This is a genomic window from Streptomyces sp. NRRL S-350, from assembly GCF_000719705.1.
GTDB lineage: Bacteria > Actinomycetota > Actinomycetes > Streptomycetales > Streptomycetaceae > Kitasatospora.
The window spans coordinates 1-113,928 of sequence record NZ_JOHO01000021.1; the positions used below are offsets into that span (position 1 = coordinate 1).

General features: G+C 72.4%; 95 protein-coding genes and 3 pseudogenes. 51 read left to right on the forward strand and 47 right to left on the reverse strand.

Annotated elements, in window-relative coordinates; translation table 11 throughout:
- Window positions 1–509 precede the first annotated feature (509 nt).
- The gene (locus tag IF30_RS0120080) at window positions 510–1,091 is read left to right on the forward strand and encodes a hypothetical protein (protein ID WP_158835268.1); all 582 of its coding nucleotides are present in this window, start codon (window positions 510–512) and stop codon (window positions 1,089–1,091) included.
- A 204-nt stretch (window positions 1,092–1,295) separates the two neighbouring features.
- Here the strand turns inward: IF30_RS0120080 and IF30_RS43750 are convergent, their stop codons facing one another.
- Complete coding sequence (locus IF30_RS43750; protein ID WP_030240219.1) at window positions 1,296–1,580, reverse strand: hypothetical protein; 285 nt, start codon at window positions 1,578–1,580, stop codon at window positions 1,296–1,298.
- A 347-nt stretch (window positions 1,581–1,927) separates the two neighbouring features.
- Window positions 1,928–2,716: a phosphotransferase enzyme family protein gene (locus IF30_RS0120090; RefSeq protein ID WP_030240222.1), complete on the reverse strand. Its 789-nt coding sequence runs from the start codon at window positions 2,714–2,716 to the stop codon at window positions 1,928–1,930.
- 535 nt (window positions 2,717–3,251) lie between these two features.
- Here IF30_RS0120090 and IF30_RS0120095 point away from each other — a divergent pair.
- Window positions 3,252–4,043, forward strand: coding sequence for a hypothetical protein (locus IF30_RS0120095; RefSeq protein ID WP_158835271.1), 792 nt, complete (start codon window positions 3,252–3,254; stop codon window positions 4,041–4,043).
- A gap of 205 nt (window positions 4,044–4,248) precedes the next feature.
- On the opposite strand, the gene IF30_RS0120100 is transcribed toward IF30_RS0120095, so the two are convergent.
- Window positions 4,249–5,010: an SDR family NAD(P)-dependent oxidoreductase gene (locus IF30_RS0120100; protein WP_030240228.1), complete on the reverse strand. Its 762-nt coding sequence runs from the start codon at window positions 5,008–5,010 to the stop codon at window positions 4,249–4,251.
- Between the two features lie 303 nt (window positions 5,011–5,313).
- On the opposite strand from IF30_RS0120100, the gene IF30_RS0120105 reads away from it, so the two are divergent.
- Window positions 5,314–5,889, forward strand: coding sequence for a TetR/AcrR family transcriptional regulator (locus IF30_RS0120105; RefSeq protein ID WP_030240231.1), 576 nt, complete (start codon window positions 5,314–5,316; stop codon window positions 5,887–5,889).
- 268 nt (window positions 5,890–6,157) lie between these two features.
- Here IF30_RS0120105 and IF30_RS0120110 read toward each other — a convergent pair whose 3' ends face one another.
- Entirely contained in the window at window positions 6,158–7,039 is an 882-nt protein-coding gene (locus IF30_RS0120110) for an alpha/beta hydrolase (RefSeq protein ID WP_051710656.1), read from the reverse strand.
- A gap of 118 nt (window positions 7,040–7,157) precedes the next feature.
- Here IF30_RS0120110 and IF30_RS0120115 point away from each other — a divergent pair, with 118 nt between their 5' ends.
- Window positions 7,158–8,090 carry a LysR family transcriptional regulator gene (locus IF30_RS0120115; protein ID WP_030240237.1) on the forward strand — a complete coding sequence of 311 codons (933 nt, stop codon included), beginning with the start codon at window positions 7,158–7,160 and terminating at the stop codon, window positions 8,088–8,090.
- Between the two features lie 406 nt (window positions 8,091–8,496).
- On the forward strand, window positions 8,497–11,034 hold the full coding sequence (locus IF30_RS0120120) for a hypothetical protein (protein ID WP_158835274.1): 2,538 nt from the start codon (window positions 8,497–8,499) through the stop codon (window positions 11,032–11,034).
- 344 nt (window positions 11,035–11,378) lie between these two features.
- Here the strand turns inward: IF30_RS0120120 and IF30_RS0120125 are convergent, their stop codons facing one another.
- Window positions 11,379–11,957, reverse strand: coding sequence for a DUF6939 family protein (locus IF30_RS0120125; protein ID WP_030240242.1), 579 nt, complete (start codon window positions 11,955–11,957; stop codon window positions 11,379–11,381).
- Window positions 11,958–12,815: 858 nt separating this feature from the next.
- Complete coding sequence (locus IF30_RS0120130; RefSeq protein ID WP_030240246.1) at window positions 12,816–13,727, reverse strand: SDR family oxidoreductase; 912 nt, start codon at window positions 13,725–13,727, stop codon at window positions 12,816–12,818.
- 121 nt (window positions 13,728–13,848) lie between these two features.
- Between IF30_RS0120130 and IF30_RS0120135 the strand changes: the two genes are divergently transcribed.
- Window positions 13,849–14,439, forward strand: coding sequence for a TetR family transcriptional regulator (locus tag IF30_RS0120135; protein WP_030240249.1), 591 nt, complete (start codon window positions 13,849–13,851; stop codon window positions 14,437–14,439).
- 469 nt (window positions 14,440–14,908) lie between these two features.
- Here the strand turns inward: IF30_RS0120135 and IF30_RS0120140 are convergent, their stop codons facing one another.
- Window positions 14,909–15,547, reverse strand: a complete 639-nt coding sequence (locus IF30_RS0120140; RefSeq protein WP_030240252.1) for a nucleotidyltransferase domain-containing protein — start codon at window positions 15,545–15,547, stop codon at window positions 14,909–14,911.
- A 422-nt stretch (window positions 15,548–15,969) separates the two neighbouring features.
- Between IF30_RS0120140 and IF30_RS0120145 the strand changes: the two genes are divergently transcribed.
- Both IF30_RS0120145 and IF30_RS44615 read left to right on the forward strand, forming a co-directional pair.
- Window positions 15,970–16,509, forward strand: a complete 540-nt coding sequence (locus tag IF30_RS0120145; protein ID WP_078891541.1) for a hypothetical protein — start codon at window positions 15,970–15,972, stop codon at window positions 16,507–16,509.
- A gap of 826 nt (window positions 16,510–17,335) precedes the next feature.
- A complete protein-coding gene (locus IF30_RS44615; protein ID WP_030240258.1) occupies window positions 17,336–17,626 on the forward strand; it encodes a YciI family protein in 291 nt (96 codons plus the stop codon).
- Between the two features lie 335 nt (window positions 17,627–17,961).
- Here the strand turns inward: IF30_RS44615 and IF30_RS0120160 are convergent, their stop codons facing one another.
- The 3 genes from IF30_RS0120160 to IF30_RS0120170 are packed head-to-tail and all read right to left on the reverse strand — an operon-like array spanning window position 17,962 to window position 21,154.
- Window positions 17,962–18,366: a DUF6009 family protein gene (locus tag IF30_RS0120160; RefSeq protein ID WP_030240262.1), complete on the reverse strand. Its 405-nt coding sequence runs from the start codon at window positions 18,364–18,366 to the stop codon at window positions 17,962–17,964.
- Window positions 18,363–20,054 (reverse strand): DNA primase family protein, encoded by a 1,692-nt coding sequence (locus IF30_RS0120165; protein WP_107054456.1) that lies wholly within the window; start codon window positions 20,052–20,054, stop codon window positions 18,363–18,365. Before IF30_RS0120165 ends, IF30_RS0120160 begins: the two co-directional genes overlap by 4 nt.
- Window positions 20,051–21,154, reverse strand: a complete 1,104-nt coding sequence (locus IF30_RS0120170) for a bifunctional DNA primase/polymerase (RefSeq protein WP_234322778.1) — start codon at window positions 21,152–21,154, stop codon at window positions 20,051–20,053. Before IF30_RS0120170 ends, IF30_RS0120165 begins: the two co-directional genes overlap by 4 nt.
- 1,087 nt (window positions 21,155–22,241) lie before the next feature.
- On the opposite strand from IF30_RS0120170, the pseudogene IF30_RS45375 reads away from it, so the two are divergent.
- Window positions 22,242–22,577: pseudogene (locus tag IF30_RS45375) on the forward strand (IS110 family transposase); the annotation flags it as partial.
- On the opposite strand, the gene IF30_RS0120180 reads toward IF30_RS45375, so the two are convergent.
- Entirely contained in the window at window positions 22,555–22,938 is a 384-nt protein-coding gene (locus IF30_RS0120180; RefSeq protein ID WP_199807903.1) for a hypothetical protein, read from the reverse strand. The pseudogene IF30_RS45375 and the gene IF30_RS0120180 sit on opposite strands and share 23 nt — an antisense overlap.
- 572 nt (window positions 22,939–23,510) lie before the next feature.
- Here IF30_RS0120180 and IF30_RS0120185 point away from each other — a divergent pair.
- On the forward strand, window positions 23,511–24,311 hold the full coding sequence (locus tag IF30_RS0120185; RefSeq protein ID WP_030240274.1) for a hypothetical protein: 801 nt from the start codon (window positions 23,511–23,513) through the stop codon (window positions 24,309–24,311).
- Between the two features lie 141 nt (window positions 24,312–24,452).
- A complete protein-coding gene (locus IF30_RS0120190) occupies window positions 24,453–25,106 on the forward strand; it encodes a class I SAM-dependent methyltransferase (RefSeq protein ID WP_051710658.1) in 654 nt (217 codons plus the stop codon).
- A gap of 350 nt (window positions 25,107–25,456) precedes the next feature.
- Here the strand turns inward: IF30_RS0120190 and IF30_RS0120195 are convergent, their stop codons facing one another.
- Together IF30_RS0120195 and IF30_RS0120200 are read right to left on the reverse strand one after the other, a co-directional pair.
- Window positions 25,457–25,831 (reverse strand): hypothetical protein, encoded by a 375-nt coding sequence (locus IF30_RS0120195; RefSeq protein ID WP_030240279.1) that lies wholly within the window; start codon window positions 25,829–25,831, stop codon window positions 25,457–25,459.
- 168 nt (window positions 25,832–25,999) lie between these two features.
- Entirely contained in the window at window positions 26,000–26,602 is a 603-nt protein-coding gene (locus IF30_RS0120200) for a DUF6000 family protein (RefSeq protein ID WP_030240281.1), read from the reverse strand.
- 898 nt (window positions 26,603–27,500) lie between these two features.
- Between IF30_RS0120200 and IF30_RS0120205 the strand changes: the two genes are divergently transcribed.
- From IF30_RS0120205 to IF30_RS47955, 3 genes are all read left to right on the forward strand, one after another.
- Window positions 27,501–27,872, forward strand: coding sequence for a hypothetical protein (locus tag IF30_RS0120205; RefSeq protein WP_030240282.1), 372 nt, complete (start codon window positions 27,501–27,503; stop codon window positions 27,870–27,872).
- Window positions 27,873–29,040: 1,168 nt separating this feature from the next.
- Window positions 29,041–29,481, forward strand: coding sequence for a hypothetical protein (locus tag IF30_RS0120210; protein ID WP_158835277.1), 441 nt, complete (start codon window positions 29,041–29,043; stop codon window positions 29,479–29,481).
- Window positions 29,482–30,082: 601 nt separating this feature from the next.
- The gene (locus IF30_RS47955; RefSeq protein WP_158835280.1) at window positions 30,083–30,880 is read left to right on the forward strand and encodes a hypothetical protein; all 798 of its coding nucleotides are present in this window, start codon (window positions 30,083–30,085) and stop codon (window positions 30,878–30,880) included.
- Window positions 30,881–31,141: 261 nt separating this feature from the next.
- Here IF30_RS47955 and IF30_RS0120220 read toward each other — a convergent pair whose 3' ends face one another.
- Complete coding sequence (locus tag IF30_RS0120220) at window positions 31,142–32,047, reverse strand: NADP-dependent oxidoreductase (RefSeq protein WP_030240287.1); 906 nt, start codon at window positions 32,045–32,047, stop codon at window positions 31,142–31,144.
- Between the two features lie 89 nt (window positions 32,048–32,136).
- The gene (locus IF30_RS0120225) at window positions 32,137–33,207 is read right to left on the reverse strand and encodes an alkene reductase (RefSeq protein ID WP_030240289.1); all 1,071 of its coding nucleotides are present in this window, start codon (window positions 33,205–33,207) and stop codon (window positions 32,137–32,139) included.
- Between the two features lie 220 nt (window positions 33,208–33,427).
- Between IF30_RS0120225 and IF30_RS0120230 the strand changes: the two genes are divergently transcribed.
- From IF30_RS0120230 to IF30_RS0120245, 4 genes are all read left to right on the forward strand, one after another.
- Complete coding sequence (locus IF30_RS0120230; protein ID WP_030240291.1) at window positions 33,428–33,958, forward strand: MarR family winged helix-turn-helix transcriptional regulator; 531 nt, start codon at window positions 33,428–33,430, stop codon at window positions 33,956–33,958.
- Between the two features lie 681 nt (window positions 33,959–34,639).
- Window positions 34,640–36,724 (forward strand): PIG-L family deacetylase, encoded by a 2,085-nt coding sequence (locus tag IF30_RS0120235; RefSeq protein WP_078891542.1) that lies wholly within the window; start codon window positions 34,640–34,642, stop codon window positions 36,722–36,724.
- A gap of 362 nt (window positions 36,725–37,086) precedes the next feature.
- Window positions 37,087–37,608 (forward strand): SigE family RNA polymerase sigma factor, encoded by a 522-nt coding sequence (locus tag IF30_RS0120240; RefSeq protein WP_107054457.1) that lies wholly within the window; start codon window positions 37,087–37,089, stop codon window positions 37,606–37,608.
- Complete coding sequence (locus tag IF30_RS0120245; RefSeq protein WP_030240300.1) at window positions 37,598–38,500, forward strand: hypothetical protein; 903 nt, start codon at window positions 37,598–37,600, stop codon at window positions 38,498–38,500. The genes IF30_RS0120240 and IF30_RS0120245 overlap by 11 nt, the downstream gene beginning before the upstream one ends.
- Before the next feature lie 386 nt (window positions 38,501–38,886).
- On the opposite strand, the gene IF30_RS0120250 is transcribed toward IF30_RS0120245, so the two are convergent.
- Both IF30_RS0120250 and IF30_RS43755 read right to left on the reverse strand, forming a co-directional pair.
- Complete coding sequence (locus IF30_RS0120250) at window positions 38,887–39,864, reverse strand: hypothetical protein (RefSeq protein WP_030240303.1); 978 nt, start codon at window positions 39,862–39,864, stop codon at window positions 38,887–38,889.
- Complete coding sequence (locus IF30_RS43755) at window positions 39,849–40,664, reverse strand: ParA family protein (protein ID WP_063752705.1); 816 nt, start codon at window positions 40,662–40,664, stop codon at window positions 39,849–39,851. Before IF30_RS43755 ends, IF30_RS0120250 begins: the two co-directional genes overlap by 16 nt.
- A 556-nt stretch (window positions 40,665–41,220) precedes the next feature.
- Between IF30_RS43755 and IF30_RS0120260 the strand changes: the two genes are divergently transcribed.
- Window positions 41,221–42,498, forward strand: a complete 1,278-nt coding sequence (locus tag IF30_RS0120260; RefSeq protein WP_234322779.1) for an MFS transporter — start codon at window positions 41,221–41,223, stop codon at window positions 42,496–42,498.
- A 438-nt stretch (window positions 42,499–42,936) separates the two neighbouring features.
- On the opposite strand, the gene IF30_RS0120265 is transcribed toward IF30_RS0120260, so the two are convergent.
- Complete coding sequence (locus IF30_RS0120265; protein WP_051710662.1) at window positions 42,937–45,720, reverse strand: ATP-binding protein; 2,784 nt, start codon at window positions 45,718–45,720, stop codon at window positions 42,937–42,939.
- Window positions 45,721–46,055: 335 nt separating this feature from the next.
- Between IF30_RS0120265 and IF30_RS50810 the strand changes: the two genes are divergently transcribed.
- From IF30_RS50810 to IF30_RS0120285, 4 genes are all read left to right on the forward strand, one after another.
- Window positions 46,056–46,262, forward strand: a complete 207-nt coding sequence (locus tag IF30_RS50810; protein ID WP_420791151.1) for a DUF6087 family protein — start codon at window positions 46,056–46,058, stop codon at window positions 46,260–46,262.
- A 334-nt stretch (window positions 46,263–46,596) separates the two neighbouring features.
- Entirely contained in the window at window positions 46,597–48,279 is a 1,683-nt protein-coding gene (locus IF30_RS0120275) for a trypsin-like serine peptidase (RefSeq protein WP_030240313.1), read from the forward strand.
- 774 nt (window positions 48,280–49,053) lie between these two features.
- Window positions 49,054–49,404: a hypothetical protein gene (locus IF30_RS46820; RefSeq protein WP_051710664.1), complete on the forward strand. Its 351-nt coding sequence runs from the start codon at window positions 49,054–49,056 to the stop codon at window positions 49,402–49,404.
- A 468-nt stretch (window positions 49,405–49,872) separates the two neighbouring features.
- A complete protein-coding gene (locus IF30_RS0120285) occupies window positions 49,873–50,088 on the forward strand; it encodes a hypothetical protein (protein WP_030240318.1) in 216 nt (71 codons plus the stop codon).
- 87 nt (window positions 50,089–50,175) lie between these two features.
- Here IF30_RS0120285 and IF30_RS0120290 read toward each other — a convergent pair whose 3' ends face one another.
- Window positions 50,176–51,048 (reverse strand): class I SAM-dependent methyltransferase, encoded by an 873-nt coding sequence (locus tag IF30_RS0120290; RefSeq protein WP_030240321.1) that lies wholly within the window; start codon window positions 51,046–51,048, stop codon window positions 50,176–50,178.
- 97 nt (window positions 51,049–51,145) lie between these two features.
- On the opposite strand from IF30_RS0120290, the gene IF30_RS50260 reads away from it, so the two are divergent.
- Window positions 51,146–51,730 carry a TetR/AcrR family transcriptional regulator gene (locus tag IF30_RS50260; protein WP_030240325.1) on the forward strand — a complete coding sequence of 195 codons (585 nt, stop codon included), beginning with the start codon at window positions 51,146–51,148 and terminating at the stop codon, window positions 51,728–51,730.
- Between the two features lie 189 nt (window positions 51,731–51,919).
- Here IF30_RS50260 and IF30_RS0120300 read toward each other — a convergent pair whose 3' ends face one another.
- Window positions 51,920–52,948 (reverse strand): aldo/keto reductase, encoded by a 1,029-nt coding sequence (locus tag IF30_RS0120300; RefSeq protein ID WP_030240328.1) that lies wholly within the window; start codon window positions 52,946–52,948, stop codon window positions 51,920–51,922.
- Between the two features lie 104 nt (window positions 52,949–53,052).
- On the opposite strand from IF30_RS0120300, the gene IF30_RS0120305 reads away from it, so the two are divergent.
- The 4 genes from IF30_RS0120305 (at window position 53,053) to IF30_RS0120325 (ending at window position 58,210) form a co-directional block, all read left to right on the forward strand.
- The gene (locus tag IF30_RS0120305; RefSeq protein ID WP_037900615.1) at window positions 53,053–53,994 is read left to right on the forward strand and encodes an AraC family transcriptional regulator; all 942 of its coding nucleotides are present in this window, start codon (window positions 53,053–53,055) and stop codon (window positions 53,992–53,994) included.
- Between the two features lie 459 nt (window positions 53,995–54,453).
- Window positions 54,454–55,815, forward strand: a complete 1,362-nt coding sequence (locus IF30_RS0120310; RefSeq protein WP_234322780.1) for a lycopene cyclase family protein — start codon at window positions 54,454–54,456, stop codon at window positions 55,813–55,815.
- Window positions 55,812–56,657 carry a methyltransferase domain-containing protein gene (locus tag IF30_RS0120320; RefSeq protein ID WP_030240336.1) on the forward strand — a complete coding sequence of 282 codons (846 nt, stop codon included), beginning with the start codon at window positions 55,812–55,814 and terminating at the stop codon, window positions 56,655–56,657. Before IF30_RS0120310 ends, IF30_RS0120320 begins: the two co-directional genes overlap by 4 nt.
- Window positions 56,654–58,210, forward strand: a complete 1,557-nt coding sequence (locus tag IF30_RS0120325) for an FAD-dependent oxidoreductase (RefSeq protein WP_030240338.1) — start codon at window positions 56,654–56,656, stop codon at window positions 58,208–58,210. Before IF30_RS0120320 ends, IF30_RS0120325 begins: the two co-directional genes overlap by 4 nt.
- A gap of 151 nt (window positions 58,211–58,361) precedes the next feature.
- Here the strand turns inward: IF30_RS0120325 and IF30_RS0120330 are convergent, their stop codons facing one another.
- From IF30_RS0120330 to IF30_RS0120350, 4 genes are all read right to left on the reverse strand, one after another.
- Complete coding sequence (locus IF30_RS0120330) at window positions 58,362–59,372, reverse strand: DUF5914 domain-containing protein (protein WP_030240341.1); 1,011 nt, start codon at window positions 59,370–59,372, stop codon at window positions 58,362–58,364.
- Complete coding sequence (locus tag IF30_RS0120335) at window positions 59,369–60,376, reverse strand: phytoene/squalene synthase family protein (RefSeq protein ID WP_051710667.1); 1,008 nt, start codon at window positions 60,374–60,376, stop codon at window positions 59,369–59,371. The genes IF30_RS0120330 and IF30_RS0120335 overlap by 4 nt, the downstream gene beginning before the upstream one ends.
- Window positions 60,363–61,934, reverse strand: a complete 1,572-nt coding sequence (gene crtI, locus IF30_RS0120340; RefSeq protein WP_051710668.1) for a phytoene desaturase family protein — start codon at window positions 61,932–61,934, stop codon at window positions 60,363–60,365. The genes IF30_RS0120335 and crtI overlap by 14 nt, the downstream gene beginning before the upstream one ends.
- Before the next feature lie 526 nt (window positions 61,935–62,460).
- Complete coding sequence (locus IF30_RS0120350) at window positions 62,461–63,255, reverse strand: alpha/beta fold hydrolase (RefSeq protein ID WP_030240351.1); 795 nt, start codon at window positions 63,253–63,255, stop codon at window positions 62,461–62,463.
- Between the two features lie 61 nt (window positions 63,256–63,316).
- Here IF30_RS0120350 and IF30_RS0120355 point away from each other — a divergent pair, with 61 nt between their 5' ends.
- Window positions 63,317–63,736, forward strand: coding sequence for a MarR family winged helix-turn-helix transcriptional regulator (locus tag IF30_RS0120355; protein WP_030240355.1), 420 nt, complete (start codon window positions 63,317–63,319; stop codon window positions 63,734–63,736).
- Window positions 63,737–63,818: 82 nt separating this feature from the next.
- Here IF30_RS0120355 and IF30_RS0120360 read toward each other — a convergent pair whose 3' ends face one another.
- From IF30_RS0120360 to IF30_RS0120375, 3 genes are all read right to left on the reverse strand, one after another.
- Entirely contained in the window at window positions 63,819–64,754 is a 936-nt protein-coding gene (locus IF30_RS0120360) for a nitrilase-related carbon-nitrogen hydrolase (protein WP_030240358.1), read from the reverse strand.
- Between the two features lie 242 nt (window positions 64,755–64,996).
- The gene (locus IF30_RS47960) at window positions 64,997–65,494 is read right to left on the reverse strand and encodes a hypothetical protein (protein ID WP_158835283.1); all 498 of its coding nucleotides are present in this window, start codon (window positions 65,492–65,494) and stop codon (window positions 64,997–64,999) included.
- A 135-nt stretch (window positions 65,495–65,629) separates the two neighbouring features.
- Window positions 65,630–66,250, reverse strand: coding sequence for a TetR/AcrR family transcriptional regulator (locus IF30_RS0120375; protein ID WP_037900618.1), 621 nt, complete (start codon window positions 66,248–66,250; stop codon window positions 65,630–65,632).
- Between the two features lie 223 nt (window positions 66,251–66,473).
- Between IF30_RS0120375 and IF30_RS0120380 the strand changes: the two genes are divergently transcribed.
- A complete protein-coding gene (locus IF30_RS0120380; protein ID WP_051710671.1) occupies window positions 66,474–68,684 on the forward strand; it encodes an MMPL family transporter in 2,211 nt (736 codons plus the stop codon).
- 100 nt (window positions 68,685–68,784) lie between these two features.
- Window positions 68,785–70,752, forward strand: a complete 1,968-nt coding sequence (locus IF30_RS0120385; protein WP_078891546.1) for an aminotransferase class V-fold PLP-dependent enzyme — start codon at window positions 68,785–68,787, stop codon at window positions 70,750–70,752.
- Between the two features lie 15 nt (window positions 70,753–70,767).
- On the opposite strand, the gene IF30_RS0120390 is transcribed toward IF30_RS0120385, so the two are convergent.
- The 6 genes from IF30_RS0120390 to IF30_RS49435 form a co-directional block, all read right to left on the reverse strand.
- A complete protein-coding gene (locus IF30_RS0120390; protein WP_037900621.1) occupies window positions 70,768–71,616 on the reverse strand; it encodes a DUF1206 domain-containing protein in 849 nt (282 codons plus the stop codon).
- A 231-nt stretch (window positions 71,617–71,847) separates the two neighbouring features.
- Window positions 71,848–72,288 (reverse strand): VOC family protein, encoded by a 441-nt coding sequence (locus IF30_RS0120395; RefSeq protein ID WP_030240377.1) that lies wholly within the window; start codon window positions 72,286–72,288, stop codon window positions 71,848–71,850.
- 375 nt (window positions 72,289–72,663) lie between these two features.
- Window positions 72,664–73,584 carry a hypothetical protein gene (locus tag IF30_RS47965; protein ID WP_051710672.1) on the reverse strand — a complete coding sequence of 307 codons (921 nt, stop codon included), beginning with the start codon at window positions 73,582–73,584 and terminating at the stop codon, window positions 72,664–72,666.
- An 819-nt stretch (window positions 73,585–74,403) separates the two neighbouring features.
- Window positions 74,404–76,320 (reverse strand): hypothetical protein, encoded by a 1,917-nt coding sequence (locus IF30_RS43760; RefSeq protein WP_158835286.1) that lies wholly within the window; start codon window positions 76,318–76,320, stop codon window positions 74,404–74,406.
- Between the two features lie 37 nt (window positions 76,321–76,357).
- Window positions 76,358–77,467 (reverse strand): tryptophan 7-halogenase, encoded by a 1,110-nt coding sequence (locus tag IF30_RS0120415; protein WP_030240387.1) that lies wholly within the window; start codon window positions 77,465–77,467, stop codon window positions 76,358–76,360.
- Complete coding sequence (locus IF30_RS49435) at window positions 77,464–80,490, reverse strand: LodA/GoxA family CTQ-dependent oxidase (RefSeq protein WP_051710676.1); 3,027 nt, start codon at window positions 80,488–80,490, stop codon at window positions 77,464–77,466. Before IF30_RS49435 ends, IF30_RS0120415 begins: the two co-directional genes overlap by 4 nt.
- Before the next feature lie 448 nt (window positions 80,491–80,938).
- On the opposite strand from IF30_RS49435, the gene IF30_RS0120425 reads away from it, so the two are divergent.
- Entirely contained in the window at window positions 80,939–81,844 is a 906-nt protein-coding gene (locus IF30_RS0120425) for an alpha/beta fold hydrolase (RefSeq protein WP_030240392.1), read from the forward strand.
- A gap of 4 nt (window positions 81,845–81,848) precedes the next feature.
- Here IF30_RS0120425 and IF30_RS0120430 read toward each other — a convergent pair whose 3' ends face one another.
- Both IF30_RS0120430 and IF30_RS0120435 read right to left on the reverse strand, forming a co-directional pair.
- The gene (locus IF30_RS0120430; protein ID WP_158835289.1) at window positions 81,849–82,301 is read right to left on the reverse strand and encodes a hypothetical protein; all 453 of its coding nucleotides are present in this window, start codon (window positions 82,299–82,301) and stop codon (window positions 81,849–81,851) included.
- Window positions 82,298–82,843 carry an RNA polymerase sigma factor gene (locus IF30_RS0120435; protein ID WP_037900623.1) on the reverse strand — a complete coding sequence of 182 codons (546 nt, stop codon included), beginning with the start codon at window positions 82,841–82,843 and terminating at the stop codon, window positions 82,298–82,300. The genes IF30_RS0120430 and IF30_RS0120435 overlap by 4 nt, the downstream gene beginning before the upstream one ends.
- Before the next feature lie 898 nt (window positions 82,844–83,741).
- On the opposite strand from IF30_RS0120435, the gene IF30_RS0120445 reads away from it, so the two are divergent.
- The 3 genes from IF30_RS0120445 to IF30_RS0120455 all read left to right on the forward strand — a co-directional run bounded on the left by IF30_RS0120445 (window position 83,742) and on the right by IF30_RS0120455 (window position 87,621).
- Window positions 83,742–84,809 (forward strand): hypothetical protein, encoded by a 1,068-nt coding sequence (locus tag IF30_RS0120445; RefSeq protein ID WP_051710682.1) that lies wholly within the window; start codon window positions 83,742–83,744, stop codon window positions 84,807–84,809.
- Window positions 84,810–85,006: 197 nt separating this feature from the next.
- Window positions 85,007–87,094 carry a tetratricopeptide repeat protein gene (locus IF30_RS0120450; RefSeq protein ID WP_037900628.1) on the forward strand — a complete coding sequence of 696 codons (2,088 nt, stop codon included), beginning with the start codon at window positions 85,007–85,009 and terminating at the stop codon, window positions 87,092–87,094.
- The gene (locus IF30_RS0120455) at window positions 87,091–87,621 is read left to right on the forward strand and encodes a flavin reductase family protein (protein ID WP_051710685.1); all 531 of its coding nucleotides are present in this window, start codon (window positions 87,091–87,093) and stop codon (window positions 87,619–87,621) included. The genes IF30_RS0120450 and IF30_RS0120455 overlap by 4 nt, the downstream gene beginning before the upstream one ends.
- Window positions 87,622–87,825: 204 nt before the next feature.
- Here the strand turns inward: IF30_RS0120455 and IF30_RS0120460 are convergent, their stop codons facing one another.
- The 3 genes from IF30_RS0120460 to IF30_RS0120470 form a co-directional block, all read right to left on the reverse strand.
- On the reverse strand, window positions 87,826–88,236 hold the full coding sequence (locus IF30_RS0120460) for a hypothetical protein (protein ID WP_030240406.1): 411 nt from the start codon (window positions 88,234–88,236) through the stop codon (window positions 87,826–87,828).
- Window positions 88,237–88,322: 86 nt separating this feature from the next.
- Window positions 88,323–88,511, reverse strand: coding sequence for a hypothetical protein (locus IF30_RS0120465; protein ID WP_234322781.1), 189 nt, complete (start codon window positions 88,509–88,511; stop codon window positions 88,323–88,325).
- Between the two features lie 54 nt (window positions 88,512–88,565).
- On the reverse strand, window positions 88,566–89,171 hold the full coding sequence (locus IF30_RS0120470; RefSeq protein ID WP_030240412.1) for a hypothetical protein: 606 nt from the start codon (window positions 89,169–89,171) through the stop codon (window positions 88,566–88,568).
- Window positions 89,172–89,530: 359 nt separating this feature from the next.
- On the opposite strand from IF30_RS0120470, the gene IF30_RS0120475 reads away from it, so the two are divergent.
- Entirely contained in the window at window positions 89,531–90,283 is a 753-nt protein-coding gene (locus IF30_RS0120475) for an MBL fold metallo-hydrolase (RefSeq protein WP_030240415.1), read from the forward strand.
- A 184-nt stretch (window positions 90,284–90,467) separates the two neighbouring features.
- Here the strand turns inward: IF30_RS0120475 and IF30_RS0120480 are convergent, their stop codons facing one another.
- On the reverse strand, window positions 90,468–91,406 hold the full coding sequence (locus tag IF30_RS0120480; protein ID WP_030240417.1) for an alpha/beta hydrolase: 939 nt from the start codon (window positions 91,404–91,406) through the stop codon (window positions 90,468–90,470).
- 285 nt (window positions 91,407–91,691) lie between these two features.
- Between IF30_RS0120480 and IF30_RS49440 the strand changes: the two are divergent.
- Both IF30_RS49440 and IF30_RS0120485 read left to right on the forward strand, forming a co-directional pair.
- A pseudogene (locus IF30_RS49440) lies at window positions 91,692–92,012 on the forward strand (SAM-dependent methyltransferase); the annotation flags it as partial.
- Between the two features lie 177 nt (window positions 92,013–92,189).
- Window positions 92,190–92,561: a hypothetical protein gene (locus IF30_RS0120485; protein WP_030240421.1), complete on the forward strand. Its 372-nt coding sequence runs from the start codon at window positions 92,190–92,192 to the stop codon at window positions 92,559–92,561.
- A 363-nt stretch (window positions 92,562–92,924) separates the two neighbouring features.
- Here the strand turns inward: IF30_RS0120485 and IF30_RS0120490 are convergent, their stop codons facing one another.
- On the reverse strand, window positions 92,925–93,512 hold the full coding sequence (locus IF30_RS0120490) for a TetR family transcriptional regulator (protein ID WP_030240424.1): 588 nt from the start codon (window positions 93,510–93,512) through the stop codon (window positions 92,925–92,927).
- A gap of 100 nt (window positions 93,513–93,612) precedes the next feature.
- On the opposite strand from IF30_RS0120490, the gene IF30_RS0120495 reads away from it, so the two are divergent.
- The 3 genes from IF30_RS0120495 to IF30_RS0120505 all read left to right on the forward strand — a co-directional run bounded on the left by IF30_RS0120495 (window position 93,613) and on the right by IF30_RS0120505 (window position 96,239).
- Window positions 93,613–94,923 (forward strand): MFS transporter, encoded by a 1,311-nt coding sequence (locus tag IF30_RS0120495; protein WP_051710688.1) that lies wholly within the window; start codon window positions 93,613–93,615, stop codon window positions 94,921–94,923.
- A gap of 154 nt (window positions 94,924–95,077) precedes the next feature.
- Window positions 95,078–95,467: a nuclear transport factor 2 family protein gene (locus IF30_RS41715; protein ID WP_037900632.1), complete on the forward strand. Its 390-nt coding sequence runs from the start codon at window positions 95,078–95,080 to the stop codon at window positions 95,465–95,467.
- A 265-nt stretch (window positions 95,468–95,732) separates the two neighbouring features.
- Window positions 95,733–96,239: a VOC family protein gene (locus IF30_RS0120505; protein ID WP_030240431.1), complete on the forward strand. Its 507-nt coding sequence runs from the start codon at window positions 95,733–95,735 to the stop codon at window positions 96,237–96,239.
- A 546-nt stretch (window positions 96,240–96,785) separates the two neighbouring features.
- Here the strand turns inward: IF30_RS0120505 and IF30_RS0120510 are convergent.
- On the reverse strand, window positions 96,786–97,373 hold the full coding sequence (locus IF30_RS0120510) for a TetR/AcrR family transcriptional regulator (RefSeq protein ID WP_030240434.1): 588 nt from the start codon (window positions 97,371–97,373) through the stop codon (window positions 96,786–96,788).
- 81 nt (window positions 97,374–97,454) lie between these two features.
- Between IF30_RS0120510 and IF30_RS0120515 the strand changes: the two genes are divergently transcribed.
- Complete coding sequence (locus IF30_RS0120515) at window positions 97,455–98,375, forward strand: NADP-dependent oxidoreductase (protein WP_030240438.1); 921 nt, start codon at window positions 97,455–97,457, stop codon at window positions 98,373–98,375.
- A gap of 218 nt (window positions 98,376–98,593) precedes the next feature.
- A complete protein-coding gene (locus IF30_RS0120520; protein WP_030240440.1) occupies window positions 98,594–99,274 on the forward strand; it encodes an HAD family hydrolase in 681 nt (226 codons plus the stop codon).
- A gap of 68 nt (window positions 99,275–99,342) precedes the next feature.
- Here IF30_RS0120520 and IF30_RS50815 read toward each other — a convergent pair.
- A pseudogene (locus tag IF30_RS50815) lies at window positions 99,343–99,723 on the reverse strand (transposase); the annotation flags it as partial.
- Window positions 99,724–100,125: 402 nt separating this feature from the next.
- Between IF30_RS50815 and IF30_RS0120535 the strand changes: the two are divergent.
- From IF30_RS0120535 to IF30_RS0120550, 3 genes are all read left to right on the forward strand, one after another.
- Window positions 100,126–100,983: a helix-turn-helix domain-containing protein gene (locus tag IF30_RS0120535; protein WP_051710714.1), complete on the forward strand. Its 858-nt coding sequence runs from the start codon at window positions 100,126–100,128 to the stop codon at window positions 100,981–100,983.
- Complete coding sequence (locus IF30_RS0120540) at window positions 100,970–101,818, forward strand: oxidoreductase (RefSeq protein WP_030240445.1); 849 nt, start codon at window positions 100,970–100,972, stop codon at window positions 101,816–101,818. The genes IF30_RS0120535 and IF30_RS0120540 overlap by 14 nt, the downstream gene beginning before the upstream one ends.
- 587 nt (window positions 101,819–102,405) lie before the next feature.
- Window positions 102,406–103,107, forward strand: a complete 702-nt coding sequence (locus IF30_RS0120550; RefSeq protein ID WP_030240448.1) for a hypothetical protein — start codon at window positions 102,406–102,408, stop codon at window positions 103,105–103,107.
- 74 nt (window positions 103,108–103,181) lie between these two features.
- Here IF30_RS0120550 and IF30_RS0120555 read toward each other — a convergent pair whose 3' ends face one another.
- Together IF30_RS0120555 and IF30_RS0120560 are read right to left on the reverse strand one after the other, a co-directional pair.
- A complete protein-coding gene (locus tag IF30_RS0120555; RefSeq protein ID WP_030240452.1) occupies window positions 103,182–104,147 on the reverse strand; it encodes a phosphatidylinositol-specific phospholipase C in 966 nt (321 codons plus the stop codon).
- Between the two features lie 308 nt (window positions 104,148–104,455).
- A complete protein-coding gene (locus IF30_RS0120560; RefSeq protein ID WP_030240453.1) occupies window positions 104,456–105,565 on the reverse strand; it encodes an FAD-dependent monooxygenase in 1,110 nt (369 codons plus the stop codon).
- A gap of 178 nt (window positions 105,566–105,743) precedes the next feature.
- On the opposite strand from IF30_RS0120560, the gene IF30_RS0120565 reads away from it, so the two are divergent.
- Both IF30_RS0120565 and IF30_RS50820 read left to right on the forward strand, forming a co-directional pair.
- The gene (locus tag IF30_RS0120565) at window positions 105,744–106,700 is read left to right on the forward strand and encodes a TetR/AcrR family transcriptional regulator C-terminal domain-containing protein (RefSeq protein ID WP_030240455.1); all 957 of its coding nucleotides are present in this window, start codon (window positions 105,744–105,746) and stop codon (window positions 106,698–106,700) included.
- A 186-nt stretch (window positions 106,701–106,886) separates the two neighbouring features.
- A complete protein-coding gene (locus IF30_RS50820) occupies window positions 106,887–107,171 on the forward strand; it encodes a nucleoside monophosphate kinase (RefSeq protein WP_078891547.1) in 285 nt (94 codons plus the stop codon).
- 294 nt (window positions 107,172–107,465) lie between these two features.
- Here the strand turns inward: IF30_RS50820 and IF30_RS0120575 are convergent, their stop codons facing one another.
- The gene (locus tag IF30_RS0120575) at window positions 107,466–108,644 is read right to left on the reverse strand and encodes a carboxylate-amine ligase (protein ID WP_051710692.1); all 1,179 of its coding nucleotides are present in this window, start codon (window positions 108,642–108,644) and stop codon (window positions 107,466–107,468) included.
- A gap of 295 nt (window positions 108,645–108,939) precedes the next feature.
- Here IF30_RS0120575 and IF30_RS0120580 point away from each other — a divergent pair, with 295 nt between their 5' ends.
- Together IF30_RS0120580 and IF30_RS0120590 are read left to right on the forward strand one after the other, a co-directional pair.
- Window positions 108,940–109,908, forward strand: coding sequence for an LLM class F420-dependent oxidoreductase (locus IF30_RS0120580; RefSeq protein ID WP_030240462.1), 969 nt, complete (start codon window positions 108,940–108,942; stop codon window positions 109,906–109,908).
- A 735-nt stretch (window positions 109,909–110,643) separates the two neighbouring features.
- A complete protein-coding gene (locus IF30_RS0120590; RefSeq protein WP_158835292.1) occupies window positions 110,644–111,126 on the forward strand; it encodes a hypothetical protein in 483 nt (160 codons plus the stop codon).
- 248 nt (window positions 111,127–111,374) lie between these two features.
- Here the strand turns inward: IF30_RS0120590 and IF30_RS0120595 are convergent, their stop codons facing one another.
- Together IF30_RS0120595 and IF30_RS0120600 are read right to left on the reverse strand one after the other, a co-directional pair.
- Window positions 111,375–112,112 carry a hypothetical protein gene (locus IF30_RS0120595; protein ID WP_030240470.1) on the reverse strand — a complete coding sequence of 246 codons (738 nt, stop codon included), beginning with the start codon at window positions 112,110–112,112 and terminating at the stop codon, window positions 111,375–111,377.
- Window positions 112,113–112,559: 447 nt separating this feature from the next.
- A complete protein-coding gene (locus IF30_RS0120600) occupies window positions 112,560–113,159 on the reverse strand; it encodes a GNAT family N-acetyltransferase (RefSeq protein WP_063752712.1) in 600 nt (199 codons plus the stop codon).
- A 409-nt stretch (window positions 113,160–113,568) separates the two neighbouring features.
- Here IF30_RS0120600 and IF30_RS0120605 point away from each other — a divergent pair, with 409 nt between their 5' ends.
- On the forward strand, window positions 113,569–113,916 hold the full coding sequence (locus tag IF30_RS0120605; protein WP_158835295.1) for a hypothetical protein: 348 nt from the start codon (window positions 113,569–113,571) through the stop codon (window positions 113,914–113,916).
- Window positions 113,917–113,928 lie beyond the last annotated feature (12 nt).

Sequence of the window (113,928 nt, forward strand, 5' to 3'; positions counted from 1 at the left end):
ACGCGGCCACCCAGATCAAGTGGGCCTACGACTACATGAACAGCCGCTACGGCAGCCCCAACCAGGCCTGGGCCTACTGGCAGGTCCACCACAACTACTGACCGGACCGGCACACCCCGCCGACCCACCGGCACACCCGGTCGACCCACCGGCACACCCCGCCGATCCACCGGTCGACCCACCCTCCCCACGACCCACCACGGACGCCGCAAGCCGAGTCCCGGGCCGAACGGGAACCCGAGCCCAGGGGCCCGGTGCGCACCACGCGCACCGGGCCCCTTCGCCGCATCCGCACCAACCAGCGCCAGCCTGACAGCGCCAACCCGCACCAACCAGCGCTTGCCGCGCCCGCCCGCCACGCACCAAGGGTGTCGCAGTCGGGTCGTTGTCCGCCCCCTCCCCCGCAGGGCCAGCCGTGCGGCAGAGTCTCCGTCGACCCGTCCTCCACAGCCCGTTGTCGGACGGTGGTGGCACCATCACGGCACCACGACAGAGAAGGGGAGCCACCAGTGAGTTTCTCGGGAATGTGGTGCCTGGTCCCCGTGAACGCCGACACCGTCGCGCGGTACGCGCCGGAACTCGCTCCGGCCATCGAGGCAGAAGCCGCCCGCCCTGCGTCCACCGACCTCCTCCAGTGGTGGCAGGCCACCGGAAGCAGCCCGGAGACCATGGACCGGTTCATCGACCTGGCTGCCCCGTCCGTGCTGGACGAGCGGATCTGCACCGTCTACGAAGCGTGGGAGCAGGGCTACGACAGGTCACTGCCACTCCTCGGAGTCAGCGCCCGCAAGGCGTACCCGGCGGCCGCCATGGCCTTCGCCCTCGGCCCCCGGCGCTACGCGGAGCTGCCCGGCTGGTTCGGGGACCTGATCCTCACGCCCGCGGAGGTCGCCCAGAGCCTTCCCGCCATCGAACGCGCCTACGACTGGACCGCACGGAGCCGGCGCCAGGCGGCGCTGCTGCTCACCGCCGCCCTCCGCGACGAGGGCGATCCGGACGACATCGACGCCCTGCTCGACGGCGTACCCCCGGTGTGGCGCGCCGCAGCGGACGCCGGTCGCGGCCTGCTCGGAGCGCACTTCATCCCCTGACGCGTCGGCGCGGACGAGCCCCACCACGCGGGTCGCGGGTTCGTGCCGCATGGAGTGAGGGCTGCCATGGACGCGTGGACGTAGTCCGTGGGCCGGCAGCACGATCGAGGCGCACCGCGTCCCGTGCGTGCGCAGTGCCGCCAGGAGCAAGCCACGCGCCTGCCCGGCGTCGGAACCTTCCCACCCGTGCGGTTGCCGGGGCGTTCAGCTGAGGTATTTCACCCACCCTGGTACGGAGGGGTCGTAGCTGGCGATCGACTCAAGTACCAGGGCGGTGAACGCCACCCACTCGTCCTCGGGGGCCCACGCCTCCCCATCGTCGGCCTGGGCGTGGAACGGACTGGGTGCCCAGGCCAACAGAACGCGATCCTCCGTCACCTCATGGATCCAGCCGAGGAACTCCCTGCCGTCACCGAGGGCGAAGCCCACCTTGTCAGCGCGTTCAAAGCAGCCGGAGAAGTAGTCGTGGAGCGACTGGTCTTCGAACATTTGGCCAGCGTAGCGGCACTGATCCCGGGAGCCGCTGCGCCCAGCGGTCCGTGCAGCTCGGCCACCGGTCCGGCCGCCGCCGGCGGGCGAAGAAGGCGTGCGCTGCTCACCCACCGGGTTCCGGGCCGCTGGCCGCCAGTTCGAGATGCGGATGCCCGGCGGGCTGCGCGGTCCTGCTGGGACGGGCGCTCGCAGCACCTCCGGCGAGTCCAACGCAGGTGTCATCCCGCTGATCGCCCACCGAGCCCGACAGCTGACGCTTCTACCGAACGCCCCTCAGACGCCCACCCGGCTCGACCCAAGAGAGAGGGCCCCCGGGCGGCCGCCGGGCCGTCAGCATGCCGTGGCTACGAACGCCGGTCCCGGATGCCAGGGGCACTGGCGGTGAAGTTGTCCTCGATCCACTGGGCATCCGTCAGGTAGCGGCGGTCGTGGCCCTCCGCGACGTGCCGACTGAACGCCGGATGACCCGCTGCGGCATGCCCCCGCATCCAGGCGACAAGCGCTCTCAGCCGCTCCCCCGCCATGGCGGGCAGCTGGGCCCGCTCCTCCCGGGACAGGCCGTAGGAGTCGGCGAACAGGGAAAGGCGGCGCTTCGCCTCCGGAATCGGCAAGGTGAGTGCCACCTCGTCCGGGGCGTACAACGGGACGAAGCGGTAGGCGGTGTAGGCGACGTCCCACAGCCGGGGGCCGGGGTGGGCCGTGTCGAAGTCGATGAAGGCGACGGGAAGCTGCTCTCGGAAGACCGTGTTGTACGTCGCCGCGTCGCCGTGACAGATCACCTCCGCCGGCTCGCGTGGAGGAAGCTGCCAGACGTCGCCCGGCTCCCGAGCGAAGCCGGCGGAAGCGTCGTGGAAGTCACGCAGCAGACGTGCCGCAGCCACCAGCGAGGCATCGCTCCGCACCTCGGGTGCAGCGAAGTCGTGCCCCACCTCTCCGGGCAGGTACTCGACGAGTTCCTCAGCACCGTCGTCATCGAGCCCGTACGGGCGCGGGGCGCCGGTGAACCCCACGTCGCGCAGATGGGCGAGCAGGCGCTGGACGGTGGGGCTCCAGGGACTGGCCGGACGCCGGACCAGTCCGCCTTCCCGGACGACTCGATTCACGCCGCCAACGAGCACTTCGCGGTCTTCCACGGAGCCACGCTAGCCGCGCTGGACGCCGTCGACACCCGAATTCCTGCGAGCTCCGAGGCTTCCCCCGGACCTGTCCGGTTCCATGCCCGGGTGGTTCCCGCGCAAGGGATCGGAACCAGGCCTCCTTCCACCGATCCGACGAGCCCGCCAGAGGCGGCACCTCGGCGGGTGCCGACTTGAGTACGGGTACTCATGTCACGGGACTGGTCGATCGAGCACGATTCACACCGTGCCAAAGAGCGTGCGGGAAAACGCCGGTGACGCCAAGTCGCCGGTGCCGCCGAGTCGCCGGTGCCGCCGAGCCCCCGAGTCGCTGAGCCTCCGAGTCACTGATGCCCCAAGTCGCCGATGCCCCGAGTCGCCGAGGAGGAGCGCGTCGACGAGGAGGAGCGCGTCGGCGAGGAGGAGCGCGTCGGCGAACTCCGTGTCCCGCCGACACCTTCTGCGGCCACCCCTGGGCGGACCGGGAGCCGCCCGTCCACGCAATCCCGCACCCGAATGACGAACCCGAATGACGAACCCGATGGGGGTCCTCGTGTCCATCACCCGAACCACCAGCAGAGTCCTCCTCGCGGTCGGCGCGGCCACTGTGGTCCCGGCCCTCGCCGCCGGATGCTCCTCCGGCCCCGGAGGCGCCCCTGACCAGCCGGCCATCACCGCACACGGCAGTGCCGTGGGCGCCGCTCCGACCACCGTACCCACGCTCCGGACCCTGGGGGCCCCGGCGTTCGGCTCTCCCAGCAGTACGCCCACCGGCCCTCCGATCCCCACCGGCGCGGCCCTGCGCGACCTGCTGCCGACCGCCGCCACGCTGCCCGCCGGGTGGACGGTCCAGGGCAACGGAAACCAGACCGACACCGGCACCTACGTCGTGGACGATCCGGTCGCGCCGACGCTGCCGCAGGAACCGTGTACCCAGATGCGCCTCGCCGGGACGGTCCTCTCCCAGGACTTCAAGGCCTCGGGCGCGATGAACGAGGTCTACGACGGCGAGAACAGGGTCCAGGTCTACCTGGCCGCTTACCATCCCGGCGACGCGGCCAAGCTGCTCGGCGAGATCCGGGCCTACACCGAGCGCTGCAAGTCCTTCACGGGCAAGGGGATCGACGGCCGGCCGGTCCCGCTGACCGTGACCCAGCAGCCCGTGCCGGGACTCGGCGACGAGGCCCTCGACATGAAGAAGGTGCCCCAGGGCCCGTACCACACCGAGGAGATCGTCGTGACCCGGGTCGGCGACCGGCTGCTGTTCCTCAGCGGCGACGACATCCTGGGCCGGCTGCCGAACTTCATGCAGCTGGCGACGCCGCTCTCGAAGAGCATCAGGTAGCCCGTCGGGGGCTGGCTCGGGAGCCGCCGTCGCTTCTGGCGGCCGGTCAGGTCCCGGGCGCTGCGCGGCGCGGTAGAGGTCGCAGGCCGTGGTCCAGGGCGTGGTCCAGGGCGTGGTCCAGGGCGTCCGCCCCGGCCCGGCGCATCGCTGCGATGCGCCGGGCGGAGGCGGCTCCCGGGTGGGTCGGGCCGCTGGGCGGGGCGGCTCACACCTGTGCCATGCCGCCGTCCGCGAAGAGTTCGACGCCGGTGATGAAGCTGGAGGCATCGCTGGAGAGGAAGACCGCGGCCTTTCCCATCTCGCGCGGGTCGGCGATCCGTCCGGTCGGGTTGCCCTCTCCCATGGTCCTGACGGCGGCGTCGACGTGGTCGGCTCCCTGGGCCATCGCCAGTGCGCTGCGCAGGGAGTCGGTGTCGACCGCGCCTGGGCTGAGGATGTTCATTCGGATGCCCGATCCCTTGGTGTCCTGGATCCAGGCCCGGATGAAGTTGCGTACCGCCGCCTTCGAGCCGCCGTACAGGCTCATCCCGAGCGGCGGCTGGATGGACGCCGTGGAGCCGATGATGACGACGGTGCCGCCGGGCGGCAGCAGCGCGAGCGCGGGCTGAACGGTGAAGAGGACGCCCTTGGCGTTGACGTCGAAGGTCCGGTCGAACTGCTCCTCGGTGATGGCGCCGAGCGGGGCGTGCGCGCCGATTCCCGCGTTGGCAACGACCGCGTCGAGTCGCCCGTGACGCTCCTTCACCTGGCGGTAGGCGGCCTCCATGTCCGCGAGCTTGGTGACGTCGGCCACGATCCCCGAGCAGTTCGGCCCGATCGCCGCGACCGCCTCGTCGAGCGCCTCCTGGCGCAGGTCGGTGATGACCACGCGGGCGCCGTTGGCGACGAACTCCTGGGCGATTCCCAGTCCGACCCCGGACGCGCCGCCCGTGATGACGGCGACCTTTTCCTCGAGCGAGAGACTCATCTTCTTCTCCTCTGAATGAGTGGATTGCCGTGTGCTGTGTTCGCGGCGGGCGTCGTGAGGTTGTGGAAGCCCAGGGCGTGACGGGGCCGGGGCTGGTGGCTCACCCGTTGTTCCCGGACCGGCGGCCGTGGCCGCGCTGCGTCGGGAGCGGGGGACGTGGGACGGGGGACGGGGGCACGCGCTGCGCTCGGGTGCGGCGGAGGGGCCTGCATGCCCTAGAGTCGAAGTGGAGGCTTCTCCACTTACCTCACTGTAAGTGGAGGCGTCGCCGGTTAGCAAGTCCGGGACGACAGGAGACCGCGGATGGCCAGAGAGACAGGGCGCCCGCTACGGGCCGACGCGCAGCGCAACCGGGACAAGATCCTCTCGGCCGCGGTGCGCGTCTTCGCCGAAGAGGGACTGGAAGCGCACCTGGAGCGCATCGCCAAGGAGGCCGGCGTCGGCTCCGGCACGCTCTACCGCAACTTCCCCACCCGGGAGGTCCTCATCGAGGCCGCCTACCGCAACGAGCTGATCCGGCTGTGCGACGCGGCCCCCGACCTGCTGGCCGCGCTGCCCCCGCGCGAGGCGCTGCGCGCCTGGATGGGCCGCTTCGTCGACTACGCGACCGCCAAGCTCGGCATGGCCGACGCCCTGCGCGCCCTCGTCGAATCCGGCGTCAACCCCTACGCCCGGAGCCACGAGATGATGATGGCCGCCCTGGCCTCGCTCCTGGCCGCCGGCATCGAAGCCGGCACCATCCGCTCCGACATCGGCGCCACCGACATGTTCGCCGCCCTCACCGGCATCGCCCTCACCTCGGGAAGACCGGAGCAGCGCGAGCAGGCCGAACGCCTCCTCGACCTCACCCTGGACGGCCTGAGCACCGACCGGCGCTGACAGGCGGCGGGGCCCAAGACCTCGTTGCTTCCCGGAGAGCCCCACTTGGGCGAGGGGGCGGTGGCCGACTCCCCCAGGTCGGGCCTGCGCCCCTCCAGCCCGATCGCCGCGGAGGGGCCGCAGACTCCCGCCCCCCTCCCCGACCCAAGCCCTCACCGCCGGGGCGGCGACCTGCGCGACGGTGACGTCGCGCAACTGCACGAATGCCGCGCTCAGCACGCCGGCAGGACGAGCCGCCCGCCGCCACCGGCCGCGAGCCGTCCCGCGCTCAGGAATGGGGAACCCTCCACTGGCCGATGCCGGCTCCCGAGGCGAGGACCGCGGCGAGTTCGTCCGGCCGGGCTGCGAACGGGCTGTGGCTGCCGGGCAGGGTGTGCACGGTGAACGGGTTACCGGGGAAGGCCCGGTCGGCTTCCGCGATCATCAGGTCCTGCGCGGCCGGTGCCAGCGCCCGGTCCTCGGCGCAGCGCAGGAAGGTTCGTGGAATTCGTCCCCACCGTGCCGCGGTCAGGGTGACCGGGGCCGTCGGGATCGCCAGGGGCAGATCAGGGCTCAGCGCGGACCGCCACCGGTCGAAGCGGTCCAGCGGGGTGTCGTGGTAGTGGGTTTCCCGCAGTTCGTCGAGGTAGGCGGGATCCGGTGAGAGCGGATTGATCCGGACGGCGCCCAGGGCCTCGGGGTCGCCGAGGTTCAGGTGCCGGCCGAGCGCGGTGGCGTTCTCGGGTGCGCCCAGGTAGTCGAAGAACCGCGGCCGCCCGCCCGGGACGAACGCGGACAGGTAGACGATCCGGTCCACCAGCTCGGGCGCCCGCTCCGCAGCCAGAGACGCGGGGCCGCCGCCCGCGCTGTGCGCGACGAGCACGACGGTGCGATGGTGACGCACCTGGCGCAGGACGCTCAGTACTGACTCGGCGCAGTCGTCCATCGTCAGGTGGGCGAGCCGTGACTTCTCGGTCAGCAGGCCCGGCTGGCCGGGCAGCAGGTATCCGGTGGGCAGGGGTGCGTCGAAGCCGTGCCCCGGCATGTCGACGGCCACGCTCGCAGCGCCCAGTCCGGCCAGCGCGCGCTGTGTCGCCGCCCACTGTCCGGAGCTGTGCCAGGCGCCGTGCACGAAGACGAAGAGGGTGTCGGTCAGCGATACGTTCTTCATGGCTCCATTCCAGCCAGGAACCGCAGCGCCATCCATTCATAGATCTGGCAAGTGGCGTGGCAATATCTTTGAGGTCTTGTCGGCAGCCCGATGGGATCGATGGGATGGAGGGCGGTTCGTGGAAGCGCGCCACCTGCGGTACGCGGTTGCTCTCGCCGAGCACGGACACTTCGGCCGGGCGGCCGGCGCGCTGGGCATCGCACAGCCGCCGCTGTCCAAGCAGATCGCCGACCTGGAGCGCGAGGTCGGGGCCCGGCTGTTCGACCGCACCCGTCAGGGGGTGTTCCCGACCGCCGCCGGTGAGGCGTTCCTCGTGCGGGCCCGCCGGGCACTCGACGAGATCGCGGCCGCCACGGTCGACGCGGGCCGGGCCGCGCGCGGCGAGACGGGACGTCTGCGGCTCGGCTTCATCGCCTCGGCACTGCTCGACCCGCTGCCGGGCGTCCTGAGCTGGTTCGGCCGCGGACGGCCCGACGTGAGACTGGAACTGCACGAGATGGCGACCAGCCGCAGCAGCTCGGCTCTCATCGCCGGGGAGCTGGACGTGGCCCTCACCCTCGGCCCGCCACGGGGTGCCGGAGCCGAACATCTCGTGTCCGTCCCGATCGGACGCGACCACGTGATCGCTGTGGTCAGTACGGTGCATCCGTACGCGGGTCAACAGTCGGTGAGCGCCGACCAGTTGCGGCGACAGCCGCTGATCGTGTCGGCCGGCGAGGACGAGCCCGCTGTGGTCGCCGGACTGCGCACCCTGCTGGGCCCGGACGCATCGGCTCTCGGCGGTGCGACCGTCGCGAGGGACGTGCACACGATCATCGGCCTCGCCGCCTCGGGCGTGGGCGTCGGCCTGGGGCCGTCCCGCATGAGGGCGGTCCCGCGTCCGGGAGTGCGGTTCTGTGAAGTGACCCCGCGCACGCCCCTGCCCGATCTCGTCCTGTCCTTCGCGGCCCGCGATCGCTCCCCGGTGCTCCACGCCTTCCTCGACACCATCCGGAAGACCTGCCCCGACGTCGGTGCCGCACTCGACGACCGGCTCCGGCCCCGCACGTGATTCGGTCCGGTCGTCCCTTCGCATGCGTCCGGCCTTCCGGCGCGGGTCGGCCTCGGCGCGAGGCGCACGCGTACCCGAGTGGGTCTCAGAACCCGGACCTCCTGTCGATCAACATCGCCGAGCGCAGGACTACGGCTCTGCTCATCCCGAAAAGGTCAGTCAGCGGGCGCAGCAGCGACAGCAGGCGAAACAGGCTGGGCTCGACCGCCTGATCTCTGATCCGTGTTTATCCATGTCTTTTGTGTTCGTCGCGCTGAACGCAGATCCTCGCCCGCCCTGGAACTCGCACTTTCGCGCTCGCTGCTGAAGACCACAGCCGCCGTCAAGCCTCTTGACCCTGAAGCACTGCCCGTCGAGTCCGCCGGAAGCCCCTCACCTCCGCCCGATCGCCTGACAGCATGTCGGGGTGACTGGTGAGGTGCACAACCACAGCGAGGGTTCACCCGCCTACGTGATCCAGGCGGGAAGCATCCGTGACATCCGGCTGAGCCCCTTTCCTGCCTCCCCCAGTGGGCGCGCGGCCTCCCCCGAGGCCGAGAACGACGCGTTGGACGGGCTGGCCCGCGAGGTCCTGGACCAGTGGCGTGACGAGGCCAACGTTCGCGGCCTGCGCGACCGGATCCCGATGGTGATCCCGTGGGAGCTGGACCAGGGACACGGGGACAGGCCGCCCGGCGAGGAGGAGGAGCAGGAGCACGTCGAGCAGGTCGGGCTCGGTGAACTGGTCACCAGGGTCAGAGCACTCTCACCCCACCAACTGGTCATCACAGGCCCGGCCGGGGCGGGGAAGTCCTCCTTGGCCGTTCTTCTCGTGCTCGGGCTGTTGGAGGACAGGGCCGCCGGCTCCCCGCAGGCCGTCCCGGTGATCCTCTCGATGCCGGACTGGGAGCCGGGAACCAGCATCCAGGACTGGGTCATCGGGCGTGTCCATGAGGACTACGGCGCGCTGGTCCCCGGACTCGATCAGCACCTGGTGAGGTCACTCGTCCAGGGCCGACGGATCATTCCGGTCCTGGACGGATTCGACGAGCTGCTCCCACTGGCTCGCGAGGAAGCGGTGGAAGCACTCAAGCGATCGCTCGGAACCGACGGCCCACTGGTACTGACCTCCAGACCGGAGGCATACCGGCATGCCGTTGCCTCAGCGCCGTTCCTACGCGGTATTCCCGTGCTGCGGGCAGGCCCGGTGCGGCCGGAGGTCGGCCTGGCTTACCTCTCCCGGATGTGCCACCAGAGCCACGCCGGGTCCTGGCAGTCGGTGTTCGACGCGGCAGGGAATGACCCTGCCGGTCCCCTCGCCACCGTCTTGTCCTCGCCCCTGATGCTCTGGCTCGCGGCGACGCTGTACGCGTCGCAGGAGACCGATCCCCGGGAGCTGCTCGATGAGGAACGGCTGTCCACGCAAGCGGCCATCGAGGGCCATCTCCTGGACGGCCTCATACCGACCGTCTACTCGCAGGGCCCCCGACCTTCCTACCTCCCCGGACCGGTACGCCCTTGGAAGCACGAGGACGCCCTCGCATACTTCCGCTTCCTCGCCGAACAGCTCCACCGCCGACGCACCCAGGCCATCGCATGGTGGCAACTGCGGAGCGTGCTGACCGAGCCGAGTGTCTGGGGCTCCGTCGTCCTCGTGGTCGTGGCCCTCTGCGGCACGTCGGCAGCCTACGCGATCGCGGTGCCGCTCTCCTTGCTCGGAGTACCGTCTCCCGCCAGGAACGGGTCCGGGTTCTGGAGCCTCGCCCAGGTGCTCAGCGCCGTCACCGCAGTGGCTGTCATCGCCACGGCTTTCGGAAGGCTCTTCACGCGGCACCTCTTCAGCGGGTTCGACGCACGCCCCCGAAGGCCGGCCGGCGGCCACGGCCGGGTCGTCCTCGTTCTGGCGGCCCTGGCGACGGCGGGGACCAGTGTTGCCGTACCCGGCAGCGCATCGGCGTACCTGTGCGTCTTCGCCCTCCCCCTGCTCTCCGGTGTCCTTCTGACGAGGCCGACCGAGTCCGACACGGCGGTCAGGCCGAAGGCGCTGTTGGACGGCGAGCGCAGGCTCGCCCTCGTCGAAGCCGCAGTGGTCGCACCCGCCGTCGCGGCGGCCTCGACGGCCTTCCTCCACTGGCTCGGCGGCAGTCCCCTACTCGTCGTCAGCGGCCTGGTCGTCGGCTGCTCGTCGTCGGCCATGGTGATGGTGGCTCTCAGCCGGTGGGGCCGCTGGACCGCCACCCGACTGGTCCTGGCGGCCCGCGGATGTCTGCCACGGGATGTGCTGGGCTTCCTCGAGGACGCCCGCCGGTTGGGCGTGCTGCGGCGGATCGGCGGGGTTCACCAGTTCCGGCATGCCGGACTCGGGGCGCGGCTCGCCGGTGAGGCGTCGGCCGACACCGACGGCAGGGGAACGATGCCGCGGGAGGTGGTGCTGAGGAGCAGTGTGCTGAGCATCGGCGCTGTACGGTCGATGGCGTTCGACATGCTGGCTCTGGTCACCGTGTTCCTCCTCGTGGTCTCGCCGATGTCCGCAGAAGGGGGCTTCCGGGCCGACTGGCATCGGACGGGCGCGTTCCTGCTTGGTCAATGGCCGGCGGTGCTGGGTGTGGTCGGCGTGCTCATCGCGGATTCGTTCGCCCTGCGGATGGTGGCGAGGCGGCTGCGCATCGACGCCGAGGGCGTGGAGCTCAATGAGGGCCGCAGGCTCCGGCTGCGGTGGGAGGACGTGGCGGAGGTCCGAGTGCGCAGGATCCGTCCCCGCAAGAGCAGGGGTGACTCCCCCGGTCTGAACGTTTCCTACTGCCTCGCGATGCGGCTGAAGCCCGGGCGGCCGACACCCCCGTTCCTCGTCGACCGGCACGGCTGGCTCCGGGTCTGGGACATGGGCCCCAGCGAGGTGGTGCCGCGTGAGCTGGAGGCTGCGCTGTCCTGCTTCGCTGCCGGCCTCTGGCGTCCTGAGGACTGAATCACGGGGCCTTGCCGTCAGAGATGGGCCGGCGCGAACGTGTCGGCTCCCGGGGGTCTCACTCTGCCGCTTGCCGCCTGCCGCTTGCCGCTTGGTGGACCAGGAACTCGCTCGGCCGAGCGCATCAGGATTTTCCGCAGAAAATTCGAGACAGCGGGAAACCGGGCTCCCCACGGCCGGAGTGCCAGACCGTCAGGGTCGGGGCCCCGCCGGGTACCGCGCCCCGCACCGCGCGGTGGGACCGGCCCCAGCAGCCGGAAGGCTCACCGTCCCGGTCTCCTCCGGCCGGACTCCTCTCCGGAATTTTCTGCGGAAAATCGGTGCGCCGGCCGGATCCGGCCCGCTTACCTCCAAAGCGCGCTGGCTGCCTCAGCGTCCCCTTCGTCCGGCCAGCGACCCTCGATATGCAGCTGGATGAGCGCGGCGTGGGAGAGCGGGCTGCCGGGGTCGGTGACGTCCCCGTTGAGGGTGTAGTCCAGGAGCACGACGTGCTCCTTGTTCCTGATCAGCTCGACCAGGTCGGCGACGCGGTGCTCAAGGGTCCAGCGGTAGGCCGGCAGGTAGATCCGGCGGCGGGCCGCCTCGTAGGTCAGCAGCCGGTCGCCGTGCAGGCCGGCTCGGTGACCTCGGACAGGGCCGTATCGCCGGACTGTCCGCTTCAGGCCCTTCATCGTGGTGATGCCGAGCTTCGCGGGGTCGACGTCGGAGTCGCGGAAAACCTTCAGCGCCTGCCAGATCCCTTCGACCGACTGGCTGGTCACACCGTCGCTGTAGGGAACGGGGATGCCGCCGTGCGGGTAGAACGGGCTCAGCCGCACCCACGGCTCCGGCGCCTTGGAGGTCACGTCGATGATCTCCGCGCCGGGGAAGGCGGCGGTCAGTGACGCCGTCGAGCGGCGACGGCTGGCAATACGGATCGGCATCTGAAGGCCCCCTGATTTTGTGACACCAGGTATCGACCATCCCCGATGCCACTGACATCAGCCCGCCCCGGAGGTCGGCATCGCTGGCCAACCGCCAGGACATCGGCGGAACCCATGCCCGCATGGCTGCCTCATGCCCGCCATGCGACTCCCCCGCCATGTGACTCCCCCGCCGTGCGCGGGTTCGCCCTCGTCCGGGCTCGGAAATTTTCCGCAGAAAATTCGGCGACCGCCGGGAGCCACCCGCCGAGCGATCGTGGCCGCTGTCTGCATCCGTTGCCCGATCGATCTCGCCGGTCTGTGCAGTCGCCAGGGTCTGGGCCGTGGAATTTTCTGCGGAAAATCGGGAGGGCGGGACGGAACCGCTGATAGCCGGGACCACGGACGTGGGGCTGCCGCCGACCGCACGGACTGGAGCCCACCTCACCCCACCCCACCCCACCCCACCCCGCATCGCATCGCATCGCATCGCATCGCATCGCATCGCATCGCATCGCATCGCATCGCATCGCATCGCATCGCATCGCATCGCATCGCATCGCATCGCAGCATCGCATCGCATCGCATCGCGCGAGCGGTGCCGGCACACCGGTGCTGGGGACCACCGCGCCGGCCGCGATCGGCGGGGCCGTCCCGCGGACACCCCCACGGTGATGGCACCGACGTCCCCGTACTCCCCCGTCCACCATCCCCGAGTCGGCACACCGGATGCTCGCCGGACGCCACCACCACGCCGGCCGCCCGGCAGCCGGGGACCGGCTCGCCGGGCTCAACGCCGGTTCGAGGGCGCGGCCGCTGTTCATGGCCTGGACGTCCCCGAGGGCACCGGCGACGAGCGGGCTTCGGATCGGCCCGAGGTCAGGAGGCTGGCGTGCGCATGTAATCGCCGTGTTCCAGGTCTTCGAGCAGTGTCGGGTGGGTGGGCGACCAGTCGAGCAGTTCCTGGGTGTACGAGCTGGAGACAGGCCCGTCGAAGCCGTAGACGGCGGCCATGAACGGGCTCACGAAGTGCGTGGCAGCCTGGTGGGGGGTCAGCGAGATCGAGGGTAGGTCCAGGACCCGGGCGATGGTCTCCGCGATGCTCTTCAGGGTGACGCCGCTCTCGGCCGCTCCGTGCAGCACGCTGCCCGCGGGTGCCTTCTCCAGGGCCAGGCGGAACAGGACCGCGGCGTCGAGCCGGTGTACCGCCGGCCATCGGTTGGCGCCGTCTCCGACGTAGGCCGAGACGCCGGTCTTCCGTGCGGTGGCGATGAGCATGGGGATGAAGCCGTGGTCTTCGGGGCCGTGGACGGTCGGAGCGAGCCGGACCACGCTCGCGCGTACTCCTCGTGCGGCGAAGTCCAGACCGGCTCGTTCACCCGCGATGCGGAAGGCGGCGATCCCAGTCGTGTCGGGCTCGTCGTGCTCGGTGGCCTCTCGACTGGCGGGCATGACCAGGGTGCCCGAGGTGATGACGAGCGGTTTGCCCGAGTGCTCCAACGGCTGGCCGAGTGCCTCGATCGCGGTCCGGTCGCGCCGGGCCATGTCGTCGAGGTCGGAGAAGTCGCCGCCGTAAGCCATGTGCAGGACGCCGTCCGCAGTCTCGGCGCCGCTGCGCAGACTGTCGAGGTCGTCCAGGGAGCCGCGGTGCGAAGCGGCCCCCAGCGCCTCCAGTCGGGCGGCGGCGGCATCCGAGCGAGCCAGGCCGGTGACGGTGTGACCGGCCGCGATGAGTTCGGCGATGACGGCGGGGCCGGTCTGGCCGGAACCACCGGTGACGAAGACGCGCATGGGAACCCTCCCAGTTAACGCCAGTGACTGGCACTACGTAGCGCCAGTCACTGACCCTAGGTAGCGTCAGTGACTGGCGTCAAGTAGCGTCAGTCACTGGCGGATGGGCTACCATCGGGGCGTGCCACGAAGCGGAGCAGAAGCGCGCCGCCGCCTTCAGCAGGCGGCCCTGGAGCTGTACCGGGAACGCGGATTCGACCAGACCACCACGGCCGAGATCGCCGCGCGGGCCGGGGTCAACGAACGCACGTTCTTCCGGCACTTCCCGGACAAGCGCGAGGTGCTCTTCGACGGCGAGGCCGACCTGCGCGCAGCGCTGGTCCAGGCAGTGACCGAAGCACCCGACGGTCTCCAGCCGCTCGAAACACTGCTCCTCGCCTTCCGAAAGGTCGAACGGATCCTCGAGGGCAATCGTCCGTTCGCCGAGCCGCGACTCGAAGTCATCGCAGTGACACCGGCACTCCGTGAACGCGACCTGGCCAAGGCCGCGTCACTCGCCGATGCCATGGCGGGGGCGCTGCGGCAACGCGGTGTCGCCGACCGGCTGGCCGGCCTGGCTGCACAGAGCGGGTGGGCCGCCTTCCACCACGCGGTCCACGCCTGGATCGACGACCCCTCACAGAGCCTGGACGCCCACCTCCGCCAAGCCTTCGACGACCTGCGTGCCCTCTCCGTTGGCGCCCCGCCAGCACCGCCACGGCTGGAAGGCTGACACCGCCCCGCACGGCAGCCACCGGCGCGGGCTCCACGCTCACCCGGCCCACACACCGTCCAGCCCGGCCCGGTCGGGATCGGTGCGCCCGGTCCGTCGCCTCGGTGGCCTGTGGTCGATTCCCGCGACCTCCACGACGACATCCGGTTGAAGCGAAGCCGCACTCCCCCGACCACCGGCCCTGGCCGCGACTCCGGCACCGCCTTCGTCGGCTCCTACGACTCGTACGACTCCTACGACTCCTACGACTCCTACGACCGGAGTGGCTTCTTCACCGTCGACGCGCACGCGGAGTGCGCTGACTCCATCGACGACACAGCCGCGGACTTCGAGGGTAGCCGGAGCACCTGGCGTACCTCTCGGTGCCGACGCGGGCCCGCCGGGGCCGACCGTGATCCCTGCCCGGGAATTTTCTGCGGAAAATTCGAAGCCCGCCGGGCCGGACTCCGAAGTGCCCGTAGCCCTCGTGCTACCCCACCAGCTCCGCCAGCCACGGGTGACCAGGGTGCATGCACGTCAGCCACTCGCTGAGGCTGTCCCGCCGGGCCCGGCTCAGCAGTGGCAGCACTCCATCGAAGTCCGCCCGGTCCTTGGGCCGGGCCGCCTTCGCCTTGAACAGCAGCACCAGCTCCGGCGCCAGGTACGGGATCCCGTCGGCTGTCCGCTCCATGATCCTCTCGTACGGCAGCCGCAGGCTCTCGTCCCGCCGGCAGATCCAGGTGCCGCCTTCGTGCGGTTCGCGGAAGACGTCGAAGAGGAACCGGCCGCTCGCCGGGTCGCGCACCCAGGTCTGGTGGGTGGCCGCCAGGGCCTCGGCTCCGGCCTCCGGCCAGACCCGTCCCGAACCCACCGCGTCGAAGGCGTATTCGGGAAAGCGGTCCCGGACCTCCGGGAACCCCGCCGCCGGAACGGCGATCTCCAGGTCGCCGTGCGGACGCGTCTGCTTCCCGCGGAACAGATCCAGCGCCCAGCCCGCTGCGACGCACCACGTCACACCGACTCCGTCCAAGCGCTTCGCGAGGTGCTCAGGCCGCCATGCGTCCGCCCATCGGGCATCCAGCTCGCCCGCGTCGAGCACGACACCGCCGGGCGGGAGGGAGTCGGTCATCGTCACAACCTACTGCCGGGCACGGTTCGGTGGCACCGGACGCCGCTCCCCCGGGCCGACGGGCCGTACGTCCCCGGGCTCCGATTTTCCGCGGAAAATCGTCCGGCCGGACCCCGTGCCGGCGGAGGGTGCCCGGCGGCCCGGAGGAGAGCGCCGCACGCGACCCGGGCCGGACGCCGCCGATGCCGACCGTCCGGGGCCACCGGATTTTCCGCGGAAAATCGTCCGGCCGGATCCCGTACCCGATCCCCGAGGCTGCGAGCAGGCCCCAGGGAAACCACACCGTGACTCCGACGCCGCGCGCAGCACGGGCCGCACGCTGCTCGGTCGCCGACGGGTACGGGCCGGAAACCGCTGGGTCCGCCGCGGAGCAGCCGGTACCGTACGGGAACCATCTCGGGGGAGTGACGTGGATGCGGCCGATGCTGCTGGTGGACGTGGACGGACCGCTGAACCCGAACGCGGCGAAGCCGCACCGCCGTCCCGAGGGGTACGAGACACACCGGCTGATGACGCCGCGGTGGGAAGCGGCCGAACGCCGCAGACTCCGGGAATGGGGCCTGCCCAACAAGGTGCCGAAGCCACTGCGGGTCTGGCTCAACCCCGCTCACGGGCCCGCGCTCGCCGCCCTGCCGTTCGACCTGGTGTGGGCGACAACGTGGGAGGAGGAAGCCAACACCTTCCTCTCGCCCATCCTCGGACTGCCCACCCTGCCGGTCATCGCGTGGCCCGAGCCGCGCCCCCAGCCCGGCGACGGCGTGTTCTGGAAGACGCCGGCCATCGTGGCCTGGGCGCAGGGCCACCCGTTCGCCTGGGTCGACGACCTGATCACGGACGCGGACCGGGACTGGGTGCGGACCCACCACACCGGCCCGGCTCTCCTCCACCGCATCGATGCCAGGACCGGACTGACCGCGGAGGACTTCGCGCTCCTGTCGGACTGGGCACGCCTGACGGTCTGATGGGCCGACCGGTCTCCCCCAGCGGCTCGGCATCTCTCGGAAAGTCCGGTGACAAGTCCGCGTCCAGCGGAAACCCGCGGCCGGTGTCGCCGCTGTTGCGCATGGGGCTTTCCGCGTCGCTTCAACAGGCGTCGCCGAAGGGCGCGGCGCCCCAGGCCGTACGGCCGACCCAGCGGGAGCAAGCGACGGTCAGGCGACAACCGCATCGCGGCGCACGATCGGAGCGTTGAGTGGGCCCGCTGGACCCAGGCCCCGCGCTGTGAAGGGCCGCGGAACTTTCACCGGTCGGTGGCTCGACAGCACAGCATGGGCTGGCCTCCTGCCCTCCTGGCGTCTGGCCAACGGACGTGCCCCGAAGGCCTTCGCCGTCCGAGGCACGTCACCAGGTCAGGCGAAACGCAGTTCGCCGTCCATCGTGGCAACCAGCCACTGGGCGAGGTCGATCCGCTGCGGTCGGCATTCCCCTCCACGGCGGACCACATCGCGCCGCCCTGGTCACGGAAGTCGATCACGGACCACATCGCGCACCCCCACTCGTACAACGGCGCCGCCCCGGCAGGCACCCCGCCGGTGGGGTCCGGTCCGTGCCCGTAGGACTCCGCGATGTGCTCGTGCCGCTGCCCCGTGTCGACCGGCAGCAACCCGTCCAGCGGGCCGAAGCCGCCGTTTGTCGACGCTCACGCAATTCCCCGGGGCTGTGGTCACGTAGTCCCCCAGGTGCTGGCCTGGCCCCGGTCCGGATCCGGTGCCGCCACCCTGTTGGGACAGATCTAACGAAATGATCACTGTCCCGCTGTGGCTGGCCCGACCGTATAGGTTCGGCCACATGTTCGTTGTCACAGTGACCTATACGGCACCGCTGGATGAAGTCGATCGATGGAGGCCTGCCCACGGCGACTGGCTGAACCAGCTCATATCACAACGGCTGCTTCTCGTGGTTGGGCGCCAAGTGCCCCTGGTCGGCGGCGTCTACCTCGCCTCGGAGATGCCCACCGAAGAACTCGACCGTCTCCTCGCCACCGACCCGTACGTCGTCAACGGCGTCGCCACGCACAGTGTCGTGCAGTTCACTCCGCTGCTGGTCGCGCCCGGCCTGGAAGGCCTCAAAGACAACTAGGTTCTGCCTGGTCGGTCTTGCCGGGCATCGGACCATGCGTACCCGTCGAGATCGGCTGGACCGGGCCTGGTCGATCGGTGGTTTGCCGGTCGTGTCAGTCGGGCTCGTGGGGCGCTTGTTCGGTCGGCAAGTCGCTGGGGGCCCGGATGCTGGTGATGATCAGGGACCGGCTCTGCCGCTCGCTGACCAGCTCGGAGAGGTCGTCGGCCGGGCTCTTCCAGGACGAACCGCCGGGGGAATCGCCGGGAGGACCCCGGGCCGGGAAAACCGGCACGCACAACGGCGGTGGGGTGCCACCCGAGTCCCGGGGGCACCCCACCGCCGTTCGCCGGTGCTCAGGCCTTCGGAAGCGTTATCCCCAGCTCGAGCATCGCCGGGGAGGCCGGCCCGCCCTCGGAGCGCTCGGTCTTGTAGCCCTTGACCCCGGGGGCGACGGTGCGCGGGTCGACGGCTTCCGAGGGCGCGCCGGTGGAGTACAGGCCGTCCGGGTCCTGGTCGCGGTCGTGGGGGAGCAGCCAGAAGACGCGCCGGCGGAAGGTGCCGGAGGCCCTGGAGGACTTGGCGTCCGGGCCGAGGATCGCGTAGCCGACCATGCGGCCGTCGCGGTGGTAGGCGGGGCGGCCGCGGCGGGTGGTGAGGCGGTCCAGCGACTGACGGACGTAGTCGAGGTCGGAGGTGTCCTCCAGCCAGACGAGGTCGGTTTCGTGGGCGAGCTCGGCCGGGTCGATCAGCGCGCTCACGCGTGGTGCTCCTCTGTGTCGTCAGTGATCAGGCCGATGCCCGGGTAGTACTTGCGGCTGTTGGACAGGACCATCTCCTTGGGAGAGGTCATACCCAGTGTCTCGCGGACTCGAGCGGCGAATGCGCGACCGGATACGGGATTGGCTCCCTCGAATCCGCACCAGCGGGTGTAGGCGCCGAAGAGCTGGGCCTGTTCCGCGCGCATCCCCTCGCCGGTGACGCAGGATTCCTTGAGGAAGCGGCCGACGTGGTCCTCGGTCTCGGCGTAGGCGGTGGTCGCGGTCTGGACGGCCTGGGGGCCGGCGAGGTCCTTCTCCCCGGCGAAGTAGCGGCGGGCGCCGTCGATGAGCCAGGCGAGGATGCCGGGGCCCTCCTCGGCGACGAGGACGTGTGCCAGGTTGTCGATCTTGCGTTCCTCGGGGACGACCCGTTCGAACGGGATCAGGCGCATGCGCCGCCAGAAGGCGAAGCCGCCGGTGCCGACCTCGGGGCGGTGGTTGCCGAGCAGCCAGAGCTTGTGGGTGGGCTCGAAGGAGAAGAAGTCCTGGCGCATCCGCCGGGCCTTGATCTTGTCACCGCCGGTGAGCAGCTTGACCCTGGCCTCGTCGAAGCGGTCGCCGGGCTTGAGCTCGGAGCAGACGATGATGCGCCGGCCGTGGAGTTCGGCGAGGTCGGTGGGGTGGCCGTCGAAGGTCTTGGCCATGAGGAAGCCGGGCGGGGCTGCGTCGGCGTAGTCGCCGAGGAGCTGGATCATGACGTCGAGGAGGACGGACTTGCCGTTCTTGCCCTGGCCGTAGAGGAAGGGCATGACCTGGGCGCCGACGTCGCCGCTGATGGAGTAGCCGAGCAGCAGGTGGAGGAAGTCGCGGGTCTGGCGGCCTTCCTTGTCGTCGCCGAAGGTGTCGGTGAGGAAGCGGTCCCAGCGGGGGGTGGGCATCCGGGCCGGCGCGAGGGTGGTGGACCGGGAGTGGTGGTGGATCTTCGGGTCCGGTGGGGCGATCGCTCCGGTCCGGAGGTCGACGACACCGCTGGGGGTGCACAGGGCGTAGGCGTCGGCGTCGAGGAGCGCGGCGTTGAGGACCATGCCGGGGGCGGACTTCGCCTGGGCGAGCATGGCGTTCATGCCGGAGGTGGACAGGGCGCGGCGGCGGTGCCGACGCAGGTCGGTGTTGGTGTAGAGGCCGCGGGGGTCGTGGGTGGCGATGCTCTCGGCCATCTCCCCGGCGGCCCACAGGACGGTGTCGTCCTCGTCGAGCTGCCAGCGGTGGGTGGACCAGCGGTACCAGCCGATGCCGGGGACGTGGCGGTAGTCGCGGCCGTAGAGGTGGACGAAGAGCTTGGCGTTGCCGCGGTCGGAGAGGGAGTCCGGCAGCAGGCCGTGGGCGCTCGCCTGCGGGCCTGCCTGCGCGGAGGCCGCCCGCGCGGAGCCTGCCTGCGCGGGGGCCGGTTGGGCGGGGGCGGGCTGGGCCGCCGGTGCGCTCGGTGCGGCGTGCCCACCGTGGGGGGTGTGGAAGGGCTGATGCGGGGGCGCCTGGAGGGCGTCGGCGGGGGAGTCGAGGAGGCTCTCCTGGACGGCGGAGCCGTGCCAGGGGGCCTGCGACGGACCGGGAAGCGGCGGGTACTCCAGGATCTGCTGGGCTGCGGCCACGGGATCGAAGACCGTCCTCTTGCGGGGGCTGTCGGTCATCCGCGGGCCTTCCCGATGTGCAGGGGCTGCCGGGCACCGGCGGCGAGGCCGGAACGGATGACGGCGGAGCTGTGTCGGTCCTGGCTGGGACGGGCGGTGCGGGCGGCATCGAGGAGGAGCTGCTCGGCCACGGTGGGGGTCAGGTGTCCGGCGGAGACGAGTCCTCCGACGGTGTAGGCGGCCCGGTTGAGCTTGCCGGTGAAGCCGGCGCCCTCGGGCGTGGTGGCACAGTCGGTGACGTCCTGCAGGACGGTGTCGAGGACGCGTTCGGCTCCGCGCCTGCCGCCGCCGGCGGCCACGACCGCCTGCCGCGCACGATCGGGGACGGTGGCCGGGACGATCGGCTGGGCCTCCTGCCGGTCCTTCAGGTGTCCGGTGCGGACCAGTTCCTCGGCGAGCCACTGGGGGAGTGGGGCAGGGGTCCAGGCGCCGGGCAAGGGCGTGTAGGTCCCCGCGCTCGTGGTGGTGCCGGGGGCGACGATGTAGCCGCCGTGGGCGCGGACGTCGACCTGCCAGGCCAGGGCCCGGCCGGTGGAGGAGCCTGCGGAGCAGGTGAAGCCGCGGTGGTCCTCGTCCCGGTACCAGACGTGCAGGCCGCCGGAGGGCGTCCGCACCCGCAGCGTGGAGGTGTCCTCCGCCGGGGAGGGGGAGCGACGCAGGGCCGCCAGCAGGGCCAGCGTGTGGTAGCCGTTCTCCAGGCCGTCGAGGTCGACGTGCTCGTGGATCGGGATCCCGGGGAGGATCCGGTCCCGGGGCGGAACGGCACCGGGGTGGCTGTCGACGTCGATGACGACCAGGCCGGCGGGGCCGCAGGCGACGGCGGCCCCGAAGTCGGGATTGGCCTGCCACCAGGCCGTGATGACGTCCTGGTCGACGGTCGCGGCATGGAACCCGTGGCACCAGCGACCGGACCGGGGGCAGGCACAGTCGCCGGGGGAGTGCGGGGACTCCTGGCAGGCCTGGCAGTTGGCGGGCGGGGTCTTGCGCCCGGGCGCCAACGGGTGGACCGGCCATCCCTGGGTGGCGCACCAGCGGGCGACGGCCAGCGCATCCGGCTGGCGGACCGTTCGGTCGCTCCCCACGGCCTGCGGCGCCGTCACGCGGTCCCTCCCCCTTGGTCCAGTAGCTGCTGCAGCTGCTTCGGTCGCTCGGTAGCTGTCCGACTTCCGGTCGTCCGTTCAGTCGCTGAGATGCAAAATGCCAGGTCAGAGCAGTGGCGGGTGCCGGATCAGCGACTGAAGCGACCGAAGTCCAGAAGATAGCTCACACAGACTATCCGAGCGAGGACGCCCGCATCCGGAGTGGCGGCCTTTCCCGGCAAACTCAGCTACCAAACCCTGGGGGCAGCGACCGAGCCGCTTCGGTCGCTGTTTTCGGTCCACGGACGTTTTCGCAGGTCAAAGCTGTTTTCCAAGCCAAACAGCGACTGAAGCGACTGTAGCCCGGGTCTATAACGCGCACACGCACACGGGAATGTCTTCATATACCCAACCTTGAGTCGCTTCGGTCGCTGAGAGGGTAGGTCAACAGCCTCTGACCTGGGGTTTTGTCCAGCGACTGAAGCCCAGCGACTGAAGCTACCGAGTCTCTCCCGCCCGGTCGCTCGGCGTGTCGCGCGTGTCAGGACGGGGATGTGCGGCTGTGATGCCCCAGGTTCGGTCGCTTGAGTCGCTTCGGTAGCTCCGTGAGCTCCGCGCGGACCGGAAGGCGCTCCCCCTGCCCCTGGAACTCCTGCGCGCCCGACGCGCCACTGCCCGGGAGGTCGCTTCGGTCGCTGGTCCGGGGAGCCAGCGGAGGCCCAGGCATCCGGAAGCTTGGCAGCTCATCCCGTTCCCGGATAGGAGTGGTGACGTCGCTTCGGTCGCTGCGGCCAGAACAAGGAGCGGAGCCGTCCCTGGCCAGGCCCGCTCCCCCCCAGACCAGTGACCGAAGCGACTCAAGCGACTCAGCTACCGGACCTGCTTCGCGTTCGTCACGTGTTCAGAGACCGAAGCGACTGAAGCGACCGAACCCAGGACACTCCGAAGCCCGGTGTTCCGCACACGCGAGTCCAGCTGACCGTCCCCCCCCCTGTAGCTCGCACGATCCGGGGGACTGGGCCGGAACCACCGGTAGACCCGCTGATAGAGGCAGGACCACCAGCCTGCTGGGAGGCTCTTCGTAACGTGGCGCGATCGCCCCCGCGACGTGGACGTCTTCCTCGGCCTGGACGTCGGCAAGGGCAAGCTCCACGGAACCACCCGACCCGGGCCGGCAAGCGGGTCTTCGACAAGCGGCTGCCGAACAGCGAGCCCACGATGCGGGCCGTGCTGGACAAGCTCACCGCCAAGCACGGCATCGGTCTGGCCGTCGTCGACCAGGCCGCCTCCATCGGTGCCCTGCCGCTGGCGGTTCGCCCCGGATGCCGGCTGCCTCGTCGCCTCCCTGTCCGGCCTGACGATGAGCCGGATCGCCGACCTCTCCTCCGGCGAGGCAAAGACGGACGCCCGCGACGCGTTCGTCATCGCGAATGCCGCCCGCACAGCAGATCGACGCCGTCCTGGCCCAACAGCTCTCGCAGATCAACATCGAAGTCGATCGAGCTGGCCTCATACGCCCGAAAGCTCACCAGGAATCCAGCGGCAGGCCAGACCTTCCACAACGCGTCGGTGTCCTCGCGGCGGGTCAACATGTCCGCAGCTCGCGGCAGCCGAACCGCGACACCGTCCTCGGAGTACTCGCAGGACCACCCATGCGACCGCACCAGATCAAGCACCGCCTGCCAGTCCTCGACCGAGGTACCTGCGACCCGCCCATCCGGCAGCGACCCCATCAGACCAGGGTCGAAGAAGTTTCTGACGTCGTCCCACAGCAGATCCGGCATCCCGCCCTGCTGCCTGGCCACCCGCCCGAACGCAGCCCGATTTCCTTGACGAACCCCATAGAGACCCCCGGAGAAGTACCTGCGCTACGCCCTGAACACCTACCGCGTCCTCGCCACCGGGGGTCACCCACGGCACCCGCCGCCACTCCACCGACCCCGAGACCGAGAGCCACCTCGCCTCCCTCCTGGCCGGCTCCTCACCCGGACCGGGCCGCGCCCCGCTTTCCTGGACCGCGCACCTCGGCCGACCGCCCCTGACCGTCCTCGGTGACGTGCCCTCGGACCTCACCAAGACCATGGCCCGTGAACCCCACGCGGCCGGAGTCACCGCCGAGGTGCGGTAGCGAGAGCACGCGGTGCTTCTGCGTCGGCGAGCGGGTGCGTGTGCCTCACCCCCGCCGACACGCCAGGCGGTCCCCCGGATCAGGAACGCGCCCCGCTGCCGGTCAGAGACTGGTGGGCTTGCATGTTCAGATCTCGCCTTGTCGAGATACACCTTCCGATGCTCAGCCGCCTACGCGGGAACACGCTCACTCCGCGGCACGGGGCCGCCCCTCGCGGGGTGCCCGTGTCGCGACTGGGATCATGAACGCATGCCCGAGGAATCGTGCCTGCTGTCAGGCCTGTGGCCGCTCGCGCCGTCCGGTACGACCGACTGGTTGCTGGAGTTGTGCGGCGATGGCCTGACCGGGTTCATGCCGCCTGCGATGCCTGACGCGGTCTGGGTGCTCAACGCCATCTACGAGCACGAGCAGGGGCCGACGGAGGTGTCGTACCACGAGCACCACCAGGCGCGGCTGCTGAACGGGAGAGTCCAGCCCCGCATCGTTGCGGGCCTCGACTTCGAGGCTGTGAGCGTCGCCGCGGGAGGCGGTCTGGGCCGCGCCGAGCACCCCGGCCGCGGCTGGCGGCGACTGCGCTGGGCGGAACTCGCCCGACGCACCGGCGACCCCATCGTGCCCGAAGGGCTGCTGCCCTCCTACCGGTGTTTCCCCTCGGTCAGGAAGGAGGGCAGCTGGCCGCTCGACATCGCTCCGCCCACCGAGGGGAGCCTGGACCGCGAGACCTGGAACCGGGTGACCACCGTCCTCACCGAGCACAGTCCAGCCGGCCCGGACACCCCCTGTCTGGCGTACTACAGTCCGCTGGTGCTGGGGGCCATCGACTTCGACAACCTCCACGTGCAGGCGGGGCGCCTCGGCGATGCCGGGATCCTGTACGACACTCCCGAGGCCGATTTCAGCCCGTCCAACCTCTGGTCCGAGGACCGCTCATGGGTCCTATGTACCGACTACGACCTGTGGGCCACCAAGATCGCCGGACCCCCGGCCCTCATCGAAGCACTGCTGAACGACCCCGAGATCGAGGCGGTGCGACTGCCCTGGGCACCCTGACGACGAACCACCCCGCGCCCGGCCTCGCCCCCGAAGCGCGAGCGCTTTCGCCTGGGGGCTGGCTCAACTCTTGTGGAGCGGTCACGCTGGCTGCTCTCAGACGTGTGTGACTGGGTACCCGAAGAGTCCTGGGGGAGACCGATGCGTGAACCCGACCCGAAGCCGTATTGGAACACCAACGTCGCTCGGCACCCCGCCATCCTCCGAGCCGTTCCCAAAGGGTGTGGCGATGCGCTGGACGTCGGCTCCGGGGACGGACTGCTGGCGCGGAGGCTGGCCGGGCGAGCGAAGCGAGTGACCGGGATCGACACGTCGCCGGAGATGATTGCTTGCGCACGCGAGCTCGCCGCCGGTCACCCGAACCTCAATTTCATCGAGGGAGACTTCCTCACGGTCGACCTCCCCGCCGCGGGCTACGACTTCATCTGCTCGGTGACCGCGGTCCATCACATGGACTTCGAGGCGGCGCTCACTCGCATGCGCGAGCTGCTGCGGCCAGGCGGAACGCTCGTGGTGGTGGGCCTGGCCCGCGAGGCGAGCGCGGCGGAATGGGCAACGATGATCGCCACTGCTCCGGTCGTTCGGATCGCGAAGGTGCTGCGTCGCGCGCGCGGCCCGGAGGGGATGCCGGTCGCCGACCCACAGATGAGTTACGGGCAGGTACGGGCTGCCGCGCGACGGCTGCTGCCCGGCATGCGCTACCGCCGACATGTGCTCCGCCGGTACTCGGTGATCTGGGAGAAAACCGACTTCGGGACTCCAGCGCCGCGAGCTGCGAGTGGTCGCAGCAGCTGACGTGGTAGGCGAACTGCCTCATGACCCCTGCGTCGCGCTCCGCGGGAAGGAGTTCCGTCGGCACCGCCTGGCCTGCGACGACGAGAAGGTCGGCGGCCGGTATGTCGAGTTCGGCGGCAAGTTCGGTGAGTCGCTGCGGGGCGGTGTCGGTTCCGCTCGCGGCGAGGCTGCTCAGGATGGCGGGACCTTGCCACCGTGATCCCCCGACCGGCTCCTCCACCACTGCGACATGATCTCTGTCAACGGACCCAGCTACCGGGCCAAGAACAGGCTCAAGAACAGGCTGAAGGCTATCGGAAGGGATGCGGACGTGGCCTAACGGATCGTTCCGCAGCGGGATCGAGGCGGGCTCAGTCGTTGTCGAGTCGTTGGAGGATCTGGGCCAATTCGCCGGAGTCGGGCAGGTCGGCGATCACCTGGGTCACGCTGTCGATGCCGGGCTCGCGGGCGATCAGGCCGTCCGAGCAGCAGAAGTAGCGACCCTCCAGGGCTTCGCCCGTCCGTTCCCAGGTCTCCATCAAGCGCTTGACTTCGGCGACGGTGAAGACGGTGGCGCTCCACCGTGATCCGTCTTCCAGCCGGACCTCGGCATCGACGTTGCACACCGCATCCAGGTCCTCGTCGGGGCTGGGCAGGAACGAAGCCTCGAAAGCGTCCGCGCGGACCCGGTACCAGGGCCCGTCCCAACCTCGTTCGACCGACCCGGTCGATGGGCTGCGGCTCATCCCGCAATTCTTTTCGGGTCGGCTTGCCGACCTCAACCAACTCCCCTTCGTCCCGCTGCCGCACGCGATCGCCTCATCCCGGATGAGTTGTCGGAACGCAGCGTGGCCTGCTTGGACGGCCCCGAAAACCGGGCCCGTCCATCGGCTCTGTCGCCGATCTTGTGACGTCTACCTGAGCGGGTCCGTCAGTGCGCACAGCTCATCCATGAACCGGCTCGGCGGCGAGGGCGTGAACTGGGCGTCGTTCCACTGGTGCCACAGCCCTCCGGGGGCGAGGAAGCGGCCGGCGTGTTCGGTTCCAGCCTGACTGTCGATGTGGAGGAGCGCGCTGATGGCCCAGTGCTGGTCGTACTGGCAGTCGGGCTGCTGGAGATAGCGTTCCAGGTAGGCCGACAGGTGCAGGGCGTCTTCCTCCGTGCAGAAGCGTGCGAGAGCGAAGCAGTAGCCCTGACCGGAGAAGCACAGTTGGCTGGCGAGCAGCAGATCACCCAGAACGTCTCGAAAGTGCTGCCGGCGGTCCACACCGATCAGCCAGGCAGCGGTGAGGCGGGAACGCCATTCGCTCTCCAGGAGGACTTCGAGTTCCTCATCGGTGATCGCCTGGGCAGCTGAACGCAGTGACCGGAGGAAGAGTGCGCGCTCATGCTCGTCGTCGCGGGTGAAGTTGGCGTGGAGGAGGTGGAGGTAGCGCCCGGTGTCGTTGGTTGTGGGCTTGACGTAGCGCTCGATGACATCGAGCAGTTCGGGGTCCGAGGAACGAGGAAAGCGCATGACGGCAGCTTGCCGTTCGTCGTTGGTCTGCGGCCAGCTGATTCTGGGTCCGGCTCGGGGTGGGAGCCGTGAGCCCCTGCAGGTACTCCTCAGGCTCGGCGGAGGATCCGGGTGCGAAGGAAGTCGAGTTCGGCCCTTCCGTAGCCAGCGCGTCTGAGGAGCTTGACCCTGGTCATCTGGCCTTTCGACCTGGCCGGAGCTCAGGGCTCGACAGGCCGGCGACGACTGCGTCCCGGCCGTAGAGGAGTTCGTCGGTGAACTGCCGCAGGGCGGGCGGATCAGGCTGCCTGACCTGCCCGATCGATCCTTCGAGGTCTTCGCCGCAGTGCTCGTGGATGAGCGCGCCGGCTCGTGGATGAGCGCGCCGGCTGGTGGATGAGCGCGCCGAAGGCTCGGAAGTGCCCGGCTGCGGCGTCGAGTTCGGGACAGGCCGCCCGGACCTCTTGGGAAGCCCTGGTCGCGTACCTCTCGACGGAGTTGGCTGGCGTTTCGCATCCGTGGGTGAAGCGCTGGTGTGCACCGACTCGACTGCCACGTGGGCCAGATGTGGCCGAACCTCCCGCCCCCTTGGATCGCACGACCACCAGAAACGATCGAACGGCTACAACATCGCAAGGCCAACGACAGAACCCGTTCATCCGTACGCTGTCGCGGCGCTCAAGCCGTACGCCGACAACGCCAGCGAGCCGAACGATTCTCGGTCGAGGCCTGGCCGCGGCCGAACGCCCGGGCTTGGGGAGCGAGGTGGTTTGCCGTGACCGCGTCTGTTTTTCCGGAGACTGGTTTCAGCCCTTGCCCCTGCGATCAGCCGCTGAAAGCATGACTCCGTCCGGCCGTACCCTGGCGGGCCCCTCCGCCGATGCGTGTGCCGGGTAGCGACCTTCGGGGGAACCGTCTCATGCTGTCTCGCCGTACTTCGCTGCGGACCGCCATTGCCGTCCTCGGCGCCGGCGCCGTGCTCACCCTGACCATGTCAACGCCGGCCGTCGCCGCCAGCGAGGGCGACCACTGGCTCACCACCGCCAACTGCACCGCCGACCAGAAGATCGAGCTGCAGCTCTACAGCGACGGCCTTTACCACGACTTTCAGGCCATCGACCCGACCCGAACCGACGGCCGCTGCGAGTTCGCTCTCCTGGACGGCCGATTCGGGTGGGACTCCTACAGCGGTGCCCAGTCCCCGTGGTACTACGACGGCCCGGGCCACTCCTACCAGGCCTACGTCATCGACCACACCTCCGGCCAGGTCGCCTACGGCGTCCGCAACTGATCCCGAGCCAAGCCGAGGAGACGTGTGTGGTCGGCCGCCTGCCGTCCACCGCGTCTCCTCCGGGGGCCACCGACAACGAGTCTTCGTGGTGCGGGTGCTCTCGTCGCTGAGCAACAACTGCTCCGGGTAGTCGCCGACAGAGCCCCACGTTCCCGACGACGGTGCGAGGGCACCTCGTTCGGACGTCGGAGGTCCCTGTCGATCTTCCGCCCAGGGGAAACGGAGGCGGCGCGCTCCTGGAAGCGTCACCGGGGCGGCGCTGTGGACGGCCAGCACGGTTTCCCCGACACGGCCAGGGCTGCTGCTGCATCATCGACCGCGACCGCTGCGCCGGGGCGGAGATCGGTCCACGGCCCGAGGAAGGACATGCGGTCCGGTTCGTCGATGCCCTCCGCGCCGCGAGCAGGGGGCCCGACGCGGATTTTCCGCGGAAAATCGGCTCTCCTTCGAGACCGCCGAAAATACACGACTGCCACGGCGAGAGGGGCCGGAAGCACTCACCCCATCATCAGATGCTCGCCGGACGAGCGGTTGCCGTGGCCACGAGCGCACCAGGACGGTGGCATCCACGTGGCTGCCATCTCCCCGCATCGACTCCGAACTCCCATGGACTGCAGGCCATTTCAATGGGGGAGGGGAGCATGGAGCCGGAGCTCTCCTGCTGGGATTTGACGCGAGGACTGCCGTCATTCCTGATGGGCTCTGAGCACAGGCCCGACAATCCTGGCCGACGCTGTCCGACGAAGTTGGTCGGTGGTGGAACGGCCACACCGTCAAGGTCCTGTTGGAGCGGCTGAGGTTGTCCTTGCCCGGGCGGCGCAGGCCGGCCTTGGCGTACTCGCTCCGGAGGCAGGGACGGGCATGAGCCAGCCCCGGCGAGTGAAGCCGCGCAGTAGGAGCAACTGTGGCTCAGCTTGGCCGAGTTCGGCGAGCAAGGAGAAAGGTAGGTGTGGACGACGCTGATGACCACCGGGTCGCGGACGACGTACTCGTGGCCGGTGGACCAGTGGTCGTTCGTGCGGGTGCGCTTGCCGGGCACGGCGTGCTCGGCGGCCTGGTTGCGGATCAGCTCGGCGGCGGCCTTCGTCGGCGGCCAGGGCCTCACCGTCTGTAGCACGTCTGTCGGAGTTATTTGTGTTCGGTGTCCCGCGCTGCCATGGTGGGCATCATGAAGATCACGATCACCGTGGAGAACCCGACCCCAGAGGTGCTCGAGAAGCTGCTCGCCCTCGCCGCCACGCCGGCTGCCGTCGTCACCGCAGTACCCGACGACCGCTGGACGCCGGAGCGGGCCCGCTCGTACTACGACCGCCTCCCGCCCCGGGCCCAGCAGATCCTGCTCCAGGTCGTCGAAGGGCAGGGCGAGTGCGCCGCCGACGAGTTGAAGGCGAACGGCCGCAACCTGCGGGGCTCCACCGGTGCCTTCCGGCGCGTGCTCTCCGAGGGCAAGCGCACCGGCCTCTGGCCGGAGGCCCTGCCCGTGCCGCTGGTGTCCCACATCGTCGGAGGGCAACTCAAGAAGCTCGAAATGCCGGGTTGTGGCACTGACCGGTATTCGCACCCCGTTTTTGAAGAGGGTCTGCGTGATCTGCTGTTGAATCGACGCTGAAAACCGCCTTCGACCGGTGTTCCTATCCGTGCAGGATCCTTGTCGGGAAGGATTGGCGCGGCGCCCGGTCACGTGCGGGAAGTAGCTTTCCCGATCCGCAGAGGGCCCCGGTTCTCGCTAACGTCCGTCACATCCTTCCCCGCGCCAGTTACGGCGGACTTCATGTCAGGCGCGGATGAGAGCAGGCAGCTTCCGCAGCATCTCGTGAAGGTGTGAGACGGCCGAATTGCGCTGTCGCATCCGCACGTGCCGGGCCTCGGCCTCCCTGGAACGGGTGGTGGTACACACCACGAGGCGGCGGGCGGAGTCCTGGTCGGCGGGGGAGGGGCCGGCTCCTCTTCAAGATCAGTGACGCTGGCGAAGATGAGGACGGTCCGTACTTCCTCAACTTCGGGTACGGATAAGGCTTCGGCTTCGAGTGCTCATGAGCGCCCAGCATCGCCAAGACGACTGACGACTCGCAGTCCGGTTGCAGGAGGCGTGACCACCTGGCGCCAACAAGACCACTCGGTTCGGCAGGACCAGCACCAGCACCAGCGAGGGCAGGGGGCAGGGGGCGCGGCTTCCCAACGGTGGCGATGATCACTAAGGTGTGGAAGCTGTGAGCATGCGTGGATCCGGTGACGACCTGTGGGAAGAATTCGTCAAGGAGTTTGAGAAGAACAACGCGGCGGAGCCGAGTGTCGCCGAACAGGCGCGCCAGCCCGTGCGACGAAAGGCGCGACGTCGGCTGCTGCTTCCGGTGGCCGCTGCGCTGCTGGTGGCAGCGGGCGCGGGGGCGTACCTGCTCCGGCCGGTGAGCCCTGCTCCGGCCGCATCGCCCGCGCTGGCTGCGCCGGCATCGTCAGATCGCTCGCCGCACGTGGCGACGCCGTCGATCAGTGCTCCGTCAACGGCATTCGGCGCTCCGGTCTCGGCGATGCCGCTGTCCGTCTTTCCGGCGCAGGTCCAGGCGCAGGTCCAGGGGTACACGCTGGTGGCGGGCGTGGCGCGCTCGAACTGCACCGGCCCGGACACCGTGGCGCCGACCCTCGCCGGGTTGATCGCGCAGGGCCACGGCTGTCTCGGAGTCGACCTGGCGCTGTACAAGGACGCCGAGGGCAACCAGTACAACGTGGCGGTGTTCACCATGGCGGACCCTGGAGACGGCGTGCACCTGGTGAGCTTTCTCGGCTCCCACGCCGACTCCTTCCAGGTCGCCATCCATGTCCCGCCCACGGATTCGGGCCTGCGCCGGTTGCCGGCCGACAGCGGCCGGGTGCAGGGCTTCGCAGCCTACGGGCACGGCGTGGTCGTCGGTTCGGCCCAGTGGTCCGACGGCCGGACCGCAGACCTCGACAAGCTGTCCGATCAGCTCTCGCCGCTGACCGACGCTGTCATCAAGAACGTTCCCGCCTGACAGAGCGGCCCCGCCCGACTCGGTCCTCCCGCCAAGGGCGCGGCGCCCTTGGCGGCAGGGAGGTGAAGCGCCAGCCCCCCCACCGAAGGCACCGCGCCTCGATGGCCCGAGAGCTGAAAGCTGAGAGCTGAGGGCAGGGGGCGTGCGGGAAGACGAACTCGCTGACTGGGCGGCGGTCGCCGGTGGCGGCGAGTGGTGGCGAGCTGGCCCCACACCCGCAGGGTCAGGGCCTGCTGGGTGTGAGGCGGCGGCACATGGGGGTCAGGGCAGGAGGACGGCCTTGCCGTGGTTGCGGTGGGCTTCGAGGTCGGCGTGGGCCTGGGCGGCTTCGGCCAGGGGGTAGGTGCGCCAGATCGGCAGGCTGAGCTTTCCGGTGGCAGCCAGCTCCACGAGTTCGGGGAGGGCCTGTCCGCCCTGGTCCTCGGCGCCGGTGCTGAAGCGCACGCCGTGCTGCTGGGCCGCCATGTCGGCGATGGTGATGACCTTGGCCGCGTCGCCGGTCAGGGCGACGGAGTCGGCGAGGAGGCCGGCGCCGGAGGCGTCGAAGACGAAGTCCACCCCGCTCGGAGCCGCGGCTTTCACCCGCTCGACCCAGCCGTCGCCGTAGCGGACGGCGGTGGCGCCGAGCGCGGTGACGCGCTCCAGGTCCTTCTCGCCGACGGTGCCGATGACGGTGATGCCGCGGATGGCGGCCAGCTGCACGGCGACGACCCCGACGCTTCCGGCGGCGCCGTGGACGAGCAGGGTCCGACCCGCCTGGACACCCAGCTGGCCGAGGACGCGGTGTGCGGTCTGGCCGACCGTGACCAGGGAGGCGGCGAGCTCCCACGACAGGGCCGCGGGCTTGGCCACCGGCCGCTCCAGCAGGGCGTACTCGCCGTAAGCGCCGCTGACCGTCGCCCCGAGGACCTCGTCCCCGACAGCCGCGTCGGCTCCCTCGCCGACGGCATCGACGACACCGGCCGCATCCAGGCCCGGGATCACCGGGAAGCGGGCCGGGGCGACCTTGGCCATCAGGCCGGAGCGGATCTTCAGGTCGAGCGGGTTCACCGAGGCGGCCTTGACCTTGATCCGGACCTGGCCGGGGCCCGGCTCCGGCAGGGCGACCTCGGTCGGCCGCAGCACCTCGGGCGCGCCGTACTCGGAGAAAGTGATGGCAGTGGACATCGGAAACTCCCAGGTAGGAGGGGTGGAGGAAGTACGCGTCGTGACCCACGGTGTGGCCGGGAGGGCGGCCGCGCCGGCAGCCACGCCGGTCAGGCGCTGAGGGTGGGGTAATCGGTGTAGCCGCGGTGGTCGCCGCCGTAGAAGGTGGCCGCGTCCGGGGTGTTGAACGGGCCGCCGGCGGCCAGGCGGGCCGGCAGGTCGGGGTTGGCGAGGAACAGGGCGCCGTAGGCGACCATGTCCGCCGTCCCGTCTTCGACCAGCTTCAGCGCCTCGGGGCCGGTGACCTCCGGGTGGGTGAAGGGGTTGAGGACGAACACGCCCGGCCAGGCCTTGCGCAGCCGCGTGGTCAGGTCGCGGTCGGGGCCCTCCATCAGGTGCAGGTAGGCCAGGTCCAGGCCGGCGATCCGCTCGATCAGGGCCTCGTACGCCTCGCCCGGCTGGGGCTCGGCGATGTCGTTGTACGGGTTCCCGGGCGAGATCCGCAGACCCACCCGGTCGCCGCCGATCGCCTCCGTCACGGCCGTGACGACCTCGACGGCGAAGCGGATCCGGCCCTCGACGCCGCCGCCCCAGCCGTCCGTGCGCAGGTTGGTGTTCGGGGCGAGGAACTGGTGGACCAGGTAGCCGTTGGCGCCGTGGATCTCCACGCCGTCGAACCCGGCCTCCGTCGCGTTGCGAGCTGCGGTGGCGAAGTCGGCGATCGTCTGCCGGATCTCCGCCTCGCTCAGCTCCTTCGGCGTCACGTACTCCTTCGGGCCCTCGTGGGTGAAGACCTGGCCCTTGGCGGCCACCGCCGAGGGCGCCACGGGCACCAGGCCCTCGGGCAGCAGGCTCGGGTGGCCGATCCTGCCGGTGTGCATCAGCTGCGCGAAGATCACTCCGCCCTCGCGGTGCACCGCATCGGTCACGCTCCGCCACGCCGCCACCTGGCCGGCCGTGTGCAGGCCGGGGGTGTCCGGGTAGCCCTGGCCGACCGGCGAGGGCTGGATCCCCTCGGTGACGATCAGCCCGGCGCCGGCGCGCTGGGTGTAGTACTCCGCCATCAGGGCGGTCGGCTCCGCGCCTGGCCCGTGGGCGCGGCTGCGGGTCATCGGCGCCATGGCGATACGGCTGGCCAGGCGGCGGCCGCCCAGAACGATCGGATCGAAAGCAGTGGTCATGGTCTCTTCCCTCGTGACGAGTGATGGGCGGTGGCCCCGACGCATCCAACGTAACAGATACCTGTCCGAACAAGTAAATACTCGGCCGCCACTTCTGGCTGACATGGGGCGCCCACGGCGGAAGCTGAACAGGGGAGTTTCGAACCAAAGGCGGGCAAACATCATGGGTAGCGCACGCACGCGGTAGAGTTAGCTGCCCGATCAGCAAAGTGAGGAAAAGATGACAGAGCCCACCCCGGCGCCCCGGAAGGACCGCGCAGGAACGGTGCAGGCAGCGAGCGTCCCGGTGCCGGCCGCCGCCGCCGGCGGGCCCATCAGCCATGCGATCTTCCGCCTCGCCCGGCTGCACCGCATGTTCGCCGGCCAGCTCCTCCGCCGCATCGGCCTGCACCCGGGGCAGGAGCTGGTGATGATGCACCTGTGGGAGCTCGGCCCCCAGCGCCAGACCGACCTGGTGCGGCTGATGGACTCCGACGCCGCCACCATGACCCGCACCGTCCAGCGCCTGGAACAGGCCGGCTTCGTCCGCCGCCGCCCCTCGCCCACCGACAAGCGCGCATCCCTCATCGAACCCACCGCAGCCAGCCACGCCCTGCGCCGCGAGGTCGAGCAGAGCTGGAGCCAGCTCGAAGACCTGGTCACCGCGGGTCTCTCGGCCGACGAGTGCACCGAGGCCCTGAGCACCCTGGAACGCCTGGAACAGAACCTCGTCCAGGCTGCCGCCGACCCCAGCCGCGCCGCCGAGAGCTAGTGGCCGGCTCTGCATCCGGTCGGCGCAACGGCACGTCAGAGCCGGTGGAGGAGCCTCACAGCCCCGTCACCTGATGGGGCGACGGGCGTCCACACAGCTGGCCCCGGACTCGTCGACGGGCGGCTTCCGCGTCGGGACCGGTGCCACGGCGCGTGGGTCGCCGGGCGTGTACCGGCTGCAGGGGAGCACCCGGCGTGTGATCGCCGGGGCGTGTACCGACTGCAGGGAGCGCAGGTCTCGGCGGCGACGTGGGCGGTGGTGGCCCGGGTGTAGCCGAGTGCCTTGGTGACGACCGGGGGTGGGGCGTGGTGGAGGTGGTGCCGAAAGGCCGCCGTCCTGAGCGCGTGCCCGATCGGGGCGGCTGGTCCGCGCTTGATCAGGTCCTCGCTCCGCTTGATCAGGTGCTCGATCCGGACGGCGCCGGTCGGGACGCGGCGCGGCGCGCCGGTGCGGTCCGCGTCTCCCCTGGACACGGCCGCGTTTCCCCCTGGTCAAAGCGCCGCGTGGACGCCCGGAGAAGAGCCGACGGGTCGCGCCGGATCCGCCCAGGCGGTGCCGCCGCCCGCCTTCGCCAGCGGCGCCCGCCGCTGACTTGACGTTGGCCGGCCACCGCAGCAGACTCCGGTCTTCACGGGTGATCATGTGGTCCACCCGGGCACACGGGGGAAGGCAGGGCCCGCAATGAGGCGTGGCAGGAACGAAGTAGCGGCGCTGGCAGCGGCGGCGCTGGTGGCAGTGGTGGTGATGGGCGGTCCGGGAACGCGCCCGGCGCTGGCCGACGCCGCGCCGACGCACACCGCTTTCATGCAGGTCGTTGCGCACGAGGACGACGACATCCTCTTCATGAACCCGGACATGTCCCGGGAGTACGACGACCCGACGATGACGGTCTACCTGACCGCCGGGGAACTCACCCCCGCCCAGGTGACCGCGGGCCGGCAGAGCACTCCGCCCGAGCCCTACACGGACCCCTGCGACTACGCGAACTCCCGCGAGGCCGGCGCGCGGGCCGCCCACGCCCGGATGGCCGGCCTGCCGAACACGTGGGACATCCGGGCCGCGACCTTCAACAACCACACGGTCGAGGTCGACACCCTGCGGGGCACCCCGAACGCCGACCAGACCAGGCTGGTGTTCTTCAAGCTCCACCAGTCCGGCGACAGCAACGGCGCCACCGGCAACGGTCTGGCCTCGCTCGACGACCTCTACAGCCAGGGTGGCGGCCTCTCCAACGCCACACTCGGCAGCCTGAGCACCGATGGCAGCAGCACGAACTGCAACACCGCCGCCTACCCCGCCCAGAACTACACCCACGACGACCTGGTGAACACCCTCGCTGCCGTCATGCGGGCGTACACGCCGAACGTGGTGCTCGCGCAGGACCCGAAGGTCTACTCGCTGAGCAACACCTACCAGTCGGACACCCACGACTTCGGCGACAACTCCGACCATCGCGGCGCCTCCCGCTTCGCCGGCGACGCCACCCGCGCCTACGGGGTACCGGGCGGACCGAACCACGTTCTGCTGCGCAACTACCGCGACTACAACATCCGGCTGCGCCCGGCGAACCTCGGCCCGGACCTGGCATCGTCGAAGAACGACGCCTTCGCCGCGTACCTGCCCTTCGACCAGGAAGTCACCAAGCAGCAGCCTTCGCCGAGCAACCCGGACTCGACCTGGGCGACCTACTACGGCATGTTCCCCGCCCGGGAGTACCCGCGCTGGTCGAACGGCACCAACTGGGCCGCGCTCGACAGCCAAGGGCTGGTCAACGCCTTCGCCGTGGTCAACGGACAGGCCGCCGTCTGGCGCGAGAACACCTCCGGCGGCAACTGGACCGGCCCGACCGGCATCGGCGGCACCGGCACCCGGCTCGCGCCGTACTTGACGACGGCCAAGGACGGGGCCGGCCGGCTCCGCCTCTTCGGCATCGGGCTGGACAGCGACCAGATCGTCACCCTCGCGCAGAACCCGGACGGCAGTTGGCCGACCGGCTGGACCATGCTCGGCAATCCCAACCCGACCACCCCGGTGCTGGTCGGCGAGCCCGTGGTGGCGGCTAACCAGAACGGCCTGCCGACCCTCTTCGTGCGCAACTACGGCGGCGGTGTCAGCGCCATCACCCAGCGGGCGGACGGCACCTGGCCGGCCGGCTGGACCGATCTCAAGGGCGGCTGGGTCCAGGACGGCCTGGCGGCCGCGCAAGCCTCCGACGGCCGGATCGACCTCTTCGCGCCGACCGTGACCGGTCAGGGCGGCATTCTGCACTGGAGGCAGAGCGCGCCGAACGGGCCGTTCGTCCAGGACAGCGCGTTCGCCGCCCAGGACTCGGCCGGCCCGGTCACCGTCGGACACAACGGTGACGGCCGGCTGGAGATCTTCTACTCCCAGGCGTCGACGGCCCACACCATCACGCAGTACGTGCAGGGCGACGGCACCTGGACCACCACCCCGGCGGACATGAGCGGCCCGGTGAGCATCGAGGGCTCCACCGTGCTGACGGCGGCCGACGGCAGGATGACCCTGGCCACCCGCAACGGAGGCGGCGGCCTCAGCCTGACCGCCCAGACCGCCCCCAACCGGGCCTTCGCCACCACCTGGCAGGACCTCGGCTCGGTGATCGTCGGCGCCCCGGCCGCGGTGAGCGACGGCTCCGGACGGACCGTCGTGCTGACCCTCGGCAGCGACGCGCGCCTGCACGTCACGCGCCAGAGCACGGCCGGCACCGACAGCCCGTACGGCGCCTGGCAGACCGTCGGCTCCTGAACCGCGACGAACTTCGCCCCGGCGGCCCTTCGCCGGGGCGAAGTTCGTGGTCTCTTCCGCCCCGTCGCCGCCGCCGGAAGGCCGTTGCACGGCGAGCGGCCGGCCACCGGACACGGGCCACCGGACACGGGCCACCGGACGCGCGCCGGGCTGCGAGCGAAGCGTGGCGAGGTCGAGGGTGCGGGTGAGGGTGCGGACGGGGTGGTGGTCGCCGTCGCCGGCTCCGCAATCCCCGTTCCATCGCGCCGGCGCAGGTGCCGGATCGGACCCCGTAGGGCAGCACGGAGGACCGCACATCAGAGTCGAGCACATCCCACTCGCGTCTTGTCATCCGTTTCCGGCGGCCGGAGCGTCATGAGGGTATGAAGCGCGAATCCATGCGCCCGGGGGGCTCCGGATCCGACCCGTTCGACGAGTTCGTCGCGGCGCGGTACCAGGCTCTGCTGCGGGGGGCGTACCTGATCACCGGAGACGTCCACGACGCCCGGGACCTATTGCACGACGCCCTGGCACGGGTGTATCCGAAGCGGGCGACGATCCGGGAGCCGGCGGCGGCCGAGGGGTACGTGCGGCGGACGATGGTCCGCACCCACGTCTCGCGCTGGCGCCGGACCAGGGGGGAGGTGCTGACGTCCGCTCTGCCGGACCGCCCGGTTGTGCCGGAGGCCGAGCGGGACGGGCAGTTGGCGGTGGCCCTGGCCGGGCTGCCGCGGCGGCAGCGGGCGGCGGTGGTGCTGCGGTACTACCTGGACCTGTCCGTCGCGCAGGTGGCGGTGGAGCTGGGGTGCTCGGTGACCACGACGAAGACCCACCTTGCCCGGGGGCTCAAGGCGCTTCGACAGGAACTGGAACCAGCAGAGGAGTTGGTGGGCCATGAGTGCTGAGGACGGGTTCGAGGAGGAGCTGGCCATCCGGCTCGGAACGCGCGCGGAAGGGGTCGGCGGCAGCCCGCCGCTGGCCGAACTGCGCGAGGCCGGGCGCCGCCGGGCCCGGCGGCAGGGGGTCGTACGAGCCGTGACGGCGGTGGCGGTGCTGGCGGTCGGCGCAGGGGTGCTGACGCAGCTCGGCGACGGCCCCGGACCCAGCCCTACGAGCGTCGCCGGGAGGGGCCTTGCGCCGGCCGGATCACCGTCGGCCGGTACGGCGTCGCCCACGACCGTGGCGGACCCGTCAAGGGGAGCGGGGTCCGACGAGCTGGTGAAGACGGTGCTGGCCTGTCAGTCCGGGCCGTCCTCCCTGCGGACACCGGGCGGGGACGGGACGTCTGGGCTGCCGTCCTCGTCCTCGTCGGGTCTGCCGTCGGGCCCGCCGACGTCGGCCCGGTCCACACCCACGATGACGGGGGCGCTTTCCTCGTCGTCGGCCCCGCAGCGGCAGGCCGATCTGGCGCTCGCCGGCGAAGCGGTCGAGAAGATGGCCCGCGAGCAGTACCCGGAGCACTACTTCGCCACCTGCCGGGACGCGAGCACGCAAACGCTGTACGTGATGCGGAGCCCGGGTACGGACCTCGACGCCGCAGTGGCCCGGACGGTGACGGACTGGCCCGGCGTGAAGCTGGAGTTCAGGGCCACGCCTGGCTACCCCCAGCTGCTGAGGTTGGCGAAGTCGATCCGGGCTGAGGGCGGGGACTGGGCGGCGACCAAGGGCGTGCACATCCAGTCCGTCCAGATCGCCAGCGACGGCGCCGGAGTGATCATCGAGACCCCGCAGGCGGACACCGCCCGAGCGGACCTCATCAAGGAGTTCGGCCACCTGGTGGTCGAGGTCCGACCGTGACGCCCTGAGATCGGACGCGATGCGCCGGCGCCTCCACCCGGTGGTGCGGCCCCCATGCCGAGACCGACGGGCGGAGCCGGACGCTGCCAGCCCCTGTTCGGGCACGGACACCTACGCGGGTGTCCGTGCCCGGGCCGGTTCGCTGCCGCCGGCCGGGCCGGTACCGCAGTCGAGGTTCTTCATACGTCCTGGCCAGAGGACTGTTTCGAGTCCACCCGGCTGACGGTCCGCCAGGTCTGTTTCGCTTCTTGACGCACTCGATCGGGGCGAGCTGGTCCGGCTGTGGAGACGGACGACGCGGACCAGGTCCGCGATGACCTGCAGGATCACGTCGCTGAGCGGCTCGGTGAGCCGGATGGCGACGTGATCCTGTCACCGCTGGAGAGTCAGCTGACGATCTCGGCGTCCACGGGAGCCGCGGCCACCGCCGAGGTCATCGTCTTCTTGGCGGCAGCCAGACGCCTGGTGAGGCGTTGCACCTCGACGTCGAGGTCTTCAAGGTGCCGATGGGCTGCCACCGGGTCGGCCTCCGCCGCAGCCTTCAGTGCGCGGGGGGTGAGCAGCGAGGACACGCGCTCCCGCAGTACGACTGCGGAGCGGCTCAGGTCGCGCAGCTGCGCGACGCCCGGCTGCTCCTCGTCTCCGGGGTCAGGAATTCCTGACCTCTGCTCGATGGGGGTGGGGTCAGAAATTTCTGACCCCACCTTCTGCCCGGGGATGGATGGTGCCGTCAACTCGGTGGCGAGCTCGACCAGCCTGGCCGCAGTGGGGCGCTTCTTGCCCTGCTGGGTTGCCTCGGCCACGCCGAGTTCGACGACCGTGCGGGCGGTGTTCAGGTCGTGCGAGGAGATGACCGCAGCCACTGCCTTGCGGGCCGAGGCGCGAGTCAGGTACTGGCCGAGCTCCGGCCCCAGCTCCGCGACGGCCCGCACCCGGACCGCATCCTGCATCAGCTCGAAGACGTACTTCTCGTCCACGTCCAGCACTTCGGACGCCCATGCCGCGAAGTTGGTGTGGCCGGCTACCAGATGCAGCTCACGCTGCTGCGCGGTCTCCAGTAGGACGCCCTTGTTGAGCGCCACGAAGTCCTCGGCCCGTCGGCCGAGCCCGTCGATCTCGAGCAGCCGCGCGGTCACATAGGTGAGCTGCTCCTCGGGGGTGCCCGTGATGTCCTCGGGCGTGAGCACCCGGCCGCCCGTGAAGACACTTGGCGTGCCCGGGTTCTCCACCATCGCCGGCAGCGCGGAAGTGGCAGCCCGCTGCGCCGCGCCCTGCTGCAGTTCGGCGGGCACGGCCGGATCAACGGCGGAGTCCGGTGCCTTCTTCAGCCGGCTGGTCCCGGCCTGGATCAGCTTGTTGCCCATTGCAGAGACACTCCTGACGCAGTGAGGATTCGGTCGTAGGCATCCGTCAGCGCTCGGGCCTCCTTGCCGGTGGCCGCCGTGATCGGCACGCAGGCGAACCGGGTCTGCTGGCGCAGCGAGTGCCGGGGAATCGCGAGATCGTCGCGGTACAGCTCCCCGTACGTCTCCGACAAGTAGCCTCCTATGGCGTCCTTCAGGGTGCTGCGCCCGCCGGGGACGATAGAGGGCACGATGCCGACCACCCGCAGGTCCGGGTTCATGCCGAGATCCTTGACCAGCTTGATGGTCGCGAGGGCCTCCTTGGCGCCGATGCGCCCGTCCTCGTCGAGGGTCGCCGGGATGATCACGTCGGTTGCAGCGACGAGGGCCGAGGTCACGAGCTTGCCGCCGGCGCGGGGCGGCAGGTCGAGAATTCCAACCGAGCCGGGCTTTATGGCCCCTTTCAGGGCGAGCCGCAGGCGGAATTCCAGCCCGACGGCGACATTGTCGGTCTCCCGGTTGGCCAAGGCACGCTCCGCCGCGATCACCTGGACTCCCGGCCACGCGTCGGACGCAGGTGCGAAGGCCTCCGCCGCCAGCCCGGTCTCGCCCTGGGGATCCAGGGCCAGCAGGTCGTTCATGGTGAAGGCCGGGGCCTCGTCTCCGGAGATGCCCAGCTCAGCGGTGAAGGTGCCGCGAGGGTCGAGGTCTCCGGCAACGACGTCCAGGCCCCGCTTTCGGGCAGCAGCTGTCAGGCCGGCCGCCATAGCGCTTTTCCCGACGCCACCCTTCTCGCTGTAGACCGCGATCACTCGATTCATGCCCGGCCCTCCGACCGTTGAATGCCCAGTGCACGGAAGGCAGGCTATCCGGGGCCCCAGTGCCGCGAAGAACACCACGGGCGTGTCATCGCATTTCCGGGCACTGCAAAAGCAGCCACCGGGACGTGTCCGCAGGGCCGACGGCCGGTCGAGAAAGTCACTACCGAGGACGGTGAAGCGGCGCGCACGTTCATGCCGCGGACCTTGGAACGGAACCGGGCCGGCTGCACCAGCAGCCTGAGTGCCGACGGCGAACTCCGCCCCGCCTGACCGAGCCCTGCGCTGTGCCCGCCATGCAGACCAGCAGGGCGGCCGGGCCCCGGCGAGTGCCATCTCCTACGCTTCCCACCGCTCCCGCAGTGGCCGGTCGCGGATGCCGCTTCCCGGCAACGCGAGGGCGTCCCGGGCGGAAGCGCACGAGTTCGCGGATTCCCCGGGTGCGAACACGATGCACCGGGCCGTCGGGTTGCCGAGAGGGCGACGCACGGCTTGCTCCCGGGCACTGCGCCGCACCGTCCGTCCCCGCCCAGCCGTGATCAACCTCCAGGAGTACCACGTGAGTCAGACCGGCACCCTGTTCCCCGACGATCGTCAGGAGGACACCGCCCCGGACCGTCGGCCCTGGCTGGTGCGCCGAGGGCTGCTCCTCGAGGCCGGCCCCCAGCGCAGACTGGCCCTCGGAGGCTTCGTCAACCAGCTCGGCACCGCGGCCTTCCTGGCGACGGCGCCGCTGTACGCTCTGCGGGTGGTCGGCCTGTCCGTCGGGCAGGTCGGCCTCGGCCTCGGGGTCGCGGGAGTGGTCGGCCTGCTCGCCGGACCGCCCGTAGGGCACCTCGCCGACCGCCGCGGCCCGCGCGGCGTCTTCCTGGCCACCCTGTTGATCCAGACCGTTTCCATGGTGTCGCTGCTGTTCGCCCACTCGTTCGCGGCGTTCATGGTGTCCATGGCGGTGACCGACCTGGCCGGTGCCTCGGGGGGCGCGGCGCGCGGCCCGATGATCCGTCGCTTCGGCGGTGACGAGGTGCCGAAGTTCCGCTCCTACCTGCGTTCGACCGCCTTCCTGGCCAGTACCTTCGGCGCGCTGGCCGCCGGTGTGGTGATCCAGCTCGACTCCGGCTCCGCCTACCGCGCGCTCATCGTCGCCAACGCCTTGACCTTCATCGGCTGCGCGGCTGTCATGCTCCGGCTGCCCAAGCTGGAGCCGCTGCCCGCACCGACCGAGTCGAACCGGTGGCTCGCGCTCAGGGACAAGCCGTACCTGGCGTTCGTCGTGCTGGACGGGATCCTGTGGATCCAGGGCGAGGTGGTGACCTACGCCCTGCCGCTGTGGGTGGTCCTGCACACCCGTGCACCGCGCTGGTTCACCGGCATCGCGCTCGCCGTCAACACCGTGATGGTGGTCATCCTTCAGATCCGGACCAGTCGGGGGGTCAAGGGCGGCCAGGTCGCCGGCCGGGCCACCCGGCGCGCCGGGCTGGCGTTCCTGGTCGGCATGGCGGTCATCGCGATGGCCTCGGGCCTGCCGGGCTGGGCCGCCGCGGCGATCATGACCGCCGGCGTCGTCATCCACACCGCGGGTTCGCTGTGGCACGCGGCCGGGTCGATGGAGCTCCGGTTCCGGCTGGCCCCCGCGCACGCGCAGGGACAGTACTCCGGTGTGTTCGGTATCGGCATGGGCCTCTGCTACACCATCGCTCCTGGTCTGCTCGGCCTGCTCTGCCTGAGCTGGGGCGTCCCCGGCTGGCTGGGCATGGGCGGCGTCTTCGTCGCGGCCGGCCTGGCCATGCCGTTCGTGGTCCGGTGGGCCGGACAGTCCCGGGAACTCAGCACCTGAGCGGGCGGACCCCCGTCGAGCATCGCCGACCGGACATGAGTGGGGAGGGGCGCGAGGAGGTGGGCGACGGGCACGGCCGACTGCCCGTTCCGGACGGGACGGGGTGTTGGCGAGGGTGGGCGAAGTGGCAGGTGCGGCCGACTTCGCGCAGGGCGGTGGTCTTCCCGGTGGCGGCGGGCCCGGTGAGGATCAGGCTGGGGCCGGTGCCGGACCGGGTCCTTCCGACCGGCGGCCGGAACACCACCGACGGGCACGGCAGGGTGGGCCGCGGTGCAGTGCGGAGACCGGTGCCCGGCCCGGCTCCCGCACTGGCCGGCTTGGCTTGCGCACCGGCCCAAGCCGTCATCCGGCCGTGCTCAAGCCGTCGCCCGGACCGTGCTCAAGCCGTCGCCCGGACCGTGCTCAAGCCGTCCGGCCGTGCACTGCTTCGGGCCCGCTTCAACCGCCCGTTCCCGCGCCCAGGAGGCTGCGGGCCCGGGCTGCCAAGCCGTCGGCGCCGCAGTGGACGGCCAGTTCCAGGCCCCGGGTGAGCGTGGTGCGGGCGGCCGGGTCCGAGCCCAGCGCCTCGCCGAGGTCGACCAGGGCCATCGCGTGCTCGTAGCGGGCCGGCGAACGCTCCAGGTACCGCACCGCCTCCGCCAGCAGCTCGGCCGCCCGCGGCGCGTCGTGCACCGCGGCGCACAGCCGTAGGGCGCTGCCGACGGCTGAATCCGTCCGGGACTCCCGGGCCCGGCGGACCGCTTCCTCGGCGAGGGCGCGGGCCCGCTCCGGCTGGGCGGGGGAGACCACGCGGGCCAGGTGCCCCAGCCACGGGGCCCACACCGTGTTGCGCCACCCCCGGGTGTCCAGGGCCGTGCCGGCGGCCGTCAGCACCTCGGCCGCGCCCGGCGCGTCGCCCCGGGCCAGCAGCAGGCGGCCGTACAGCGTGGGGGCGTCGGGCAGCACCATCACCGTCGGGTACGGCGGGCCGAAGGCGTGCTCGCGGGCGAGCTCCAGGGCCTCCTCCACCCTGCCGCGCGCGGCCAGGGTCTCGGCCAGCGCCCCGACCGCGTCCCAGTGCAGCGGGGTGTCCGGGCCGATCCGGCCGGCGATGCGCAGGGCCCGGCGCAGGTAGGCCTCCGCCTCGGCGAGCGCGCCGCAGCGAAACCGCAGCATGCCGGTGAGCAGGTAGGCGAAGCCGAGGTGGCCGCCGCTCCAGCCGGCGACCTCGTAGGCGCGCACCGCCTCGGTGAACAGCTCCTCCGCCCGGTCGACGCGGTCGGCGTACAGGTAACTGAGGCCCAGGATCCCGGGCAGCTCGAAGCCCCAGGTGGTGTTGGTCCAGCCGAGGCTGCGGGGCAGTCGGCCCTGCGGCAGCGCGGAGTCGGCCAGCGCGAGCACCTGCGCCCGGTCGGCGCCGCGCAGCGTGAGGTCCCAGCAGCGCAGCACGGCCACCGCGTGGGCGAGACCGTCGTGTTCGAACACGGCCTGCACCGAGACCGGCGAGTCCGCATCCGCATCCGCGTCGGTGCCGGTGTCGGTGTCGGTGTCGGTGAAGGCCAGTCCGACCGTGCCCAGCATCCGGTGGAACTCCGCCAGCCGCCGGGAGCGGCTGGGGCCGTCCTCGTCCTCGGACTGGAACGCGCCGAACATGAAGTGGGCGACCTCCAGGCGCAGCCGCCCCGGGCCGGGCGGGGTGCGCGCGGCTTCCTCGGCGCACAGCGCGGCCGCCTCGCCGACACGGTTGCTGTGGGCGAGGGCCTGGGCGAGCCGGAAGACCGCGTCCACCCGCAGCCCGGGGTCCAGCCCGTACGGGTCGGCGAGCGCCAGGCGCAGCTGGTTGACCGTGGTCGCCGGGTCGGTGAGCAGTGCCGAGCAGCCGAGCTCGTACAGCACCGAGGCCCGGTCCTCGTCTGCGGGCGGCTCGCTGATGGCGCGGCGCAGGCAACGCTGCGCGGCCTCGGGTGCGCCGATGGCCAGGTGTTCGCGGGCTGCCCGGCGCAGCTTGTCGACGATGCCGCCGTCGCCCTCGGGCAGGATCTCCAGCAGGTGCCGGGAGGCCGCCAGCAGGCCGAGGCCGGCATTCTCGACCTCGACGGCGGCGACCCCGTGCATGCCGGTGCGGGTGGCGGGCGACATCGACTGGTAGACCGAGGTGGCGACCAGCGGGTGGACGAACTCCAGCCGGCCCGCCGGTCCGCTGGTCAGCACCCGGTGCCGGCGCAGCTCCCGGACGGACTGGGCGGCGGCTTCCGGCCCCTGGGCGCAGATGGCGGCGGCGAGGTCGGGGCGGATGTCGGTGTCCAGTACCGACGCCGCCCAGGCGAAGCGCAGCGCGGTGGGCCCCAGCCGGTCCAGCCAGTGCCGCAACGTCATACCCCGGGCGGTGGCGGCGATCTCGCGCAGCAGCCCGGTGCTCTCCTCCACCGGGTCGAGCCGCTGGTCGGCGACCTCGTGCAGCAGGGCGGCAGTCTCGTACGGGTTCCCGGCGGTGACCGCCCAGACGTGGCGGCAGAAGGCGTCCTCGGCCTGGGTGCCCAGGGCGGCCCGGACCAGGTGCGCGATCGAGGCGGGCTGGAGCGGGCGCAGCTCGTGCCGGCGGTCGGCCCGGTCGGTGAGGAGCCGTTGCAGGGCCAGCGCGTCGTCGTCGGGGAACTCGTCTCGGCAGGCGAGCACCACCAGGGCCGGCAGCTCCCGCGCCCGGACCGCGAAGCCGGCCAGCCAGCCCAGCGACTCCGGGTCGGCCCAGTGCAGGTCGTCGACCAGCACGGCCACCGGCGAGCGCAACTGCACGAGGCGGGTGAGGACGAAGTCCAGCCCGTCCCGCACACCCTGCGGATCGAGCTGCCCGCCGGGCGGCAGCAGTCCCGCCGCGGGGCCGACGACGTCCTCCCACGGCCCGAAGACCCGCGCCCGCTCGTCATCGGACAGGGCCGACAGCACCGGCCGCACCAGCTGGCGCACCACGTGGAACGGCTCGTGGCACTGCCGCTGCCCGCCCCGGGCGAACAACACCGTGCAGCCCGCGCGCGTCGCCGCCCGCCGCACCTCGGTCAGCACCGCGGTCTTGCCCAGTCCGGCCGCGCCGGTATAGAGCAGCAGCTCCCCGAGACCGGCACCGGGCGGCGCGATGAGCACCTCGATCGCCTGCGCCGCCGACCGGATCTCGGCCTCGCGCTCGTGCAACGGCCCGCCGCCCCACCCGGCCCCGGCCCCGCCGTCCCCGGCTTTCCCCTCCGCCACCCGCCGCCTCCAACATTCGCTCCGCCAGGGCCCGTTGCTGCCTGGTCCGTCGTTGCAGAGCGCCGAGCGTACTGCCGACCGCCGACGGGTGGTGATGACTTGACAGAACGTCGGTCACCCCTCGCGCCCAGGCGCTCCCGACGCCGACCGGCACCGGGTCCGCGGGCCAGGAGTGGAGCACCTGATGGGGCTGCTCCCGGACGGCGTCACGCACGCGGTCCAGCCGCACGACGACGGAGCCCGCACCCGGTGGCTGGACGACCCCGCCCGGCCCCTGCCACGCTGACCACACCGACCACCCGGCGAGAGGCGGCCGCGCCGGGGACGACGAACCGCTGAGCGAGTGGGCCGCCCGTCGCACCCGGTGCCTGCGCCCGGTCGGAGCGCGACGGGTCGTCGCCACGGCCGCCGCGCGCATCGACCCCACCGCCCTGCGGCTGTTGCAGGAGTGGGACGGTCACGCCTGGCTGGCGATCGCCCTCACCGACGCACCACCGACGACTGCGGTGGCGACCGGCTCCGGCCGCCACCGCCGGCCCTGACCGCTGCGCGGCACCACCCGCCCGGTCCACGACGGCCGGGCGGGCCCGCTCCGCGGCCACCTCGCCCGGGGGCCTGACGTAGCCGGGCCCGGCCCGCCGGTGCATCGTGCCCAGGGGCGAGGACATCGGGACGCGCCGTGGCTAGCGTCGGCCAAGTGGCCCGTGGACGCGGGCACTTGGGCCACCGGCTGCCGCTCTGCCGAGCGCGGCCGTGACAGCCGCCCGTCACGAGGGGACGACCATGTTGGCCAAGCTGCGCGTACTCTTACGAGTCCCGAGAAGACCGGGACGTGCACTGCCGAGGCGGTTCGCCTCGGTCCTGACCGGGCTGGCCGTGACGGCCGGTGGGCTGCTTCCCGTCCTGGGTGCGACACCGGCGCACGCCAACGACGAGGTCTGCCGCCCGGGCTCCGGTGTGGCGGTCGCGTTCGGGTACACCCTCCAGCCCTGCGTGTACCAGGACTCGGACGGCGTCATCCACGCCAAGGTGACGTCCACCGGCGGGACCACCGACGTTCGGCTGTTCGTCCAGATCGGAACCCGTTACAACGGCGGTTCGGTCGCCTGGCAGGACTCGACGCTCACCGACTCCGCGACCAACGCCGGCGACCACGTGGGCTTCCGCACCACTCCCGGCACCGACAACGTCGCCTACTCCTCGCTCGTCAACCGGTTCGTGGCGGCCCCCAACACGACCTACTACGCCAGGGCGTACCTGACCGACTCCGGTACGCGGTACGGCGACGTGGAAGCCGGCCCGATCGGCGCGGGCGGCACCCCGTCCGACGGGGGGTCGACCTGGACCACCAGGGGCGAGCCCACGGTCGGCAAGCTCTACTACCACCTCGGTCCCGTCCAGTGGAACTGCACCGGCACGGTGATCGCGGTCGACCTGGTCGCCACCGCCGGCCACTGCATCTACAACAGCACGGGTCACGCCTTCGGCGGCCCTCCCGGCCTCTGGCTCAACGCCCCGAGCCCGGACAGGTTCGTGCCCAACGACAACTCCTCCGGCGGTGGCGTGGGCTCCTGGTACGCCCAGGACACCGGTTGGGTCACCAAGGGCTGGCACGACTACCACGCCGCCGACTACGACTTCGGGGTGTACCGGATCAAGCCGCGCTCCACCGACGGCGCCTACATCGGCAACGTGGTCGGAACCCACCGGTGGAAGGTCTCGAGCGGCGTGAGTGCGGCCTCGACGCCCACCTACACCGTCGGTTACCCGGGCGACTACTCCGACCCCCGGGCGTGCAACGCGCCGGCGACCCGGTTCAACGGCGACAACAGCCAACTCCGGCTCAGCTGCACGTTCGCCGATGGCGCGTCCGGCGGTCCGCTCAGCGACAGCACGGGCACCGCGTACGCCAACGTCGGCGGGTACGAGCAGGGCGGCAGCAGCAGCTACCCCTCCTACGGCGTCGTGTGGAACAGCGCGTTCGACAACCTGGTCCGGTACCTGGAAACCGGCGGGAACACGTCGGCCGGAGCCAGCCCTGACGCCCCCTCGCAGGTGGACACCACCGCACCGCGAGTCGCCCCGAACGCCAACCCGGCTCTCGCCTCCCTGCCGGACGGCACCTTCCAGACGGCCTGGCACGGCGGGGACACCGACAATCCGACCGGCAGCCTGTGGATCGCCAATGGCAGCGGCACTTCCCTGAACGGGTTCTCCGAGCCGAACCTCCTCGGCGTCGCGGCCGGTACCAGCCCCTCCATCGTCGCCAATCCCGACGGGAGCTGGACGGCGGCCTGGCACGGCGCCGACTCCGACAACCCCGGCGGCAGCCTGTGGCTGGCCACCGGTGTCGGCACCACCCTGACCTCGTTGTCCGAGCCGTGGAAGCTCGGTGTCGCGGCGGGTACGAGTCCGTCGCTGGCCGCGCTGCCGGGCGGCGGCTGGGCGCTGGCCTGGCACGGGGCTGACACCGGCAACCCGGCCGGCAGCCTCTGGGTCGCCACGGGCTCGGGCACCACCATGGACCGGCGGCTGGGCGCTGGCCTGGCACGGGGCTGACACCGGCAACCCGGCCGGCAGCCTCTGGGTCGCCACGGGCTCGGGCACCACCATGGACGGATCAGCGCGGACGGCAAGAGTCTGTGGCTGGCCACCGGAACAGGAACCACCATGACCGGCCGGGCAGCCGCCACCGGCTAGGAAGACTGACGAGGATCTCGGTGTGATCGGGGCTGCCGCCGTCGGGCGGCAGCCCCGATCTGCCAGGTGGCGCGGTCGGGGGTGAGTCCGTGGCTGATCAGGGCCCGTAGGTCGAGGTCGGCGGCGTGGGCCGGCTCGCCAGTCGCACGCCGTCTTCACGTTGGCGGGGAAGACCGCGGCGGACAACGCCGCCGCACCGAGGCCTGCGCGCCGGGTGCGCGGACCTGCCAGAATCCGCAGGCCAAGCCCGCCGGGGGCGTCGCCACGTGGCGCACCGCTACGGCATCAGCCACGGCATCGGCTGTGGGATAGGACCGGACCTGGCCCCGGGCGATCCGCCGTGAGGATGAGCCCCCGCGGCCGTCATCCGCCACCGCCCAGCGGCTGCGCCACCGCCCAGCGGCCGCGCCGACGCCCGCGCGCCGCGCTGGGCGGTTCACCGCTGGTCCGGTCCCTCTCGTCCCTCCCGGCGCTGGAGCGGCACCGGACGCGTCCGGTCGGCCCCGCATCCCCCTCGGCTCCGGCGCCGTCTAGCATGTCGTCCCACGAACGGAGAGCGGTGCGACCACGGGGGGCGGCGTGAGGGAGTCCGCGGGTTTCGGGTGTTCGGCCTGCTGCGCGGAAGACGCCGCGGTGGCACGGGCGCACCATCAGAGCCACACCGGGGTCCGGGTCGAGGGGATGGTCCGGGACGACTCGCACTTCATCGTCTCCGTGCAGCGCTGCGGCCTCTGTGCGCAGGCCTTCGTGAGCGTCTTCACCGAATACGTCGACTGGGTCGCCTCACAGGACGCCCAGTACCGGACCGTGCTGCCGATCACGGACGCCGAGGCGGGCGACCTGATGGCGGGGCGGCTGAGCCCGCACCGGGTCGGGGCTCTCGGGCGCGGTCGCCGCCACCTGCAGAGCGACTGGCCGAGCGAGGCCGACGAGCCGTCCGTCTACTGGGACAGCGGCGTGTTCGAGGTACGCGAGGGCTACTGACTCGGCCGGCTCCCCGGAGCGCGGCATCCCGATCTCCACCTGTCCACGGCCCTGGCACGGCCGGAAGCTCTCCGGCCGGTCGGGCACCCGGCCCGGATGGGGCCACCGGGAGCGCCCGGCCCCGCGCTGGGCAACGGAGCCGGGAGTGCCTGGGCGGCTGTCGACCGCCGGGGCGGCGCCTTCGAGGGGTCGGCCCGGCTCACTGCCGAAGCCGGGGACCTGCGGATCCGGCGAGGGCCGGCTGGACTCCGCCAGGACATCCCGGGCAGGGAAGGCGGCAGCGCGCCCGCCGCGATGACCAGGCCCCGCCCGCCACGACGCCCAGTCCCCGCCCGCCACCACGGCGCCCAGGTTCCGGTCGCCACGACGCCCAGCCCCGCCCGCCACCGCGGCCGGTGCCGGACCGCTACCACCCGTGATGGCGGCCCGGGCCACCCTCTGTCCGCTCGGGCTGCGACACTGGGGATCATGACTGACCCTCGCAGCCTTTCGCTGCCCGCCTTCTCCGACCCTTCCGCCGATGCGCCCCGTCCCGTCCAGTCCGGCGGGCACCGGCCGCTGCCGGTCGAGCAGGGCGCCGACTTCCGCCAGCCGCCCGGTGAGACCGTTGCGGTACCTGCCCCGGCCCGGCGTCCGCTCGCACCCGGCGGCCTGACCTTCTCCGACCCGGACCGGCAGATCTGACCGGATCCGTCGGCGCTGCCCCGTCCCGACCTGCGGAGCGTTCGGAGACCGGCGCTCGGCCGAGGCCACGGCCTCGGCGGGAGTCGGTCAGGGGCGGGTGGCGGTGACCAGCCAGGCGGAGGTGCGCAGCCGCACTCCCTCCGGCCGTTCGTAGGGGGTGAGGGCGGTGGTGAGGGCGGCCCGGACCCGCTCGGTGCCGCTGCGGTGGTCGTGGTCCGCCGGGGCGGCGCCGTCGAGCAGTTCGACGAGGTGGCGGCCGGGGCCGGAGCTGAGCAGGTGGTCGGCGGCATCGGCGGCGTCGCGGCCGAAGTGCCCGGCGGCCTCGACGGGTGCGGTGCGGACGCCGGTGAAGGCGGCGTCGAGGAGGCGGTGGATCTCGTCGGGCTCGGCGAGGGAGAACATGCCGGGGCCGGTGGGAGGGCGGGTGTCCAGCGGCGGGAGGAGCAGGGCGGCACGCACCTGGTCGAGGACCCGGACCCATTCGGTACGGGCGGGGTCGGCCATGCAGACGAAGGCGAGGCGTCCGCCGGCGCGCAGGGCCCGGGCGATGTTGGCGAAAGCGGCGGCCGGGTCGTCGAAGAACATGATCCCGAAGCGGCTGATCGCGGCGTCGAAGGCGGCGGTGGGCAGCGGGTGGATCTGGGCGTCGCCCTGTTCGAAGGCGATCCGGCCGGGGGCGTGGCCGGCGGCCAGGGTACGGGCGCGCTCGAGCATCGGGGCGGAGAGGTCGAGGCCGAGGACGGAGCCGCGGGTGGCGGCTTCGGCGGCGAGGCGGGTGGTCTGGCCGGCGCCGCAGCCGATGTCGAGGACCCGGTCGTCGGGGGCGATCGCGGCGGCGGCGAGCAGCAGCGGGTTGAAGCCTTCGTTGATCGCGTTCCAGCGGTCGTGGCGGTCGCTCCAGTGGCGGCCTTCGTCGCCGTTCCAGGCCTGGGCTTGTGCGGTGTTGACGGGCGTGCGCATGGGTTCGCTCCTGTCGGGACCACTAGTATGGGCATGTGCCCATAGCAAAGTATGGGCGCATGCTCATTCTGTGCAAGCCCCCTGGGCGGAGGACTGGATGTCACCACGCGGCGTAGCGATCCCCGACGTGCGGGAGCGGCTGTTCGCAGCGGCCGAGCGCGTGCTCGCCCGGGAGGGGCCCGCCGGGCTGACCAACCGGGCCGTCACCGAGGAGGCGGACTGCGCGAAGGGCCTGCTGTACAACCACTTCGTCGATCTGGACGACTTCGTCGCCCAGCTGGTGCTGGACCGCTTCGAGCGGGTCGCCGCCGAGGTCGCCCCGCTGGCCGGGCGGGCGGGGCAGGGCGACGTGCGGGAGAACCTGGCCGGCGCGGCGCTCGCCATGCTCGGCGCCACCGGGCCGGTGGTGGCGGCGGTGGCGTTGTCCCGGCGGGGCGTCGCGCAGCAGGTACGGGCGGCCTGGCAGGCCGGCGCCCCCGGCCCCGACGCCGTCGAGGACACGCTCACCCGCTACCTGGAGGCCGAGCAGCGGCTGGGCCGGGTGCGGGCGGACTCCGACTGTGCGATGCTCGCGCTCGCCCTCGCGGGGACGGCCCACCACCTCTTGATGCACGGGCACCGGTCGGCCGACGGCCCGGCGCTGGTCCGGCGCCTGGTCGCCGCCCTGGTCGCCGAGGTCTGAGCCCCCGCCGGAACGGCTGGGCCGGGTACCGCCTCGACGGCACCGTTCACCGTGCGGAGGGTACCCGGCGTCGGACGGTGCGTTCAGCCGCCGCGGGCGAGGCCGCCCGCGATGGTGAGCCGGACGGGCAGGACACCGGTCGACCACGTCCCCGCGCCGCGGCGCCGCGCCGGGCCGTCGCGCCCGTGGTCACGCCGCCGCGCGCTCGGCCGCCGGACGCCGCCGCAGTTCCCGCCGGAGGACGGCCGGCGACTGGTAGGCCATGTCGAGCGTGCCCGTGTCCGTACCGGGCGGCACGATGGCGTCGATCCGGTCCAGGACGTCGTCCGGGAGCGTGGTCCCGGCGCCCGCGAGCAGGTCCTCCAGGTGTGCCATCGTCCGCGGTCCGAGGAGCGCGGACGTGACGCCGGGGTGGGCGAGGACGAAGCCCATGGCCAGATGGGTCAGCGGCATGCCCGCCTCCTCGGCGAGCGGGATGAGCTGTTCGACGACGTCGAGCCGCCGGTCGTCCTTGAGGTGCCGGAAGCCGTACTGCGAGCGGTGCGTCGCGGCCTCCTGCCCCTTCCGGTAGCGCCCGGTCAGCAGCCCGCCGCCGAGCGGCGACCAGACCAGGGTGCCCATGCCGAACTCCTGTGCCACCGGGAGCACTTCGCGCTCGATTCCCCGGTTGAGGATCGAGTACACGGGTTGCTCGGTACGCGGCCGGGCGAGGCCGCGCCGTTCGGCGACCCAGTGGGCGCGGACGAGCTCGGAGGCCGGCATGGCCGACGTGCCGAAGGTGCGGATCTTGCCGGCCCGCTGCAGGTCGGTGAGGGCCCCGAGGGTCTCCTCGATGTCGGTGTCGGGGTCCGGGCGGTGGATCTGGTAGACGTCCACGTAGTCGGTGTCGAGGCGGCGCAGTGAGTCCTCCAACGCGCGCACCAGCCAGCGCCGGGACGCGCCCTGGTGGTTCGGCTCGTCGCTCATCGGGTTCCGGGCCTTCGTCGCGAGCACGACGTCGGCCCGACGGCCCTTCAGTGCATGGCCGACGATCTCCTCCGACTCGCCGTGCGCGTACATGTCGGCCGTGTCGACGAGGTTGATGCCGGCGTCGAGGGCCCGGTGGACGATGCGGACGCAGTCGTCGTGATCGGTGTTGCCGAGCGCGCCGAACATCATGGCGCCGAGGGCGTAGGGGCTCACCTTGATCCCGGTCTGGCCGAGGCTGCGGTAGTGCATGTTCTCTCCTGGGGTCCGTCTGCGGGTTGCTGCCACCAGCGTGCCGGGGAACGGTCGGACGATGAATGCTTGTGAGTCCAGATTTCTTGCGCGAGAGTACGGTTATGACTCCAGACCGACTCTCCGAAGCACTCGACCTGGTCGAGGTCCGCGGCGTTCTCACCGGCGGCATCGCGGCTCGCGGCGGATGGTGGGGCCGCGGACCGCTCGCCGACCCGGTCAAGTTCTTCGCGCTCGTCAGCGGCCGGGCCCGCCTGACCACCGACGGGATCGACGAACCGGTCGACCTCGTGGCGGGTGACGTGGCGATCCTCACCGGGCGCTCCTGGGTCTCGTTCCAGGCCGGCGCGGAACCCCGCCAGGAGGTGCAGCCGGAATCCGACTTCTCCTCCGACCGCTTCGCGTCGGCGGACCGCGACGCCGACGACATCGTGATCGGCGGCTGCGTCGATCTGAACGAGGCCGGCAGAACGCTCCTCCTGGGATCACTGCCACCCGTGGCCCACATCAGGCCGACCGGTGACGACGACCGGCTCCTCGCGGCCCTGCTGCGGCTCTTCGACGAGGCGACCGCGCGGCGGCTCGGCTCGGCCTTCGCGATCCGGCAGTACGGCCAGCTCTTCCTGCTGGAGCTGTTGCGGTCCTACGTCGACCAGGCCGCGCTGCCCCCCGGCTGGCTGCGCCTGCTCGTCGACGAGCGCCTCCGCCCCGCCCTCGACCTGCTGCACGGCCGCCCCGGGCGCACCTGGGGGCTCGAGGAGTTGGCACGGGCCGCCGCGATGTCCCGGACGACCTTCGCCGAGCGGTTCCGGGAAGCAGCCGGTGTGCCACCGCTGACGTATCTCGGGCGGTGGCGCATGCTGCTCGCCCAGCGCGCGCTGCGCGACGGTGACGCCCGTGTCGCGGAGCTCGCCGAGGAGTTGGGCTACGGCTCGGAGAGCGCCTTCAGTGCGGCGTTCAAGCGGGTCGTCGGCGAGTCGCCGATGCGCTACCGGGTCCGCGTGCGACAGGACGTCACCGGCCGCGCCCGCGCCGGGGCGCCATGACGTGCCGGTCCCGCGACGTGCCGGTCCTGCTCGGCTTCCTGCGAGGCCCGGCCGGCGCGGGCACCGCGTCCGCCGCAGGCCGGGCGGCCGGGCAGCGCTGGGAAGCCGTCCCGTGCGGGAGGCCCGCGCCGCCCCGGGCAGCCGCCGCAGCGTTCAGGCCGGCCGGCACGGCACCTCGTAGCCGAGTCGGGCCTGCCCTCACGATTCGTCGCAGACACGACCGCGACCGCAAACCCGACCACGACCGCGACCGCGACCACGACCACGACCAGAATCACGACCGCGACCGCGGACGTGGACGGGCCGGGATCCGCGGCGGGTGACACGCCCGGAACGCCACGACACCGTCGACACCGCCGCGCGCCTGGGACGATGCCCGCCAGGCCCCCTCGGACGGATCTGCCGGACGGCGCCGGGCGCCGACCGCCGGAAGCCCGTCCAGCCGGAAGGTGGAGCAGGTTGAGGTCGAGAAGAACCGCCGAATCCGAGCCCTTGCCGCTGGTCGTCATCGGTGGCGGGGCCGCGGGACTCAGTCTGGCCGACCGGCTGGTCGGACACGGACCCGGACCCGGACAGGGGCCCGGACCCGGGCCCGGGCCCGAGGGACACCGGCCCCGCCCGTGGCTCGACCTGACCGTCGTCGAGGCCCCCGAGGGCCCGCTGCGCCCGCCCCCGCGGACCTGGTGCTTCTGGGACGACGGCCCGGGGGAGTACGAACAGGCCGTCACCGCGCAGTGGTCCCGGCTGCGGATCACCGGCCCGGACGGGAGGGCCGTCGAGGTGGAGCCCGCCCCGCTGCGCTACCGGATGCTGCGCTCCACCGCGTTCGAGGAACTGGTGCACGAGCGCCTCGGCGCCCACCCCGGGGCCAGGATCCTGCGGGCCACCGTCCACCGGGTGCAGACCCGGCCGGACGGACGCCCCGGTGCCCGCGTGGTCGCCACCGACCCGGCCGGTCGGCCGCTCATCCTCGACGCCCGGTACGTGTTCGACTCCAGGCCGCCGGTGCGGCCGCCACTGGCCCGGACCGCTCTCCTGCAGCACTTCCGCGGCTGGTTCGTGCACACCGACCGCCCGCGCTTCGACCCCGGCACGGCCCATCTGATGGACTTCCGCGTCCCGCAGCCCGCCCACGGCCTCGCCTTCGGCTACGTCCTGCCCCTGGCCGCCGACCGCGCCCTCGTCGAGTACACCGAGTTCTCCCGGCGCCCCCTCACCACCGCCGGATACGAGCACGCGCTGCACGACTACACCCACCGGATCCTGGGCCTGGGTGCCCTCACGGTGGAGGACGTCGAACAGGGGGTCATCCCCATGACGGACGGCCGCTTCCCCCGCCGGGCCGGGCCCGCACACGTGCGCATCGGCACCGCCGGCGGCGCCACCCGCCCGGCCACCGGCTACACGTTCAGCGCCGTCCAGCGACAGAGCCGGGCCATCGCCGCCGCCCTCGGCCGGCCGCGGGCATCCGGGCGGAACGCACCCGCGCCCGCACCTCACCGCCGGCGGGCCCTGGCCATGGACGCCGTCCTGCTGCGGGCCCTGGACACCGGCCGGATCGACGGCCCCCGCTTCTTCACCGACCTGTTCCGCCGCACCCCCGCCGCCCAGGTCCTGCGATTCCTCGACGGCCGGAGCACCCCAGCCGAGGATCTGCGCATCGGCTTGCGCTGCCCCGTCGGCCCGATGCTGCGCTGCGCCGCCGAACTGCCCCTGCTGCCCCGCCGCGCCCTGCCCGGCGCCGGACCCGAACCCGCACCCGGGCCCGAACCCGCACCCGCACCCGGACCCGCACCCGACGCCTCCGAGGAGAACCGTTGACGTCGCTCCTGCGCGACCGCGACCTCATCCGTGCCTTCGACCACGCCGCACCGGCCTACGACCTGCTGACCGCCCTCAACCCCGGCCACCGTGGCGCCCTGCGCCGCTCGGCCCGCCGACTGCGCCTGCCCGCCGGCGGGACCGGCCTGCACGTGCTGGACCTCGGCTGCGGCACCGGGGCCTCGACCCGGGCGCTGCTCGAAGCCGCGCCACACGCCCGGATCACCGCCGTCGACGCCTCCGCCGGCATGCTGGCACGAGCGGCCGCGAAGCCCTGGCCGCAGAACGTCACCTTCCTCCACCGCACCGCCGAACACCTGCTGGCCGCCGCCAGCTCCACCGGCACCGGCACCACCACCACCGCCGCCACCGGCGCCGACACCACCACCGCCGCCGTCCCCCCGGGGCAGCGCTACGACGCGGTCTTCGCCGCCTACCTGTTCCGCAACACCACCGACCCCGACGCCGTCCTCGCCGGCGTGCACACCCTGCTGCGACCGGGCGGGCGCCTGGCCGTCCACGAGTACAGCCTCAGCGGCTCGACGGCGCACCGGATGCTGTGGAACGCCGTCTGCCGGACGGTCGTCGAGCCCGCCGGGGCACTCACCGGCGACCGCGGCCTCTATCGCCACCTGCGCCGCAGCGTCCTGGACTTCGACACCGCCCCGCACTTCGCCGCCCGCCTGGCACGGGCGGGATTCGCAGCGGTGCGCACCCTGCCGGTGGCCGGGTGGCAGACCGGCATCGTCCACACCTTCCTCGCCGTCCGCCCCCGTCCGGCGGTCGCCCCGCCCGCCGCCGCGGCGCGCCCGGGCCGTGCCCACCCGGAGGCGCACGCGTGAGGAACACGACGCCCGCCGCCCGACGCGGCCGCGACCGCCGGGCCGAAACGGTGCAGGCCGCACCGGGCCACGCCCGCTTCCCGGGAGCGGAACCGCCCCGGGTCGCCGTCGTCGGCGGCGGCATCGCCGGCCTGGCAGCCGCCACCGCGCTCGCCGAACGCGGCATCGCGGTGACCCTCCACGAACGCGAGCCCGTGCTGGGCGGAAGGGTCGCCGGCTGGCCCACCCGCCTCGCCGACGGCTCGACGGCGACCATGAGCCGCGGCTTCCACGCGTTCTTCCGCCAGTACTACAACCTGCGCGGTCTGCTGCGGCGTACCGACCCCGGGCTCACCCGGTTGACCGCCCTGGCCGACTATCCGCTGCGCCACCGCTGCGGACTGACGGACAGCTTCGCCCGGGTGCCGCGCACCCCTCCGCTCAGTGCGGCCGGATTCGGGCTCCTCAGCTCCACCTTCGGCCTGCGTGACCTGGCCGCCCTGGACGCACGGGCGGCCCTGCCGCTGCTCGACGTCCGCGTCCCGGAGGTGTTCGAACGGTACGACGACACCAGCGCCCACGACTTCCTGGAGAAGATCAACTTCCCCCCGGGCGCCCGACACCTCGCCTTCGAGGTGTTCTCCCGCAGCTTCTTCACCGACCCGCGTCGGCTGTCCGCCGCCGAACTGATGCTGATGTTCCACATCTACTTCCTCGGATCCTCCGAAGGACTGCTGTTCGACGTCCCCACGGAGCCCTACCCGCAGGCCCTGTGGCAGCCCCTCGCCGACTACCTGGGCACCCTGGGCGTCGATCTGCGCACCGCGTCCCCCGTCGACCGGGTCCGGCCGCTGCCCGGCGGCGACATCGAGGTGGTGACCCCGGCTCGGGGCGCCGAGCGCCACCAGGCCGTCGTCCTGGCCCTCGACGCCGACGGCCTGCGGCGCCTCGTCGCCGTCTCGGACCACCTCGGCGACCCGCGCTGGCGCGCCGACATCGCCGCCCTGCGCACCGCGCCGCCCTTCCTGGTCTCCCGGCTCTGGCTGGACCGCCCCCTCGCTCCGCACCGGCCCGGATTCCTCGGCACCAGCGGCTACGACGGCTTGGACAACGTCAGCGTCCTCGACCGCTGGGAGGGAGAGGCGGCGCGGTGGGCCGCCCGCACCGGCGGCTCGGTGGTCGAACTGCACGCCTACGCCGTGGACGGGGACGCCGACCGTGCCGGGGTCGAGAAGCGCATGACGGCCCGGCTGCACGAGGTCTACCCGGAGACCCGCGGCGCCCGCCTCGTGGACGCGCGCCACGAGTGGCGCAGCGACTGCCCGGTGTTCCCGGTCGGCGGATGGGCCCGTCGCCCCGGCGTCCTGACCCCGCACCCCGCCGTCGTCCTCGCCGGGGACCTGGTGCGCACGGACCTGCCGGTCGCCCTGATGGAACGCGCCGCCACCACCGGCTTCCAGGCCGCGAACGCGCTGCTCGCCCGCTGGGGCGTGGCCGGCCAGACCCTGTGGTCCGTCCCCCGGGCCGGCCGCTGTCGCCCGCTGCGCGCCCTGGCCCGCCGGGTGGCCCCCTGAACGGCCCCCGGCCGGCTGAACGGCCGCCCCGAACGGCCCCTGAACGGCTCCCGACCCCCCGAACGGCCCCCGAACGGGCCCCCTGGACGGCGCCCTGAACGGCCCCTGGACGGCTCCCGGCCAGCCGGTCGGCGGCCGGGAGCCCCGGCCCTCAGCCGGGGAAGCGCCCGGTGCTGCGCAGGGCCCATCGGCGCTCCGCGTAGGCCAGGTCGTCGCGCCACAGCCGCCCGGCCGTACGGCGCATCACCGGCCGCAGGACCGGAGCGAGTGCCCGCGCCACGGCGAAGCCGCGCCGCCCGGACGCGGCGACCACCGCCTCCACGACCGCCGTCCGCGGGGCGGGGGCGAAGGGGGCGGTGAGCGCGGTGGCGTGGGTCTCGACCACCGACCCGGCGCCCTCGCCGCGGGCGATGCGCATCACCACGGTGCGGGGCCCGGGCGCGGTGAACACCGCCCGCACCGGCACGACCAGCCGCCCCGCCACCCGGAACGACACGTCGACGACGAACCCGTCGTCCTGGTCCCCGGCCGCGTCGGGCACCGCCACGACCCGGAGATCGGTGAAGGCGTAGGGATGCAGCCAGGAACCGTGCCACGGGTCCAGGCGGTTGGCCACCACGTCCTGCGGCTCGCACCGTCCCAGGCCGGTGTACACCGCCGAGACGGTCCCCTCCGGGGCGGGGCGCCGCGGCACCGCCGGGCGCTGCGTCGGCTCCTCACCGCCGACGGCGTCCAGCCGCACCCAGGCGAGGACCCCGTCCTCGTGCACCGGGTAGCGCTCCCACCCGGCGGACCGCACGCCGTCCAGGGCCAGACCGTGCCAGTGGCACACCAGCGTGCCGCCCACCACCAGGCCGTCCTTCAACGGCGCGCCCAGGTGCGGGCAGACGCCCGAACCGGCCCGCAGTGTCCCGGCGCCGTCCCGCCACAGCACCACCTCCCGCCCGCCCACCAGGCGTCCGCACGGCCGGCCGCGGGAGGCGATGCTCCCGGCCGGGCCGACGACGTACCAGTTCCCGGACGGCCGGGCCGTCGCCCGGGCCAGGGCGGACGCGATCAGCGCGGGCTTCGCCGCCTGCCACGACGGCTCCTGCCCCGACCGGTTCGGGCCCCGGCGCAGCCGCAGCGGCGAGGTCCGGCGCCGTCCGGGTGGTGCGCTCACCGCGCCGCCCCCCGGCCGCGCCGGGCCGCCGAGCGGTGGTGCGGCGGCCCGGAGGCGGAGCCACCCCGGGCCGCCACCGGCACCCGGGCGGCCAGGACGCGCGCCAGCCCGGCCGCCGCGACGGCTGCCCGGCGGCGCCGCGGCACCGCCGAACGCCGGTGCAGCACCGCGTACCCGTCCTCGGCGATCGCGTCCAGGATGCCGCCGTAGAGCACGAAAGCGGTCCGGATGCAGGGCCGGACCCTGGGCTCCAGCATCGCGATGCCCGGCTGCGCGTCCCGGTAGACGCCGCGGGTCAGCCCCGCGGCGGCCACCAGGGCGGCCCGGATGCGGGCGTCGTCACGGCCGGTCCGACGGCTCCACTGCAGGAGCGGCCGGTCGACGCCGTGGGCGGCGAGCAGGTCGCCGGGCAGGTAGACCCGGCCGCGGTCCAGGTCCTCGCCCACGTCGCGCAGGAAGTTGGTCAGCTGGAACGCCACCCCGAGGCGGGCCGCGTACGGCTCGGCCTCGGCACGGTCCGTCACCGTCCCGAGGACGGGCAGCATCTGCAGGCCGATCACCGCTGCCGAGCCGTGCATGTAGCGGTGGAGGTCCTGGTAGGTCGGATAGTCGGTGACGGTGAGGTCGGCGCGCATCGAGGCCAGGAAGTCGGTGAACAACCGCGGGTCGATGCCGTACCGGTCGGCGGTGTCCGCGACCGCCCGCACCACCGGGTGGGCCGCGCCCCCGCCCCGCAGGCCCGCGGCCAGGTCCTCCTCCAGCAGTCCCAGCAGCCGGTCCCGTTCCGCGGGCGTCTCGCGCCGGTCCAGCCCGTCGACGATGTCGTCCGCCCAGCGCGCGAACCCGTACAGGGCGTGGACCGCGCACCGGCGTTCCACCGGAAGCAGCCGGGCGGCCAGGAAGTACGTGCGCCCGTGCCGGGCGTTGAGGTCGCGGCAGGCGGCGTACGCGGCACGCAGGGCCGGCGCCGTGATGCCCGCGGCGTCCAGCTCACGGGCCGTCATGAGCGGCTCCTGCGATCGGGGAGGGGAGGGGGCGCACCGGGTGCCCCGAGTGCGCCGAGTGCGCCGAGTGCCCCGGGCGCGGCGGGCCGGTGATGCGGGCGGCGGCGAGCTTCCCGCTGATCAGCACCGTGGGAACGCCGACGCCGGGGGTGGTGCCGCAGCCGGCCACCACCGCGTTCTCCAGCCCCCGCACCAGGTTGCGCGGCCGGAACGGCCCGGTCTGGGCGAGGGTGTGGGCCGCGGAGAACGGCGTGCCGGCCGCATGGCCCCGGGCGGCCCAGTCGGCCGGGGTCACCAGGAGCTCCTCCTCGATGGCGCCGCCGATGCCGGTGAGCCCGCGCTGCTCCAGGGTGTCGAGCAGGTGGCGCCGGTAGCCCGGTGCCAGGTCGCCCCACGTCGTGGCGTCCGGGCCGACGGCGGTGTTGGGTGCCGGCGCCAGGACGTAGTGGGTGTGCCGGCCGGCCGGGGCGAGCGACGGATCGGTGGCGGTCGCACGGGTGATCAGCAGTGAAGGGTCCGTCATCAGCTCTCCGGTGCGGGTCAGTTCGTCGAAGGTCCGTTCCCAGGCGCGGCCGAACGACAGGGTGTGGTGCGCCAGCTCGGGCCAGGTGCGGTCGGTGCCCAGGTGCAGGACCACCGCGGACGGCGAGAACCGCAGGGGCACCCACCGGCGGGGCGCCCGCCCCAGCAGCCGGTACGTCACGGGCAGGTCGGGCGTGAGGACGACCGCGTCGCAGGGAATGCGCTCGCGGTCCGTGACGACGGCCGTCACCCGCTGCCCCGACCGCTCCAGGCGCACGACCGTGCTTCCGTAGCGGAACTCGGCGCCCGCCGCCGCGGCGGCCCCGGCCAACGCCCGGGGGAGGGCGTGCATGCCGCCACGGGGGAACCACACCCCGGCCACGGTGTCCATGTAGGCGATGACCGCGTACGCGGCCAGCGCCCGGGCCGGCGCCACCCCGGCGTAGAGGGACTGGAAGGAGAAGACCCGGCGCAGCCGCTCGTCGCGCAGGTGGTGCCCGATCCGCGGGGCGAGCCGGCCGAACCCGCCCAGCGCCGCCAGGCGGCCCAGGTCCGGGGTGAGCAGTTGCCAGGGGGAGTCGAAGTTGGTGTCGATGAAGCGCCGCATCTGCGCGTGGTAGAGCCGGGTGAGCCAGTGGCGCAGGTCCCGGTAGCCCGCCGCCTCCCGCGGCCCGGCGAACCGCTCCACCTCGGCCTCCATCGCATGCGCGTCCGTGTGCACGTCCAACGAGCTGCCGTCCGCGAAGCGGGCCCGGTACGCGGGGTGCAGTGGCAGCAGTTCGACGTGCTCGCGCAGCGAGGTGCCGACGGCCCGGAACGCCTCGTCGGCCAGGTGCGGCATGGTCAGCACGGTGGGACCGGTGTCGAAGAGGTAACCGCCGCGCCGGATGCGACCGGCCCGCCCGCCGGGCGCGTCGTCCCGCTCGACGACGGTGACGCGCCGCCCGGCCCCGACCAGGTGGCAGGCGGCCGACAGTCCGGCCAGGCCCGCTCCCACGACGACGACGTGATCAGCCGACGGCACGGCGCGGCTCATCCGCCCGCCCGCTCACGGGGGAGCGGACCGGGCCCGGGTGACGCGGCGTCGACCGCTGCCGCGTCGGCGCGGGCGCGCCCGAGGGCCACCGGCCGGGCGAGGGGGCTGTCGAGCGCCCGGCCCACCGCGCCCGGCACGTCGGGGTCCACCCCTTCCACCGCGGCCGGGCCTCCCGTAGCAGGGGCCGGACCGGGCCCTCGGAGTGAGGCGGCGGGCACCACCGGTGACGACGGACTGGACATCGGGCTCGCTTTCGACGTCGCGTTCCGGTGCCCCTGCGCGTGCGGACCCCGGGGCCCGCGCGGCCACCGTGGCAGCGGGCTCTGTTCGTCTATCCCCGGCCTCGGCGCTCCAGTCGCCCCCGGCGCACGATTCCCCCCTCGAACGGGCAAAGCCCCTCCATCGGCACAACCCCCGCCGGGCGAGCGCGGCCCGCACCTGTAAACGACCGCTCCGGCCGGTCGGCCAGTCGGCCAGTCGGCCAGTCGGTCGGTCGGTGGGGAGGCAGTCGGCCGCCGCCGGTCACTCACTGGTGAAGGGACGGGTCGCCGGTCCGGTGCAGGTGGGCGTCGACCAGGGCGAAAACGGCTTCGGGCTGTTCGAGCTGCGGAAGGTGGCCCGCCCCGGGGATGACCTCGAGTCGGCCGTTGCCGAAGGCGTCGGCGTAGGCCGCGCCGTAGGCGGGGGTGACGATGCGGTCGCTCTCGCCCCAGAGCAGGAGGGCGGGCACCCGGACCTGTCCGAGCCGACGCAGCAGCGTGGGGTCGTGCATGTAGGGGTCGCCGGCGAGGACGCGCATGGTGGCCATGTTGGCGTGTCTGCGCGCGAGTTCTTCGGTCGGGACGTCGGCCGGGGCGACGTAGGACCGGTCGGGGTCGTGCCAGGAGTGCTCCGCGACGCCGCGGGCGTCGAGGGCGAAGACGTCGGTGATCGGTTCCGTCTCGACCTGGACGCCGACGGCATCGATCAGGACGAGGCCCGTGATGGTTCCAGCGCTGTCGCGTACGGCCATCTCGGCGGCTATCCAGCCGCCGAGCGAGGAGCCGACGACGAGAACGTCCCGCAGTCCGCGCTCGTGCAGGAGGCGGAGGTAGACGAGGGCGAGGTCGTCGACTCCGGTGAGCCATGCGGGGCGGTGGGTGCCGTCCCAGCCGGGGTGCACGGGCGTGATGGTGCGTGCGGTGCGGGAGAGGTGTCGGGCGAGGCCGGCGACGGTGGCGGGGCCTCCGCCGCCGTGCAGGACGAGGACCGGCCGGCCGGCTCCCTCCTCGTCCAGCGTGAGGGACAGGTCGGCGGATGTGGCTGATGCGTCTGTGGTCATGGCCGCAGCGTAACTAAACATCTTTAAATAAGCTAGCTTGGTTATCGCGTAGGCTGGCTCCATGCACAGTGAGCTGCAAGAACTCGGCAGAGCGGTCAAACAAGCCCAGTACCGGCAGCACCGGGCCCTCGACAGCGCGCTGTCCGCCATCGGCACGACGCTGGCCCAGTGGGACGCGCTGCGCGCGATCGGCCGCTCACCCGGCGCGTCGGCCCGCGAGTTGGCCGCAGCGACGTTCCAGACCGAGCAGGCCTTCGGAACGCTCGCCGGCCGCCTGGCAGCCCAGGCCCTCGTCGAGCGCCGGCCGGGCCACGGCCGGCGCATCGAGCACCATCTCACGCCCGTCGGCGAGCAGGTCCTGGCGGACGGCCACACGGTTGCCGACAGGGTGCTCGCCGCCTGCTTCTCGGCCTTGCCCGACCCGGACCGCGCAACCCTGCTCGACCTGCTCCGGCGCCTCACCGCAGAACAGGACACGTAGACCCGCCGCAAGAACCCCGCCTGCGGGTTCCCGTCCCGTCCTGAGCGGTGCTCCGCCCGTCGAAGGCCGCTGCGTACGTTTCTCAGCGGGGTGCGCGTAGCACCGGGTCGAGGGCGAGGCGGTTGTCGGTGGGGTGGTGCCCCTCGGGGCTGAAGGGCGGGACGGCCGCCGGCAGGCAGTCGGCGATCAGGAGGCAGTCGTGGTGGCGGTCTTCGGCCGTGGCCGCGACCAGCGGTTCGCCGTCGGGCCCCCAGATACCGGAGTTGCCCTGGTACTGCCACGCTCCGGCGGGGACCTGTTCCCAGCCGCGGCGGTTGGCGTAGGCGACGAACAGACGCCAGACGGCGGCCATGGCGGGAATGATGTGCCGGGTGGCGTCCTGGTAGGGGACGCGGCTCATGGTGCCGTCGGCCAGGCGGAAGTGGCCGTCCGCGGCGGTGGGCCCCAGCACGACCTGGGCGCCGCGCTCGGCCAGGTACTGGTAGAGCGGCGGGAACTCGCATTCGTAGCAGTTCAGCACGCCCACCGGGATGCCGTTGATCGGGACCAGGGGCGGTAGCTCCTGGCCGAAGGAGTAGTTGCGCCGTTCGGCGGCTCCGTACAGGTGGGTCTTGCGGTAGTTCGCGGCCACCTGCCCGTCGGCGGCGATCACGCTGATGGAGTCGTAGAAGTCATCCCCCTCGCGCTCGGGGTAGGGCAGGACCACGGACAGGCTGTTCTCCTTGGCCGCCAGGCGGGCCCGGTCGACGGAGGGCCCCTGGGAGTGCTCCGCCAGTTCCCGGCACTGGCCGGGGTCGATGGCGTACCCGGTGGTGTACTTCTCCGGGAACACCACCACCTGGCAGTCGTAGTCCGCGGCCAGAGCGGTGACCTCGTCCAGCCGGTCCATGTTCTGCTCCACCGCCTCCCGGCTGCCGACCGCCCCCTGGCCCTGGTACAGCGCCACCCGCAGGCCCTCGCCGACGGCGGGCGCGGTGCGCAGGGCGGAGCGGAACACGACACGAACAGGCTGCCTCATCGGTAAATGCGCTTTCTGCGACCGGCGATCCCAGCAACCGCCACACCGGAAGAAACGACACATCACCCGGTGAGACACCATGATCGTTGGGCGCAGGAGGCGGCCCGTCCGGCCCGGCCGGGCCGGTGCGCGCCCTCGCCTTCGGTGTCGTCGGTGCCCCCTCGGGGCGACTGGGGAGCGGGCGGGGGCGGCCCCGTCCGGTGACGGACCTGCGGACGCCGCCCCGGACGGCCTCGCCGCGGCTAGTCGGTCAGCGGCTTGAGGTGGTTCATGGCGCTGGAGAAGTCGTCCTGCAGCTGGTCGTAGGCATCGGCGTCACCGGCGGTCACAGCGTCGCAGAGCTTGGCGGCCTTCTGCAGATCGCCGAGGGCCTGACCCCACTCTGCGGGTGAGCCCGCTTCCGGCTGCTGGCCGATGACCGTCTTGGCCATGGTCGTGCAGGCCTGGCCCACCTTCGCGGTGTCCCCGTGTGCACTCATGATGGTCGCGGCCATGGGGATGAAGGCGCTGGTCACGGCGCTGTACTGCGGGGAGTTCAGCGCCCAGGCCCGCGCGGAGCTGTCACTGGCGCTGGGACTCGCGACGGTGCTCGCCGTGGTCGAAGCAGCTGGAGCCGCGGAAGCGGAGGCGGAGGCGGTGGCCAGGGTGGCCACCGCCTTGCTGCCTGCGGGAGTGCCGCTCGCGCAGCCCGCCAGGGCGGCGGCGGTCACGAGCAGGCAGGTTGCGGCGGCGCGGCGCATGGGCTTCCTTCGATTCGCTGGTGCAATGCCCCGAGACCGTACTCCGCCGCCGCGCCCGCCGATCCACAGGGGTCAGCCGACCGCGGCGAACGCCACGCTGCGCCGGTGCGGGTCGTGCCGGGGCTCCATCGGCGACTAGGCCGGCGTCCGGTCGGCGCCGGCGAGGAGGGTTCGCAGGGTGGCGGCCATGGCGTGCCGCGCCTCCTCGGGGCTCAGGCCGGATGAGCGCCAGTGGAACCAGGCACTCCATGTGGTGACCGCGTCCAGGGCGTTGAGCAGGTCGGTCCGGGCCGGCTCGGGGAGCGGGTCGAGCTCTGCGGCGAAGATCTGCGTGAGCCGCAGCCGGGCGAAGTCCAGCATCTGCTGGATGCCCTCCTGGACCCGGGTGGACGGGTTCTCCAGCCGCAGGACGGCGAGCCGGGCCGGCGTGAGGCCTTCCAGGATGCGGGCGCGCTGTTCCGCGACGGCCGCCACCCGTACCTCCCGGGGGCCCTCGACGGGGATCGGCCGGACCTGGCCCAGCAGCTGCTCCAGGCGTCGGCTCACGGCGACCTCGGCCAACTGCGCCATGTCCGTGAAGTGGTGGAACACCAGTCTGCGGGAGACGCCGGCGCGTTCGGCGACCTTGTCGGCGGGGAAGTGCGCCTGGTTCTCGTCGAGCAGGGACAGCATCGCGTCGGCGATCTTCTCGCGGGTCTGGCGTCCGCGTTCCGTGCGTCCGTCGGGGGCCGGTGTGGCGGCTCCGGTCTGCTTCACGTGGGCTCCTCGCCCTCTCGTTGACATTCTTGCACCGTGAGTGCAAGTGTACGTGTTGCACGGGGAGTGCAATTAGTTTCGGCGGGCTCCTCGGACGATCCCGGCGCGGGATCCCGCCGCGATCCCGCCTGGGCGGTCTCGCCTGCGCGGTCCCGCCGGGGCGGTTCCGCCCGCGCGGTCCCGCCGTGACCCCGCCACAGCGACGAAGGACGGTCCTCGCAAGATGTTCACTCGTGTCGGGCGCTGGTGCGCCCACCGGCCCAAGCGCGTGGTCGCGGCCTGGCTGCTGCTGCTGGCCGCCGCGCTCACCGCCGTCGGAATGTTCGGCCGCGTCACCAGCGAGGCCGTCTCCCTCCCCGGCAGCGACAGCCAGGCCGCCCGGGACATCGCCGACCGCGCGTTCCCCGGCCCGCCCTCCGGCAAGCAGCCGGTCCTGCTGCACACCGCCGCCACCGCGGCCCCCCTCACCGCCGCCGAGCCCGCGGCGGCGGTCCGCCAGGCGGCCGCCGCCATGGCCGCGGTGCCGCACGTGGCCGCCGTCACCACGCCCTACGAACCGGCCGGTGCCACCGCCATGAGCGCCGACGGCCACACCGCCTACCTGTCAGTCGAACTCGACGTCACCGGGCGGGAAGTGACGCCCGAGACCACCTCCGCGGTGCTGGCCGCAGCGGCCCCGGCCGCCGCCGCGGGCATCGAGGTGACCCCGGGCGGCTCCCTCGCCGCGGCGGTCGACAAGGGGAGCACCGGCCGCAGCGAAGCCCTCGGTCTCGGCGCCGCGCTGGTGGTTCTCACCCTCACCCTCGGCAGCCTCGTCGCCGCCGGGCTCCCGCTGCTCGCCGGGGTCGTGGGCCTCGGCATCGCCCTGCCGGTCCTCGGACTGGTCGGCCACCTGATGGACGTGCCCGCCTCGGCCGAGACCATCGCCGCCATGATCGGCCTGGGCGTCGGCATCGACTACACCCTGTTCGGACTCACCCGCTTCCGGGAACTGCGTGCCGCAGGGGTCGGCATCGAGGACGCGGCCGTGCGCACCACGGCCGGCTCCGGCAAGTCCGTCGCCTTCGCCGGCAGCGCCGTGGTGGCCGCCCTCGCCGGCCTCGCCCTGGGCGGACTCCCCCTGCTGTACGCCCTGGCCCTCGCCCCCGCGATCGCCGTGGTGACGGCGCTGGGAGTGAACCTCACCCTCCTGCCTGCGGTCCTCGTCCTGCTGGGCGGGCGACTGACCCCCAGGGCCTCCGCCGCCGCCCCGGGCGGACGCCCGCGCGGCTGGGGCCGGATCGCCGCCCTCGTCGCGGCCAGGCCCTGGCCCCTGCTGCTGGCCGGCCTCGCCCTGCTCGGGGTCCTCGCCACCCCGGGGCTCCACCTCCACCTCGGCCAGCTCGACGCCGGCAGCAAGCCCAGCGGCAGCATGAGCCGCACCGCCTACGACCGGATGGCCACGGCCTTCGGCCCGGGAGCCAACGGCGTGCTCCAGGTCGTCGACATCCTGCCCACCCCGGCGCAGGAAGCCGCCGGGGGCGCCGACCCGCGCCTGAGCGCCGTGACGGCCGCGCTGCGCGGCACCGACGGTGTGGCCGCCGTCGGGCCGCCCGCGACGGCCGCCGACGGCCGCACCGTCAGGTGGCAGGTCACCCCCGCCACCGCTCCCTCCGACCCCGCCACCACCGCACTCGTCCACCGGCTCCGCTCCGACGTCCTGCCCGCCGCCACCGCCGGAAGCGGCCAGGTGCTGCACGTCGGCGGCAGCCCCGCCTCCCAGGCCGACCTCAACGCGCGGATCGCGGATCGCATGCCCCTCGTCGTCGGCTTCGTCCTGACCGTCGCGGGCCTGCTCCTGCTGCTCGCCTTCCGCTCGCCGATCGTCGCGGTGAAGGCGGCCGTGATGAACCTGGTGTCGGTCGCCGCCGCCTACGGCGTGCTCACCGCCGTCTTCCAGCACGGCTGGGGCGCTCGGCTGATCGGCCTGGAGGGCGCGGTGCCGATCCCCGGCTACGTGCCGCTGCTGATGTTCGCGGTGCTCTTCGGCCTCTCGATGGACTACGAGGTGTTCCTGCTGAGCGCGGTGCGCGAGGCCTACCTCCAGGAGGGCGACAACCGCCGCGCGGTGGTGGCGGGGCTCGCCTCCACCGGACGGATCATCAGCTCGGCGGCCATGATCATGGTCACGGTCTTCGCAAGCTACCTGCTCTCCGACGACCCGGTCGTCAAGATGTTCGGCATCGGCCTGGCGACCGCCGTCGCCCTGGACGCGACCGTCGTCCGCGGCCTGCTGGTCCCCGCCACCATGGTCCTGCTCGGCGCCACCAACTGGTGGCTGCCCGGCTGGCTCGACCGCCTCCTGCCGCACGTCGACATCGAGGGCGACGGCCACCCCGCGCGCCCCGCCTCGGCGGGCGCCGAAGACAACCCGCTCACGGCCGGGATCCGCTAGCCTCCGCCGCACCCGGCACCCCTCCGCACACCCACGACCGAGGGCAACGACCGTCCACGGCGCCCCTCAGCACACCCACGACCCAGGGCAACGACCTTCCATGAGCACCTCCACCCGGAACCCCGCCGGACGACCCGACCCCGTCCACACCGACCCGGGACACCCCGGCCCCGTACACCCCGGCCCCGGACACACCGACCCGGGACACACCGGCCCGGGACACACCGACCCGGGACACACCGGCCCGGGACACACCGACCCGGGACACACCGGCCCGGGACACACCGGCCCCGTACGGCCCGACCCCGCGCACCCCGCCGCGGCGGACGCCGAAGCCGCTCCCGCGCCGGCCGAACTCCTCGCCCGCATCCGCGCCGGACTGATCGGCGAGGGAGAAGTCCTCCACGGCCCGTACGGCCCGCGCCGGATCACCTACGCCGACCACACCGCCTCCGGCCGCCCGCTGGACCTCGTCGAGGACTTCCTCCGGGACGCCGTCCTGCCGCGCTACGCCAACACCCACACCGAGAGCTCCGGCAACGGCCTTCGCACCGGTCGCCTCCGGGAGGAGGCCCGGGCACTGATCCACCGCGCCGTCGGCGCCGGCGACGAGCACGCCGTGCTGTTCTGCGGCTCCGGCACCACCGGCGCCGTGGACCGCCTGGTGGCCCTGCTGGACCTGCGCAGCCCTTCCGTCCGCAGCCGGCGCTACGGCGCCCACCTGCCGGAGCACGACCGCCCGGTGGTCTTCGTCGGCCCCCACGAGCACCACTCCAACGAACTGCCGTGGCGGGAGTCCACCGCCGACGTCGTGGTGATCCGGGAGGGGGCGGACGGTCGCCCCGACCAGGACGACCTGCGCACCCAACTGCTGCGCCACGCCCACCGCCCGCTTCGGATCGGCAGCTTCTCGGCGGCCTCCAACGTCACCGGGACACTGGCCGACACCGAGCGCATATCGAGCCTCCTGCACGCCTACGGGGCCCTGGCCTGCTGGGACTTCGCGACCGCGGGGCCCTACCTGCCGATCCGCGTCGCCGAGTCGGCCCCCGGCCGCGGCGACCACAAGGACGCGGTCTTCCTGTCCCCCCACAAGTTCGCCGGCGGCCCGCAGACCCCGGGCGTCCTGGTCGTCCACCGGGACCTGCTGCGCGGACCGGTCCCCTCGGTGCCCGGCGGCGGCACCGTCGCCTACGTCGGCCCGCACGACCACGACTACGTCACCGATGCGGTCGCCCGCGAAGAGGGGGGCACCCCCGCCATCGTCGAGTCGATCCGGGCCGGCCTGGTGTTCGCCCTCAAGGAGGACGTCGGCACCGAGCTCATCCAGGAACTGGAGGAGGCCGCGTGGGCCCGGGTGCGGGCCCGTTGGGACGGCCACCCCGGGCTGCGCCTGCTGGGCCGCACCGACGTCCCCCGCCTGCCCGTCGTGTCCTTCCTGGTCCGGGACCGGCGACGGCCCGACCGCTACCTGCACCACAACTTCGTCACCGCCGTGCTCAACGACCTCTTCGGCATCCAGGCCCGCGGCGGATGCTCGTGCGCCGGCCCGTACGGCCACCGCCTCCTCGGCATCGCCGCCGAACGCTCCGCCGCCTTCCGCGAGGTGATCGTCGGTCAGGCCCTGGAGGGCGTCAAACCCGGATGGACGCGGGTGAGCTTCCCGTACTTCGTCACGGACGAGGCCCGGGAGTACGTCCTGACCGCCGTCGAGCTGGTGGCCACCGCCGGACACCGGTTGCTGCCGGACTACGCCTTCGACCCCCGGACGGGGCTGTGGCGCCACCGCGACCACCCCGCCGGGGAGCCGGGGCCCACCCTGGCCGACTTCCGCCGCCGGCCCGGGCGCCGGGCCCCGGCGGCGACACCGCCGGGGCTGCCGTCCGCCGTCCTCGACGAGCAGTTGGAGCAGGCCCGCACCCTCCTGGCCCGGCTGCCCGAGCCGCCGACCGAGACGCCCACCGGACTTCCGGCCGCGTTCGAGGCGCTGCGCTGGTTCCCCCTGCTGCCCGCCAACCTCGAACCACCGGCGGCTCCGGCCGGGCGCAGGCCGTGCGCGCCGGGCTGAGGGCCCTTCGGCTCGTCAGAACCGGCGCCAGCGGACCGAGGCGAAGGAGAAGCCGCCGAACAGCACCAGGCCGAGCGCCACCAGGACCAGCAGCCACGGGCCGGCCGGGGTCTGGCTGAAGCTGCGCAGGGTGTCGTCCATCCCCTTGGCCCGGTGCGGGTCGAAGTGGATCGCCGCCACCAGGGCGAACACGCCGGCCCCGGCCAGGATCACCCCCCGGGCGAGGTTGCCGCCCACCCCGAGGGCGGTGACACCGGTCCGGACCGACCGGCCCATCGCCGCGGTGTCCAGTCGCCGCAGGAACCGGCGACGCAGCGCGTTCACCGCGATGCCGACACCGATGCCGACCACCACCAGGCCCGCGACCGCCACCAGGACCCGGCCGGCCGGCAGGCGCAGCGCGGCCGCCGTCCAGTCCTGGGAGGCGCTGTCGCTGTCGGAGCCGGTGCCGTTGCCGGCCGCGTAGGCGGCGGTGCCCCAGCAGACCGAGGCGTAGAAGAGCGCGCGGCCGGCGTTCAGGACGCGCTTGCCGGTCTTGCCCTCGTCGCCGCGGCCGGCGATCGCCAGCGCGGCGCGCCAGAGCGCCATGCAGGCGAACCCGACCGCCAGGGCCCAGAGCATCGCTGCGCCGAACGGCTGGGCGGCCACCTGGCGCAGCGCGCCCTGCCGGTCCGCGTCGCCGCCACCGTGACCGAACGCGATGCGGACGGCCAGCACCCCGATCAGGGTGTAGACGACGCCGCGGGCGACGAAGCCGGCCCGGCCCGCCGTCCGTACCGTCTCCTTCCGGGAGCGGCGCCGGGCGGCGCCGGTCGAGCGGCGACCGTCGCCCGCGCCGCGGAGCTGAGCATGAGTGGGGGCCACCGGGGTCCTCCTTCGCAATCGGACGCTGCGCGACGCGCAGGGTGTCCCCCGTCTGCCCGCCCCGCCCTCGCGCACGCACCTGCGGGGGCACCGGCCGCCGGCCGCTGCCGGAGGCGGGGCTCCGTGGAGCCGGTACGCACCGGCGGCGCTCCGTGGAGGACTGGGCCGCGCGACCACGCGGAAGACGGCCCTCGGTGGTCCCGTTCGGCGGCATGCTCCGGTTCCGCCTGCTCAGCGCAGCTGCTCCGCCAGCCCGACGATGACGCCCTCCGGGCCGCGGACGTAGCAGAGCAGATAGCTGTCCTCGAACCGGGCGATCCCGCCGAGGAGTTCGGCGCCGTGAGGGCGCAGGCGGGCCACGGTGTCCTCGATGTCGTCGACGGCGAACATGACGCGGTGCGTGCCCGGAACGTTGTGCGGCCGGTTGCGCGGCCCGGCGCTGATCACCGCAGGGCTGCGGTACTTCGCCAACTCGAGCCGGCCGTGACCGTCCGGGGTCCGGAGCATCGCGATGTCGCAGCGGACGCCGTCGAGTCCGGTGCACCGGTCGGCGAAGAGGCCCTCGACCTCCGACCTGCCCTCCAGCTCCATACCGAGTTCCACGAAGAACGCGATGGCGGCGTCCATGTCCTCGACGACGATCCCGACGTTGTCCATCCGCTGGACCGCCATGCCGGTTTCTCCTTCTTCCTCCTGCGGCCGGTGGCGGCCGCTGACGTCCCCGGGACGGAGCCGGTGGCAGCTTCTCGACATCCGCCGACCCGCCGAACTCCGGGAAGGCCTGGATCGCGCCTGGGAACCGGTCCGGCAGGCTCGGGGGCCAGGCTCCACCGCCGTGCCGTCCCAGCCCTTCGATGCTTCCTCGAAGCTTCGCAGAGGGCGCCCCGGCGAAGGCCGCGCGCCGCCAGGCCGGCACCCGACCGGTCGGCGTGCGACACCTTGGGCTTCGCCGAGGCCGGGCCGGGCCGGGTCGTCCGGAGGTGAACGGACGACGGACGCCCGCGGTCCGGGGACCGCGGGCGTCCTGGGTACCTCAGCGGTGCCGCGTCAGCTGCGGGCACCCCGACGGCGGGCGATCACCAGTGCGCCCCCGCCGACGGCGAGCAGCGCGGCCCCACCAGCGCCGTAGACGATCATCTGGCTGCTGTTGCCACCCGTGCTGGCCAGGGTGTTCGCCGGCGTGGTCGAGACCGGGTTGGCGGTCGGCTTGCCGACCGGGCCGGTCGTGTCAGCCGGGGCGGACGGCGCCGGCACCGCCGGGGCGGTCGACGGCGTGCCCGTGGTGGCCGGCGCCGACGGCTTGGCGGTGGCGGAGGGCGAGGCGGTGGCCGTCGCGGTGGCGGTGGGCGAAGGCGTCGTCGTGGCGGTGGGCGTCCCGGTCGGGTGCGGGGTCGCGGTGGCCGTGGGCGACGCCGGGGAGGTCGGCACCGGGACGGTCGGCGTGCCGGTCGGGGTCGGCACGCAGGCCTTGCCGCCGTTCCAGGCCGAGATCAGGTTGTCCGGGAAGACGCTGTCCGGGTACCTCGGCGCGGGGTTGGCGACCCCGTCGAACTTCTTGTCGCCGTTGTACAGGTCGATCTGGCCGTAGCACTTCGGCAGGTGGGCGGAGACGTCCAGGGTCGCCTGGCGGTTCCCGCTGCGCAGCGTGGTGGTCGCCCAGCCGAGGAAGGTCTGCTTGCCCGAGGTGGCCCAGGTCGGCCCCTCGGTGTCGTAGGAGGCCAGCGAGACCCGGTAGTCGCAGCCGTCCGCGACGTCGCCGACCAGGCGGACCTGGATGACGCCGTGCGGCTGGGACATCCGGCCGTCGGTGGTCCAGTCCTTGCCGCCGTCGACGGAGAACTGGACGCCGACGGCGCCGCACCCGTGCTCGGCGCGGGCCTGGGCGGTGCCGGCGGTGAGCAGCGGGGCGCCGACGGCTATGCCGAGGGCGGTGAGGGCCGGAAGGCTCCGGCGCAGGAGTTGGTGCACAGGGAAGCTCCCTAGGGTGGACACGGTTCGGGTGGGACTGCCTGCTCCTCCGGTGGCGGTCGGGACGGACCGTCACCGGAACCGAGCGGACCTGAAGCCGTGACCGTACCTGATGGCCCCACAGTCCCGAGCCCCCTCCCCGCCTGTCCGGAGGATCGGGCGGCCGTGAGCGGGGTGGTCGCGCACCTGCGGACCGCCTCCGCGCCGGTCGACGCCGTGGCGCGGCTGCCGACCGCGCCGTCCGGGACGGGGTGGGGGTGGAGGCGGGCGGGGGCGGTGCGGCCCGGCCGTCGAGCCGCCCACCCCGGGCCGCGCCGTCGCCGCTGCGTCGGCCGTCCCGGTCCCTTCGGTCTTCGGTCGCTTCGGTCGCTTCGGGCGCTGTCGGGCCGCGCGAGCTGCCGTGGCCGCCCGTTCCCGCCGGAGGTCGACCGGTCCCACTGACATCGGCGCTGCCGACCGGTCCCACTGACATCGGCGCTGCCGTTCACCGAGCGGCCGCCTCGGGGCCTGTGCTGTTCCGTGGCGGCTGGGCCGGTGTCGACCACGTCGCCGGCGCGGACGACGCTCGTGCCCTTCCGGCCTCGGGTACCGCTACCGCCCGGGAGTTCGGCGCCCGGCTCGACGGCTGGGTGGCCCGGGTATCCGGTCGGTCCGCCCGTGCGGGCGGACCGAAGCGGTGACGGGGTCTTCCTCGGCGCCTTTCGGCCGCAGCCGAGGAAGACCGTGCCGCGGTCCTCAGCGCTGCGGTCCTCAGCAGGCAGCTGCCGCTTGCCGTTCGGCGCGGCTCGGCACCGCTCCCCTCGGCGCATCAGGTCGTCCTCAGACGCGGAAGCTCTCGATGTCCGATGTCGTACTGGTGAAGCCGTTGGTGGCGATCACCCGCACCCGGACTTCCGTTCCGGGCGGGAACTGACTCCTGTCCACGGTGATCATGGGGTCTTTCAGCCCGACCCCGACCGTCTGCCAGGTCTGCCCTCCGTCCGTGCTCACCTGGGTGGCGAAGGTCTGGCCGTCCGTCGGGGGCGCTGAGCCGAAGTCCAGGTCCAGGCTGAGCCGGCCTCCTCCGGCCGTGGACTGGCGCGCGCCGCGCAACGCCGGTGGCGGGTCGGCCGGGCGGAAGGTGTCCACCACCTGGCCGCCGACGAGGAGTTCGACCGACGCCGGGTCGCTGCCGATCGGCACGACCGCGTCGATCAGCCCGGTCTTCTCCTGGCCCGGCGCCGGGTCCGAGGTGAGTTTCACCGTGACCGGGAAGTCGGTCGGCGCCCCGCCTCCGGTCTGCTGGACCCGCAGGACCACCGGGACCTCTCCGTTCGGGGCGGCCCCGGACGTGGCCGTGCCCGGTTGGGCGGGGGGCCCGGCGGCGGCCCGGACGGGGTTGACGAACCGGATCGCGCCGTCGCGGTTGGTGAGGTCGACCGTCCCGACGATGCTGACGAGTGGTCCGCCGCCCGGCCCGGCCTCCATCGTCACGGGGGGCGCGGGGGCCGGCGCGGTGGTCACCGAGAGTTCCGGGAACCGCTCGTCGGGGCGGCCGCCGGCGGTGACGCTGGTGACCCTCAGTTCGCGGGCCACCCTGCCGGCGGGCGCTGCCGCCACGGGGGCGCCCCCCGGTGCCGGGGCGCCGGCGGTGAGGGCGTCCTCGTCGGCGAGCCGCTGCCGGATGCCCTCGTACGTGTAGCTGCACGGCCACTGGTAATTGCAGTAGGTCATCACGTCGTGCCAGTCGACGCCCGGCTTGGCGGCCATCGGCAGGTTCAGTTGCGGGTCGCCCACGTCGAACCCGACGAAGCTGTCCGCGTCGTCGGCCAGCTGTCCGTTCCGGAAGGGGTAGTCCTGCAGGTCGTCCTTCGACTCGCTGCAGAACCCGGGGTGCTTGCGGCCGTAGGTGTGGCCGAGCTCGTGGCCGCCGTACCAGTCGGCGTAGGAGCCGTCGAAGTCCCAGTTCCAGGTCCCCGCGCCGCAGGGCGAGGAGGCGACGGTGGTCGGGTCGGGTGTCTGCGGCACGCCGGAGGCGCAGCCGCGCAGGAAGAACCCGCCGTCGGCGACCTGACCGATGTAGTGGGTGCGGCGGTCGCCGCCCGCGCTGATGTCGAGCGCGCGGATGGCGGCGAGCTGGGCGTTGGTGTCGGTGCACTGGAAGGGCGGGGTGGCGGTGGCGTCGATGGTCGCGTGCGGCGCCTCGATGACTTCGGCGACCGGGTAGGCGCGCTTGAGCCAGCTGATCAGGAAGGCGTGGTCGATGTCGCGGGGCGCGTACGTGAGCGGCGGGTTCCCCATCCGGTAGCGCAGCCCCAGGACCCGCACGCGCAGCGGCGGGGTGGGGTGGAACCAGACGGCGGGTCCCCCGGCGGAGCCTTTGAACGGGACGTCGGCGCCGGTCAGGGTGTCGGTCAGGGAGACGGCGCTCACGTTGAGCCCGCCGACGTCCGTCAGCGCGGGCGGTACGACGAAGTTGAGGCTCAGGGTGGCGTCGGCCCGGCGCGTGGGCACGTCCTGGGGCGCGCTCGGGTCGAGGGAGACGGTGTTGGTCGAGGTGACGGAGACCGGGGGGTCGTTGGGTGACCGGAGCAGGGTCACGGTGCCGGTCACGCCGGTGGCCGGGCCGCTCGCGCCGTTCACGTAGGCGCGGATGACGGTGGCCTTTCCGGCGATCAAGGTGACGCTGTGCTGGAGGTCCTGAATGGACTGGGTGACTTCCACGGCATCCAGCACGGCGACCGTTGGAGTAGTCATGGCGCACTCCTCGGACGAACGTTCCGGTTCTCTCAGGCTATGCCCGGCCCGGATCGGCCGCGCCCCGTCGCCGTGCCCAGAACGGGCTTGCCGGCCAACGCCGTTCCTCGTCGTACGCATACGCATGGTTACGCCGGTAGGCGTCCGCGATCCCGTCCAGGAGCGCTGCGTAGTCGGCGAGCACGGTCTCCGTCCGCCGCTCGTCGGCGAGGCACCCGGCCACCGCGCGGCCCGCCCGGGCGCCGGTGTGCAGGGCCGTCAGGATGCCCTGGGAGGACAGCGGGTCGAAGGCGAGGGCGGCGTCTCCGGTCGCCACCCAGCCCGGTCCGGCCGACGGCGTCAGCCGCAGCCCGTGGGCGGGAGCCCAGCGCGGTACGGGAGTCGACCCGGGACCGCCCTCGACCACCCGCCGCCGCACGTGGTCGGTACGGCCGAGCGCCGCCCGGAAGCCCTGCGGGGTGCGCAGCGCCGGGTCGGCCAGGTCGGTGTCGGTCAGGTGGGCCACCAGGCGCCCCGCCGGGACCGGCGTGGTGTACCACCAGCCGTCCGCCGTCGCCTCCACCAGCGTCCGGGCCTCGGGATCACCGCCCGGGAACACCGCGTACGCGGCGACCAGCCGGTCCTGCCGCCGCCGGCGCCCGCTGCGGCGGCCGATGACGCAGCGTCGACCGGTCGCGTCCACCGTCCAGCGGGCGGCCAGCTCCGTCACGCGACCCCGCTCGCGGACGACCAGCCGGCCGTCCGCGGCCCGGTCCAGCACCCGGGCCCGCCGCAGGTCGGCGCCCGCCGCGACGGCCGCCTCCCGCAGGAAGGCGTCGAACCGCAGCCGGTCGAGGTGCCAGCCGGGCCCGTAGGGGTCGAACAGGTGGCTGCGCCCGTGCAGCCGCGCCGAGCCCCAGGCGGCGTACGTCCCGGTGGACGCCGGGTGACCCGACGCCAGGAACCCGTCCAGCAACCGGAGATCCGCCAGCAGCGGCCGGACGGCGGGCGGCAGGAACTCCCCGATCTTGAAGCCGTCCCAGCCGGGCCCGCCGTCGTCCAGCAGCCGCACCCGGTGCCCGGCCCGGGCCAGGACGAGCGCCGCGACGGCGCCCGCCGGGCCGCCGCCGGCCACCACCGCGTCGAACACCGGCGGCGGGGCCGTCACCGGCCGGGCCGCAGCCGCTTGACCTTGTCGATGAACCCGACCGAGACCTCCTCGTCCGGCGCCTCCGCAAGGGTGACCGCGCTCGCCAGGGCGGCCGCGCCGAGCACCGGGTCGGCGCCGGCGTCCACGTGCACGGTGACCAGGTTGCGCCCGGCCGGCGGGGCGGGCTCGCGCGGGAAGCTCACCTCGGACTCCACCAGGACCTCCGCCGGCAGCCGGGGGTCGTCGGTGGGGCCGGGGCGGCGCTCGACCACGCCGAGCCTGCCGAAGTCCCGCACCATCGCGTTGATGTTGGCCAGGTACGGCGCGGGCAGCCAGCGCAGCCAGGCGCGGCGCTTCCCGAACGCGGCCAGGCGCTCCGCGAGCGGCCGCGAGGTGTCGAGCACCACCTCGTAGTCCTCCTCCGCCAGCACGTGGTTGGGCACCCGCGCGGGCCAGAAGGTGGGCAGGTAGGGGTCGTACGGGCCGAGGCCGGAGCCGTACTCGTAGCCGGCCCGGCAGCTGGCGGTGTCGGTCTGCCAGGGCACCGCCATCCACCGGGTCAGGTCGCCCGGTGCCTGGGCGTACAGCGGGCCGTCGAAGGAGAGCGCGAGCTCCGGGGTGAGCGTCGGGCCGTAGGAGGGTGCGGGCTCGCCCTCGGCACGGGGGCGGATCCGGAACGGGGCGCTGTACATCGTGGTGTGCCGCATCGGCCAGGTGAGTTCGCAGCCGGGGTGGAAGGCGTCGGCGAGGCAGAAGGACAGGGCGGCCCGGTCGAGGGTGGCGGGCCGGTCGGCGAACGGGACGTCGTCCAGGGAGGCGGGTGGCGTCGCGTGCGGGTCGTAGTCGTTGACGAAGGCCCCGTCGGCCCAGCGCTGGAGCAGCCGGTACTGCAGCGCGGAGAGCGTCACATGCTGCCGCACGGACTGCGGCGGGACGTTCATCGCGTCGCCGTAGACCGCCGGCCAGGGCGCCGGGGACATGCCGTCGCGGTCGTAGTTGCGGACCGCCAGCCAGGTCTGGCGGCGCAGCTCCCGCTGCACCGGGGAGGGGTCCGCCAGGTCCTCGAGCCGGGCGAGCAGGTCCTCGCGCCCGTCGAAGCCGAACTGGACGGCCAGGCCCCGGTTGACCCACTGCAGGCCGCACAGGGCCCGCAGCACCGGCAGCACGTCCCGGGTGAAGGAGACCTCCGCCGGCTCGGGGAGGCGCCCCTCGGTGACGAAGGCGTCCCGGACCAGGTCGTACATGGTGCGCACCGAGGTGAGCTCGGGCGCGTAGTTGGGCGGGGCGGTGACCACCCAGGCCGGTTCGACGGGGATCGGGCGGCCGTCGATGCTCACCTCGGCGGTGACCGGACCGTCCGAGACGTCGTCGTGCCAGCCGTCGTTGTTGGCGAAGGTGCCGGCGGGCTCGCCGCTCGCGGAGGCGGAGACGCCGTGGCCGCCGAGGAAGACGAGCCGGCCGCTGTCGTCGGTGCGCAGCTCGCCGAGGTAGACGGGTCTGCCCATGAAGGTGCCGGTGTCGAAGGCGTACTCGGGCCGGCCGGAGCGGTTGCGGCCGCGCACCCACCGGGGGCCGGGGTCGATGACCAGGAGGTCCCTGCGCTGGTCGGCCGGGACGGTGGCGTTGCGCAGGTTGCTGGGGTCGGCCTGGGGCGCCTCCGGGATGTCCAGGGCGATCTGGAACTGGTACCAGGCGGCCTTGGAGTTGACGACGTGCACCTTCCACCGCAGGTCGGCGTTGTCGGCGGTCAGTTCGGCGACCGGCTCGCCGGCGGCGTTGTAGCCGTACACCCGGAACCGGACCGCCTGGCGCTTCAGGGCGCCGGTGACGTCCTTGTAGCTGCCGACGGGCAGCGGCGGCGGGTCGTCGACCTCGGGGGCGAGCACGAAGCCGTCCATCGCGCTGTCGCCGACCCGGGCCACGCCGATCGCCGGGTGCACGGCGGCCCGCACGATCCGGGTGTCGCGGGCCGGCGGCGGGGTGAGCTGGGGGCGGGCCGGGCCGGGCTCGGCCGTCGGGACGCCGTTGACGTCGCGGCGCTGCTCGGCCGAGGCCAGGTAGACCGTGCGGCGCACGTCGGAGATGCTGCCGATCGGGCGGTGCTCGGCGAGGCCGTGCCAGGGGTTGAGGGAGAGGTTCTCGCCGTACGCGGCCTGGCCGCGGGCGGTGACGTCCTGCTGCTGGAGGGTCAGCCGGGCCACCTTCACCGGCGCGCTCACGGACTCCTCCCAGCGCACCGTCGCCATGTCCAGCGGCATCGCCGCGTCGTCGGTGCGGAACTGGAGCAGCAGGTCGAAGGCGGCCGGTCCGGCCGCGAGCCGGTGGGCCAGGTCGGCGGCGAGGTAGCCCGGGTCCTCGTCGGGCGGCGTCGCGTCCGGGTCGGCGGGTGCGCAACCGGCGGACACCAGCTTGTACTTGACGAAGCGGTCCGGCCCGAAGGCGTACGGGAGCACGCCCCAGTAGACGGCGGTCAGCGCGCTCGCCTCGAACGTGGCCATCTCGTCGAGGATCCGGGCGGTGACCGGGTGGGCCTCCAGGTACCGGTCGTAACTGCCGTCGACGACACCGGCCTTGGTGAACTCGCACATGTCCTGGGCGGTGTCGACGAAGAAGACGTCGTGGTTCTGCAGCAGCAGGTCCTGGGTGCCGGCCTCCGGGTGCCCCTCCAGCAGCTTGGGGCCGGGCACGTCGAACAGCTTGATGCCGAGCCCGAGGGTGGTCTTCAGATCCGGGCTGCCGGGCACGGTGTCGCTGGAGAACCGCACCCAGGCGTCCAGGCCGCCCGGCCGGGTGCGGGCGGCCTCCAGGAACCCGACGCGCAGCTCCACGGGCAGGTCCTCGGCGACGGTGAGCGTGCCGCGGGCGACGCCGTGCGGCTTGAGGAACACCGGCCGCTTGACCGGATCCTGGCCGCGGGCCATCCGGACGCCCTGGGTCAGGTCCACGAACATCTGCTTCAGGGCGCCGGCCGCGTCCTCGGCGCAGCCCGGCAGGGGCGGTGGCCCGGCGGCGTCGTCGAGGGGTTCGGGGGTCCTGGTCATGCTGCGCTCCCGTCGGTGCGGTGACGGGCCCCGGGGCGGCGGACCGCTGCGGTCGACGCCGGGCTTGGCTTTCCGGGGCCCTGGGCCAGCGTGCCCAGAGCTTCGACGGGCGGCGCGGCGAACTACGCCCGAAACGAGCAGGCACCCGGCCCGGCGCGGGGCCGCTCACTCCAATCGGCCAGCAGCGCTGGCCCGGGGCCGGGCCGCGTGGTCACGGGTGGCCGGGGCCGTTCGGTGAGGGACGCCCCTCACCGAACGGGCGGGACGGAGCCGCGGCGGAGTCGGGGGAGTCGGAGAAGTCGGGGGAGTCGGAGAAGTCGGGGGAGTCGAGGGAGTCGGGTGAGTCGGAGGAGCCGGAGAAGTCGGGGGAACGTTTCGGCCCGGCCGCTCCTCCTGACCCGCCGATGCGGTTCCACCAGAGACCCGCCGAAGGCGAAAGGCGTTTTCCATGGCACCGAACCCGACCAGGGGCGGGCACGCCGCCCCCAGACCCCTCCCGGCCGCGGAGGGGGCGGAGCACCGATGGCTGGAGGTGCGCGGCGCCAGGCTGCACGTGGCCGAGTACGGCACCGGCACGCCGGTCCTGCTGGTGCACGGCTTCCCGCAGCACTGGTTCGCCTGGCACCGGGTCGCCGTCCTGACGGCCGCCGGACACCGGCTGATCTGCCCGGACCTGCGGGGCTTCGGCTGGTCGGAGCAGACCAGGCGCGGCTACGACATCGAAAGCCTGTCGGACGACGTGCTCGCGCTGATGGACGCTCTCGGCCTCGACCGGGTGGGCCTGGTCGGGCACGACTGGGGCGCCCACGTGGGCTTCCGGCTGTGCCTGCGGGCACCGGAGCGGTTCAGCGGCTACCTGGCGCTCAACATGGCCCACCCGTGGGCCCGGCACCGGGCGATCCTGCCGAACCTGTGGCGGCAGTGGTACACCGCCTTCCTCGAGTACCCGGTGATCGGCAAGGCCGTGCTGCGCCGGTGGCCGGCGTTCACCCGCTTCCTGCTGCGCCATCAAGTCGCCGACCCGTCGGTCTGGCAGGCCGACGAAGTGGCCGAGTACACCGCCGCCGCCCGCGAAGGCGCGCACGCCGGGCAGGCCATGTTCTGGCAGTACGTCGTCCGGGACATCCCGGCGCTGCTGCGCGGCGCGTGGCGCGGGCATCGGCTCACCGTGCCGACCGTGCTGCTGGGCGGCGAGCGGGACAACGTGATCCCCCCGTCCATGCTGGCCGGCGGCGAGGGCCATGCGGACGACCTCACCGTGCGCATCGTGCCCGGCACCGGCCACTTCCTGCCCCGGGAGGCCCCCCACGCGGTGGCCGCGGCGATGAAGGAGCTGTTCGCGACGGGCCGCTGAAGCCCTAACGGGCGGCCGCCCGGAGCGCGACCCTGCGGACGAACGCCTGCCCGCGGCGGGCCCCGAGCAGCCGGCCGTAGACCGACTGGACCGGCCGCAGGACGGCGGGACGCGCCGCACCGAGCACCGCGAAGCGCGTGCCGTCGCCCTCCGGGGCGGCGGCCATGCCGCCCACCACGAGGCGCGACTGCATCAGGCACCAGCCGGGAGCCAGCCGCACCTCGAAAGCGCCGCGGACACCCAGCGGCCCCACCGCCCGGGCCCGCTTGCGGTCGGCGTCACCCGGCGGGACGCGGAACTCGCGCAGGAAGGGCACGAGGTGCGGCAGCTCACCCGCCAGGTCCTCGGCGACCGCCCACACCTCCTCGTACGGCAGGTCCAATCGCTCCTCCGCGTACATCGCGGCGTGCAGTCCCGCGGCCATCACCCGCAGCCGCGCCACGCAGTCAACGCTCACCGCTGCCACGCCTTCCGGAACGCCGAACGGGCACGATGCAGACGGGACTTGACAGTACCCGTCGCGATGCCCAGCACCTCGGCGGCACTTCGTTCATCCAGCCCCTCCAGCTCGCGCAGCACGAGCACCGCGCGGTGGTCCACCGGCATCCGCGCCAGCACGTCCCGCACCTCTACGGACAGCTCGCCGTCACCACGGGGGACGAGGCCGCGCAGGCGGGCCACGTCATCCGGGTCGACGGCACGCTCGACGGCCGTGCGCCGCGCCACCCTCACCGCCTCGCGCACGGTGACCGTGCGCGCCCAGCCGTAGAACGCCTGCGGATCACGCAGCCCCCGCACGCCCAGGAAGATCGCCACCAGCGCCTCCTGGACGGCGTCCTCGCTGTCCGACACGGCGATCGGCCGGCACAGCCGGGTCACGTACGGCCTCACCAAGGTCAGCAGTTCGTCCATCGCCAGCACGTCCCCGGTCCGCGCGGCCCGCACCAGCGCGGCCGCGGCGTCCCACGGCGGCTGGTCTTCTCCCCCCGACCCGTCCATCGCCCCGAACCCTACCGTCCTGGCCCCACCGGCCGACCGGCCGCGGCCGGATCCCTTCCGGCCGGAGCTCCGGTCGACCCCGACGACCCGCCGCGACTCCGCCGCGACTCCGCCGAGACCCCGCCGACCCCCGCCGCGGCCCGTCGCCGCGACCGGCGTAATTCCTGTCGAGCACCTGCCAATAAATCCGACGGGCTATCACCCATTGTCACGAAAATGGGCCGACTGCGCGTGAATAATGACCTTCAGCCATCACCGGAAAGATGATCAATGGGGCGGCCGGTGCAATCTCGGGAGCGCGTTGCTCGGCCCGTTGACAGCGGTCTGAGGCCCATGCAAATCTGTCGAGGCGTCAGTCGGGTGAATGATCGGTCGGGTGGCCGGCGCAGCCTGGTCGCTGCTTTTCCGTTCCCCGTCTGCCGTTCACCGCCGTGCGGATGACCGCCGCATTGTGCGGATAAAGAGCTCCCGAGAAATCGGGCGCACCGGCCCTCCCCTGTGGCCGGTGAAGCGCAAGAGAGAAGGAGAACGCCATGAAGAAGATCGCCGTTCGCAAGGCCGGCACCGTCCGGCTGACCTCGGCCGCCGCCTCCGCGTACTGCTGCGGCACCGGCCCCGTCCTGGCCTGACCAGTGCGGTGAGCGCCATCTGAAGTCCGGTGACCCACCGGGCGGTTCGCGGGTGGCGCCGCAGGCCGGCCCGGGGCTCGCTCTCATCGAGCCCCGGGCCGGCCACCAGGATACCCGGCGACCGTGGGGAAGAGATGGACCCGGCTTCTGTGAATCTCGACAAACCGCTCCGAGTTCACCCGTTGACCTATCTCGAAGAGGGCGACGAGGTCACCGTCGGGCGAGCTGACATCAATTCTTTCGGCCTTTTCCCGGTGGATGGCGCAGCATTGCTCAAACACCTTGAAGAAGGCCATTCACCGAACGAGTCGGCGCGCTGGTACGCCGAGCAGTTCGGCGACCAGGTGGACATTCTCGAATTCCTCGAAGTACTGGAGGAATTCGAGCTGCTGGTGAAGGACGGCGAGGAGTCCGCCGAAGTCGCGCCGGTGCGCTGGCAGCGGCTCGGACGCGCGCTTTTCTCCCCCGCCGCCTGGGTGGGCTACGCCCTTCTCACCGGCGCCGGGGCGGTCGCGATGGTCCGGGACCACAGCCTGGTGCCGACCTATCAGCACCTTTTCTTCACGCGTTCCTCGCTCGTTCTGCTCACGCTCGGAATCGTGCTCGGCCAGGTGCCGTGGATTCTGCTGCACGAGGCCTTCCACGCCCTCGCCGGGCGGCGACTCGGGCTGAACTCGACCCTACGAATCGGTCGCCGGTTCTACTACGTGGTTTTCGTGACCTCGCTGGACGGACTCGTCGCGGTGCCGCGCCGAAAGCGGTACCTGCCGATGCTCGCCGGCATGGTGCTGGACGTCCTGGCGGTCGCCGCGCTCACCCTGGCGGCCGCTCCGCTGCGGTCGGCGGGCGGCGCCGGCGGACTGATCGGCAAGCTCCTGCTGTCGATGGCCTTCGGCGTGGTGCTGCGCTTCGCCTGGCAGTTCTACTTCTTCCTGCGCACCGACCTGTACTACCTCGCCACCACCGTGCTGGGCTGCAACGACCTGCAGACCGTCGCCCGCCAGCTGATGGCCAACCGGGTGAACACCCTGCTCGGGCGGCGCGAGAAGCTGGTGGACGAGGCCGAGTGGCACCCGCGCGACGCGGCCGTCGCCCGCTGGTACTCCTGGCTGATGGTCACCGGGTACGCGGTGCTGACCGTCCTGCTGGTCACCGCCGTCGTGCCGGCCGCGATCAGCGTCACCCGGCTCGCCCTGCACAAGCTGGGTGCGGACCTGTCGCCGCTGAACATCCTCGACGTGTGCCTGTTCCTGGTGCTCAACTTCGGCGAGCTGGTGCTGGCCGGGGTCCTGGCGCTCCGTCAGTACCGCCGCCGCGAGCGGCCGACCGCCGCGTAGGGCCGGCCCGAGCCGACCCGCCCGGCCCGACCGCCGCCCTGCCGTACCCGCCGACCGCACCCGCCGGCCCACTCGACGACCCGCCCGACGACCCGCCCGACGACCCGCCCGACGAGCGCGCGGCCCCGGCGCGGCCCCGGCGCCACCCCGCCGGCCCACCCGCCGGCGCCCCCGTCGGCGCACCGAGGAGGAACCCCATGGACGACGCACTTCCCCGCCACCGCTGGATCCTCGGCGGCCTGCGGGCGGACCGGGCCGCACTGGCAGCCGCGCCGGAGCTGCCCGCCGCCCTGCTCCCACCGGTGGACGCCCACCGCAACCTGCGCGGCCCGTTCACCGCCGCCGGCACCCTGGCCCGCGCCCTGGTATCCGACGCGCTGCGCCGGGATCCGGCCACCGTGCGCCGCTACGACATCGAACTCCTCTCGGTGGCACCGGAGCTGAGCACGATCCTGCCCAACTCCCGGGAGACGCTGACCTCGATGGCGATCCCGGCCGAGCGGACCAGGTTCTACGCCCGGCTGCGCACCCGGCGGATCTCGCACGGCCTGGTCGAGTTCCTGCACACCTGCCTGCCGGAGGGCGAACCGCGCACCCTGGTGGTGGAGAACGTCGACCGGGCCGAGCACACCGACCTGGAGTTCCTGGCCGCCCTGGTCCGCCGCACCGACCCGGCCCGGCTCCGGATCGTCCTCTGCTCGGCGGGCGACGCCCTGCCGGACGAGCAACTGCTGGCCGAACTGCGCGCCCACACCGAGCCGGTGACCGCGGTCGCCGCCGATCCGGACCCGGCGCAGCCGGCCGACGCCTGGGCGTACGTCGCCTCCGACTGCACCAGCGACGTCCCCGCCCAGCGGTCCGCCTACGCGGCGCTGGACGCGAGCGCCCGCGCCGCCCTGCACGACCGGCGGGCCGCCGAACTGGCCGCGCTGGACGAGCAGTCGCTGCGCCTGGGCGCGATCCCGTACCACCTGGAACACGGCGGCGATCCGGCCGGCGCGGGCGTCAAGGCGCTGTACGCGGCCCAGGACTACTGCGTCTGCATCGGCTTCTACGAGGCCACCGTCGACTACGGGCGGCGCGGGCTGGCGCTGGTCGACCCCCGCGAGTCGGAGGCGCAGTGGTGGGCCACCGCGCTGGAGCTCGGCCTGGCGCTCTCCATCCTGTCCCGCACCCACGAGGCGATGGCGCTGTACGACGAGGCCCGGCTGGTGTCCACCCGCCCGGCCGTCCACATGGCGGCGGCCTACTCGACGGCCATGCTCTACACCCGGCACAACGAGCCCGAGGAGCGCGACGAGCGGAAGGCCAAGTCCTGGCTCAACTCGGCGATCGCCACGGCCTCGCTGCTGGAGGACCGAAGCGAGCGGGCCTTCCAGAGCGCGTTCTACAAGAACGGCAAGGCGCTGGTCGAGGTCAACCTCGGCGACCTCAACGAGGCCGTCCGGCTGGTGGACGAGTGCGTGGCCAGTCTGGACGAGCTGCTCGCCCCGGACGAGCACCGGCTGCACAGGTCGGTGCTCAAGAACAACCGGGCCCGGGTGTACTCCGCGCTCGGGCGCCTGGACGAGGCGCTCGCCGACTACGCCGTCGTCATCGAACAGGACCCGAACCACGCCGAGCACTACCTGGAACGCGGCAACATCCTGCGCCGCCTCGGCCGCCCGGCGGAGGCCGCCGCCGACTACCGGCGGGCCATCGAGCTCTCGCCGCCCTTCCCGGAGATCTACTACAACCGGGGCGACCTGCTGCTGGGCGAGGGCGACACCGAGGGCGCGCTGGCGGACTTCAGCTACGTCCTGGAGCTGGAGCCGGACTTCGTCGACGCGTACGTCAACCGGGCCGGCATCCACCTGGAGGCGGGCGACCTGGCGGCGGCCGAGCAGGACGCCCGGGCCGGGCTGCGCACCGATCCGGACAACCCCTACCTGCACGCGGTCCTCGGACAGGTGCAGGCCGAACGGGAGGAGTACCGGGCGGCCCGGGAGTCCTTCGACCGGGCGGTGGCGGCCGACCCCGACATGGTCACGGCGCTCTCCGGACGGGCCACCGTCGCCTACCAGACCGGCAACCTGCCCGCCGCGCTCGCCGACCTGACACACGCCGTGGAGCTGGAACCGGACGACCCGGCGCTGCGCTACAACCGGGCCTTCGTCTACCAGGACACCGGCCGCTGGGACGAGGCGCTGGCGGACCTCGGCGCCGCCTCCGCGCTGGCCCCCGAGGACGAGGACATCACCTCGGCGCTGGAGGCCTGCCGCCGGAAGGCGGCCTCGGCGCGATGAGCGCGGCTGACGGCGACGCCCGGCACCGGCCGCTGCGGGAGGTGCTCGGCCGTTACGCCACCGGCGTCGCGGTCGTCACCACCCGGCATCGCGGCCGGCCCGCCGGACTGACCGTCAACTCCTTCACCTCGGTGTCGCTGGACCCGCCGCTGGTGCTCTGGTGCCTGAACCGCTCCTCCGCCGGCCTGGCGGCCTTCACCCTGGGCACGCACTTCGCCGTCCACGTGCTGGCCGCCGACCAGCGCGAGCTGGCGGTCCGGTTCGCGGGGCCCGGCGACCGCTTCGAGCGGCTGCAGCAACTGCCGGGGCCGTACGGGGTGCCGCTGCTGGAAGGGGTCGTCGCCACCCTGGTCTGCCGCCGTGAGCGGGTCATCACGGCCGGGGACCACGTGATCCTCACCGGCACCGTGCTGGACCACCGGTCGGAGCCGGGCCCGCCGCTGCTCTTCCTGGACGGCCGGCTCAGGGCGGCCCCCGCGACCCCGCCGCGGAGCACGGTGAGCGGCGCGGCCCCCGGCGTCTCCTGACAGGGGCCCTGACGTGCGACGTCCGCCCGCCGCCGACGGGATACCGGGCGCCCATGGGCAGGCTTCGGTGCCAGGTGCGGACCTCACCGGACCGTGCCGAGCGGGATTACCACACGGGGGCCCGGAGGCGGTCAGCGACCACGGGCCCGCCGAGGCCGCCTACCGCGAGGCGGTTGCCGTATTCGCGGCCGTCGGCCACGAGGATCAATCGGTGGCACCCGCCGAACGGAGCGAGCGGCCGAGATCGCCCACGAGCAGACGGGGGTGGCGCCGCCACCACCACATGTCGACGGGGTCGAATCCGCTGATCCGGTGGAACTGTGACAAGGAGATGCCGTCGTCGAAGACGGTGGCGGCCCGGAAACGGTCGTCGAGGGCTTTGACCTGCGGGGTCCACAGGACGATCACGCGCTCGGTGAGGATCGGCCACGCCTCGTGCAGCCAGTTCCGGCTGTAGAGGTCGTTGGTGTACTCGTCCACCGGGTCGCGGTAACCGTCCTCGACCTTGCCCACGAGCCAGGACCACTTGTCGACCATCTCTTCGACGGTGAATGCCTTGCGCCAGCCGCGTTGATGCAGGACCTCGCCTGCGGCCTGCTCGTTGGGGGGCTCCATAGGCCGGAGCCTGGCAGACGGAACGGTCGGGTGACCAGGGACTTCCCCTGGTCACCCGACCGGACCGCGCGGTGCCCCCGGGGTTGTCAGGTGCCCGCGATCTGGGCTTCGAGGTCGGCGACGCGGCGGTCCTGGAAGCGGAGGTGGGAGCGGGCGGCCTCGAGGCGTTCGTCGAGGGTGCGGTTGCCGGTGGCGAGTCGACGGACGCGTTGTTCGAGAGAGGTGTTCTCGGCGGTGATCCGCTGGACGGCTTCCTGGATCCGTTCGGCTGCCAAGTCCGGCCGCCCGCGCCGTGCAGCCCCGCCGGCGGCCACCACGAACCGTCCTTTTTACGGGTGGTACTTCTCGGCGATGGTCTGGGCGACGCCCAACGAGGAGTCCAAAGTGACGCGGACGGTGACGGCGCCGGTCTTCGCGGCCGTCTCCAACTGGTCGGGGGTGCACTTCGTGGTGCCGTAGCCCTGGCTGTCCATGGTCACGTGGCTGCCGTCGGGGGAGCAGATCGCGGCCGCGCCGAGGACCTTGGTGGTGCTGTTCACCATGAACGCCTGATCGCCGCCGCCGTTGTCGGGCTTGACCATCAGCTTGCCGGGCGCCAGGTAGCTCAACTTGCCCACGAGCGCCCGTTGGTGGCCCTCGTCGGACCCGCCGCTCCCACCCGAGGTCGAGGAGGGACTTTGACCGCTCGCCACGGGCGCGGTGGCGGCGGGCCGGCCGCTCCCACCCGAGGTCGAGGGGGAACCCTGACCGCTCGCCGCGGGCGCGGTGGCGGCGGGCTGGCCGCCGCCCTGCGCGGAACTCGTGGCGACCGGCACGCTGGTGGCGGAGGCGGTGCCCGCGGAGGTCGCGTCTTCGGGTCCGCACGCCGTCAGCGCCAGCCCCGCGACGACGAGCACCGCAGTCGACAGTCCCCAACGAGCAGTCCTGATACGCATGTTGTTCCTCTTTCACTCTCGACGCTGTCCCACCGGCACGGTGGCGGTGCGAGCGGCCCCACCTCTTCCCGAGGCGGCCCCCCGCTGGCACGGCGATCCTCGCACTGGCCGTGCACACACGTCTGCGCCTGTTACAGGCCCGTGGCGTAACCCCGCACACGTCACAACAATCGACACGAGAGCGTCGCCGCTGAGCCGACCCCCGCGGGCCCGGCAGCCCCAGGGCAGTCTCGCGCGTCGCCCCGGCACGTAGGCTTCCACCTCCACCTCCACCGGCGCCGATCGGGCCGATGGAAACCGTCGTTGCGCCTGGGCCGTCCGAGGCCGGCCGGCCCTACCACCCGTGAGAGCATCGGCTGATGCGCAGACTGACGGTCCTGGGGACATGTGGGGCCTGGCCTGAGGCCGGCCGGAGCGCCAGCGGTTTCCTGCTGGAGTACGACGGGTTCCGACTGGTGCTGGACCTCGGCTACGCGACCTTCCCGCGGTTGCTGGAACACTGCGCCGACGAGCAGGTGGACGCCGTGGTGGTCACCCATGAGCACCCCGACCACTGCGCCGACCTCAGCGCGCTGTGTCGCGCGCGCTACTTCGCGCAGGAGCGGGGCGCCCGCCTGCCGTTGTACTGCCCACCCGGAGTGATCGGACGGGTCCAGGCGATGGAGCCGACCGAGGACCTACTCGACGTCTTCGACGTGCACTCGCTCCCTTCGAGTCACCAGGTGGGACCGTTCCGGCTCGATGCCGTGCTGCTGCCGCATCACGTTCCGCACGCCGGTGTGCGGTTGACCGCTCCGGGCCTGACCCTTGCGTACAGCGGTGATGCCGGACCTGACCCTGCCCTTGCCGGGCTGGCCGCAGAAGCAGATCTGTTCATCGCCGGAGCCACGCTCCAGAGCACATCCGCCGACAGCGGCGACCACCACCTGATGAGCGCCGCGGATGCCGGGGCCTGGGCGGCCCGTGCCAGGGCCAAGCGCCTGCTCTTGACCCACTTCTGGCCCGGCAGCGACCGCACGCGATCGACCGCCGATGCCTGCAGCCGTTTTTCGGGCGAGGTCATCGCCGCCGAGGAAGGCATGACGCTCTCCTTCGAGGGCTCTGACGGGTGAGACGGCGCCGTCGCGGTGGCAAGACGCTGCGGCTCGTCCGCGTGTCGTTGCGGGGGCCTCGACCTGGCGGGCTTGCCGTCCCGAACGGACGGCTGGTCCGCCCACGCAGCGAGCATGAGCGGCCCAGCCACCGGCGCGACGGGTGCGGGCACCTCGTCGCGGCTCGGCGGGCTCCCCGGGCTCCTCAGTCGGTCACCCCGGACAGGTGGTGGGTGAAGTAGGCGGTGAGCCTGTCGACGGCGGGGTCGATGCACGCGGGCTTGTCGTAGAGGTCGACATGGCCGGCGCCCTTGATCCAGTGGATCTCCTTGGGGCCGGTGGCACGCTGGTGGGCCTCGACGGCCATCCACGCGGTGACGGATCGCTCGCCGACGACCTGGAGGACGGGGCGGGGGCCGATCAGCCCGACCGCGAAGAACGGGTCGTAACCGGCGAGCCGGTCGATGCTCTCCCAGGCCAGGAACTTCGCGGACCGCTCGTGCTCCCCGCGTGAGGTGCAGTAGTACTCGAAGCCCTCGACGCCGTGCTCACCGCCCAGGACGCGGGCCTCCTCGGCGGTCCGGGGGAACATCGTCATCACCCCGGGGTCCTCGCCGCGGGCGGCGGCCGTACGGGCCCGGGCGGCCTCGTCCAGCAGGGCCCGGAAGACAGCCGGGTCCTGGCCTCCGTCGGCCCCCAGCCGGAACTGGCGGGAGGGGTCGGCGGTGCTCACGGTGGCCACCGCCCGTACCCGGCGGTCACTGCCGGCGGCGGCCAGCGAGTAGCCGCCGGAGGCACAGATGCCGAGCAGGCCGATCCGCCCGGCATCGACCTCCTCCCGGGTGGCCAGGTACGACACCGCCGCCTTGAAGTCCTCCACCCGCTGCGCCGGATCCTCCAGACCTCGCGGCTGTCCACCGGACTCGCCCTGGTGGGCGGCGTCGAAGGCGAGGGCGACGAATCCCCGCTCGGCCATCAGACGGGCGTACGTGCCGGAGGTCTGCTCCTTGACCCCCGTTCCCGGGTGCCCGACGACCAGGGCCGGGAAGGGCACCGGGGCGGGGGTGCCGGGGATGTCGGGGACGTACAGGTGCGCGGCGATCTCGATACCGGCGCTGTGGAAACGGATGTCGGACCTGGCCATGCGGGTGCTCCCTCATCGATCGGCTGATGGTTCGTCGGCGGGATGCGCCGGAGTTCCGACCGCCACCGCCGGGCCGGCTCCGTCCTGGTGGGGCGTTGGCCAGGGGGCGGCGGCAGGCGCCGCCCCGGGCCGTCGGTCGGAGCCGAGGCCTCGACTGTGACGCGCAGGCACGAACGGACGCTTCAGTCACTTGACCCAAGTCGGCGGATTTCAGTCAGGAACCGACCCGGGTGTGGGGCCGTCCGGACCCGCCGGTGACCAGTAGCCGGCCCTTCGGTGTGGGGCCTGCGCGCGTTCGCCGCCGTCCTCGCACGATTTCCCTCGCTTGCCGGGATGACCGACGCGATCGGCGCCCGCGCTGAGCCGGTGCCGATCCCGTGGGACGGCACTGACGGCCTGTTCGAGGTGTACCGGCGCCGACCGGGGGCGTGTCTGGAGGATCACGTGCGCCGGGCGATGTCGGTGTGGACGAGAGTCGGTCCGGAGGCCGAGCAGCGGGCGGTGCGAAGCCTCCGCGACGACCTCGACTCCGGCCGGTGGGCCGAGCGCAACAGCGACCTCGCCGGCCTCGACCCGGCAGACCTCGGCCTCCGCCTGCTCGCAGCGCGAACCGCGGCGCAGCGTGCGACGCCCCTGTCGGCCGCTGACCTCTCCCGGCGCCCACCGGACGTTCGAGCGCGCCGACGCCTCGCTCGGCGCCGATCGGACGCTCCACGACCTGCGGGGAACCGGTCAGCAGTCGGGCCCTGCCGGTAGAACAGGATGATCAATAGGCTCCTGCACATGAAGCAACTCCGGGAGATGAGCGAGCGCGAGTACTTCGCCGTCATCGGCCAGCGTCCAGGCATGTTCACGGGTAGGACCTCGTTCCACCTGGTGACGGCCTTCCTGGCCGGCTACGAGGGCCACGCCGATCGCCACGGAGGCCCGAGCCCTCTCGCCGGCCTGCACGAATGGCTCGTCGCCCGCCGAGGCCGGGACTGCAACCACGGCTGGCCGGGCCAGATCCTGCACATCGCTCTGCCGCACGGCTGGGACAACTTCTGGGACCTGCCGCCCGAAGACGAGCAGCGGGCCGTCAAGGTCCTCTTCGAGCTCCTCGACGCCTTCCTCGCCGAACGTGAGGCGACAGTGAGCACCCAGGAGCCCGGGTGACCGTTCTGTGCCACCTGCTGCCCCGGACGTACGCACCCCCGCAGACAGCTCCCGGCGCCCCGGTCCGCGCGTGAAGCGGTCCGGGGCCGGGCACGAGGCATCCTTCCCAGGTGCGGCTGGAGGCGGCCCGCGCCTCGAACCGAGGAGGCCGGGCCGGGGCGGCTGGAGTGCCCGCGGTGCACCCTGATCCGAGCATCACCGCGGGCGGCCGCGTTCTCCTCCCGGCGGAGTCCGGGGCTGCCGGCCGGTCGGAGGCGGACGTCGGAGGCCTGATGTGCGGCAGCGCGCGGCCAGGCCGGCGATCGTGGACGGCCGGGATCTCCGCGGTCCGTCGATCGTGGCGATCGTGGGCGTCTGCGGGGCCTACTCGGTGTCGGGTGACGCCTGGCCGTGCCCGTCCTCTGCGGGCAGGGCCCGGATGGCGTGGGCGATGGCGGGGCGGAGTCGGTCGAGGCTGTGGTCCGCGCCCAGGATCATGCGGCGGAGCTGCGGCATGGCCAGGGTCCAGCCGACCAGGCCGAGGGTGAAGAACAGGCGGGTGCGGGGATCGGCGTCGCCGTCCGTGGCCCGGGTGGCGCGGATCTTGTCCTGGTAGTGCCGGGTGCGGGCCTCTTCGCCGGGGACGGGCTGATCGCCGAGTTCGAGGGCCTCCCACATCAGGAGGCGCAGAGCCTCGGGGTGGGCGCGGTGGTAGTCGAAGAGGCGCTCGGCGTAGGCGGGCAGGTCTTCGTCGCCGGGCGGGACGGCCTGGGCGAGGTCGGCCATGAGGCGTTCGAGGACGGCGGCGAAGAGTCTGCGCTTGTCGCCGAAGTAGTCGTAGATCGCCCGCTTGTTGGCCTCGGCCTGTGCAGCGATGCGGTCCACGCGGGCGCCGGCGACGCCGTGGGCGGCGAACTCGGCGGTCGCTGCCGCGAGGATTCGCTCTTTGGTCGCGGTGGAGTCGTATGCCATGGAGCGAGAGTAACGAACCAGTTCGTTTGACGATCCGGCAACCGTCTGCAACGCTCTCTTACAACTTTCGAACCATCCAGTTCGTTCGGTTGGAGTCACGATGTCCCGGATCAATCCGCCCGCGCCCGGCCCGCCCACACCTGGGGGGTCGGGGCGGCGGCTCCCGCTGGTGATGGCGTTGGCGTGCGGCGTCAGCGTGGCAAACGTCTACTTCCCGCAGGCCCTCACCCCGCTCATCGCCGACGGGTTGGGCATCACGCCGTCCGCCGCGGCGAGCGTGGCCACGGTGACCCAGTTCGGCTACGCCGCCGGGATCTTCCTGCTGGTCCCGCTCGGCGACCGGCTCCCGCGCCGCCCGCTCGTCACCGTCCTGCTGGCGGTGACCGCCTGTGCGCTGCTGGCCGCAGGGCTCGCCCCGGCCGCCGCACCCCTGATGGCCGCCGGCGTCGCGGTCGGCCTGGCCACGGTGGTCCCGCAGCTGCTGCTGCCGATGGCCGCGGGCCTGGCCGCCCCGGACCGCCGCGGCTCGGTGATCGGCACCCTCCAGGGCGGCCTGATCGGCGGAATCCTGTTGGCCCGCACCTTCGGCGGCGTGGTGGGCGAACACCTCGGCTGGCGCGCCCCGTACCTGGCCGCTGCCGTGCTCACCGGGCTGCTCGCCCTCGTCCTCGGCCTGGCCCTGCCCACCACTGCGCCCGCCGCCCGCGACCGGTACCCGGCTCTCCTGGCGGACACCGTGCGGATGCTGCGCACCGAGCCGGACCTGCGCCGCTCCGCGCTCCACCAGGCCACCCTCTTCGGCGCCTTCAGCGCCGCCTGGACCGCGCTCGCCCTGCTGCTCACCGGGCCGCACTACCGCATGGACGCCCAGGCGGTCGGCGTGCTGGCACTGATCGGTGCGGCCAGCATGTTCTGCGCCCCGGTCGCCGGACGCTGGGTGGACCGGCACGGCGCGGACCGTGTGAACACCTGGTGCACCGGGAGCGTCCTCGCCGCCGCGGTGGTGCTGACCGCCGGTGTCGCGGGCGGCGCTCCCGGACTGGCGGCCGTCGCCCTGGGACTCCTGCTGCTCGACGTGGCGGTGCAGTGCAGCCAGGTCGCCAACCAGGCCCGCATCTTCGCGTTGCGACCCGAGGCCCGCAGCCGGCTCAACACCGCCTACATGACGTGCTCGTTCCTCGGCGGCAGCGCCGGATCCTGGCTGGGCATCCGCGCCTACGCCCTGCTGGGCTGGACCGGCGTGTGCGCACTCATCGCCCTCGCCGCGGTCCTCGCCCCCACCGCCGCACGGCTCGCCGACGGCCGGCGTCGCCGGGGCGGCCGGGGCCGTCGGGGCCGTCGGGGCCGTCGGGGCCGCGAGGAGTCGCCCTCCGCTGAGCCCGTCCCGTCGCAGACGGGTTCAGCACGGTGAACGGCCGGACGTCAGCGCGGGCACCCCCACTGCTGCCGTGCCCAGCGCTGCTGCCGTGCCCAGCGCTGCTGCCGTGCCCAGCACTGCTGTCGTGCCCAGCGCCGTAGACGCCACGAACCGAGCAACCGACCAGCAATCGACTCGAAGGATCTCCATGACGTTCCCGGCCATGCCGCCCGCCATCCTGCAGTTCTTCAGTGCCTCCCAGGAAGGCGACGTCGACGCCTGGGCGAAGGCGTTCGCCGAGGACGGCGTCTTCCATGACCCCGTCGGCGCCCCGCCGATCACCGGGCGCGCCGCGATCCGCGACTTCATCGCCTCCGTCCTGCCCAACTTCCGGCCCTTCCTCGGACTGACCCCCGTCGAGGCCCACACCATCGGCAACCAGGTCGCCGTCTCCTGGCGGGGGGCCGCCGTCACCCTGGACGGCAGGCCGGTCAACTGGTCCGGCATCAACATCTACGAGCTGGACGGGGCCGGCCTCATCCAGGAAGCCAAGGCGTACTTCAACATCGCCGTCTTCCAAGCCCAGCTCGCCGGCTGACCCTCGCGCGATGCCGACCGGCGCGGGCCGAGGGAGCCTCGGCCCGCTCAGCCCGCGCCGGAAGTCCGTCCAAGGCCGTCGAGCAGGGCGGGCCAGGTGGATCCGCGCGTACCGGGAGAGGATCCCGGGGAGTGTGAGCACGGCGCTCGGCCGATCGATCCCTGCCGACCGGCACGTGGCTGCGGCGCTGTGGTGGTGGGCGGTGGGTGGTGGGTGGTGGGGCGGAACTTGACCCTGACGTTACGTGATATTCCACGATGGGTGCATGGCCGACCACTACAACGCATTCGAGATCAGCCCTGTCCCCGCGCCCGCGCTCGACGCGCAGCCACCTGAGGTCTACCGGGGCATTTACGGCATGCCGATGTTCGTGACTGTGCCGACAGCCGACCTCGCGACATCCGTGGACTTCTGGACCCGGGGGCTCGGCTTCATCGACCTGTTCACGATTCCCGGGCAGCTCACGCACGTCCGGCGGTGGGCGTTCCAGGACGCGCTGCTCGTCCCCGGCGACCGCCCCGCCGAACCCCCTGCGGCGAGCATCAGCTTCGCGTGCGTCCTGAACCAGATAGACGAAATCGCGCAAGCCTGTGCCGAGGTGCTTCCCGGGTGCACGAAAGGGCCGCGGCACACTCCTTGGAACACGGTGGAGCTGGAGGTCGTCACGCCGGAGAACGCCCGTGTGATCATGACCGCTGCCCGACCGCTGGTCCGCGACAGCGCCGAGGCACGGAACCTCGAGGCGGCCGGCTTCGACATCCCCGAGGAGTGAGGAACCCGCCACCGTCAGACCGAACGGACTGACGAACGCGGCCGCAAAGCCCGCGGCCCAACCGCCGGTACGGTGCCTCCCCACCTGTGGGGGAGGCACCGCCCGCACCCTCCGCCCCCGCAACACGTCGCTGCTCACGGAGGGCGTGGCGTTCCGGGTGATCTGCGTCTCGATGTCTCGCTGCAGGCGAGGAGTCGGCGCGGAGGGCCGACGGTGCGGCGACTGCGGCGGTCACCACGCAGGCGGGTGGGCGGCCGGGCAGGCGGACGGCAGAACGCGCGGGCGCGTTCCTGCGGCCGGTCCACCGTGAAAGGGAGGGTCGGATGGGCCCTGGCGCCTTCCTGGGGGCTCTGCCCAACCGAACGAGGGACAGTATGTTTCCGCCCAGTAACCGTCAATCCCTGCGGTGCATTTGATATCCGCCTGAAAAACGAAACGCCGCTGAGCGCAGGGCGCCGCTCGGTCGGGCGAGTTGTGGTTGGCAGCTGTCGGCTTCTGGTGGCTCCTGCGGCAGCGATCCTCTGGCTCCGCGAACCACCATGGTGATCACTTGTCGGACGGGTCTGGGCGCACGGCTGCGACTGCGCGTACTTCGGCGAGCGCTTGCCGTGTGAGCGGGCCGAAGTCCTCGGTGTTGTGGGTGTCGAGCCACTGATCGTAGGCGATCTCCCAGACGAGCGTGCCCAGTTGCGCGGTCACGCGCGCGGTCAGGATCGGCACTCCGCGGCGGTTGAGGGCCTCGATCATCGAGGTGGTGAGGTCGATCCTTTTCAGGGCTTCGCGTTCACGCAGTTCCGGGTTGGCGTTCAGCACGGCCTGGCGCCGGCGGCTGAAGTCGCGGCGGTCGACGGTGAAGAACGTCCGGCCGAGCGCGTCGAGGGCGTGCGCCACCGCGTCGAGCGGCCCGGCCGCCGGCGGCGCCGAGTCGATCCCTTCGACGAGCAGACCGGTCACCGTGCCCCCGCCGAACAGCACCTCGCGCTTGTCCGGGAAGTACCGGAAGAACGTGCTCTTGGTGAGCCCCGCGCGTTCCGCGATCTCGATCACGGTCGTGTTCTCGTAGCCGTGCTCCTCGAAGAGGTCGAGGGCGGCGGTGGCGAGTCGTCCGGGTGCGTCGGGTTGCCAGCGAGCCATGGGAGCAGTGTACGGGACTTCGTCCCATCACTGGTGTACGGTCGATGAGACCAAGTCCCATCACCGGCCAGGAGATGTCCGATGAGTAAAGCTGTCCGTTACCGGCGGTTCGGCGGTCCCGAAGTACTCGAACTGCAGGAGATACCCGAGCCGCACGCCGCACCGGACGAGGTCCGCGTCCGGGTCACGGCCGCCGGGCTGAACCCGATGGACTGGCAGATCACCACACGGCCCGACATGGCGGCGCGGTTCGGCATCACCTTGCCGGCCGGGTTCGGCAGCGACTTCGCCGGAGTGGTGGACCAGGTGGGCGCCCAAGCCACCGGATTCGCGACCGGCGACCGGGTGTACGGGGCTGCGATCGGCCGGTCCGTCGCCGATTTCGTGCTGGTCGAGACACCCGCGGCACACCTGTGGCACACCCCGGAGGGCGTCGGCGACAAGGTGGCGGCCACGCTTCCGGTGTCCGGCCTGACAGCCTCCGCCGCGCTCGCCGCCATCGGACTGCGCACCGGGGACACCGTCCTGATCGGAGGAGCGGCGGGTGGCGTGGGCATCTTCGCCGTGCAGCTGGCGAAGCTTGCGGGTGCCCGGGTGCTCGGCACCGCCTCCGAGGGCACGTTCGGATTCCTGCGCGGGCTCGGCGCCGAACCCGTGGCGTACGGCCCCGGCCTGGCGGAGCGGGTGCGGACCCTGGCGCCCGAGGGGATCACCGCCGCAACCGACCTGTTCGGAAGGGAGGCCGCCGAGGCCGCGCTGACGCTCGGCGTCGTGCCCGAGCGGATCTCCGTCGTGGCCGACGGCCCCGCCCCGCCGCCCGGTGTGCGCAAGGCGGGCGCCCTCGATGCCGGTCCGGGCGCCCTGGAACGGATCGCCGATGCGATCCGTTCCGGCGCGATCGCGGTCCCGATCGCGGCGACCTTCCCGGTAGAGCGGATCCGCGAAGCCGTGACGACGCAGGCCGAGAGGCATGTTCACGGCAAAATCGTGATCGCACTGTGAACCGGCCCACTCGTTCCGCTACGTGCTCCCCCTGACGCAGTCGCGCCACCCGGGGCGACGGGTCGGACGGCCCCTCACACCACCACAGTCAAAGGTTCTCTGATTCGGCACTACTGCACGTGAATTCGAGATGTCGGTCTGCCCTGGGCGGGCTGGTTGCCCATGTCGGGTGGTGTCAGGGGTCGACCACCGGGCGTCCCTTGACCAGACTGAGCCGGGTGACGACACGACCATCTCCTCAGGAAGACCTCCGTGCTGTTCTCTTCGACTCGGGCGGCGTGCTGATGCAGCCGATCGGCGGCCGGTGGAACCCACGAGCAGACTTCGAGCAGACCGTTCTCGCCCACGTGCCTTCGATGACGTCGGAACAGTTCGCGGCAGCCATCGCCGCAGGCGACCGCTTTCTCGCCGCCGCGTCGCCCGAGCCTGAGCCCGACGACTACCACCGGCTGATGCTGCGTGACGTGGGGGTGGACCCGACCTCGGAACTCCTCGCCGATTTGCGCCGCGAGGTCCCGCCGACCACGATCCTGGAGACCTACCCGGAGGTCGTGGGCGCTCTGGAGGAGCTCAGTCGGCGGGGCGTGCGGATGGCGGTGGTGTCGGATGCCTGGCCCGATCTGCCCGACCTTCACGCGGGACTGGGGATCGCGCGGTTCTTTGAGGCGTATGCGATCTCTGCGGTGCTCGGCTGCAACAAGCCGGACCCGCGCATGTACCACCATGCCAGCGACGCGCTGGAGCTCGCGCCGGCGCAGTGCCTGTTCGTCGACGACGATCCGGCTCTGGTCGCCGCCGCGATCGGACTCGGTTACGCGGGGCGCGCGGTGTGCCGGGGATCGGTCACCGCAGAGGTGCCTTCCATCGCGTCTCTATCGGAATTGCTGGACCTCTTCTGACACGGTCGGGACATGGTCTCCTGGCGGCCTGCGAGCGGCAGGGGCGATGGTGCGGCGCGGGCTGGCGGTCAACTACCGGGGGTCAGGCCGGTGGCGGCGAGGCAGCCGTCGACCACGTCGGGGCGGTACTGGATCTGCTTGAGCCTGCGCTTCACGGCCCGGGGTGATCCGGCCGAGGTCGGCGGCGGGCGGCGAGGTTGCCGATGTCGCGCTTGAGCACGGACCAGATGCCCTCCTGCGGGTTGAGGTCCGGTGCGTAGGTGGGCAGCTGGAACACGGGAGCCACTCGGCGTTCGCGTCGACGAACTCGCGCATCCCGGCGGTCGGGTGGAAGCGGACGTTGTCCCAGACCAGCACGGTCGGGCCGCCCAGCCGGGTGCGGGCACGGATGATCAGGTCACGGAAGTCCCCCAGCCGAAGCCCTTCGGCTCGTCCTCGTGGCCTCGATGTCTGCTCGCTCGGATCGTCGAGCCTCCGGCATGGTCTGCGAGGCTGCGGGAGACGGTGGCCGCAGTCGTCGGTGGGCGGGACTCCGCGGTGAGGGACGTCCTGCGGGTATCCGGCGTGGCCGACCGGGCGCTGGCCGGCGTCTTCGGCGAATCGATGCGGCTGCTCCAGGACAACCTTGCTGCCTCCGTCGTCGACACGCAGCTGTGGTTCCTGGATCCTGCCTGCCCTGACCGCCTCCCTCGGTACCTGGTACTTACAGGACAACGTCATCGGATCCCTGTCCGGGATCTTCGGGCCCCTCACCCCCGCAGGCCCGCCGGCGCCGTGACACGCGCAGCGGCCGTCCGGGTGGGTGCCGCAGGGCCACCCTCACCACGGCGTCCGCCCCTATGTTGGTCGGCATGCACACGAAACGCCTGAGTGAGTTCCTGCGGGCCCGGCGCGCAGTGGTGCTCCCCGAGGACCACGGGATGCCTGCGGGGGCGCGCCGTACTCCCGGTCTGCGGCGCGAGGAGATGGCTGTCCTCGCCGGGGTGAGCACCGACTACTACGTGCGGCTGGAGCAGGGGCGCGAGCGCAACCCGTCGCCCCAGGTCCTGCGCGCCCTGGCGTCCGCCCTGCTGCTGGAAGACGAGGAAGCCGCCTATCTGCGCGCGCTGGTCGATCCGCCGCAACCCGGGCGCCCCAGACCGGCCCGGGAGTACGCAGGCCCGCAACTGGTGTCCTTGCTGGACACCTGGGCGGACACCCCGGCCCTGGTCTACGGCCGCTACCTCGACCTGCTGGCCGTCAACTCCCTGGGCGAGGCGCTGTTCTCCTGGCTCGGCAACGAGACCAGCCTGATCTCAGCAATGTTCCTCAACCCGGCCGCCCGGGACTTCTACCGTGACTGGGCCGTCGTCACGCAGGGGTGCGTGGCCGCACTGCGGGCCGCGAATCCCGACCCGGATGACCGGCGGCTGCAGGAACTGGTGGGCGAACTATCGGTGCACAGCCCCGACTTCGCCCGCATGTGGGCACGCCATGAGGTCCGGGCCAAGACGGGCTCGAGCAAGCGCTTGCGCCACCCGCTGGTCGGCGAGCTCACCCTGGGCTTCGAGACCTTCTCCGTCAACAGCGCACCCGGCCAGCACCTGGTCGTCTACCGCGCCGAACCCGGCAGCGCCGGCGCACAGTCTCTGGCCTTGCTGGGCAGCTACGCCCTCGCCGATCTCCAAGACATTCAAGACGAAGGACACATCCCGCATGACCTCCCCTGATTCCCCCGTGTGGTTCATCACCGGCTGCTCCTCCGGCCTGGGCCGGGCACTGGCCCAAGCGGTGCTGGAACGCGGATGGCGGGCGGTGGTCACCGCCCGCGACCCGGGCAAGATCGCCGACGTGGTCGCCGGACACGAGGAACGTGCCACCGCCCTGGCGCTGGACGTCACCGACTCCGAACAGATCACCAAGGCGGTCGCCCAGGCCCAGGCCGCCTTCGGGCGGATCGACGTCCTGGTCAACAACGCCGGCTACGGCTACCTCGCCGCAGTCGAGGAAGGCGAGGAGGACGAAGTCCGCGCCCTGTTCGACACCAACGTCTTCAGCCTGGTCCATACCACTCAGGCCGTCCTGCCGGGCATGCGCGCCCGTCGCGCCGGCCACATCGTCAACGTGTCCTCGCTCGGCGGCCTGGTCGGCTTCGGCGCCACCGGCTACTACCACGCCACCAAGTTCGCCGTGGAAGGCCTCTCCGAGTCACTCGCCGCCGAAGTCGCCCCGCTCGGCATCAACGTGACGATCGTCGAACCTGCCGCGTTCCGCACCAACTGGTCCGGACCCTCCATGCGCCAGTCCGCCACCGTCATCGACGACTACGCCTCCACCGCGGGCGCACGCCGCGCCGCCACCCTGGCCACCTACGGCCACCAGCCCGGGGATCCGGCACGCGCCGCCCAGGCCGTCATCGGCGCCGTCACCGCCGACGAGCCCCCGCTGCGCCTGCTGCTGGGCAAGGCCGCGTACGACATCGCCACCGCCAAGCTGGACTCGCTCAGGACCGCCTTCGACGGCTGGCGGGAGGTGACTCTCGGCGCCGACTTCCCCCGGAGCTGACGGCGAGCTGACGGCGCGCATCGCCGATCGCGGGGGCGGGCTCCGCTCGCCCGCCCACCCGCGTCCGCCGAACTCGCAGTCACAGGCTCAGCAGCACGTCCCGAACCGCGGCGGGCCAGGGCAGCCGGGGCAGCACGGCAGAACCCCGGCCGCCCACACCGCACACGACGGCGCCCGCCGCCCGGCCGGACCACCGGGCCCGCAGGCGTGTGGCGGCGCCCTTGACCCACTGCATCGGTGTGGTCGTCCGAGCGGCGGATCGTGGAGCGCACCACGCCGTGCAGGTGATAGGGCCCCACGGCGAGCCGGTCCTCGCGGACGAAGGGCCACTCGATCAGGCGCAGGGCCGCGGCCTGGGTGTGTCATGCCGGCAGCCTCGGTGGCGAGCGGGAGGTCGAAGGCGTCCAGCAGCGACACGGCGCGCAGCACGTGCCGCTCGTCGGGGGTGAGGTCTTGGAGGGCCCGTTTCCGCAGGCCGGCGGCCCTGGACAAGGGGCCGCAGCCGTGGCGACAACCCTTCGACCGCTGCTCCTGGAAGCCCAAGGCGCAAGCAGCGTGCGACGGGTCCCGACCGAAGGAATGTCACGGTGGCGCTCGCCCTGTTCCAGCGCGCCACCGGCCGTGAGCTCTGGCATCCGGCCCTGCCCGGCCAGGCCTGCGACAAGGCGACCCGCGATGCGCTGCTCGACCTCGAGGACGCGGGCACGGCGCGCCCGGACGGCTGGGCGAGGGGCCGCAAGCTCTGGTGCCTCACCCGGGCCGGCCGCGAGGAGGCCGCCGGCTTCCTGCCGGGGGGCACGAAGCTGTCCACCGTCCGGGAGGGGGAGAGCGCCGGCTACGACGAGCATGCCCTGGACGTCGTTACCTTGGCCGGACACCTCACCCGGCTGGCCGCGGCTCCTCGCTCACCCTCACACCGAGGTCCGCCACCCGGTGCCCGGCCGCACGCCGACCTCGTGTGGCGTGTTCCCGGCGCGAGCGTGCCGGTGCTCCTGGTCGAGGTCGACCGTGACACGAGACGGTGGGCCACCTCGCCCAGCGCACCAGCGCCTCGCCGCGTCCGGCCCACCAGGTCCGGGCACCGAGTCCGGCAGCTCGGGCCAGTGCATGACCTCGGGGCCACCCTGCTCCTCGACCGTGATCGCGTGCGTGAGCTGACCGCTTTCCTGCGCGGGCTGGTCCGGGAGGGCACGAGCCGCACGGTAGGCAGCCGAAAATGGACCCCCAAGGCCGGAATCTCTGCGGGGGGAGGTGGCCCTGGGGTCGGCCGGAGCGCCGTCGGCCGGTGACGCTACGGCGGCGGTCCCTCGGAGGCCGCCGCCGTTTGCTCCGGGTCGCGGCCGAAGGCCACGCCGACTGGGATTCAGCGCCCGATGAAGTTCTTGGCCACCAGGAGGTCCAACACGTTGGTGTGGAAGTCGGGGAAGTCCATCGGGACGATCCCGAAGTGGACGGCCTCGTTCCTGCGGGCGTACAGGTAGTCGAACACCGGCGGCATGATCGAGTCCGCGTTCAGCTTGGGCCACTTCCCGCCCGCGTAGCTGGTGAAGTTGATGTACATCTTCGGCGAGTTCTGGTTCCGCCACGCCTCGTCGAACTGGTTGACGATGGCCCGGGCCTTGCCGTCGGTGCCGACGTCCTGGTACTGGTCCTGGATGTTCATCAGGTCGGAGTTGCCCCAGTGCATCACGTCCCACGAGGAGTCGGAGCTGGTGTCGAAGTCGGCGAGCAGCACGATCTTGCCGCGGGCCTGCCCGAGGGTGGGCCACCGGGGCGCGGTCCAGAACAGGTTGCGGTAGCCGAAGCCGTCCAGGTGGTACTGCATGCGGCGCAGGAACTCCACCCCGTTGATCGGGTTGCTGCCCGCGTTCTCGTTCTTGATCCGCATGACCAGTGCCTCGCGCGGCGACTGCTTGAAGAAGGCCCGGCACTCGTCCAGCACGGTACGCAGCGTGCTGCCCTGGGGGAACCGGTCGTGGAAGACGCCGAGCCAGTTCTTGGTCTCGCGGTCGTTCAGGGGGAACCGCTGCAAGCGGATGTCGAGGAAGCGGATGCCCCGCTGGAGCTGCTGCGTAACGCCCCAGTTCTGGGTGTGCGACCACTCGGTGCCGTTCGTCGGGTCGACGCAGCCGGAGTCGTGGGTGCCCGGGATGGTCAGCTGGGTCAGCGAGAGGCTGTCGGGCAGCCCGGCCATCCAGGCGCCGCTGTTCCACGAGGCGGCCGCGGCCGGCGTGGCCGCGATGGTGAGGCCGAGGGCGGCGGTCAATGCCCCGCCACCGACTGCACCGCCCAACCTCAGGATGTCGCGGCGGTTCGGGTTGACGGTCATGGGCTGCTCCGCGGTCTCGGTCGGTCCGGATCCCTGCATGGCTGTCTACGGAGGCCGCGCGGAGTCCGGTTCATCGCCATCGGCTGCGCGGGCTCGGTCGGGAGTGGACGAGCGTCATGGCAGGTGGCCGAAATTGCACTACAAGGACAGAAGTCTCGCGGGGGCGGTGAGTGGCCGGCGCCAACTAGCCAGCCGCAGCCCGCCCGAGGGATCGCCGTGCAACCGGCCAAGTGGGAGACACCGGCTGGGGTGGCGGGTTCCCCGGCGTGTCAGTTGGCGTTGTGGCGGCGGTGAGGTTGCCGGAGAAGTCAGTCGTCGAGTGCGATCGCGTTCTTGGCTTGCTCGACGGAGGCTTCCGCGGCCGGTCCGCTGGGATTCTCGGTGGCGAGTGACTGGTTGAGTTCGACGAACGGACGCATGCGCTTCTCGTAGTGGGCGAATGCCGCGCGGTGGTCGGCGCCGGTCCGTCGCAGGGCGTCGGCCAGTACGTAGGCCCCAACCAGGGCGAGGCTGGTCCCCTGGCCGGACAGCGGGGAGGCGCAGTAGCCCGCGTCGCCGAGCAGGACGGTCCTGCCCTTGGACCAGGGGTCCACGTGGACCTGTGTCATCGCGTCGAAGTAGAAGTCGGGTGCCTCCCATAGGGCCTTCAGCAGCCTCGGGGTCTCCCAGCGCAGCATCGCCATCCGGTCGGCGACGAATCGCTTGTGCTGTTCGGTGTCACGGGGGCCGGCGGAAAGCGGTTCGGCTGCGAAGCCGAACGTGATCCTCAGCTGGGTGTTGTCGCGCACCGGGTAGATGCCGTAGCCGGTCTCGCCGTCCCTGAGCCAGAGCTGCCAGTCGTCCAGGGCGAGGAAGTTGTCCGCGCTGAAGATCGCCAGATGCATGCCCAGGTGGCGGGTGAACTGCTCCTCGGGCCCGAAGCCCAGCCGTCGCACGGCCGAGTGCAGGCCGTCGGCTCCCACGACCAGGTCGAAGCTCCGGGGGCGGCCGTGCTCGAAGGCGACCCGTACCCCGTCCTCGTCCTGGTCGAGCGCGGTGATGCGGTCTCCGAACACGAACTCGACGTCGGCGCCGGCGTGTTCGTGCAGGATGCGGACCAGGTCCTCACGCAGCAGCTCGACGTCGTCGTTGGCGAGCCTGCCGCTGCTGAAGGTCGTCTCGGTGGAGCGATGGATCTCCCTGCCGTCGCCGTCCAGCACCGACATGCCGCGCATCCGGGTGCGGTGGGCTCGGGCTTGGTCCAGCAGTCCCATCCGCTCGACGACGTCGAGCGCGACGCCACGGATGTCCACTGCCTGGCCGCCAGGCCGCAGGCCAGGTGCGTGTTCCACGACCGTCACGGCGACGCCGTCGCGGTGCAGCAAACGGGCGAGCGCCGCCCCGGCGACACCGGCGCCGGAGATCAGAACAGTCTTCATGCAAGCTCCTTCATACGCTGTACGCGCCCTGAATGTACGCCGTACGCGCAGTGCTGCCAACTGCCATTCTCGCCGCTCTGATCTAGGTCAGCAGGGTCATTTCAGCCTCCCGTGCTGGTAGCGTCTGATCTAGTACAGATCCGATGGTGCGAAAGAAATTTCTCAGGGAGCCGACAGCATGGCCTCGCAGCCCGACCCGCCTTTTCGGCGCATCGCCGACGAGATCGCCCGACGCATCGCCGAGGGGGCGCTCGCCCCGGGCGAGCGCGTTCCGTCGACACGCCAGATCGCCCGGGAGTGGGGAGTCGCGCTCGCCACGGCCACGAAGGCCCTCACCACGCTCCGCCTGGAAGGACTGGTCGAGGCCCGTCCCCGGATCGGTACCGTGGTGGCGGCCAGAGGCAGCGCGGCGGTGGTGGAGCACCATGCCCCGTCCACGCGTCGGCCTCCGGCCATGGCCCTCTCCGATCACGAACTGAGCCGCGACCGGATCGTCCACGCCGCGATGGACATCGCAGACGCCGAAGGGCTGAGCGCGGTGTCGATGCGCAGCGTTGCCGCCAGGCTCGGTGTCGCCGCCATGTCCCCCTATCGGTACGTCAACAGCAAGGACGACATGGTCCTCCTGATGGCGGACGCGGCGTTCGGCGAGGAAACCTACCCGGTCGAGCCACCGGAGGGGTGGCGGGCCCGCCTGGAACTCGGTGCACGCACCTTGTGGAGGATCCACCGCAGGCATCCCTGGCTCGCACAGGTCGGCTCCCTGACCCGCCCCCTGCTGCTCCCGGCCCTGATGGTCCACGCGGAATGGGCGCTTGCCGCCATCGACGGCCACGGCCTCGATCCGGAGACCATGCTCGACCTGCACGTCCTGCTCTACAGCTACATCCACGGGATCGCCGTACACCTGGAACGGGAAGCCCAGGCAGAGGCCACCACCGGCCTGTCCGAAGACCAGTGGATGGACCACCAGGCCCCCGCCTTCGCGGCAATCACTGCGGCGACCCGGTACCCCGTATTCACCAGGATCGCCAGCAGCTTCAAGAACGGCTACGACCTCGACCTGGACACGCTGTTCGAGTTCGGCCTCAAGCCGCTCCTCGACGGCATCGCCCTCATCATCGAGGCTGCGTAGCGGCGACTCTTCAGCCAAGGAATGACGGGCTGATGCGCGTCATCCTCTCCCGATCGCCAGCGTTCAGGCGTGAAGCCCCCGCCGCTTTGCTGGCCCAGGCCCTGGGAGTGCCTCGGATCTCCTCCGGCGATCTCATCCGTACCCGCCTCCCGGGGCACCGAGCTGGGGATCCGAGCCGCCGAGATCATGAACTCCGGCAGCCTGCTCCCTGACGAAATCATCACTGCGGTCGTCCGCGACCGCCTGCACGGGGCGGTCCAGCCGGACTTCCTCCTCGTTGGAGATCCGACCAGCGCCGCCCAGGCGCTCGCTTTGGACCAGTTGCTCCGCGAGCTCGGCAAACCCCTCGACGGCGTGCGCCACCTGCGCCTTTCCGAGGCGGAGGTGGCGCACCACACCCGCCGGCCGGCGGCTACGCCAGGCAGGATCTCCTCGTCACGGTTGACGCTGCCGGCACGTCCGACGAGATAACCGGGCGCGCACTCGTCATAGAGCCTGACCAGAGAGGATTCGCCGTCCACGGGACGGGCGCGGCCGGCGTGGCGGTTGCTCTCCGGGGCGACCGAGGGTCACAGCACCGAGGACGGCCACGAGATCATCCGCGCTCGCCCAGCCGGCCGTCGTCGTCGGGTTGCAGGGCGGGCAGGTGCGCCGAACCGGTTCGCGAACCGGTTTGCCTGCGGGCGGTGAATGAGCGGTCCGCCGGGGTAGCCTGCGGTCGCTTCGGGGTGCCACGCCGGCGTGACCGCCCGTGGGCCGCAGGGGTCAGAGCGGGGCGGCGGAGCCGTCGAGGTGGCGGTCGGAGGTGCCGGGTGCCGGAGCCGCCGTGATGCCGGAGTCGGCGGTGAGATGGGCGAGGTCGTCGACGACGTCGGTGAGCGAGTGGCCGCGGGCGAACACCGCCCGTTGCCGGTCGGCGCCGGTGCCGCAGGTCAGCCGACGGTGGAGGAGGCGGCGTGCGAGGTCGATGTCACCGGTCTCCGCCAGAGCGGGCGTGGCGAGTTCGAGCAGGTGGGTGGTGAGCTGGGCGATCGGCAGCCTGCGTTCGGTGAAGGGGTGCGTGCCGACGCTCGCGAGGCCGCCCAGTGCGGCTTGCCGATGGGCTTCGCGCAGGACCGTAGAGGCCATGGGTGGTGGGGGGACGCCGCTGCGGTGGGCGGCGAGGAAAGTGTGGGCGAGCCCGCGCAACAGGACGGCCAGCAGGAGCGGGGTGTCGGCGTCCGCGTTGGTGTCGGCGATCCTCACCTCCAGGGTGGGCAGGTGCTCGGACGGCCGGGCGTACCAGTACAGCATCTTCCGGTCGAGGATCACCCGGTGGGCGAGCAGCCGCCGCACGGTCCGCTCGTACTCCTGCGGCTCGAGGACAGGGGCGGGGCCGCAGGTGGGCCAGGCCAGGTAGCGGCCGGCGCGGGTGCTCGCGGCGCCGCGGTCCCGGCCCTCGCAGAACGGCGAGTTGACACACAGCGCCTGCAAGGCAGGAAGCCAGGGCCGTAGGTGCGCACTGATCGCGAGAGCGTCCGCGCGGTCGAGGTCGCCGAGGTGGACGTGGCAGCCACAGATCTCGGCGCCGATCTGGTCGGCGGCCGGACCGACGTGGGCGGCTACTCGCAAGTAGCGGTCGGTGGGGATGACCGGCAGCGGATGGCGGCTGGGCAGGACGGCAGTGCCGGACGCCACCAGGAGGCACCCCGCGCTCTCGGCTGCGCCGGCCATGGCCTGGCGTGTGCAGGCCAGTTCCGCGCGCAGCTCGGCGGCCGTCGTGACGGGGCGGGTGCACGCCTCGACCTGCGTGGCCAAGAACTCGTGCTGTGCCCTGGGGCCGAGTGTCCGGGCTGCGTGCGGGACCACGAGGCTGGCCATGGGGACGGTGCGTCGAGTGGCCGGATCGACGAGCAGGAACTCCTCCTCGACGCCCAGCTTGAGACCTTCGCGTCGGCTACTCACGACGGGTTCCCGTGGCGGCGGCTGCGCGCGGGTCCGCCGCCGGGGCGGTCGGCCTTCGGCTGGTGGCCGGCCGACCGGGCGAACGGGGAAGGACCTTCGTCATGGCGCTGCACTTGGGCTCCGAGGGCTGTCGCCTTGCGTGTTTCCCCTCAGCGCGGTCGGAAACGGCGCAGCCACCGCGCGCATCCGGAGAGGCTTCGGCAACGGGCCGCTGCTGTCGCCGGCATCGGCGGGCGCCGGATGGGAAGGGGGCCGCTCGCTGTGAGGACCGCGGTGATCGGGGCAGACGCGGGCCATGGTGAGAATCGGATACACGATGATGACCGAGCAACGGGGCCCGCGTGACCTGGTCGCGGACGTCGTGCGCGCCGAGCAGGCGGGGTTCGACTTCTCGGTGATCTCGGACCACTCCTTCCCCTGGCTGGACGAGCAGGGCCACGCCCCGTACGCCTGGGCGGTGCTCGGTGCCGCCGCGCAAGCCACCTCCCGGATCCCGCTCATGACCTACGTGACCTGCCCGACTTTCCGCTACCACCCCGTGGTGGTGGCGCAGAAGGCCGCCACGGTGCAGTTGCTCTCCGAAGGCCGTTTCCGGCTCGGCCTGGGCAGCGGCGAGAACCTCAACGAGCACGTGGTCGGCCGTGGCTGGCCGGCGGTGCCGGTGCGCCAGGCGATGCTCGACGAGGCCGTGCAGATCATCCGGGCCCTGTTCGACGGCGGCTACGTCACCCGTCGCGGCCGGTACTTCGACGTCGACGGTGCCCGACTGTGGGACCTGCCCCACCGGCCGCCGCCGATCGGGATCGCGGTCTCGGGGCCGCAGTCCTGCGCACTGGCGGGCCGGCTCGCCGACCTGGTGATCGCCGTGGAGCCCGACCGGGAGCTGATCGACGGCTTCGCTGGGCACGGTGGGGCCGGGAAGCCCGCGGTGGGCCAGCTGCCGGTGTGCTGGGACACCGACCGGGACACCGCCGTCCGACGGGCCCACGCGCAGTTCCGCTGGTTCGGCGGCGGCTGGAAGGTCAACGCCGAACTGCCCGGCACGGCGGGCTTCGCCGCCGCGAGCCGCTTCGTCCGCCCCGACGACGTCGCCGAAGCCGTTCCCTGCGGCGACCGGGTCGAGGACTTCGTCGAAGCGGTCCGGCCGTTCGCCGAAGCCGGGTTCGACGAGGTCGCCCTCGTCCAGGTCGGCGGCGACACCCAGCCCGCCTTCCTCGACTGGGCCGACGACACGCTGCTGCCGGCGCTGCGCGAGGCGTTCTGAGGCCCGGTGGGTCCGGCCGCGCTGCTTCACCAGCGGCGCCGTGAGGCAGGACTGCGCGTGTCCGCGCGACCTCCTGGTTCGCGAAGGCAGGGCACAGGTCGGGAACTCCTCCTCCACGGCGCCCGCCACGACCGGAGAGGCCCGCCGCAGGCAGGACGGTGCGATCCTGCCCGGACCCCAGCAGCCGTGACCGACAGACCCGCGCGCGCCAGGGGCATCCATCGTCCGAGGCGCTCGTTGGAGTGGCCGGCCGCCCTGCTGCAGAGGAGTGTGAGGTGAGTGGCTGCCAACAGCTGACCACCTCAAGGCATTTCTCAACGCCCACGCCACCGGCGACGACGACCGCTTCTCCAGCGTCGCCCTCCGAGCGGCCGCGAAGTCCGCACGCCAGGGCCACGGCAAAATCGCCGTCGAACTACGCGAGATCATCGACGCCGCCCCGCCGAGAAGATCCCCAGGCTCGCCCCGACCCCGGTCGTCCAGACCCGCGGCGAACTCGCCAACCTCCTCACCGCCGGCCAACCCGCCACCGTCAGCCTGAACGGACTGGCGAACGCGGCCCCAAAGCCCGCGGCACGGGGGAGCCGGCGGTGGGCGGGCGGCCCGCCGCGCGCGGGCCGCTGTCGGCGGCGGTGGCGGAGCTGCGCACCGTCCAGACACACCTCCTGGCGTTGCTGGAGCAGCACGCCGACGGTGACGCTTCCTCAGATGCGGCCGACCTGCCAAGATCCGCTGGTGAAACACGTGACTTACCGTCTCCAGTCGGCACAGATACGCCGCCAGTGGATCTTCTCGGCGCTCTTCGTGGCCCAGGGTTCCTGGCTTCTGTACCGCGGTTCCATCTTCCCGATGGACGTCCGGACCGCCGTCGGCTTGGCCCTCGGCGTTCTCCTGATCGTCTTTGGACTCTGCTGGGCGAGGGGAGCCCTCAGCAGCGTGAGCTTCAACGAGCGTGAGATCTGGTGGACCGGGGTGCTGGGCTCCCGCACACGGTTCGCCTGGGCGGACATCACCAACGTCGAGGTCGGGAAGAACCGCGACCGTGCCGATTCCGGGGACGTCGTGCGGATCACCCACCGCGACCTCGGCGACTTCAAGCTGCCGGCGGTGATCGGCATGCCGCGCGCCTGGCGCGACCCGGGCTTCGAGGCCAAGGCGGCCCACATCATCGCGACCTGGCGTGATGCCGTGACGGCGACGTCCGGGCCCGCGGCGTAAGCGAGCAGGAGCGCCCCTCGGACGCGGCCGGGACCGCTGCGGCGGCCGCACGTAGACACGTACACGACTGGGCAGCACTCGAAGCTCTGCAGAAATCGAACAGTTCATGGCCTGGGGCAAGCGTGGGCCCCTGCCGAATTGGCAGGGGCCCTTGATGTAGAGGGCTGAGGAGGGCCGGGACCAGTCGTCGATGAGAGGCATCCTGGCCGCCGCCGCTTACCGTCTGCTGCTGGCCCTACGGTCCGGCCTCACCTCAGATGCCGGGCGAAGAAACGGGCCCCGGCGTCGAGCTCGAACTGCGGGACGCCGGTGTGCCCGCCGAGATTGGCGTGCAGGGTCTTCTCCTTGGAGCCGAAGGCGTCGAACAGGTCCAGGGCCGCCTGCCGGTCGTTGCCTTCGTCGTCCCATTGCAGCAGGACATGCAGCGGAATGGTGACCTGGCGGGCCTCCTCGAACATGGCGGTGGGCACGAGACTCCCGGCGAAGAGACCAGCGGCCACGATGCGCGGATCGACCGCCGCAAGCCGGATGCCGATGGAGATCACTCCTCCCTCGTACCCGACCGGGCCGACGATCTCGGGCAGCGACAGGAGGGCGTCCAGGGCGGCCTGCCATTCCGGGACCGACTTTTCGACGAGCGGGAGGATGAGGGCGTTGACGAGCTCGTCACCGACCGGCTCGCCGGCCTCCATCGCCCGGCGCAGGTCGGCGCGGGCCTGCTCGGCGGCGGCCCAACGGGGCCGTTCACCGCTCCCGGGGAGCTCGATGGTGGCCGCGGCGAAGCCGTACTCCGCCGCGTAGTACCGGGCCCGCCCTGCCAGCCGGGGGTACGTCTTGCGCAGTCCGAGGGGCGGGGGGCTGATCAGGATCAGCGGCGCCGGTGCGGCTGCGGATGCGGGCGTCCACAGGATGCCGGGGATCTCGCCGAGGGTGAATTCGCGCTCGAGGACACCGTCGTCGAGACGCTGCTCAGAAGTGAAGTGCATGGTCGTGCCTTTCGGGAGTGCTCATGAACGGCGCTCCCGGACGACCTATCGCCCGACCGTGACCCCGGAGGGGAGCACCCATGTCGATACTGCGTTCACGGGTACCACCTCCTCGTTCTCTTGCACGGCCTCCGGAAAACTAGCAGTGGTCGCCGTGGTCCGCCAAACGGGTTTCAGCAGGCTCCGCGACCGGACGTCAGGGCGTCGGAAACCTCCGCAGAGCTACTTGGGGCCGCAGCACGGCTTCCCGAGGTGAGGCTCCTGCGACGGTGGGGCGCGGAGGGAGCTGTCGTTCATCATTCCGCGAGGACGACTTCGTCTGTGTCTTCTGCGGTAGCGATCTGCCCGCGAAGTGGAACGTGGATCCCACCGTGTGACGGACGAGGGTCACAGCCGCTCATTGGACGACATCTCTTCCCCACGACAGCCGGGGGAAGAGGCCCTGCCCTACCGGCCGGGGCCGGTACAGCGCCGCGCCGGTGCCGCTGGCGGCTGTTCGGCAGAGGGTTCGGCCGGTGGTTGGCTGGGATCGATCTTCAGCCGCATCCGGATGTAGTCACTGTCCATGGGGCCGGGACGGCGCTCGCCGTCCGGCTGCCAGCCATACCGGGCGTAGAAGCGCTGCGCACGGGTGTTGGACGCCCAGCACTCCAGCACGCCCTCGGTACACCCGGCGGCCGCCGCCCGCACGATGAACTCCCGATGAAGGGCCCCGCCCACCCCGTGGCCCCAGGCGTTCGGGAGCACCCCGACCTGGTACAGCTCGTAGTGCGTCGCGACGTCGAGGTCCTCATGGTGCGGCGGGCCGGCGGTCAGCAGGCCGACGACGCCCCCGCCCGGGTCCTCCGCGCACAGCGTGGTCCGCGTCGGCATGGCGAGCGCGCGCGCCCAGGCGTCACGCCGCTGCGCCCAGGTGGCCGGGTCGGTGAGCTCTTGCTCGGGCATGCCGCCCGCGATGTAGTACGCGGCACGGGAACGGGTGTGCACATCCGTCAGGATGTCGAGATCCTGGATGGTTGCCTCACGGAGGCGGAATCCCTGGTCCATGCCCTTCTGGACGCCCGCACCGTCCCCGCTGGTTCTCCGCGTCGAGCCGACACGGCCCGCCGCCACCGAGCGAGGCGGGCACCGGCCAGCCCCGGATGGCGGGGTTCTCACCACCTCGCCTTACCTTCCTGGGGCCCCTGGCTGGTGGTGGGTGGGTTGGGCTGGGGGCTGGTTGGTGTGGGTGGGCGCTGCGCTGGGCTGTTGTTCTTCGCGTCCGGCTGGTGCCGGCCGCTCGGTGGGGCGGGGTGGGTCGGGGCGCCGGTGGTGACTGGTTGGTCGATCGTTCGCGCGCTGTGTCTGAACTCTCGGACTCTGCGGGTCGGTAGCGGTGCAAGCTGGCCGGGATTGGACTATGCCTCCTAAGCGAAGCCTCCGAGGATGGCCGGAAGTCTTCGATCGGGGGGAACTGATGCGGCGTCCGACAACTGCTGTGGCCGCGGCCGGCCTGTTGCTGGCTCTGACGGCCTGCCAGTCGGGGGCGGCGTCCGGCAAGGTCCAGGGCACCGACGCCGAGTTGGCCTGTGCGGCCGTGAGCCGGCTGCCGGAACGGATGCCGGGCACCGACGGCGGGCAGTCCTTCGACATCGTGGTGGCGCGCCTCGTCGGCGCCGAGGAACTGGCCAGGGCGGCTGCCCTGGCGGACGCCAAGTTCCAGCCGCTCGCCGACGCCCTCAGGGAGGCGCAGCAGCGGCTCAGCGTGACCTCCGACCCCCAGCAGGCCGAACCCGCAGTCAAGAAAGCCCGGACGTACTGCTGAGCTTGTCGTTCA

Bases quoted from the DNA above. Each gene is read 5' to 3' on its own strand.
- IF30_RS43750 (WP_030240219.1), bottom strand. From the start codon at position 1,580: ATGTTCGAAGACCAGTCGCTCCACGACTACTTCTCCGGCTGCTTTGAA.
- IF30_RS0120100 (WP_030240228.1), bottom strand. From the start codon at position 5,010: ATGAGTCTCTCGCTCGAGGAAAAGGTCGCCGTCATCACGGGCGGCGCG.
- IF30_RS0120105 (WP_030240231.1), top strand. From the start codon at position 5,314: ATGGCCAGAGAGACAGGGCGCCCGCTACGGGCCGACGCGCAGCGCAAC.
- IF30_RS0120110 (WP_051710656.1), bottom strand. From the start codon at position 7,039: ATGAAGAACGTATCGCTGACCGACACCCTCTTCGTCTTCGTGCACGGC.
- IF30_RS0120125 (WP_030240242.1), bottom strand. From the start codon at position 11,957: ATGCCGATCCGTATTGCCAGCCGTCGCCGCTCGACGGCGTCACTGACC.
- IF30_RS0120130 (WP_030240246.1), bottom strand. From the start codon at position 13,727: ATGCGCGTCTTCGTCACCGGTGGTTCCGGCCAGACCGGCCCCGCCGTC.
- IF30_RS0120140 (WP_030240252.1), bottom strand. From the start codon at position 15,547: ATGACCGACTCCCTCCCGCCCGGCGGTGTCGTGCTCGACGCGGGCGAG.
- IF30_RS0120145 (WP_078891541.1), top strand. From the start codon at position 15,970: ATGCTGCTGGTGGACGTGGACGGACCGCTGAACCCGAACGCGGCGAAG.
- IF30_RS44615 (WP_030240258.1), top strand. From the start codon at position 17,336: ATGTTCGTTGTCACAGTGACCTATACGGCACCGCTGGATGAAGTCGAT.
- IF30_RS0120165 (WP_107054456.1), bottom strand. From the start codon at position 20,054: ATGACCGACAGCCCCCGCAAGAGGACGGTCTTCGATCCCGTGGCCGCA.
- IF30_RS0120185 (WP_030240274.1), top strand. From the start codon at position 23,511: ATGCCCGAGGAATCGTGCCTGCTGTCAGGCCTGTGGCCGCTCGCGCCG.
- IF30_RS0120190 (WP_051710658.1), top strand. From the start codon at position 24,453: ATGCGTGAACCCGACCCGAAGCCGTATTGGAACACCAACGTCGCTCGG.
- IF30_RS0120195 (WP_030240279.1), bottom strand. From the start codon at position 25,831: ATGAGCCGCAGCCCATCGACCGGGTCGGTCGAACGAGGTTGGGACGGG.
- IF30_RS0120200 (WP_030240281.1), bottom strand. From the start codon at position 26,602: ATGCGCTTTCCTCGTTCCTCGGACCCCGAACTGCTCGATGTCATCGAG.
- IF30_RS0120205 (WP_030240282.1), top strand. From the start codon at position 27,501: ATGCTGTCTCGCCGTACTTCGCTGCGGACCGCCATTGCCGTCCTCGGC.
- IF30_RS0120210 (WP_158835277.1), top strand. From the start codon at position 29,041: ATGAAGATCACGATCACCGTGGAGAACCCGACCCCAGAGGTGCTCGAG.
- IF30_RS0120220 (WP_030240287.1), bottom strand. From the start codon at position 32,047: ATGTCCACTGCCATCACTTTCTCCGAGTACGGCGCGCCCGAGGTGCTG.
- IF30_RS0120225 (WP_030240289.1), bottom strand. From the start codon at position 33,207: ATGACCACTGCTTTCGATCCGATCGTTCTGGGCGGCCGCCGCCTGGCC.
- IF30_RS0120230 (WP_030240291.1), top strand. From the start codon at position 33,428: ATGACAGAGCCCACCCCGGCGCCCCGGAAGGACCGCGCAGGAACGGTG.
- IF30_RS0120235 (WP_078891542.1), top strand. From the start codon at position 34,640: ATGAGGCGTGGCAGGAACGAAGTAGCGGCGCTGGCAGCGGCGGCGCTG.
- IF30_RS0120240 (WP_107054457.1), top strand. From the start codon at position 37,087: ATGAAGCGCGAATCCATGCGCCCGGGGGGCTCCGGATCCGACCCGTTC.
- IF30_RS0120245 (WP_030240300.1), top strand. From the start codon at position 37,598: ATGAGTGCTGAGGACGGGTTCGAGGAGGAGCTGGCCATCCGGCTCGGA.
- IF30_RS0120250 (WP_030240303.1), bottom strand. From the start codon at position 39,864: ATGGGCAACAAGCTGATCCAGGCCGGGACCAGCCGGCTGAAGAAGGCA.
- IF30_RS43755 (WP_063752705.1), bottom strand. From the start codon at position 40,664: ATGAATCGAGTGATCGCGGTCTACAGCGAGAAGGGTGGCGTCGGGAAA.
- IF30_RS0120285 (WP_030240318.1), top strand. From the start codon at position 49,873: ATGACTGACCCTCGCAGCCTTTCGCTGCCCGCCTTCTCCGACCCTTCC.
- IF30_RS0120290 (WP_030240321.1), bottom strand. From the start codon at position 51,048: ATGCGCACGCCCGTCAACACCGCACAAGCCCAGGCCTGGAACGGCGAC.
- IF30_RS50260 (WP_030240325.1), top strand. From the start codon at position 51,146: ATGTCACCACGCGGCGTAGCGATCCCCGACGTGCGGGAGCGGCTGTTC.
- IF30_RS0120300 (WP_030240328.1), bottom strand. From the start codon at position 52,948: ATGCACTACCGCAGCCTCGGCCAGACCGGGATCAAGGTGAGCCCCTAC.
- IF30_RS0120305 (WP_037900615.1), top strand. From the start codon at position 53,053: ATGACTCCAGACCGACTCTCCGAAGCACTCGACCTGGTCGAGGTCCGC.
- IF30_RS0120335 (WP_051710667.1), bottom strand. From the start codon at position 60,376: ATGACGGCCCGTGAGCTGGACGCCGCGGGCATCACGGCGCCGGCCCTG.
- crtI (WP_051710668.1), bottom strand. From the start codon at position 61,934: ATGAGCCGCGCCGTGCCGTCGGCTGATCACGTCGTCGTCGTGGGAGCG.
- IF30_RS0120350 (WP_030240351.1), bottom strand. From the start codon at position 63,255: ATGACCACAGACGCATCAGCCACATCCGCCGACCTGTCCCTCACGCTG.
- IF30_RS0120355 (WP_030240355.1), top strand. From the start codon at position 63,317: ATGCACAGTGAGCTGCAAGAACTCGGCAGAGCGGTCAAACAAGCCCAG.
- IF30_RS0120360 (WP_030240358.1), bottom strand. From the start codon at position 64,754: ATGAGGCAGCCTGTTCGTGTCGTGTTCCGCTCCGCCCTGCGCACCGCG.
- IF30_RS47960 (WP_158835283.1), bottom strand. From the start codon at position 65,494: ATGCGCCGCGCCGCCGCAACCTGCCTGCTCGTGACCGCCGCCGCCCTG.
- IF30_RS0120380 (WP_051710671.1), top strand. From the start codon at position 66,474: ATGTTCACTCGTGTCGGGCGCTGGTGCGCCCACCGGCCCAAGCGCGTG.
- IF30_RS0120385 (WP_078891546.1), top strand. From the start codon at position 68,785: ATGAGCACCTCCACCCGGAACCCCGCCGGACGACCCGACCCCGTCCAC.
- IF30_RS0120395 (WP_030240377.1), bottom strand. From the start codon at position 72,288: ATGGCGGTCCAGCGGATGGACAACGTCGGGATCGTCGTCGAGGACATG.
- IF30_RS43760 (WP_158835286.1), bottom strand. From the start codon at position 76,320: ATGACTACTCCAACGGTCGCCGTGCTGGATGCCGTGGAAGTCACCCAG.
- IF30_RS49435 (WP_051710676.1), bottom strand. From the start codon at position 80,490: ATGACCAGGACCCCCGAACCCCTCGACGACGCCGCCGGGCCACCGCCC.
- IF30_RS0120425 (WP_030240392.1), top strand. From the start codon at position 80,939: ATGGCACCGAACCCGACCAGGGGCGGGCACGCCGCCCCCAGACCCCTC.
- IF30_RS0120435 (WP_037900623.1), bottom strand. From the start codon at position 82,843: ATGGACGGGTCGGGGGGAGAAGACCAGCCGCCGTGGGACGCCGCGGCC.
- IF30_RS0120450 (WP_037900628.1), top strand. From the start codon at position 85,007: ATGGACGACGCACTTCCCCGCCACCGCTGGATCCTCGGCGGCCTGCGG.
- IF30_RS0120455 (WP_051710685.1), top strand. From the start codon at position 87,091: ATGAGCGCGGCTGACGGCGACGCCCGGCACCGGCCGCTGCGGGAGGTG.
- IF30_RS0120460 (WP_030240406.1), bottom strand. From the start codon at position 88,236: ATGGAGCCCCCCAACGAGCAGGCCGCAGGCGAGGTCCTGCATCAACGC.
- IF30_RS0120470 (WP_030240412.1), bottom strand. From the start codon at position 89,171: ATGCGTATCAGGACTGCTCGTTGGGGACTGTCGACTGCGGTGCTCGTC.
- IF30_RS0120475 (WP_030240415.1), top strand. From the start codon at position 89,531: ATGCGCAGACTGACGGTCCTGGGGACATGTGGGGCCTGGCCTGAGGCC.
- IF30_RS0120480 (WP_030240417.1), bottom strand. From the start codon at position 91,406: ATGGCCAGGTCCGACATCCGTTTCCACAGCGCCGGTATCGAGATCGCC.
- IF30_RS0120485 (WP_030240421.1), top strand. From the start codon at position 92,190: ATGAAGCAACTCCGGGAGATGAGCGAGCGCGAGTACTTCGCCGTCATC.
- IF30_RS0120490 (WP_030240424.1), bottom strand. From the start codon at position 93,512: ATGGCATACGACTCCACCGCGACCAAAGAGCGAATCCTCGCGGCAGCG.
- IF30_RS0120495 (WP_051710688.1), top strand. From the start codon at position 93,613: ATGTCCCGGATCAATCCGCCCGCGCCCGGCCCGCCCACACCTGGGGGG.
- IF30_RS41715 (WP_037900632.1), top strand. From the start codon at position 95,078: ATGACGTTCCCGGCCATGCCGCCCGCCATCCTGCAGTTCTTCAGTGCC.
- IF30_RS0120505 (WP_030240431.1), top strand. From the start codon at position 95,733: ATGGCCGACCACTACAACGCATTCGAGATCAGCCCTGTCCCCGCGCCC.
- IF30_RS0120510 (WP_030240434.1), bottom strand. From the start codon at position 97,373: ATGGCTCGCTGGCAACCCGACGCACCCGGACGACTCGCCACCGCCGCC.
- IF30_RS0120515 (WP_030240438.1), top strand. From the start codon at position 97,455: ATGAGTAAAGCTGTCCGTTACCGGCGGTTCGGCGGTCCCGAAGTACTC.
- IF30_RS0120535 (WP_051710714.1), top strand. From the start codon at position 100,126: ATGCACACGAAACGCCTGAGTGAGTTCCTGCGGGCCCGGCGCGCAGTG.
- IF30_RS0120540 (WP_030240445.1), top strand. From the start codon at position 100,970: ATGACCTCCCCTGATTCCCCCGTGTGGTTCATCACCGGCTGCTCCTCC.
- IF30_RS0120555 (WP_030240452.1), bottom strand. From the start codon at position 104,147: ATGACCGTCAACCCGAACCGCCGCGACATCCTGAGGTTGGGCGGTGCA.
- IF30_RS0120560 (WP_030240453.1), bottom strand. From the start codon at position 105,565: ATGAAGACTGTTCTGATCTCCGGCGCCGGTGTCGCCGGGGCGGCGCTC.
- IF30_RS0120565 (WP_030240455.1), top strand. From the start codon at position 105,744: ATGGCCTCGCAGCCCGACCCGCCTTTTCGGCGCATCGCCGACGAGATC.
- IF30_RS50820 (WP_078891547.1), top strand. From the start codon at position 106,887: ATGAACTCCGGCAGCCTGCTCCCTGACGAAATCATCACTGCGGTCGTC.
- IF30_RS0120580 (WP_030240462.1), top strand. From the start codon at position 108,940: ATGGTGAGAATCGGATACACGATGATGACCGAGCAACGGGGCCCGCGT.
- IF30_RS0120595 (WP_030240470.1), bottom strand. From the start codon at position 112,112: ATGCACTTCACTTCTGAGCAGCGTCTCGACGACGGTGTCCTCGAGCGC.
- IF30_RS0120600 (WP_063752712.1), bottom strand. From the start codon at position 113,159: ATGGACCAGGGATTCCGCCTCCGTGAGGCAACCATCCAGGATCTCGAC.
- IF30_RS0120605 (WP_158835295.1), top strand. From the start codon at position 113,569: ATGCGGCGTCCGACAACTGCTGTGGCCGCGGCCGGCCTGTTGCTGGCT.